At 70.3% G+C, this 115,343-nt stretch carries 102 protein-coding genes and 1 pseudogene; 35 read left to right on the top strand and 68 right to left on the bottom strand.

All coding sequences use genetic code 11. From position 1 onward, the window contains the following. Positions 1 to 91: 91 nt before the first annotated feature. Positions 92 to 649 (top strand): PPA1309 family protein, encoded by a 558-nt coding sequence (locus PV679_RS18190; protein WP_319681347.1) that lies wholly within the window; start codon positions 92 to 94, stop codon positions 647 to 649. Between the two features lie 28 nt (positions 650 to 677). Here PV679_RS18190 and PV679_RS18185 read toward each other — a convergent pair whose 3' ends face one another. The 4 genes from PV679_RS18185 to PV679_RS18170 form a co-directional block, all read right to left on the bottom strand. Next, complete coding sequence (locus PV679_RS18185) at positions 678 to 1,766, bottom strand: PDZ domain-containing protein (protein WP_319681346.1); 1,089 nt, start codon at positions 1,764 to 1,766, stop codon at positions 678 to 680. Between the two features lie 112 nt (positions 1,767 to 1,878). Then, positions 1,879 to 2,061 carry a hypothetical protein gene (locus PV679_RS18180; protein WP_319681345.1) on the bottom strand — a complete coding sequence of 61 codons (183 nt, stop codon included), beginning with the start codon at positions 2,059 to 2,061 and terminating at the stop codon, positions 1,879 to 1,881. Between the two features lie 197 nt (positions 2,062 to 2,258). Continuing rightward, the gene (locus PV679_RS18175) at positions 2,259 to 2,717 is read right to left on the bottom strand and encodes a molybdenum cofactor biosynthesis protein MoaE (protein WP_319681344.1); all 459 of its coding nucleotides are present in this window, start codon (positions 2,715 to 2,717) and stop codon (positions 2,259 to 2,261) included. 70 nt (positions 2,718 to 2,787) lie between these two features. Continuing rightward, on the bottom strand, positions 2,788 to 3,900 hold the full coding sequence (locus PV679_RS18170) for an SDR family oxidoreductase (protein ID WP_319681343.1): 1,113 nt from the start codon (positions 3,898 to 3,900) through the stop codon (positions 2,788 to 2,790). Positions 3,901 to 4,205: 305 nt separating this feature from the next. Between PV679_RS18170 and PV679_RS18165 the strand changes: the two genes are divergently transcribed. Continuing rightward, positions 4,206 to 5,690 carry a zinc-dependent metalloprotease gene (locus PV679_RS18165; RefSeq protein WP_319681342.1) on the top strand — a complete coding sequence of 495 codons (1,485 nt, stop codon included), beginning with the start codon at positions 4,206 to 4,208 and terminating at the stop codon, positions 5,688 to 5,690. Further along, positions 5,687 to 6,214, top strand: a complete 528-nt coding sequence (locus PV679_RS18160; protein ID WP_319681341.1) for an NUDIX hydrolase — start codon at positions 5,687 to 5,689, stop codon at positions 6,212 to 6,214. The genes PV679_RS18165 and PV679_RS18160 overlap by 4 nt, the downstream gene beginning before the upstream one ends. 56 nt (positions 6,215 to 6,270) lie before the next feature. On the opposite strand, the gene PV679_RS18155 is transcribed toward PV679_RS18160, so the two are convergent. From PV679_RS18155 to PV679_RS18140, 4 genes are all read right to left on the bottom strand, one after another. Then, complete coding sequence (locus tag PV679_RS18155; RefSeq protein WP_319681340.1) at positions 6,271 to 7,029, bottom strand: AIM24 family protein; 759 nt, start codon at positions 7,027 to 7,029, stop codon at positions 6,271 to 6,273. 19 nt (positions 7,030 to 7,048) lie between these two features. Then, on the bottom strand, positions 7,049 to 7,729 hold the full coding sequence (locus PV679_RS18150; protein WP_319681339.1) for an AIM24 family protein: 681 nt from the start codon (positions 7,727 to 7,729) through the stop codon (positions 7,049 to 7,051). 13 nt (positions 7,730 to 7,742) lie between these two features. After that, a complete protein-coding gene (locus tag PV679_RS18145; protein ID WP_319681338.1) occupies positions 7,743 to 9,341 on the bottom strand; it encodes a TerD family protein in 1,599 nt (532 codons plus the stop codon). A gap of 155 nt (positions 9,342 to 9,496) precedes the next feature. Further along, positions 9,497 to 10,120 (bottom strand): M48 family metallopeptidase, encoded by a 624-nt coding sequence (locus PV679_RS18140; protein WP_319681336.1) that lies wholly within the window; start codon positions 10,118 to 10,120, stop codon positions 9,497 to 9,499. Positions 10,121 to 10,339: 219 nt separating this feature from the next. Between PV679_RS18140 and PV679_RS18135 the strand changes: the two genes are divergently transcribed. Further along, a complete protein-coding gene (locus tag PV679_RS18135) occupies positions 10,340 to 11,488 on the top strand; it encodes a TOMM precursor leader peptide-binding protein (protein WP_319681335.1) in 1,149 nt (382 codons plus the stop codon). 42 nt (positions 11,489 to 11,530) lie between these two features. Then, on the top strand, positions 11,531 to 12,916 hold the full coding sequence (locus PV679_RS18130) for an AarF/ABC1/UbiB kinase family protein (RefSeq protein WP_319681333.1): 1,386 nt from the start codon (positions 11,531 to 11,533) through the stop codon (positions 12,914 to 12,916). A 104-nt stretch (positions 12,917 to 13,020) separates the two neighbouring features. Here PV679_RS18130 and PV679_RS18125 read toward each other — a convergent pair whose 3' ends face one another. From PV679_RS18125 to PV679_RS18110, 4 genes are all read right to left on the bottom strand, one after another. Then, positions 13,021 to 13,344, bottom strand: a complete 324-nt coding sequence (locus PV679_RS18125; RefSeq protein ID WP_319681332.1) for a hypothetical protein — start codon at positions 13,342 to 13,344, stop codon at positions 13,021 to 13,023. Further along, complete coding sequence (locus PV679_RS18120) at positions 13,341 to 13,709, bottom strand: WhiB family transcriptional regulator (protein WP_319681331.1); 369 nt, start codon at positions 13,707 to 13,709, stop codon at positions 13,341 to 13,343. Before PV679_RS18120 ends, PV679_RS18125 begins: the two co-directional genes overlap by 4 nt. A gap of 172 nt (positions 13,710 to 13,881) precedes the next feature. Then, positions 13,882 to 14,205 (bottom strand): hypothetical protein, encoded by a 324-nt coding sequence (locus PV679_RS18115; protein WP_319681330.1) that lies wholly within the window; start codon positions 14,203 to 14,205, stop codon positions 13,882 to 13,884. A gap of 167 nt (positions 14,206 to 14,372) precedes the next feature. Next, a complete protein-coding gene (locus PV679_RS18110) occupies positions 14,373 to 16,595 on the bottom strand; it encodes an ATP-dependent DNA helicase UvrD2 (protein WP_319681329.1) in 2,223 nt (740 codons plus the stop codon). A 282-nt stretch (positions 16,596 to 16,877) separates the two neighbouring features. Between PV679_RS18110 and PV679_RS18105 the strand changes: the two genes are divergently transcribed. After that, positions 16,878 to 17,120 (top strand): mycoredoxin, encoded by a 243-nt coding sequence (locus tag PV679_RS18105; RefSeq protein ID WP_319681328.1) that lies wholly within the window; start codon positions 16,878 to 16,880, stop codon positions 17,118 to 17,120. Positions 17,121 to 17,217: 97 nt separating this feature from the next. Next, positions 17,218 to 18,030 carry a phosphotransferase gene (locus tag PV679_RS18100; protein ID WP_319681327.1) on the top strand — a complete coding sequence of 271 codons (813 nt, stop codon included), beginning with the start codon at positions 17,218 to 17,220 and terminating at the stop codon, positions 18,028 to 18,030. Between the two features lie 240 nt (positions 18,031 to 18,270). Here the strand turns inward: PV679_RS18100 and nudC are convergent, their stop codons facing one another. From nudC to PV679_RS18075, 5 genes are all read right to left on the bottom strand, one after another. Then, positions 18,271 to 19,215 (bottom strand): NAD(+) diphosphatase, encoded by a 945-nt coding sequence (gene nudC, locus PV679_RS18095; protein ID WP_319681326.1) that lies wholly within the window; start codon positions 19,213 to 19,215, stop codon positions 18,271 to 18,273. Between the two features lie 52 nt (positions 19,216 to 19,267). Next, entirely contained in the window at positions 19,268 to 20,662 is a 1,395-nt protein-coding gene (locus PV679_RS18090) for a dipeptidase (protein WP_319681325.1), read from the bottom strand. Between the two features lie 10 nt (positions 20,663 to 20,672). Beyond that, positions 20,673 to 24,392, bottom strand: a complete 3,720-nt coding sequence (locus PV679_RS18085; protein ID WP_319681324.1) for a UvrD-helicase domain-containing protein — start codon at positions 24,390 to 24,392, stop codon at positions 20,673 to 20,675. 104 nt (positions 24,393 to 24,496) lie between these two features. Further along, positions 24,497 to 27,850 (bottom strand): ATP-dependent DNA helicase, encoded by a 3,354-nt coding sequence (locus PV679_RS18080; RefSeq protein WP_319681323.1) that lies wholly within the window; start codon positions 27,848 to 27,850, stop codon positions 24,497 to 24,499. 215 nt (positions 27,851 to 28,065) lie between these two features. Then, a complete protein-coding gene (locus PV679_RS18075; RefSeq protein WP_319681322.1) occupies positions 28,066 to 28,455 on the bottom strand; it encodes an MGMT family protein in 390 nt (129 codons plus the stop codon). 194 nt (positions 28,456 to 28,649) lie between these two features. On the opposite strand from PV679_RS18075, the gene PV679_RS18070 reads away from it, so the two are divergent. Next, positions 28,650 to 31,424: a lysylphosphatidylglycerol synthase transmembrane domain-containing protein gene (locus tag PV679_RS18070; RefSeq protein WP_416069744.1), complete on the top strand. Its 2,775-nt coding sequence runs from the start codon at positions 28,650 to 28,652 to the stop codon at positions 31,422 to 31,424. A gap of 145 nt (positions 31,425 to 31,569) precedes the next feature. Then, complete coding sequence (locus tag PV679_RS18065) at positions 31,570 to 33,150, top strand: alpha/beta hydrolase (RefSeq protein WP_319681321.1); 1,581 nt, start codon at positions 31,570 to 31,572, stop codon at positions 33,148 to 33,150. 66 nt (positions 33,151 to 33,216) lie between these two features. Here PV679_RS18065 and moeZ read toward each other — a convergent pair whose 3' ends face one another. From moeZ to PV679_RS18010, 11 genes are all read right to left on the bottom strand, one after another. After that, positions 33,217 to 34,395: an adenylyltransferase/sulfurtransferase MoeZ gene (moeZ, locus tag PV679_RS18060; RefSeq protein WP_319681320.1), complete on the bottom strand. Its 1,179-nt coding sequence runs from the start codon at positions 34,393 to 34,395 to the stop codon at positions 33,217 to 33,219. A gap of 213 nt (positions 34,396 to 34,608) precedes the next feature. After that, the gene (locus PV679_RS18055; protein WP_319681319.1) at positions 34,609 to 35,583 is read right to left on the bottom strand and encodes an NAD-dependent epimerase/dehydratase family protein; all 975 of its coding nucleotides are present in this window, start codon (positions 35,581 to 35,583) and stop codon (positions 34,609 to 34,611) included. Positions 35,584 to 35,742: 159 nt separating this feature from the next. Next, the gene (locus PV679_RS18050; RefSeq protein WP_319681318.1) at positions 35,743 to 37,062 is read right to left on the bottom strand and encodes a hypothetical protein; all 1,320 of its coding nucleotides are present in this window, start codon (positions 37,060 to 37,062) and stop codon (positions 35,743 to 35,745) included. Positions 37,063 to 37,075: 13 nt separating this feature from the next. After that, on the bottom strand, positions 37,076 to 38,806 hold the full coding sequence (locus tag PV679_RS18045) for a DUF3492 domain-containing protein (RefSeq protein ID WP_319681317.1): 1,731 nt from the start codon (positions 38,804 to 38,806) through the stop codon (positions 37,076 to 37,078). Positions 38,807 to 38,996: 190 nt separating this feature from the next. Beyond that, positions 38,997 to 40,652, bottom strand: a complete 1,656-nt coding sequence (locus PV679_RS18040; protein ID WP_319681315.1) for an ABC transporter ATP-binding protein — start codon at positions 40,650 to 40,652, stop codon at positions 38,997 to 38,999. Further along, complete coding sequence (locus tag PV679_RS18035) at positions 40,649 to 41,638, bottom strand: ABC transporter permease (RefSeq protein WP_319681314.1); 990 nt, start codon at positions 41,636 to 41,638, stop codon at positions 40,649 to 40,651. The genes PV679_RS18040 and PV679_RS18035 overlap by 4 nt, the downstream gene beginning before the upstream one ends. Beyond that, positions 41,635 to 42,600 carry an ABC transporter permease gene (locus PV679_RS18030; RefSeq protein WP_416069749.1) on the bottom strand — a complete coding sequence of 322 codons (966 nt, stop codon included), beginning with the start codon at positions 42,598 to 42,600 and terminating at the stop codon, positions 41,635 to 41,637. Before PV679_RS18030 ends, PV679_RS18035 begins: the two co-directional genes overlap by 4 nt. Before the next feature lie 32 nt (positions 42,601 to 42,632). Next, entirely contained in the window at positions 42,633 to 44,357 is a 1,725-nt protein-coding gene (locus tag PV679_RS18025) for an ABC transporter substrate-binding protein (protein ID WP_319681312.1), read from the bottom strand. A gap of 203 nt (positions 44,358 to 44,560) precedes the next feature. Continuing rightward, positions 44,561 to 44,656, bottom strand: a complete 96-nt coding sequence (locus PV679_RS18020) for an Ms4533A family Cys-rich leader peptide (RefSeq protein WP_319681311.1) — start codon at positions 44,654 to 44,656, stop codon at positions 44,561 to 44,563. 56 nt (positions 44,657 to 44,712) lie between these two features. Beyond that, positions 44,713 to 46,035 carry a DUF3152 domain-containing protein gene (locus tag PV679_RS18015; protein ID WP_319681310.1) on the bottom strand — a complete coding sequence of 441 codons (1,323 nt, stop codon included), beginning with the start codon at positions 46,033 to 46,035 and terminating at the stop codon, positions 44,713 to 44,715. Positions 46,036 to 46,043: 8 nt separating this feature from the next. After that, positions 46,044 to 47,006: an alpha/beta hydrolase gene (locus PV679_RS18010; protein ID WP_319681308.1), complete on the bottom strand. Its 963-nt coding sequence runs from the start codon at positions 47,004 to 47,006 to the stop codon at positions 46,044 to 46,046. 26 nt (positions 47,007 to 47,032) lie between these two features. On the opposite strand from PV679_RS18010, the gene PV679_RS36200 reads away from it, so the two are divergent. The 5 genes from PV679_RS36200 to PV679_RS17990 all read left to right on the top strand — a co-directional run bounded on the left by PV679_RS36200 (position 47,033) and on the right by PV679_RS17990 (position 49,000). Continuing rightward, positions 47,033 to 47,098 carry a cytochrome c3 family protein gene (locus PV679_RS36200; protein ID WP_416069748.1) on the top strand — a complete coding sequence of 22 codons (66 nt, stop codon included), beginning with the start codon at positions 47,033 to 47,035 and terminating at the stop codon, positions 47,096 to 47,098. Between the two features lie 55 nt (positions 47,099 to 47,153). Further along, on the top strand, positions 47,154 to 47,381 hold the full coding sequence (locus tag PV679_RS18005; RefSeq protein WP_319681307.1) for a hypothetical protein: 228 nt from the start codon (positions 47,154 to 47,156) through the stop codon (positions 47,379 to 47,381). A gap of 163 nt (positions 47,382 to 47,544) precedes the next feature. After that, positions 47,545 to 48,186, top strand: a complete 642-nt coding sequence (locus tag PV679_RS18000; protein ID WP_319681306.1) for a TetR/AcrR family transcriptional regulator — start codon at positions 47,545 to 47,547, stop codon at positions 48,184 to 48,186. A 133-nt stretch (positions 48,187 to 48,319) separates the two neighbouring features. Next, a complete protein-coding gene (locus tag PV679_RS17995) occupies positions 48,320 to 48,547 on the top strand; it encodes a DUF3107 domain-containing protein (protein ID WP_046500385.1) in 228 nt (75 codons plus the stop codon). A 186-nt stretch (positions 48,548 to 48,733) separates the two neighbouring features. Next, entirely contained in the window at positions 48,734 to 49,000 is a 267-nt protein-coding gene (locus PV679_RS17990) for a hypothetical protein (protein WP_319681305.1), read from the top strand. An 82-nt stretch (positions 49,001 to 49,082) separates the two neighbouring features. On the opposite strand, the gene PV679_RS17985 is transcribed toward PV679_RS17990, so the two are convergent. After that, the gene (locus PV679_RS17985; RefSeq protein WP_319681304.1) at positions 49,083 to 49,829 is read right to left on the bottom strand and encodes a ferritin-like fold-containing protein; all 747 of its coding nucleotides are present in this window, start codon (positions 49,827 to 49,829) and stop codon (positions 49,083 to 49,085) included. 507 nt (positions 49,830 to 50,336) lie between these two features. Here PV679_RS17985 and PV679_RS17980 point away from each other — a divergent pair. Next, positions 50,337 to 52,214 carry a DEAD/DEAH box helicase gene (locus tag PV679_RS17980; RefSeq protein ID WP_319681303.1) on the top strand — a complete coding sequence of 626 codons (1,878 nt, stop codon included), beginning with the start codon at positions 50,337 to 50,339 and terminating at the stop codon, positions 52,212 to 52,214. Positions 52,215 to 52,306: 92 nt separating this feature from the next. Here the strand turns inward: PV679_RS17980 and PV679_RS17975 are convergent, their stop codons facing one another. Together PV679_RS17975 and PV679_RS17970 are read right to left on the bottom strand one after the other, a co-directional pair. Further along, on the bottom strand, positions 52,307 to 53,152 hold the full coding sequence (locus PV679_RS17975; RefSeq protein ID WP_319681302.1) for an alpha/beta hydrolase: 846 nt from the start codon (positions 53,150 to 53,152) through the stop codon (positions 52,307 to 52,309). 97 nt (positions 53,153 to 53,249) lie between these two features. Next, positions 53,250 to 54,161, bottom strand: a complete 912-nt coding sequence (locus PV679_RS17970; RefSeq protein ID WP_319681301.1) for an NYN domain-containing protein — start codon at positions 54,159 to 54,161, stop codon at positions 53,250 to 53,252. A gap of 175 nt (positions 54,162 to 54,336) precedes the next feature. Between PV679_RS17970 and PV679_RS17965 the strand changes: the two genes are divergently transcribed. After that, entirely contained in the window at positions 54,337 to 54,492 is a 156-nt protein-coding gene (locus PV679_RS17965; RefSeq protein ID WP_319681300.1) for a hypothetical protein, read from the top strand. 69 nt (positions 54,493 to 54,561) lie between these two features. Here the strand turns inward: PV679_RS17965 and PV679_RS17960 are convergent, their stop codons facing one another. From PV679_RS17960 to PV679_RS17945, 4 genes are all read right to left on the bottom strand, one after another. Then, positions 54,562 to 55,167, bottom strand: coding sequence for a MarC family protein (locus PV679_RS17960; RefSeq protein WP_319681298.1), 606 nt, complete (start codon positions 55,165 to 55,167; stop codon positions 54,562 to 54,564). A 102-nt stretch (positions 55,168 to 55,269) separates the two neighbouring features. Further along, positions 55,270 to 56,157: a PHP domain-containing protein gene (locus PV679_RS17955; RefSeq protein ID WP_319681297.1), complete on the bottom strand. Its 888-nt coding sequence runs from the start codon at positions 56,155 to 56,157 to the stop codon at positions 55,270 to 55,272. A gap of 117 nt (positions 56,158 to 56,274) precedes the next feature. Then, a complete protein-coding gene (locus PV679_RS17950; protein WP_319681296.1) occupies positions 56,275 to 56,913 on the bottom strand; it encodes a DUF6758 family protein in 639 nt (212 codons plus the stop codon). 321 nt (positions 56,914 to 57,234) lie between these two features. Then, a complete protein-coding gene (locus PV679_RS17945) occupies positions 57,235 to 57,873 on the bottom strand; it encodes a suppressor of fused domain protein (protein ID WP_319681295.1) in 639 nt (212 codons plus the stop codon). Between the two features lie 424 nt (positions 57,874 to 58,297). Between PV679_RS17945 and PV679_RS17940 the strand changes: the two genes are divergently transcribed. Together PV679_RS17940 and PV679_RS17935 are read left to right on the top strand one after the other, a co-directional pair. Further along, positions 58,298 to 59,422, top strand: a complete 1,125-nt coding sequence (locus PV679_RS17940; RefSeq protein ID WP_319681294.1) for a magnesium and cobalt transport protein CorA — start codon at positions 58,298 to 58,300, stop codon at positions 59,420 to 59,422. Positions 59,423 to 59,690: 268 nt separating this feature from the next. Further along, the gene (locus PV679_RS17935; RefSeq protein ID WP_319681293.1) at positions 59,691 to 60,200 is read left to right on the top strand and encodes a hypothetical protein; all 510 of its coding nucleotides are present in this window, start codon (positions 59,691 to 59,693) and stop codon (positions 60,198 to 60,200) included. An 86-nt stretch (positions 60,201 to 60,286) separates the two neighbouring features. Here the strand turns inward: PV679_RS17935 and PV679_RS17930 are convergent, their stop codons facing one another. Then, a complete protein-coding gene (locus PV679_RS17930) occupies positions 60,287 to 61,066 on the bottom strand; it encodes a hypothetical protein (RefSeq protein ID WP_416069743.1) in 780 nt (259 codons plus the stop codon). A gap of 180 nt (positions 61,067 to 61,246) precedes the next feature. On the opposite strand from PV679_RS17930, the gene PV679_RS17925 reads away from it, so the two are divergent. From PV679_RS17925 to PV679_RS17915, 3 genes are read left to right on the top strand one after another with little or no spacing between them, the layout of a single operon-like run. After that, entirely contained in the window at positions 61,247 to 62,524 is a 1,278-nt protein-coding gene (locus PV679_RS17925) for a magnesium transporter MgtE N-terminal domain-containing protein (RefSeq protein ID WP_319681292.1), read from the top strand. Beyond that, the gene (locus tag PV679_RS17920; protein WP_319681291.1) at positions 62,514 to 63,113 is read left to right on the top strand and encodes a DUF1003 domain-containing protein; all 600 of its coding nucleotides are present in this window, start codon (positions 62,514 to 62,516) and stop codon (positions 63,111 to 63,113) included. The genes PV679_RS17925 and PV679_RS17920 overlap by 11 nt, the downstream gene beginning before the upstream one ends. A gap of 40 nt (positions 63,114 to 63,153) precedes the next feature. Beyond that, complete coding sequence (locus tag PV679_RS17915) at positions 63,154 to 64,314, top strand: Mrp/NBP35 family ATP-binding protein (protein ID WP_319681290.1); 1,161 nt, start codon at positions 63,154 to 63,156, stop codon at positions 64,312 to 64,314. Positions 64,315 to 64,386: 72 nt separating this feature from the next. Here PV679_RS17915 and PV679_RS17910 read toward each other — a convergent pair whose 3' ends face one another. From PV679_RS17910 to sigE, 5 genes are all read right to left on the bottom strand, one after another. After that, positions 64,387 to 65,055 carry a hypothetical protein gene (locus PV679_RS17910; protein WP_319681289.1) on the bottom strand — a complete coding sequence of 223 codons (669 nt, stop codon included), beginning with the start codon at positions 65,053 to 65,055 and terminating at the stop codon, positions 64,387 to 64,389. Between the two features lie 116 nt (positions 65,056 to 65,171). Continuing rightward, the gene (locus PV679_RS17905; protein WP_319681288.1) at positions 65,172 to 65,633 is read right to left on the bottom strand and encodes a sec-independent translocase; all 462 of its coding nucleotides are present in this window, start codon (positions 65,631 to 65,633) and stop codon (positions 65,172 to 65,174) included. Between the two features lie 126 nt (positions 65,634 to 65,759). After that, on the bottom strand, positions 65,760 to 67,427 hold the full coding sequence (locus tag PV679_RS17900; RefSeq protein ID WP_319681287.1) for a S1C family serine protease: 1,668 nt from the start codon (positions 67,425 to 67,427) through the stop codon (positions 65,760 to 65,762). 90 nt (positions 67,428 to 67,517) lie between these two features. Next, positions 67,518 to 68,396 (bottom strand): anti-sigma factor family protein, encoded by an 879-nt coding sequence (locus tag PV679_RS17895; RefSeq protein ID WP_319681285.1) that lies wholly within the window; start codon positions 68,394 to 68,396, stop codon positions 67,518 to 67,520. Beyond that, positions 68,393 to 69,151 (bottom strand): RNA polymerase sigma factor SigE, encoded by a 759-nt coding sequence (sigE, locus tag PV679_RS17890; protein ID WP_319681284.1) that lies wholly within the window; start codon positions 69,149 to 69,151, stop codon positions 68,393 to 68,395. Before sigE ends, PV679_RS17895 begins: the two co-directional genes overlap by 4 nt. Positions 69,152 to 69,292: 141 nt before the next feature. On the opposite strand from sigE, the gene PV679_RS17885 reads away from it, so the two are divergent. Beyond that, the gene (locus PV679_RS17885; protein ID WP_319681283.1) at positions 69,293 to 69,958 is read left to right on the top strand and encodes an O-methyltransferase; all 666 of its coding nucleotides are present in this window, start codon (positions 69,293 to 69,295) and stop codon (positions 69,956 to 69,958) included. 155 nt (positions 69,959 to 70,113) lie between these two features. On the opposite strand, the gene PV679_RS17880 is transcribed toward PV679_RS17885, so the two are convergent. After that, the gene (locus PV679_RS17880; RefSeq protein WP_003966491.1) at positions 70,114 to 70,281 is read right to left on the bottom strand and encodes a DUF3117 domain-containing protein; all 168 of its coding nucleotides are present in this window, start codon (positions 70,279 to 70,281) and stop codon (positions 70,114 to 70,116) included. Between the two features lie 311 nt (positions 70,282 to 70,592). On the opposite strand from PV679_RS17880, the gene PV679_RS17875 reads away from it, so the two are divergent. Continuing rightward, positions 70,593 to 71,396, top strand: a complete 804-nt coding sequence (locus tag PV679_RS17875; protein ID WP_319681282.1) for an enoyl-CoA hydratase/isomerase family protein — start codon at positions 70,593 to 70,595, stop codon at positions 71,394 to 71,396. Positions 71,397 to 71,482: 86 nt separating this feature from the next. On the opposite strand, the gene PV679_RS17870 is transcribed toward PV679_RS17875, so the two are convergent. Further along, on the bottom strand, positions 71,483 to 72,067 hold the full coding sequence (locus PV679_RS17870) for a DNA-3-methyladenine glycosylase I (RefSeq protein ID WP_319681281.1): 585 nt from the start codon (positions 72,065 to 72,067) through the stop codon (positions 71,483 to 71,485). Then, positions 72,064 to 72,417: a DivIVA domain-containing protein gene (locus PV679_RS17865; protein ID WP_319681280.1), complete on the bottom strand. Its 354-nt coding sequence runs from the start codon at positions 72,415 to 72,417 to the stop codon at positions 72,064 to 72,066. The genes PV679_RS17870 and PV679_RS17865 overlap by 4 nt, the downstream gene beginning before the upstream one ends. 108 nt (positions 72,418 to 72,525) lie before the next feature. Between PV679_RS17865 and folP the strand changes: the two genes are divergently transcribed. Beyond that, on the top strand, positions 72,526 to 73,398 hold the full coding sequence (folP, locus tag PV679_RS17860) for a dihydropteroate synthase (RefSeq protein WP_319681279.1): 873 nt from the start codon (positions 72,526 to 72,528) through the stop codon (positions 73,396 to 73,398). Between the two features lie 9 nt (positions 73,399 to 73,407). Here folP and PV679_RS17855 read toward each other — a convergent pair whose 3' ends face one another. Both PV679_RS17855 and dapE read right to left on the bottom strand, forming a co-directional pair. Further along, entirely contained in the window at positions 73,408 to 74,157 is a 750-nt protein-coding gene (locus tag PV679_RS17855) for a TIGR00730 family Rossman fold protein (protein WP_319681278.1), read from the bottom strand. A gap of 108 nt (positions 74,158 to 74,265) precedes the next feature. Continuing rightward, complete coding sequence (gene dapE / locus PV679_RS17850; protein WP_319681277.1) at positions 74,266 to 75,345, bottom strand: succinyl-diaminopimelate desuccinylase; 1,080 nt, start codon at positions 75,343 to 75,345, stop codon at positions 74,266 to 74,268. Positions 75,346 to 75,472: 127 nt separating this feature from the next. On the opposite strand from dapE, the gene PV679_RS17845 reads away from it, so the two are divergent. After that, positions 75,473 to 76,432: a hypothetical protein gene (locus tag PV679_RS17845; RefSeq protein ID WP_319681276.1), complete on the top strand. Its 960-nt coding sequence runs from the start codon at positions 75,473 to 75,475 to the stop codon at positions 76,430 to 76,432. Positions 76,433 to 76,720: 288 nt separating this feature from the next. Further along, a complete protein-coding gene (locus tag PV679_RS17840) occupies positions 76,721 to 77,161 on the top strand; it encodes an ATP-binding protein (RefSeq protein WP_319681275.1) in 441 nt (146 codons plus the stop codon). 89 nt (positions 77,162 to 77,250) lie between these two features. On the opposite strand, the gene dapC is transcribed toward PV679_RS17840, so the two are convergent. Both dapC and fdxA read right to left on the bottom strand, forming a co-directional pair. After that, complete coding sequence (gene dapC / locus PV679_RS17835; RefSeq protein WP_319681274.1) at positions 77,251 to 78,345, bottom strand: succinyldiaminopimelate transaminase; 1,095 nt, start codon at positions 78,343 to 78,345, stop codon at positions 77,251 to 77,253. An 87-nt stretch (positions 78,346 to 78,432) separates the two neighbouring features. Beyond that, a complete protein-coding gene (gene fdxA, locus PV679_RS17830) occupies positions 78,433 to 78,753 on the bottom strand; it encodes a ferredoxin (protein WP_003985062.1) in 321 nt (106 codons plus the stop codon). A 140-nt stretch (positions 78,754 to 78,893) separates the two neighbouring features. Here fdxA and PV679_RS17825 point away from each other — a divergent pair, with 140 nt between their 5' ends. Together PV679_RS17825 and PV679_RS17820 are read left to right on the top strand one after the other, a co-directional pair. Further along, the gene (locus tag PV679_RS17825) at positions 78,894 to 79,901 is read left to right on the top strand and encodes a GNAT family N-acetyltransferase (protein WP_319681273.1); all 1,008 of its coding nucleotides are present in this window, start codon (positions 78,894 to 78,896) and stop codon (positions 79,899 to 79,901) included. 17 nt (positions 79,902 to 79,918) lie between these two features. Then, the gene (locus PV679_RS17820; protein ID WP_319681272.1) at positions 79,919 to 80,749 is read left to right on the top strand and encodes a transglutaminase-like domain-containing protein; all 831 of its coding nucleotides are present in this window, start codon (positions 79,919 to 79,921) and stop codon (positions 80,747 to 80,749) included. Positions 80,750 to 80,866: 117 nt separating this feature from the next. Here PV679_RS17820 and PV679_RS17815 read toward each other — a convergent pair whose 3' ends face one another. From PV679_RS17815 to PV679_RS17800, 4 genes are all read right to left on the bottom strand, one after another. After that, positions 80,867 to 82,843 carry a hypothetical protein gene (locus tag PV679_RS17815; protein WP_319681271.1) on the bottom strand — a complete coding sequence of 659 codons (1,977 nt, stop codon included), beginning with the start codon at positions 82,841 to 82,843 and terminating at the stop codon, positions 80,867 to 80,869. A 195-nt stretch (positions 82,844 to 83,038) separates the two neighbouring features. Beyond that, complete coding sequence (locus PV679_RS17810) at positions 83,039 to 83,380, bottom strand: DUF6113 family protein (RefSeq protein ID WP_416069747.1); 342 nt, start codon at positions 83,378 to 83,380, stop codon at positions 83,039 to 83,041. A gap of 68 nt (positions 83,381 to 83,448) precedes the next feature. Beyond that, positions 83,449 to 84,336: an N-acetyl-1-D-myo-inositol-2-amino-2-deoxy-alpha-D-glucopyranoside deacetylase gene (mshB, locus tag PV679_RS17805; protein WP_319681269.1), complete on the bottom strand. Its 888-nt coding sequence runs from the start codon at positions 84,334 to 84,336 to the stop codon at positions 83,449 to 83,451. An 82-nt stretch (positions 84,337 to 84,418) separates the two neighbouring features. Next, positions 84,419 to 84,613 carry a hypothetical protein gene (locus tag PV679_RS17800; RefSeq protein WP_030352924.1) on the bottom strand — a complete coding sequence of 65 codons (195 nt, stop codon included), beginning with the start codon at positions 84,611 to 84,613 and terminating at the stop codon, positions 84,419 to 84,421. A 157-nt stretch (positions 84,614 to 84,770) separates the two neighbouring features. On the opposite strand from PV679_RS17800, the gene PV679_RS17795 reads away from it, so the two are divergent. Next, on the top strand, positions 84,771 to 86,918 hold the full coding sequence (locus PV679_RS17795) for a S9 family peptidase (protein ID WP_319681268.1): 2,148 nt from the start codon (positions 84,771 to 84,773) through the stop codon (positions 86,916 to 86,918). A gap of 160 nt (positions 86,919 to 87,078) precedes the next feature. Here PV679_RS17795 and PV679_RS17790 read toward each other — a convergent pair whose 3' ends face one another. From PV679_RS17790 to PV679_RS17735, 12 genes are all read right to left on the bottom strand, one after another. Beyond that, complete coding sequence (locus tag PV679_RS17790) at positions 87,079 to 88,155, bottom strand: dipeptide ABC transporter ATP-binding protein (protein ID WP_319681267.1); 1,077 nt, start codon at positions 88,153 to 88,155, stop codon at positions 87,079 to 87,081. Continuing rightward, positions 88,148 to 89,122 (bottom strand): ABC transporter ATP-binding protein, encoded by a 975-nt coding sequence (locus tag PV679_RS17785; protein ID WP_319681266.1) that lies wholly within the window; start codon positions 89,120 to 89,122, stop codon positions 88,148 to 88,150. Before PV679_RS17785 ends, PV679_RS17790 begins: the two co-directional genes overlap by 8 nt. Before the next feature lie 13 nt (positions 89,123 to 89,135). After that, a complete protein-coding gene (locus PV679_RS17780; RefSeq protein WP_319681265.1) occupies positions 89,136 to 90,128 on the bottom strand; it encodes an ABC transporter permease in 993 nt (330 codons plus the stop codon). Continuing rightward, a complete protein-coding gene (locus PV679_RS17775; RefSeq protein ID WP_319681263.1) occupies positions 90,121 to 91,044 on the bottom strand; it encodes an ABC transporter permease in 924 nt (307 codons plus the stop codon). The genes PV679_RS17780 and PV679_RS17775 overlap by 8 nt, the downstream gene beginning before the upstream one ends. A 109-nt stretch (positions 91,045 to 91,153) precedes the next feature. Then, the gene (locus PV679_RS17770) at positions 91,154 to 92,779 is read right to left on the bottom strand and encodes an ABC transporter substrate-binding protein (protein ID WP_319681261.1); all 1,626 of its coding nucleotides are present in this window, start codon (positions 92,777 to 92,779) and stop codon (positions 91,154 to 91,156) included. A 250-nt stretch (positions 92,780 to 93,029) separates the two neighbouring features. Next, on the bottom strand, positions 93,030 to 94,172 hold the full coding sequence (locus PV679_RS17765; RefSeq protein WP_319681260.1) for a dipeptide ABC transporter ATP-binding protein: 1,143 nt from the start codon (positions 94,170 to 94,172) through the stop codon (positions 93,030 to 93,032). Then, positions 94,165 to 95,223 (bottom strand): ABC transporter ATP-binding protein, encoded by a 1,059-nt coding sequence (locus tag PV679_RS17760; protein ID WP_319681259.1) that lies wholly within the window; start codon positions 95,221 to 95,223, stop codon positions 94,165 to 94,167. The genes PV679_RS17765 and PV679_RS17760 overlap by 8 nt, the downstream gene beginning before the upstream one ends. Positions 95,224 to 95,234: 11 nt before the next feature. After that, entirely contained in the window at positions 95,235 to 96,203 is a 969-nt protein-coding gene (locus tag PV679_RS17755) for an ABC transporter permease (RefSeq protein WP_319681258.1), read from the bottom strand. Then, positions 96,196 to 97,122 (bottom strand): ABC transporter permease, encoded by a 927-nt coding sequence (locus PV679_RS17750; protein ID WP_319681257.1) that lies wholly within the window; start codon positions 97,120 to 97,122, stop codon positions 96,196 to 96,198. Before PV679_RS17750 ends, PV679_RS17755 begins: the two co-directional genes overlap by 8 nt. 148 nt (positions 97,123 to 97,270) lie before the next feature. After that, positions 97,271 to 98,914 carry an ABC transporter substrate-binding protein gene (locus PV679_RS17745; protein ID WP_319681256.1) on the bottom strand — a complete coding sequence of 548 codons (1,644 nt, stop codon included), beginning with the start codon at positions 98,912 to 98,914 and terminating at the stop codon, positions 97,271 to 97,273. A 422-nt stretch (positions 98,915 to 99,336) separates the two neighbouring features. Further along, complete coding sequence (gene typA / locus PV679_RS17740) at positions 99,337 to 101,208, bottom strand: translational GTPase TypA (protein ID WP_319681255.1); 1,872 nt, start codon at positions 101,206 to 101,208, stop codon at positions 99,337 to 99,339. A gap of 325 nt (positions 101,209 to 101,533) precedes the next feature. Then, positions 101,534 to 103,933: an ABC transporter family substrate-binding protein gene (locus PV679_RS17735; RefSeq protein WP_319681254.1), complete on the bottom strand. Its 2,400-nt coding sequence runs from the start codon at positions 103,931 to 103,933 to the stop codon at positions 101,534 to 101,536. A gap of 587 nt (positions 103,934 to 104,520) precedes the next feature. Between PV679_RS17735 and PV679_RS17730 the strand changes: the two genes are divergently transcribed. The 4 genes from PV679_RS17730 (at position 104,521) to PV679_RS17715 (ending at position 108,551) form a co-directional block, all read left to right on the top strand. Then, positions 104,521 to 104,751 (top strand): hypothetical protein, encoded by a 231-nt coding sequence (locus PV679_RS17730; protein WP_319681253.1) that lies wholly within the window; start codon positions 104,521 to 104,523, stop codon positions 104,749 to 104,751. Positions 104,752 to 104,946: 195 nt separating this feature from the next. Continuing rightward, positions 104,947 to 105,786: a hypothetical protein gene (locus PV679_RS17725; protein ID WP_319681252.1), complete on the top strand. Its 840-nt coding sequence runs from the start codon at positions 104,947 to 104,949 to the stop codon at positions 105,784 to 105,786. Positions 105,787 to 105,801: 15 nt separating this feature from the next. Continuing rightward, on the top strand, positions 105,802 to 107,769 hold the full coding sequence (locus tag PV679_RS17720; protein ID WP_319681251.1) for a fumarate reductase/succinate dehydrogenase flavoprotein subunit: 1,968 nt from the start codon (positions 105,802 to 105,804) through the stop codon (positions 107,767 to 107,769). Then, complete coding sequence (locus PV679_RS17715; RefSeq protein WP_319681250.1) at positions 107,766 to 108,551, top strand: succinate dehydrogenase/fumarate reductase iron-sulfur subunit; 786 nt, start codon at positions 107,766 to 107,768, stop codon at positions 108,549 to 108,551. Before PV679_RS17720 ends, PV679_RS17715 begins: the two co-directional genes overlap by 4 nt. 123 nt (positions 108,552 to 108,674) lie before the next feature. Here PV679_RS17715 and PV679_RS17710 read toward each other — a convergent pair whose 3' ends face one another. From PV679_RS17710 to PV679_RS17700, 3 genes are all read right to left on the bottom strand, one after another. Further along, positions 108,675 to 109,226, bottom strand: coding sequence for an isochorismatase family protein (locus PV679_RS17710; protein ID WP_319681249.1), 552 nt, complete (start codon positions 109,224 to 109,226; stop codon positions 108,675 to 108,677). A 35-nt stretch (positions 109,227 to 109,261) separates the two neighbouring features. Continuing rightward, positions 109,262 to 110,545 carry an MFS transporter gene (locus PV679_RS17705; RefSeq protein ID WP_319681248.1) on the bottom strand — a complete coding sequence of 428 codons (1,284 nt, stop codon included), beginning with the start codon at positions 110,543 to 110,545 and terminating at the stop codon, positions 109,262 to 109,264. A gap of 389 nt (positions 110,546 to 110,934) precedes the next feature. After that, positions 110,935 to 111,378: a MarR family winged helix-turn-helix transcriptional regulator gene (locus PV679_RS17700; protein ID WP_319681247.1), complete on the bottom strand. Its 444-nt coding sequence runs from the start codon at positions 111,376 to 111,378 to the stop codon at positions 110,935 to 110,937. Positions 111,379 to 111,464: 86 nt separating this feature from the next. On the opposite strand from PV679_RS17700, the pseudogene PV679_RS17695 reads away from it, so the two are divergent. Beyond that, positions 111,465 to 112,055: pseudogene (locus PV679_RS17695) on the top strand (glucoamylase family protein); the annotation flags it as partial. Here PV679_RS17695 and PV679_RS17690 read toward each other — a convergent pair. Continuing rightward, the gene (locus PV679_RS17690; RefSeq protein ID WP_319681246.1) at positions 112,045 to 113,136 is read right to left on the bottom strand and encodes a glycosyl hydrolase family 18 protein; all 1,092 of its coding nucleotides are present in this window, start codon (positions 113,134 to 113,136) and stop codon (positions 112,045 to 112,047) included. The pseudogene PV679_RS17695 and the gene PV679_RS17690 sit on opposite strands and share 11 nt — an antisense overlap. Before the next feature lie 187 nt (positions 113,137 to 113,323). On the opposite strand from PV679_RS17690, the gene PV679_RS17685 reads away from it, so the two are divergent. Beyond that, positions 113,324 to 115,343 (top strand): TPM domain-containing protein (locus PV679_RS17685; protein ID WP_416069742.1); only part of this gene is annotated, 2,020 nt, incomplete at its 3' end.

Here is a 115,343-nt window from a genome sequence, read left to right as displayed (position 1 = left end):
CGGGCCCCGCGATCGTAGGGCCCACTGATGCAACTTACTGAGGCTTTACCTAGTTCCCGCATCCGGGGCCGAAGGAGGCAGGATATTGAGCATGTCCAACGTTTCTCCCTCAGGCACACCCATGGCCGCGAGCCCGCTGACCCGCGCGGTGCTCGAAATCGACGAATACGCGTCGGGACTCGGCTGGGATCAGCCGGCCCGGCTCTTCGCGCTCGTCGACACCGAGCGGCTGCGCACCGACGAGCCGGAACTGGCGGCCCAGCTCGGTCTCGACGACGGCGGAGTCGTCGCTCCGCTCACTCCGATCGAGCAGGACGAGATCCCGTCCGGCACGCCACTGGACGAATTCCTCGGCACGATCGCGTGGCCGGGCGCGGTGGCGGGCTGCGCGATGACGGTGGAGCGGCTGATGCTGCCGCCGTCCGCGGAGGCGTCCGTACCGGAAGGGCTCGACGAGTCCGGGCTCGCCGAGTGGGTCGCCGCCCATCCGGATCGTCAGGAGGTGCGGATGACCGTGGCCGTACTGCGTGACGGCGCCCGGGAATCGGCGCTGCGGCTGCGTGAGAAGGACTCGGCCACCGAGGTCCTGACCGGCTCCGGACTCGTCCCGGGGCTGGCCGAGGCGCTGGCCGCCACCTTCGAGGCGTAACCGTCCGCGCTCCGGTGGATACGGCCGGTCAGCTTGCCGAACAGCTCGGCAGACCGGCCGTGTCCCCGGCGCGGATCTTGTCCAGAGACTTCTTGGCGTCGGCGATGGTCTTCACCCTGACGAGTGTCAGGCCGCTCGGGATGTCCGAGGCCGCCGCCGCGCAGTTCTCGTCCGGAGTCAGGAAATACTCGGCGCCCGCGCCACGCGCGCCGACCAGCTTCATCTCGATGCCGCCGATCGGGCCGACCTTGCCGCCGTCGTCGATCGTGCCCGTACCCGCGACGAACTTGCCGCCCGTGAGCGCGCCCGGCGTGAGCTTGTCGACGATGCCGAGGGCGAACATCAGCCCGGCGCTCGGTCCGCCCACGTCGGCCAGCTTGATGTCGACCGTGAACGGGAAGGTGTGGTCCGTCCCCGCCTGGATGCCGACCACCGCCCGGTCGCCCTCGACGGACTCCTCCGTCGTGACGGTGACCTTCTTGGTGGCCGTGGGCTCCTTGCCGGCCTTCTCGGCGGCTTTCGCCTCGGCCGCCGGGACGATGGTGAAGACAACGTCCTGGCCGGGCTTGTGCTTGGTGACGAACTTCGCCACATCCTCCGGCGCCCGGACCGCCGAGCCGTCCACGGCCCTGATGACATCGCCGGCGTGCAGCGTGCCCTCGGACGGACTGTCCTTGAGGACGGAGGAGACGATGACGCGCGACGCCACCGGGATGTCGAGCTCCCGCAGAGCGGCCACCTTGGCGCTCTCCTGGGACTGGCTGAACTCCTCGGCGTTCTCCTGGGTGGACTGCTCTTCCGTCTTGCCGTCCGGATACAGGGTGTCGTGCGGCACCACCACGTCGTCGTGGGCCAGCCAGCCGTAGACCGCCTCGACGATGTTCATGTTGTAGTCCGCGCCGGTGACCCTGACCGTGGTCATATTCAGATTGCCCGACGTCGGGTACGTCTTGTGACCGGAGATCTGGAGGACTGGCTCGCCGCCCGCGTCACCGAGTGTGTTCACCGTCGGCCCGGGGCTCATCTCCGAATACGGCACCTTCATGAGCACTCCCACGCAGAGCAGCGCGATGAGCACGAGGGTGGATGCGAGCATCGTCGCGGTGCGGCGTGGCATGGAACGACAGTACGGGAAGGGTCTGACAACGCACCGCTGGGGCCGGGCCGTACGGGGCCACGCGGCAGGCGGTCGCAGCGGCGGCGTACGGTCGGCGGGCGCGTCGGACAGCTCAGACGGGGTCTGTGGCGGGGTCTGTACCGGAGTCCGGCTTCTCCATCGCGTCCCGGAATCGCGCATAGCCGTTCAGCTCGGCTATGTCTCCCATGGTGCGGTCTCTTGCGGCCCAGCTTCCCCATATCGCCGCACCTATGGCGGCGAAGAGCGGAATCAGCAACCAGGCGAGCGCGGCCATACCGACCTCCCGACTTCGTGAGTGTCTGCTACCGACCAATCAGCAGATTAGCCATCTGCTGATCCCCACGCTGCTGGCCGGAGGACAGTTACGCAAATCGGGGCGTCCGTGTACGAACCGTGTTTCATCCGCGATGAACCGGGACACTGCGCGCGAAGCGGAAACCGGACCGCTGCCCGTCACTCCAAAAAGAGGCGCTACGCGCCCACCCAGTCTTCGGTGCCGTCGGAGAATTTCTGGTGTTTCCAGATCGGGACCTCGTTCTTGAGGTCGTCGATCAGCTTCCGGCAGGCTTCGAACGCCTCCGCCCGGTGCGGACAGGAGACGGCGACGACGACCGCCAGATCACCGACCGCCAGATCACCCACACGGTGGACGGCCGCCAGTGCGCGCACCGGATACCCGGCGACGACCTTCTCCGCGACGCGCCGCAGCTCGGCCTCCGCCGACGGATGGCTGGAGTAGCCGAGGGTGTCGACATCGGCGCCTCCGTCGTGGTTGCGCACCGTACCGACGAAGAGAGCCGTGCCGCCCGCCGCGTCGTCCCCGACCGCGCGGAAGACCTCGTCGACGGTCAATGGGGTGTCGCGGATCGCCAGAAGACGGATGGGGTCCTGCGCCGCCTGCTCGCCCTGGTGGGAACGCGTGCTCGCCATGAGGTCCATCGTGCCGTACGGCTCCGGCATCGCGTAACACCGCCTTCGCGCGGCCCGCCTCCTCGGCTTCCTACAGCCGGCGCCGCGCCTTGCGGGCCCGCCGTACCAGCGCGGCGGTGCCGAGCAGCGCCACGGTCGCGCCCGCCGCGCCCGCCGCCGTGGCGTCCTTGCGGCCGAGACGGCGGCCCACGACGGTGTGCCGGCCCTCCACCTCTTCCAGCAGCGCGGCCAGGACCTCCTCGTTCGTCCAGCGCGGCCGCCAGCCCGCGTCGTGCAGCCTCCCGACACTGACCACCCACGGATGCATGGTGTACGCCAGGTCGCCGGCGGGCGAGGGAGTGAGGCCGATCCGGTGCAGCCTGGCCGCGGCTCCCAGAGCGACCGCCGAAGGCAGCTCCATGCGGCGGATACCGCTCAGCTCCTCGACCTCCTCCTGCTCCAGCCAGCCGTCACAGCCGACCGCGAACTCACCGTCGGCCTTCTCCAGCGCGGCGTACTCCAATGCGCTGACCAGGTCTTCGACATGACAGAACTGCCAGGTGGGCCGGGAGCCGGCGACAACGAGCAGCCGCGGCGACTCGAAGTAGCGGGTGAGTGCGGTGTCCGTACCGCCGACGAGCACGGCGGGCCGTACGACCGTCACATTGAGCCCGGGGTGCGCGCGGGGCGCCCGGCGGCCCAGCCGCTCGATCTCCAGCAGATCGCCGACGCCCGTGGCCTCCGCCGTCGCGCGCAGCTCCGCGTCCTCGGAGAGCGGGATGTCGTTGTCGGGCAGCGCTCCGTAGACCATGGCCGAGGTGCACAGTACGACCCGGTGGACGCCCGCGGCGGCGGCCGCCGTGAGGACGGTCTGTGTGCCGCGGACGTTGTACGCCGTACGGGCGGTGGCGTCGGTCTCCAGGTCGAGATCGAGCGCGAGATGCACCACGACGTCCGCGCCGCGCAGCTTCTCGGCGATGGCCGGATCACGGACGTCGAGGATGTGCCACTGCGCCTCGGGGATCTCTCCTCGGCGCTCGTCGATGGCGACGACCTGCTTGATCTCCTCGGACGCGACCAGGCGCCGAGTGAGCAGGTCACCGACGCCGGAGGCGGCGCCGGTGACCGCGACGACGGGGCCGCGGGACGAGGTCGGGGTTGAGCGGTTTCGCGCTGCGCGAACCTGCGGATCTGGGGAACTCACCGGGCGTCTCCAGCGGTTGTCTTCAGTACGTACGTGGATAACGCGTCCGTACCAGGAGACGTCCATCCTGCCGCAGGCCACCGGCCGGCGGAGCATCGAGCCCGGATGCCACCCGGGTGTCGGAGCCGTCAGCGCCGGTGGAAGGCGGAGGTGAAGCGAGCCGGAGGCAGGACACGCCGCACAGCCGGGCACGGTCCAGGGCCCGCGATACCACTCTTGCCCACCCGGCGCCGCTTAGGCTTGGTGGTGTAGTCGGGCAGCCGCCGCCGGTACGCAACCGGCGGCCCTACGAGCCGAGGAACCCCGTGAGTGACACCCCATTCGGATTCGGCCTTCCGCCGGAGGAGCCGGAGGACGGCGACGGCAAGAAGAAGGACCCCACCGGAGGTGGTCAGGGCGGTCCCGGTAACCCCTTCGGGGGATTCGGCCTGCCGGGCGGGGCGGGCGGTGGCGACAATCCGTTCGCCGCGATGTTCGGCTCGCTGAGCCCGAACGACCTCGGCGCGGCCTTCCAGCAGCTCGGCCAGATGCTCAGTTACGAGGGCGGTCCCGTGAACTGGGACATGGCCAAGCAGATCGCTCGCCAGACGGTCGCGCAGGGCACGCCGGACGGCACGAAGGACGCGAGCATCGGGCCGGCGGAGCGTTCCGCCGTCAATGAGGCGGTGCGTCTCGCCGATCTGTGGCTGGACGGTGTGACCTCGCTGCCGTCCGGTGCGAACACCGCGGTGGCGTGGAGCCGCGCCGAATGGGTCGAGGCGACCCTGCCCGCGTGGCAGCAGCTCGTCGACCCGGTGGCGGAGCGGGTCGGCACGGCCATGGGTGAGGTGCTGCCCGAGGAGATGCAGTCCGTGGCGGGTCCGCTGATCGGCATGATGCGTTCGATGGGCGGCGCCATGTTCGGCCAGCAGATCGGGCAGGCCGTGGGTGTGCTGGCGGGTGAGGTGGTCGGCTCGACGGACATCGGCCTGCCGCTCGGCCCGGCCGGCAAGGCCGCGCTGCTGCCGCTGAACATCGAGGCGTTCAGCAAGGACCTCGGCGTGCCGAAGGACGAGATCCGGCTCTATCTGGCCCTGCGCGAGGCCGCTCATCAGCGGCTCTTCGCGCATGTCCCGTGGCTGCGGTCGCATATGTTCGGCGCGGTCGAGGGCTACGCCCGAGGGATCACCGTCGACACGACCAAGCTGGAGGACGTGGTCGGCCAGTTCGACCCCACTCATCCCGAAGAGCTGCAGGAAGCGCTCCAGCAGGGCATGTTCCAGCCGGAGGACACGCCCGAGCAGAAGGCCGCGCTGGCCCGGCTCGAAACGGCGCTCGCGCTGGTCGAGGGCTGGGTGGACGCGGTGGTGCACGAGGCCGCGAAGTCCAGGCTCACGGCGGCGGACGCGCTGCGGGAGACGCTGCGCAGGCGCCGGGCCTCCGGTGGTCCGGCGGAGCAGACCTTCGCGACCCTGATCGGCCTTCAGCTCCGTCCGCGCCGGCTGCGGGACGCCGCGCGGCTGTGGGCGTCGCTCACCGACGCGCGCGGGGTCGACGGGCGCGACCGTCTGTGGGAGCACCCGGACATGCTGCCGACCGCTTCCGACCTCGACGACCCGGACGGCTTTGTCCACCACGAGCAGCTCGACTTCTCGGAGCTGGACAAGATGCTCGGCGAGGCCGCGAACGGCGGCGGTGACAGCGCCGCGACCCGTGAGAGCGACGGCACCGACGGCAAGCCGAACCTCCGCAAGGACGACCGGAGCGGTCAGCCCGACGACAAGGACGACAAGGACGACACCGACAAGTGAGCCTGCACGACGACGCCGTCCTCGTACTGAAGACGTACGAGGACCAGCGGGAACTGCGCGACACCTATCTGGATCATCTGGCCGCCCACCCGGACGGCATGTGGAAGTCCTGCGGGGCCGGCCATCTCACGGCGAGCGCGCTGGTGATCGATCCGGAGCGGGGCCGCGTCCTGCTGACCCTGCACAAGAAGCTCGGCATGTGGCTGCAGATGGGCGGCCACTGCGAGCCCGGCGACAGCTCGCTGGAGCGGGCCGGGCTGCGTGAGGCCACGGAGGAGTCCGGAATCCCGGATCTGACGCTGCTGCCCGGCGGACCCGTACAGCTCGACAGGCACGCCATTCCGGCGCCCTGCCACTGGCATCTCGATGTCCAGTACGCGGCGCTGGCGCCGACAGGCGCGGTCGAGGAGATCAGCGACGAGTCACTGGATCTGCGCTGGTTCTCCTACGAGGAGGCGGCACAGGTCGCCGACGGCTCGGTCGTACGACTGGTGGAGCGCACGCGCGCGGCGCTGCGCGGCTGAGAGACCGCCGGGCGGCGGCGGCCTTCGCCAAGGCCGCCGCCACCCGGCGTGCCGGATCATCTGCCCCAGTCGTTGTGCTGGTTCTGGCCGTGCGCGCCCTGCTGGCCGACACCGAACTGCGCCGCGAGGCCCTGGCCGATCGCGGCGTGCTGCGGCGGCAGCACCTCGCTGGGCTGCACGAGCGCGAAGCCCTGCCCGAGGAAGCTGAGCTCCCAGCCCTCTCCGGTGTTGCCGCGCCGCCGCCGTACGCCGGAGGAGTGCGTCTGTGCCTGCATCTGCACCCGTAGCGCGGAGGACCAGGCGACCACCGCGTCGGCGTCCGCGCTGACGTACGTGTCCGGAGTGACCCGCATCATCAGCGGCTGGCCCGAGGTCATCAGCGCGACCTTGCCCCGGCCGGAGATATTGAGCTGGTACTTGCCGGAGCCGGAGATGCCGTACTGGCTGTCCACCGCGATGACTTCGGTGTGCAGCGTGGAGTCGAGCGCCAGCACATAGGCGCTGTCCACCGTCATCCCGTCGTGGTCCATCTCCACGACATGGATGTACTGGGCGAGATTGGCGAAGTAGACCGTGCCCTGCCCGGAGCAGCGCATCAGATCGAGCCCCTCACCGGTGCGCGCTCTGGCCCGGCGCTGACCGGCCGACTGGTACTCCCCGTCGAAGTCGATCAGGCCCTGGTAGGCGACCATCGCGCCCTTGCGGGCGAGGACATCGTCCTGACCGGTCAGCGCGACCCGCAGGAGCTGCGGGTTCTGCACGGTGTACCGCTCCTGGGACTGCTGTTCCGTATATGCGAAAAGAGGACTCTGCATGATGTGTTCTCGCTCCCCCTCAGCCCTGGATCCGCAGCCGGTCGGTGCTGTCCTCGCTGGGCTGTACGACCACGATGCCCTGGCCCGAGAAGGCCATCTGATATGCCTCGCCGCTGCCTCGTCCGATCAGCGAGGACGCCTTGAAACTCCGCTTGCCCTTCACCTTGAGCCCCGGGGACCAGGCGACCAGGGCGTCCGGGTCGACATATGTCTCGTCCTCACCGCGACCGCAGTCGACCACGACCGGCGTGCCGCGGGAGGTCAGAGCGACCCAGCCGGTCCCGGAGATCTGGACGTTCCACAGGCCCTGGCCCGCGATCTTGGCCAGTCCCTTCACCCGCTCGACGCCCCACTGGAGGTGCGCGTCGAAGGCCAGCAGATTGGTGCCGTTGACCGAGAGCGCGTCGTTGTCGAGGTTGATGACGACGACATCCGCGCCGTAGTCCGCGAGGTAGAGCAGACCGTCACCGCCGCACTTCATGACGGGCGTGCCCTCGCCGGTCACCCACTGGGAGGCGATCTGACGGACCGCGGGCGGATTGGGTTCGTACTGGATGAAGCCTTCGTAGGCGATCATCGAGCCGGTCCGCGCGAAGAGGTCCTGGCCCGAGGCCATCGCGACCTTGAGCATGGAACGGCCGTGGTTCTCCATCCGGGCCACGACAGGGGTCGGGGCGAAGCCCGCGAGCTGCTGATTCATTGTCCGGGCTCCCTCAGACCTCGTACGGCTGGACGACGATGAAGTTGCCGGGCGCTCCCCGGAACTGGAGGTTCACGGTCTCTCCGCTGTGGCCCGGGTAGGCGTTGCGGCGCAGTCTGACCTGGCTGGAGAGGATCACCTGGGACGCGGCCGACCAGGCGACGACGGCATTGCAGTCGGCGAAGGTCGTGGGTGTGACCGGCAGGACCACCGGGGTGCCATGGGTCTTCACGACGACGGTGCCCGCGCCCTGGAACAGCATGGTGAACAGAGCACCGCCCGGGATGCCGTGGCCTTCGATACGGCGGACCTCGTACTGAAGGCCTTCGTCGAAGGCGAGGACATTCTCCGCGGATACGCAGATGCCGTCGCCCTGCAGCTCGATGGGGTGCAGATGCGCGCCCTCTTCGGCGAGGAACACCTGGCCGTGGCCGGTGCAGCGCATGAGCTGCAGTTCCTGGCCGGTGGCGTTGCCGACGACACGGCCCGCGAAACCGGCGCCCTTGTAGCCGAAGTCGACCTTGCCCTGATACATCACCATGCTGCCCTGGCGGGCGAGGACCGGGACGCCGCCGATACCGAGGTCCACCCGCATGAGCTGGCCGTTCTGCGGGGTCCAGCGCTGGCCCGTGGGCAGTTCCTTGTACGGCTGAAGGGCCGCCTGGAGGCCCGCGCCGCCGCTGGGCACACCACGCGGAACGCCCTGTGCGACACCCTGGGGCGGACCGGGCGGCTGCTGTCCGTACGGAGCCGGAGCGGCGGGCTGTCCGTACGGAGTCGGCGGGGTCTGGCCGGGGACCTGGCCGAATGGCGGGTGCTGAGTCGGCCCGCCGTACGGGGACGGAGCGGCGGGCGGCGGCACGGCGCCGGCCGGCGGGGTCATGGGCGCCACGACGGTCGGCGCGGCATGCACCGGCGCGGACGGCGGAGCGGGAGGCCCGGCCGGTGCGCCGAACGACGGCGCGGGAGGCGGTGCCGGAGCGGCCGGGACACCGAAGGCCGGGGCCGGAGCGGCACTCCGCGTCGGCGGGGCGAAGGACGGGATCTGGCCGCCGGTGGCCGGCTGCGGGGCGGCCGGCTCCTCCTCGGCGACCTCGCCGCCGAAGTTCTTGAGAAGCGCGTCGAGGCCACCGTCGAAGCCCTGGCCGACAGCGGCGAACCGCCATACGTCCTTGAGGTAGAAGTCGCCGAGCATCACGGCGCGCTCGGTGGTGAACTCCGAGCCGTCGAAGGCGTATCTGACGACCTCCTCACCACCCGCGACGACCCGGATGTACCCGGGACCGACCTGCGACATCTGTCCCGCGCCGTCGATGGTGGCGGTGAAGGAGAGCTTGTGGATCGCCGCCGGGACGCGGTCCAGTGTCACCCGGAACGACTCGGTGTCCCCGGCCTGGGCGCCCAGGAGCTGGATGGACTCTTCCGGAGACTTCGGCTGGTTGAAGAAGATGAAGTACCGGTCGTCCGAGAGCCGCTCATCGGCGTCGAGGCCGAAGCAGCTCATGTCGAAGGTCAGCCCGGGTGCGGCGATCCGCACGCCCACATAGAGATCCGTCCCCGCCGTGAGATCACTGACCTTGGCTTTGTGTCCGCGCTGGAATTCCCTGGCCATACGTAACGACCGTCCCCCGTCCCGGATATGAATACGTCGCGTCAGGCTAGCGGCTGGCTCCGACATCGAGCCGGGCCGGGACACATTCGGTACAGGATCGCTGATTCCGTGGCCCTGCCGGGACCCGCGGGACTGTCAAGAACAGGCGGAGTCTGTCATTCCGCGCGACCGGCGGGCGGATAGGGCAGCCGGTCGGCCGCGACCACGCCTTCCAGATAGCCGCGGGCGCGCTCGGTACGGGGATATGCCTCCAGCAGCTCCCAGAACCGCTGCCCGTGCCCCGGCACCAGCAGATGGGCGAGCTCATGGAGAAGCACGTAGTCGACGACGTACTCCGGCATGCCCTTCAGCCGGTGCGACAGCCGGATGCTGCCCTCGGACGGGGTGCAGGATCCCCAGCGGGTGTTCTGATTGGTCACCCACCGGACGGAATTCGGTCTGGCCCTGCCGTCGAAATACTGGGCCGACAGCCGCTCGGCCCGCTCGGTCAGCTCGCTGTCACCGAGGACCCGCTTGCTCTCCTGGGCGGCGAGCTTGTCGAGCATCACGGTCACCCAGCGCCGCTCCTCGGCCTCCGACATCCGGGCGGGGATGAGCACGATGGTCCGGTCGCCCTCGCGGTACGCCGAGACCGTTCTGCGGCGGCGGGCGCTTCTGCGTACCTCGACGGCGCTCGTCCCTGAACCGCGCGGCGGGCGTTTGGTCACCCCGCGCTGTTCACTTCCGGCGCTCTGAGACGGCGGCTCCCCCGCGAGGCGAGGGGAAGGATCGGCGGACACGCCCCGACGTTACCCGCTGCGCGCGTGGGAAGTCCCGCCGCCTGAGTGGTTCGATCTTGTTCCGCTCCCTGACAGACGTCATTTGAACGATTAATACCGGAGGCTGTGGATAACTTTCCGCACCGTCTGCCGCTTCCTTGCATTCTGAGAACACGGATCAAAGAGATCAGAGAGCAAGGAAAGATCAACGGGGAGGCCGATATGTATCCGATGGGTCCGTTGCATCCAATGGTGAAGCCCGCGCTCCGGCGGGCCTGGCGCGAGCGGCAGACGGTGCAGTTCGGGGTCACGCCCGCCCACGCGGTGCTGGTCGGCCCGCTCGACACCGCCACGGGCAGCTTTCTGGATCTGCTCGACGGGACACGCGGGCTGCCGCTGCTGCGGGAGGAGGCCCGCGCCATGGGGCTGCCGGACGGCCGGGCGGACTCGCTGGTGGAGCGGCTCACCGCGGCGGGGCTGATCGACGACCCGGGCGGCGGCGGCCGGGCGGCCGAAGCGCTCCGGGAGCGGACAGGCACTCTCGACCGGATGCGGCCCGATCTGGCGTCTCTCTCCGTCATCCACCGGGAGCCTGGTGCGGCGATGAGGCGACTGGCGGCGCGGCGGGCGATGCGGGTGCAGGTCCGGGGCGCCGGCCGGGTCGGTGCGGCCGTCGCCGCGGTGCTCGCCGCCTCCGGGGTGGGGCAGCTCGATGTGCTGGACGGAGGATGCGCGGAGCCGTCGGACGTGGCACCGGCCGGGCTGCCGGCGCGGTCCGTCGGAGAGCGCCGGGACGCGGCGGTCCGGCAGCTCGTCCGCCGGTCGGCGCCCGGCCGTGCGCCGAGGGCGCCGGAGTCGCCGGAGCCGGCAGGAGCGGGCGAGCCGCCTCTCTCGCTGGTCGTCGTCGCGCCCCGGGACGGGCTGGCGGCCTACGCGCCCGATCCGGCGGCGTCCGAGCCCTGGGTCGCCTCCGGGACCCCTCATCTCTACACCGGAGTGATCGAGGCGACCGGCCTGGTGGGACCGCTGGTGCTGCCCGGAGGGACGGCCTGCGCGGGCTGTGCGGCGCGGGTGCGGGCGGACGCTGATCCCGGGTGGCCGCGGATGCTGGCGCAGTGGCGCTCCGGACGGCGGGCGAGCGCCGTACCGGCCTGCGACATGGCGCTGGCCACGACGGTGGCGGGGCTGGCGGCGGCCCATGCTCTGGCGTTCCTGGACGGAGAGCTGCCCGCCAGCACGGGTGCACGATGGGAGGTGTCGCTGCCGCTGCTGGACTGGCGCTCGGAGCGGATCGCGCCGCACCGGGACTGTCCCTGCGGGGCGGCCGGGACGAGTCAGGGGGAGCACGTCATGGAAGCAGCGGTGTCGCACGACACAATGGCGGGGTAACCGCCGTACGCGGCATGGCTGTCTGGGATTAGGAGGGGCTTAATGTCTGATCTTCCCCGGAAGGCGGTCACCCGAACCGCGAAGCTGGCCGCGCTGCCGCTGGGCTTCGCCGGACGGGCCACCTGGGGCCTGGGCAAGCGGATCGGCGGGAAGTCCGCGGAGATCGTCACCCGGGAGCTTCAGCAACGCACGGCTGATCAGCTCTTCAAGGTGCTCGGCGAGCTCAAGGGCGGCGCGATGAAGTTCGGACAGGCACTGTCCGTCTTCGAGTCGGCGCTGCCGGAGGAGATCGCCGGACCCTACCGGGCCGCGCTCACCAAGCTCCAGGAAGCGGCGCCGCCCCTGCCGACCGGCACGGTTCACGCGGTACTGAGTGAGCGGCTGGGCGAGGAGTGGCGTGAGCTGTTCCTGGAATTCGAGGACAAACCCTCGGCCGCCGCGTCGATCGGCCAAGTGCACCGGGCGGTGTGGCACGACGGACGCGAGGTCGCTGTCAAGATCCAGTACCCGGGCGCCGGAGAGGCGCTGCTGTCCGATCTGGTGCAGCTCAGCCGGTTCGCCAGGCTGCTGGGGCCGCTGATCCCGGGGATGGACATCAAGCCGCTGATCACCGAGCTGCGCGACCGGGTGTCGGAGGAACTGGACTACGCGCTGGAGGCCGAATCCCAGCGGGAACACGCGGCGGAGTTCGCGGACGACCCGGATGTGGTGGTGCCGGATGTGGTGCACCAGGGCGACCAGGTGCTGGTGACCGAGTGGATCGACGGGATACCGCTGGCCGAGGTGATCAACGACGGCACGCCCGAGCAGCGGGACCGGGCAGGTCAGCTACTGGCCCGCTTCCTTTTCTCGGGCCCGGCGCGTACGGGTCTGCTGCACGCGGACCCGCACCCGGGAAATTTCCGGCTGCTGCCGCCGGCAGCAGCAGCCGGCGAGGACGGCGAAGAAGGCGAATTCCGGCTCGGCGTACTGGACTTCGGGACGGTGGACCGGCTGCCGGGCGGACTGCCCGGCACCATCGGTGAAGCGCTGCGGATGACGCTGGAAAGCGACGCGGAGGCGGTGTACGACCTGCTGCGCGAGGAGGGATTCGTCAAGGAGTCCATCGATCTCGACCCGGACGCGGTGCTGGACTATCTGCTGCCGATCATCGAGCCGGCGGCAGTGGAGGAGTTCACCTTCACCCGGAGCTGGATACGCAATCAGGCGGCGCGGATCGCCGACCCCCGCTCCCCCGCCCACCAGTTGGGCAAGCAGTTGAATCTGCCGCCGTCGTATCTGCTCATCCACCGGGTCACGCTGAGCACCATCGGCGTGCTCTGCCAGCTCAACGCGACGGTCCGGCTCCGGGACGAGCTGGAGGACTGGCTGCCCGGGTTCCTGCCGGAAGCGGACGACGAGGAGGCCACCGCCGAGGCGGGCGCCTGATACCGGATACGACGGCGGGGGCCGGTCCCTCGGGACCGGCCCCCGCTCAATGACTATCCGCTTGGCGACTGACTGCTTGGCGCACCGACACCCAACGGTGCTGCCTACTGCATGACCGCCATGGCCAGCGCGCGGCGGGCGCGCATCGACACGCGCTCGGCACGCCGCTGCATCCGCCGAGCGGCGACCAGGCGCACGGCCTGGCGTTCCGCGTCGGCTTCACGCATTCGTTCGTCCATATGCGCGCGTGCCAGGGCTTCTGGGATGAGTTGCATCTCGCGGGTCCTGTTCTGGCGCGAGTCGTTCGCGCCCTTCGTGGTGACGGCAGGGGTGGCGGAGCCGGACGGCTCGCTCGTGGAAGAGGTCATCGGAGCCTGCTTCTGGGGATCGTGCGTAAAGGGACGGTCGATTGTTCCGGCGGCGTTCATGCCGCGACCGGGTTCTTGCGCGGGCGGCCACGCGGCCGCTTGCGGGCGACGACCACGCCCTGAACGAAGAGCTCGCCACCCCAGACACCCCACGGCTCGCGCCGCTCCTTGGCCCCGGCGAGGCATGCCTCGACCAGCGGGCAGGTACGGCAGAGCGACTTGGCGTACTCGACGTCCGCCGGGGACTCGGCGAAGAAGACCTCCGGGTCGTAGGCACGGCAGGGGACGGGTACGCCGAGGTTCTCGATGGCGTCGTCGAGCGCGGTGAGCGTGGTGAGCGGGGTCAAGGTGGAGTCCTCCGTGAGACCGGGCGGGGGGATCGTTGGGGAAAGCGGTACGGACGGGGCGTGCGCTTCGAGTTGCACGGGGTGTCGTTCCTCGTCTGGTCGGTCCGGCCTGTTGGCCGGGTGTCGGCTGGTACCGGGTGTTACTTGTCCCGAGGCCCCTTCGCTCCGGCCGTCCCGTTCGGGACAAACAGAAGGGCCGCGGATCCCGGGTGGGGTTCCGCGGCCCTGAAGGCGCCGGCCTGATTCTCGATCAGGCTGGATCACTCCAGGGTTCGAGCCCACGGAAGGCCCACATCGTGTGGTGCTGCGTCTGCTTCATCGCATCGGCACTGGCCGCCGCGAAGGCATAGGCCTGGGCCTCTGCCGCCGCTACTCCCGCTTCCAGTGCCTTGGTCGGTCGCTCATTGCGCTCCCGGACGGGCAGGATCGCCGGGCCTGCGGGACGCACGGCAAAGGCGCCGGACAGACCGGTGGCAATGAGTTCGGAACCGGAGAAGCCGAGCGAGCAGACGGAGACGACCGAGAGATCGGTCATTTTGGCGGTGCTGATGAAGCTCTTGTTGATGCTGATCACTGGAATCGCCTCCTCTCGGCGTCTCAAGGACCGGCCCGAGGGCCAGTCACGTGTATTCGGATAAGTAGAGCACGGGGACAGTGCTTCGGAGAAGCCGTTGTTCCCGTGGTTAAGAACCTATGGGGATTCGCGGGGCGTGCGCAAACTATTTTTCCGACGAGTTCGAATCAGTCGTCACCCGCGCCTCCCGCACCCTCCTCGCCTGCGCAAATGGCCAGCACATCGGCTCCGAAACGACCGAGCTTGCGGCTGCCGACGCCGGAGATCCCGGCCAGTTCGCCGGCGCTGCCCGGCGCGGCCTCGGCGATCGCCATCAGCGTCTTGTCGGTGAACACGCACCAGGCCGGCTGGCTGAGCTGTTCGGCCTGGTCGGCGCGCCAGTCGAGCAGCCGCTGGTAGAGCGCCTCGTCCATGTCGGAAGGGCAGTCCTCACAGCGCATCAGCTTCATTTCACCGGCGTCGGTGAGGGTCTTGCGGCACACCCGGCACAGAACGGGCCCCCGCCGTGTGCGCCGGGCGGCGCCGCCGCGCTCGACGGAGCCGCCCGCTCCCGCCCCCGCGCCCCGGGCCGCCGGGGCCGTGGAGCCCGTCCGCAGCCCGTTCAGAAAGCGAGTGGGCCGCCGGGAGGCCCGGCCTCCGGGTGAGCGGGAGAGCGCCCACGAGAAGGAGAGATGGAACCGCGCCCTGGTGACACCGACATAGAGAAGCCGGCGCTCCTCCTCGACCTGCTCATCCGTCTTGGCGTAGGTGATCGGCATCATCCCCTCGGTGAGACCGACCAGGAACACCGCGTCCCACTCCAGGCCCTTCGCCGCGTGCAGCGAGGCGAGCGTGACGCCCTGCACGGTCGGCGCGTGCTGCGCGGCCGCGCGCTCGTCCAGCTCGGCCACCAGATCCGCGAGCGTCGCCGTCGGTTTGGCGCGGACGAAGTCCTCCGCGAGCCGGACAAGAGCGGCCAGGGACTCCCAGCGGTCCCGGACCGCGCCCGAGCCCGTCGGAGGTTCCGTCGTCCAGCCCTTGGTGGAGAGAACGGCACGCACCTGCGAGGGCAGTTCCACGACATCGTCGAGCAGCGAGTCATTGCCGCCGAAGCGGGCGGCGCCCCGGAGCGCGGCGCCCGCTTCCCGTACCTCCTGGCGCTCGAAGAACCGCTCGGCGCCGCGCAGTTGGTACGGCACTCCCGCGTCGGCGAGGGCCTGTTCGTAGACCTCCGACTGGGCGTTGATCCGGTACAGCACGGCGATCTCGCCGGCCGGGACGCCGGCGGCGATCAGATCGCGGATCCGGCGGGCGGTGCCCTCGGCCTCCGCGGGCTCGTCCGCGTACTCCGTGTGGACCGGCTCCGGGCCCGGAGCGCGCTGCGAGATCAGCTCCAGCCGGTGCTCGGCGGCCCGGCCGCGCGCCTGGTTGAGCAGGCCGTTGGCCAGATGGACGACCTGCGGAGTGGAGCGGTAGTCGCGGACCAGCTTCACCACGGTGGCGCCCGGATGCCTGGTGCGGAAGTTCAGCAGATGGTCCGGTGTCGCGCCGGTGAAGGAGTAGATCGTCTGGCTGGCGTCGCCGACGACACAGAGGCTCTCCCGGTCTCCGAGCCACAGATCGAGCAGCCGCTGCTGGAGCGGGCTGACGTCCTGGTACTCGTCCACCACGAAGTGCTGGTACTGACGGCGGATCTGGTCGGCGATGTCGTGCCGGTCCTGGAGGATGCCGACCGTGAGCAGCAGGACGTCCTCGAAGTCGATCACCGAGCGGTCGCGCTTGAGCTGCTCGTACATCCCGTAGATCTGGCCGATTTCGGCCGGATCGCGCGGAGCGTCCCGGACGGACTTGGCGACGGCGGCCGGATAGTCGGCCGGCACGGTCTGGGTGACCTTGGCCCATTCGATCTCGCCGGTGACATCCCGCAGTTCGTTGCGGTCGAGCCGGATCCCGCAGCGGGCCGCGGACTCGGCGACCAACTGGACCTTGCGCTCCAGCAGCCGCGGCAGCTCACCGCCGACCGCCTTCGGCCAGAAGAACTGGAGCTGGCGCAGCGCCGCCGAGTGGAACGTGCGCGCCTGGACCCCGCCCGCGCCGAGCTGGCGCAGCCGTCCGCGCATCTCGCCCGCGGCGCGGTTGGTGAAGGTGACGGCCAGCACACTGCCGGGCTGGAGTATCCCGGCGCGCACGCCGTACGCGATCCGGTGCGTGATGGCGCGCGTCTTGCCCGTGCCGGCCCCGGCCAGCACACACACCGGGCCGTGCAGGGCCGTCGCCACCTCGCGCTGCTCGGGGTCGAGCCCGTCGAGCACCGCGTCGGCGTCTCGCGGCGGAGCGACGATCTGGCCGGTGTCGGACTGGCCGGTCTCTGATTCGCGCGGGAACAGTGGGGAGTGCGTTGCTGCTGTCACGCCGCCATGCTGCCAGGTCCCCGGCGACGGCCGCGGGCGCTGTCCACAGGTGAGCCGCTCCAGTCATACGAATGCGGACCCGACAGCCGGTCAAGGCCGGTCAGGAGCGCGCCCGGAGCCAGGCGGAAGCCAGCCGTGAGCCCGGCGGAAGCCGGCCGTGAGCCCGGCGGAAGCACACGGCAGCCGGTGGGAATGGCGGCAGGGCCGCGTACGTTCGACTGAATGCGCCGCCGTACGAGGACGAAGGACGGCGCGTCCAGCGAGCCAGAGGAGTGCGAGAGAATGCCGGGCACTGTGACGATGTACAGCACCACCTGGTGCGGATATTGCCGTCGGCTCAAGGGCCAGATGGACCGCGAAGGCATCGCGTACACCGAGGTCAACATCGAGCTTGACCCCGATTCGGCTGCCTTCGTCGAGAAGGCGAACGGCGGAAACCAGACAGTGCCGACGGTTCTGTTCGCTGACGGCTCGACGCTCACGAACCCCTCGCTGGCCCAGGTCAAGCAGAAGATCGGCGTCTGACCCACCTGACGCACACAACCCCCGACCGGCCGGGCGCCGGATCGGGGGTTTTGTATGCCCACCCTGTACGAGCCGGCTCGGCGGTAGCGTGACCGACATGACGACCGAGGACGAGGCGGACTGCGAGGCGCTGGTCGGAGGCATGGTGAACGCGGGGGCGGTCTTCCGCCGGGGTGCGTTGGTGGAACGCCCGGCACCGCACAACGCACACGCCCTCCATTCCCACCTCCTCGCGCTGAAAGAGCACGGCTTCGACGCGGCTCCGACTCCCGTGGGTCTGACCGCTGACGGTCGTGAGCAGTTGACCTTCATTCCTGGCGACGTGGCTCTGCCACCGTTCCCGCCCTGGGTGCTGACGACAACCGCTCTCGAATCGGTGGGGATCCTGCTCCGCCGCCTGCATGCGGCCGGCGCGACCATCGCTGTCGACACCGACGTCGAGTGGCCCCAGGACCTCGCCGACCCGGAGGGAGGAACGATGGTGTGCCACAACGACATGTGCCCGGACAACGTCGTCTTCCGCGACGGTCGTGCCGCCGCCTTGATTGATTTCGACCTGGCGGCTCCGGGCCGTCCTCTCTGGGACGTCGCCATGGCCGCCCGCTACTGGGTACCCATGCTTGATCCGGTATCCGCGGCTGCCCTGTATCCCGCCGCATTGGATACGCCCGCACGGCTGCGGATCCTCGCCGACAGCTACGGCCTCTCGGCGGGAGAGCGCGCCGAATTGCCCGGAGTGATCGAACAGGCCACGGAGATCTGCCGGGCTTTCGTCACCCGCCGCGTGGCTGACGGTGATCCTGTCTACCTCCAAGCGCTGGCCGACCGTGGCGGATGGGAACGCTGGGACCGCATGCGGACCTGGCTGGCCGACCACCGCGAGACGTTCACCGTCGCGCTGCTGGACTGATGTGCTCGGCTGATCCCCCTCACACCTGCCGAGGGCTACCGGGATCACATCGACAGACGGACCACACCAAGCGCCCTGGGCTTGTCGCTCACCCTCACGAACCCCTCGCCGGCCCAGGTCAAGCAGAAGATCGGCGTCTGAAGGCCGGAGCGCCTCGTGACCGTGCCCCCCGCCGGGGGCTGAATCCGGCGGAGGCACGGTCGTGCGTTCCTGTGCGCGCGGGCGCGCGCGGCGGATGGCTCAGTTCAGCGGCTTCGGCAGTGGCTTGCCGTACCACAGCTCCACCAGGCGCGCGGCGATCGAGATGCCGGCCGGCGGCAGGATCTCGCCCGACTCGATCGCGGCCCGCAGGTCCTGCCGGGAGAACCAGCGCGCCTCCTCGATCTCCTCGCCGTCCACCATGATCTCCGAGGAGGTCGCCCGGGCCATGAAGCCCAGCATCAGACTCGACGGGAACGGCCACGGCTGGCTCGCCACGTACTCCACCTCGCCGACCGTGATTCCCGCCTCCTCGAAGACCTCGCGGGCCACCGACTGTTCGATGGACTCGCCCGGCTCCACAAAGCCCGCGAGCGTGGAGAAGCGGCCCTCGGGCCAGTGCACCTGACGGCCGAGGAGCGCGCGGTCCTCCTCGTCGGTGACCAGCATGATCACCGCCGGGTCGGTACGCGGATAGTGCTCGGCCCCGCAGGCCTGGCAGCGGCGGATGTGGCCGGCCGCCGCGATCACCGTGCGCTCGCCGCAGCGCGAGCAGAAGCGGTGCAGCCGCTGCCAGTTCTCCAGCGCGACGGCGTGCACCATCAGACCGGCGTCCCGCGCGGACAGCAGCATCCCTGCCTCACGCAGACCGGCCGGCCGGGCCGACTGGTCGATGCGCCCGGGAAGCGCGTCCTTCTGGAGCGCGAAGTAGCGGACACCGTCCTCGTCCGAGCCGAGGAAATAGCGGTGGGTCTCGGTGACCGGTGCCTCGAAGGACGGGGTCATGACCAGCTCGGTCCGGCCGTCCGGGGTGTCGTCGATCAGCACCTGGCCGCCCGAGACCACGAAGACCCGGGTCGTCGGATGGCTCCAGGCCGCCGCCAGCCAGGCCTCGTCGAGACGGTGGTGCGCCGCGCGGTCGATACCGCTGTGCGCGGTGAGACCGATGGGCCGGTGTGCGGTGGCGTCACCGCTGATGATGCTCACAGGTACTTTCCAACTCCCCCGGGGTGGATTGGGTTTCTGGTCAGCGGAGTGTTCAGCGAAGTGTGGAGGCGAGGTCCCCCCACAGATAGGCGGTGGTCTCGGCGCCCTTGAGAAGCAGGTCCAGCTCGACCTTCTCGTTCGGCGCGTGCCAGCCGTCGGACGGTACGGAGATGCCCAGGAAGAGCACCGGCGCGCCGAGCACGTCCTGGAGGTCGGCGGCCGGTCCCGAACCGCCCTCGCGGGTGAACCGGATCTTCTGGCCGAAGGCACGGCCCATGGCCCGTACGACCGACTGGAGCGCCGGATGGTCCAGCGGAGTCAGACAGGGACGGGTGGCCGCGCCGAAGCTGATCTTGTGGCGGATTCCGGCCGGCAGCCGGGCCTCGATCCAGTCGCGCACGGACCTCTCGATACGGTCCGGGTCCTGGCCGGCGACCAGCCGGAACGAGAGCTTCAGCCGGGCGGAGGACGGAATGATCGTCTTGCCGCCCGGGCCCTGATAGCCGCCTCCGATGCCGTTGACCTCGGCGGTGGGACGGGACCAGATCCGCTCCAGAGTGGTGTGACCGGCCTCGCCGAGGGTCGCGTGGGACGCGGCCGTGCGCAGCCACTCCTCCTCGTCGAAGGGCAGCTCCGCGAGGAGAGCGCGCTCGGCGTCGGTGAGATCGACGACGCCGTCGTAGAAGCCGGGGACGGTGACGCGCTCGTGCTCGTCGTGCAGGGCCGCGACAAGGCGGGCGGCGACGGTGGCGGGATTCGGGACGGCTCCGCCGAAGGAACCGGAGTGGATGTCCTGGTCCGGGCCGTACAGCTCGATCTCGCAGTCGGCGAGACCGCGCATGCCGGTGCAGACGGTCGGGGTGTTCTCCGACCACATACCGGTGTCGGAGACGATCACGACATCGGCGGCGAGCCGGTCAGCGTTCCGCTCGGTCAGAGCGCGGAAGTGCGGCGAACCCGACTCCTCCTCGCCCTCGACCAGGAGCTTGAGGTGGACGGCCGGTGTGGTGCGGCCGGTGGCGGCGAGATGGGCCCGTACGCCGAGGGTGTGGAAGAACACCTGTCCCTTGTCGTCCGCCGCGCCGCGCGCGTACATCCTGCCGTCCCGCACGACCGGCTCGAAGGGGTCGGTGTCCCAGCCGTCCTCGCGGGCGGCCGGCTGGACGTCGTGGTGGCCGTAGACCAGGACGGTCGGCGCCTCCGGGTCCTCGGAACGCCACTCCGCGTACACGGCGGGAGCGCCCGGTGTGTCCCAGATCTCGGTGACCGGGAAGCCGGTCTCCTTGAGCTTCGCGGCAAGCCAGTCGGCACTGCGCCGCACGTCAGCGTCGTGGTGGGGCTGAGCGGATATGGAGGGGATGCGCAACCAGTCGGCGAGGTCGTCGAGGAAGGCCGCGCGGTGGGTCTGGAGGTACGTACGGACGACGCTGTCCGGGATGTTGTGCATGATGTCGAGCCTAACCGGCTCCGCGGGTTGTCTTGCCTGCCGGTGCCCCGGACCGCCCGTCCGCCGACGCGGCTCCGCTCCCGCTCCCGCCGTCACCGTCGGCGTCGGCATCGCCGTTGAGGATGCGCTCCAGCTCGGGGCGGCCTGGGAGCGTCTCCGGGCGGACGACCTCTCCGCCGCGCACATAGAGGAACGCCGCTGTGACGGCGGTCAGCGGGACGCCCCGCTGCTCGGCCCAGGCGAGGCGGTAGACGGCGAGCTGGAGTGGATCGGCGGTGTGGGCCCGGCTGGTCTTCCAGTCGACGATCTCGTACGTGTACGTATCGGTCGCCGGGTCCAGCGAGCGGTAGACGGCGTCGATACGGCCCCGGATCAGGCGGCCCGCGAGCGTGAGATGGAACGGCGCCTCCACGCGGTACGGCGTGCGGTGGGCGTACGGAGTGCGCTCGAACGCGGCCTTGAGCGCGGCCAGATCGCGCTCGTCCGCGATCTCCGGCTCGTCCTCGTCGCCGCCGGGCAGCTCGTCGGGACCGAGCAGCGGCAGCGGCAGCGCCTCGAATCTCGACTCCACCCAGGCATGGAAACGGGTGCCCCGGCGGGCGGCGGGCCGTGGCGGCAGCGGCATGGGCCGGGCCAGCTCCTGGGCGAAACCGTCCGGGTCGGCGGCGAGGCGCAGAAGCTGGGAGGCCGAGAGAGAGGGCGGCACAGGGACCTCCCGGACGCCCGCGCGGGCTCGCCGCAGCTCACCGGCCAGCGCGTCGAGATCGCGGTCCCAGGAGGCGACGGCCCGGGTCTCCTCGGGCGTCAGACGGGCCGGGGCCGGCGGCCCGGGAAGCTCTCCCGGTGCCTCCGCCGCCGAGGCGCGGGCCACCGGAAGCCGGTGGGACTCCGCATCGGCGGGAGCCCGGGGAGCCGGTACGGACGGCGGCCGCGAGTCCGCCCAGGCGCCGGGTCCGTCCTCAGCGGGTTCGCCGGGTTCGCCGGGGTCGCCGAGGTCGCCGAGGTCGCCGAGGTCGCCGAGGTCGCCGGGGTCGCCGGGTTCGCCGAGGTCTGGTTCTGGTTCGGTTTCCGGTTCTGACGGGTCGTCCCAGATCTCCGGCGCACCCGGGCCGGCCGAGTCGTCGTGTCCGTCCCAGGGATCTCCGTCCTCCCAGACATCCGGAAGATCCTGGTCATCGAGCTGGTCGCGGTCGTCCTGGCCGTCCGGCGGCGCTTCCTCGCCGTCTCCCGACCGCAGTCCGTCCAGGTGGGCCAGGACCGTGTCCGCGGCCTCCCGGCGGCGGGCGAGGGACTCGGGGTCCAGAGGAAGCGGCCACGCGCGCGGCTCGGCTGCCGCCTCGAAGGCCGGATTCTCCTCGTTCTCCGCCGGCTCGTCGGCCCATGCCTCGATCTCACCGAAGCCCGCCGCGCAGTGTTCGTACAGAGCGTGCAGGAAGTCCGACGGGCCACGGGGACGCTTCTGGGTGGGGCCCCACCAGTGGCCCGATCCCAGCAGCAGCGAGCGCGGACGGGTGAAGGTGACATAGCCGAGGCGCAGTTCCTCCGTGTGCTGATGGTCCTTCATGGCCTCCTTGAAGGACTTCAGGCCCTTGGCGTCCCAGGACTCGACGCCCGGAAGCGTCGGCGCGTCACCGCGCAGCGCGTACGGAAGGACCTTCGGCTGGGACGTCCATGCCTCGCGCGCCCTGCTGTTCGGAAACTGCCCGGTGACCAGGCCCGGGACGGCGACCACGTCCCACTCCAGCCCTTTGGACTTGTGGGCCGTGAGCACCTTCACGGTGTTCTCGCCGCCCGGCAGCGCGTTGTCCAGACCCTTCTCGTACTGCGCCGCCGTACGCAGAAACGCCAGGAAGGCCAGCAGGCCGGCCTCGCCGTCGAGGGCCGCGAAGGAGGCGGCGATGTCGAGGAAGTTGCTCAGTGTCTCCCGGCGCCGGGCGGCCAGGGCGTGCGGCGACGCGGAGAGTTCGACCTCAAGGCCGGTGGTGGCCAGGACGCGGTGCAGGACGTCCATCAACGGGTCGGCGAGCGACCGGCGCAGCTCGCGCAGTTCGGTGGCGAGCCGGGCGAAGCGGACTCTGGCGGCGGCGGAGAAGGGCAGTCCGTCGTCCGGGGCACCGGCGGACTCCAGGAAGGTGTCCAGCGCGTCCGCGAGCGAGATCACCTCGGCGGGGTCGGTGCCCTCGACGGCCGCCGCCAGCCGGGCGTCCGGGTCGTCGTCTCCGTCCGGTCCCGTGCCCCGGTGGACCAGCAGCCGGGCCCGGCGGCCCAGCAGCGCCAGGTCGCGCGGGCCGATACGCCAGCGGGGTCCGGTGAGGAGCCGTACGAGCGAGGCGTTGGCGCCGGGGTCCTGGAGGACCTCGCACATCGCGACGAGGTCGGCGACCTCCGGGAGATGGAGCAGTCCGGACAGGCCGACGACCTCGACCGGCACATCGCGGGCGACGAGCGCGCCCTGGATCTCCGGGAAGTCTCCGGCGGTGCGGCACAGTACGGCGATCTCGCCCGGTTCCTTGCCCGTGCGCACGAGGTGCGCGATCGAGTCGGCGAGCCAATCGATCTCCTCCGTGTGCGTACGGAGGAGTGCGCAGCGGACACCGCCGTCGCGTTCGGCGCCGGGCGCGGGACGGAGCGCCTCGACGCCCTCGTGCATGGCGCGCAGTGGTGCGGCGAGGCCGTTGGCGAGGTCGAGGAGCCGGCCGCCGCTGCGGCGGTTCTCACTGAGGGAGAAGCGGCCGGCGGGCCGTCCGTCCGCGTACGGGAAATGCTCGGGGAAGTCGTCGAGGTTGGCGACGGAGGCGCCGCGCCAGCCGTAGATCGCCTGGCAGGGGTCGCCGACCGCCGTCACCGCGTGTCCCGTGCCGCCGCCGAAGAGACCGGAGAGCAGGAGACGCTGGGCGACCGAGGTGTCCTGGTACTCGTCGAGCAGCACGACCCGGAATTCGTCCCGGAGAAGGACGCCGACCTCGGGGCGGGTGCGGGCCAGTTCGGCGGAGAGAGCGATCTGGTCGCCGAAGTCGAGGAGATCGCGGGCGCGCTTGGCCTCGCGGTAGCGGCCGACAAGATCGAGCAGTTCCCGGCGGGCCCCGGCGGTCTCGGGCACCTTGCGCAGCTCGGCGTTGCTGAGCGTGGCGCTCTCCAGCGTGGCCGTCAGCTCGGTGTCGTACGCGCGGAGGCGACCGGGCCCCACAAGATGCTCGGCCAGCTCGGCGTCGAGCGCGAGCAGATCGCTGACCAGCGCCGGGAGCGTCTTGGTCAGTGCGGGATACGGCCCCGGCGCCTCCCGCAGCACCCGGGCGGCGAGCTGGAAGCGGGTGGCGTCGGCAAGCAGCCGGGTGGTTGGTTCGAGTCCTATCCGCAGACCGTGGTCGGTGAGCAGCCGGCCCGCGAAGGCGTGATACGTGGAAATGCGGGGCTCGCCGGGAGGGTGGTCCGGGTCGATGGCGTCCGGGTCGGTGACACCGGCCCGGACAAGTGCCTTGCGGACGCGCTCGGCCAGCTCGCCCGCCGCCTTGTTGGTGAACGTGAGACCGAGGACCTGCTCGGGAGCGACCTGTCCGGTGCCCACCAGCCACACCACTCGGGCGGCCATCACCGTCGTCTTCCCCGAACCGGCTCCGGCCACGATGACCTGCGGCGCCGGCGGCGCGATGATGCAAGCCGTCTGCTCCGGAGTGAAGGGGATGCCGAGGAGCTCCTTGAGCTGCTCGGGATCGGTGAGGTGTGCGGACACCTCGGAGAGGCTATCCGCACACACTGACAACGCCGGGCCGAGGGGCTCGCGGCGGCCGCCGGCACGAGCCGCCCGGACCACGAGCCGCTCGATCGCCGAGGCGCTCACTCGACGATCTGCCGGCCCTCCGGCTGTGCGCTGCAGGACGCGCGGAAGGAGCAGTTCGCGCAGTGCTGTCCCGTCGTGGGCGTGAAGCGTTCGTCGAGCACGCGTCCGGCGGCGGTGGCGAGCAGATCACCGACCCACTCACCGGCGAGCGGCTCCTGGGCCTGGACCTTCGGGAGTTCGTCGCCGCCCTCCCTCTTCGGCGCCGGCTGGCGGAGCTGTACGAGCTCGGCGCCGCCCGGCTCCGCGCGGCGGCCGTCGAAGACCTCGTCCAGCGCGCCCTCGCGCACCGCGAGCTGATAGACGGCGAGCTGCGGATGGTGAGCGACCTCGTCCTTGGTGGGAGCGTGCTTTCCGGTCTTGAAGTCGACGACGTAGGCGCGGCCCCGCGCGTCCTGTTCGACACGGTCCATGGAGCCCCGGATCCTTACCTGGTAGGCACCGGCTTCCAGAGTGACGTCGAATTCGTGCTCGGTGGCGGCGGTCGTGCGGCCGCCGCGGTCCGTCACATGCCAGCGGAGGAAGCGTTCGAGCGCGACGCGCGCGTGCTCCTTCTCCTGCTGGGACTTCCACGGCGCGTCGAAGGCGAGCGCGTCCCACACGGAGTCCAGGCGTGCCATGAGCACGGCGAGATCGGCGGGTGTACGGCCGGAGGCCACCTCGTCGGCCAGGACATGCACGACGTTGCCGAAGCCCTGGGCGGCGGTGGCCGGTGCGTCCGCCTTCACCTCGCGGCCGAGGAACCACTGGAGCGCGCAGGTGTTGGCGAGCTGTTCCAGCGCGCTGCCGGAGAGCGCGACGGGCTGGTCCCGGTCGCGCAGCGGGACCGCGCCGGCGGTCGGTTCGTACAGGCCCCACCAGCGGTGCGGGTGCGCGGACGGGACGAGCGGCTGGCCGTCCTCGTCACCGAGTGCCGCGAGCCGGGCGAGGCGGCGGGCGGCGGCGTCGCGCAGGGCCGGACTCGCCTCCGGGTCGACGGTGGTGGCGCGCAGTTCCGCGACGAGCGCGGCCACGGCGAGCGGACGGCGCGGCCGGCCGGTGACATCTCTCGGCTCGACGCCCAGTTCGGCGAGGAAGCGGGACGGCTGGTCGCCGTCGTCGGCCGGGGCCTTGACGGCGGTGACGACCAGGCGGTCCCGGGCCCGGGTCGCGGCGACATAGAAGAGCCTGCGCTCCTCGGTGAGAAGGGCGCCGGGAGTCAGAGGCTCGGCGAGGCCGTCACGGCCGATCCTGTCCGCCTCCAGGAGGGAGCCCCGGCGCCTCAGATCGGGCCAGAGGCCCTCCTGGACGCCCGCGACGACCACGAGCCGCCACTCCAGGCCCTTCGAACGGTGCGCCGTCATCAGACGTACCGCGTCCGGACGTACGGCCCTGCGGCTGAGAGTGTCGGCGGCGATGTCCTGGGCGTCGAGTTCCTCCAGGAAGTTCAGCGCGCCCCGGCCGCCGGTGCGCTCCTCGGCGCGGGCGGCGGCGTCGAACAGCGCGCACACGGCGTCGAGATCGCGGTCGGCGTTCCGGCCGGCCGCGCCGCCGCGCAGAGCGGACCGTTCGAGCCGCGCCGGCCACGGTGTGCCGTCCCACAGCTCCCACAGGGCCTCCTGGGCGGTGGCGCCGCCTTCGAGCAGCTCGCGCGCCTTGCGCAGCAGCGCGCCGAGCCGCTGGGCGCCACGGGCGTACGCGGGATCGTGCGCGACAAGCCGCTCGGGCTCGGCGAGCGCCCGCGCGAGCAGTGTGTCGGACGCGGCCGGCAGCCGGTTTCCGCCGGCCCGCTCCTCGTCCCGCAGCGCCCGTCCGAGCCGCCGCAGATCCGCCGCGTCCATACCGCCGAGAGGCGAGGTGAGAAGCGTGAGCGCGGTCTCGGTGTCGAGCCAGCCGGACGGCGCGGGACGGCCGCCGGCCGGAGCCTCGGCGGACGCGGTCGCCTCCGGGTCGCCTCCGGCGGGCCGGGCCGGTGGGCGGGCCGCCGCCGTGGCCACCGACCGGAGTGCGGTCAGCAGCGGCGAGACGGCCGGTTCGTGGCGGAGCGGGAGATCGTCGCCGTCGATCTCCAGAGGGACGCCCGCCGAGGTCAGCGCGCGCCGGATGGAAGGTATAGTGCGGCCTCCCGCGCGCACCAGGACCGCCATCTCGGACCAGGGAACGCCGTCCTCAAGATGGGCGCGGCGCAGGATGTCCGCGATGTTGTCGAGCTCCGTCGACGGCGTCGGATACGTGTAGGTCTCGACCCGGCCTCCTTCGCGCACCGCCGCCGGCTCCCGGTGGGCCCGTACCTTCTCGGCCGGCAGCCTGGTCAGCGGCATCCGGCGGGTCAGCAGCCGGGTCGCCGCCAGGAGCCGGTCGCCCGAGCGGCGCGCGGTGGCGAGGACCGCCACCGGGGCGGGCCGGCCGTCGGCCCGCGGGAAGGCGTACGGGAAGTCGAGGATGCCGTTCACATCAGCGCCACGGAAGGCATAGATCGACTGGTCCGGGTCGCCGAGGGCGACCAGGGTGCGTCCGTCGCCTGCCAGTGCCCGCAACAGCCGCACCTGCGCCGGGTCGGTGTCCTGGTATTCGTCGACGAACACCGCGTCGTACCGCTCCGTCAGCCGCTTCGCGACCTCCGGGCGTCCGGCGAGCAGCACCGCCCGGTGGACCAGCTCCGCGTAGTCGAGCACTCCCTGCATGTCCAGGACATCCAGATACTCGGCGAGGAAGGAAGCGGCGGCCGACCAGTCGGGACGGCCGGTACGCGCCGCGAACGCGGCCAGTGAGTCGGGGCCGAGCCCCAGCTCACGGCTGCGGGCGAGTACCGCCCGCACCTCGTCGGCGAAACCGCGCGTGGTGAGACAGGCCCGCAGCTCGTCCGGCCACCGGATGCCCGCCCGTCCCTCGCGCTCCAGGTCGAGCTGGCCCGCGAGGAGATCACGTACGGCGACGTCCTGTTCCGGCCCGGAGAGCAGCCGCAGCGGTTCGGCGAAGAGATCGGCCTCCTGATGAGCGCGGATCAGCGCGTAGCAGAAGGAGTGGAAGGTGGTCGCCTGCGGCCCTCTGGTGCCGCCGAGCCGGACCGCCATCCGGTCGCGCAGCTCCACCGCGGCCTTGCGGCTGAAGGTGAGGACCAGGATCCGCTCCGGGTCCGTGCCCCGGGCGACGCGTTCGGCGACCGACTCCACCAGCGTCGTGGTCTTGCCCGTGCCGGGCCCGGCCAGCACGAGAAGCGGCCCGGTCCTGTGGTCAACCACCGCGCGCTGGGCCGCGTCCAGCCAAGGAGGGTCCGCGGGCGCCGGAGGTGTACGCACCAGCCGGTACGCGCCCGTGGTCCGCTGCCGTACCCGGCGGTGCGGGGTACGCCCGGTGGAGAAGGAGGAGCTCACGTGGTTCGCCGGTCCTGGAGGGGTCGCTGATGGTGACACGGGTGGCTGGGGCGCGCGTGGCGCGTGCCGACGACGCTACGCCGTCGGGCGGCGAAGACGGCGGGCGTCCGCCTCCGAGGCCCTGCCACGCGGCCGTCGGGACGCCGCTCCGTGCGCGGGCCGGCCGCCGGTACGGTCATCGGACCACCCGTGACGCGGCCGGATGCCGGAAGCTGTCATATGTGAGCCGAATCGCCCGTGTCCCCGCCGCCGTCCCAGCGCGCCCGCCTCATGTCGAGCCGCGGCAGATGGCCCTCCGCACCGCGCGGCGCCTCCCGCAGCGGCGTGCCCTCCTCGCGATAGTGGTCCAGGGCCCGCAGCTCGTGTCCCGGCAGCAGCACTCCGTCGGCACGGACCACACGCCACCACGGCACGGGACCTCCGTAGAGCGCCATGGCCCGGCCCACCTGTCGCGGCCCGCCGTCGCCGAGCCACTCGGCGACATCGCCGTACGTCATCACACGGCCCGGCGGAATCAGATCGGCGACATCGAGCACCCGCTCCGCGTACTCGGGCAGCCGCGAAGCCTCCGCCCGCGCGTCCGTGTCCGGCTCCTCACTTCTCATCCCGTCCATCCTGCCGCAGCCCACCGACAGCACCGACAGCACCGCCGATCCCGCGTATCGGTACGCGTTCGCCCGGTCACCCTGTGTACGTACGCACACAAAGGGACGTATCTCGCACGCCCCGTGCCCCCGCAATGCACCCTGATGCCCCCCTCTGTCGTCCGCTCGTGCCACCATCATCCGGGCGGTGACTGGTGATACGAGATCAAGAAGAAGCGCACTCGGCAGAGGAGCAGGCCGCGCGGCCTCCCGCGGCGGCGAGCACCTCTGGCGCTGAGGCGCGCCCGGACACCGGCCCACGGCCGGACGAAGAACCGGACACGGAGCCCGCTCCCGGCGGCGGGCCCGGCCCTGAGGAGGAACCGTGCGCCGGCGGCGCGACCCGGGCCGACCGGGTCTCCGGCGACGAGCCGCTGCTCCCGGCCCGCGTCCACCGGCCCGCCGATCTGCTGCGCGTCCTCATCGGCGTCCTGGCCATCGCGCTCGTCCTCGGCCTCTCCGCCTTCGCCCACGGCACCACCTCGGGCCTCGAACAGGACATCAGCAAGGGCACCGGACAGGCTCCGGACCTGATGGTCAAGCTGGCCGGACTGGTGTCCAGCATCGCCGTGCTGCTCGTCCCGGTCGCCTTCGCGATCGAGCGGCTGATCAAACGCGACGGACTGCGGATCGCGGACGGCGTGCTCGCGGCCGTGCTCGCCCATGGCGTGACCCTCGCCACCGATCTCTGGGTCGCCAGGTCCGCGCCCGGCTCCATCCAGGACGCACTGACCCGGCCACAGCTCGGCGCCGGGCTCACCGATCCCGTACACGGCTATCTCGCGCCCGTCATCGCCTATATGACGGCGGTGGGAATGGCCCGCAGACCGAGATGGCGCGTAGTGCTCTGGGTGGTGCTGCTGCTCGACGCCTTCGCGATGCTGGTCGCCGGCTACACCACACCGTTCTCGATCATCCTCACCGTGCTGATCGGCTGGACCGTCGCCTACGGCACGCTGTACGCGGTCGGCTCGCCCAATGTCCGGCCCACCGGCCAGAATCTGATGGCGGGTCTGCGCCGGGTCGGTTTCCGCCCGGTCAGTGCCATGCGCGCGGAGGACGTGGCCGACTCCTCCGAGCAGGGAGACCGGGGCCGCCGCTATCTGGTCTCCCTGGAGGACGGCCCGCCGCTCGACGTCACCGTCGTCGACCGCGAACAGCAGGCCCAGGGCTTCTTCTACCGGGTGTGGCGGCAGCTCGCGCTGCGCTCCATCACCACCCGCAGATCCATCCCGTCGCTGCGCCAGGCCCTCGAACAGGAAGCGCTGCTCGCGTACGCGGCCATCGCCGCCGGGGCCAACGCGCCCAAGCTCATCGCCACCTCGGAGCTGGGTCCCGACGCCGTCATGCTCGTCTACGAGCACCTCGGCGGCCGGACGCTCGACTCGCTGGCCGACTCGGAGATCTCCGACGAGCTGGTACGCGGTGCCTGGCGCCAGGTGAAGGCGCTCCAGTCACGGCGTATCGCCCATCGCAGACTCACCGGTGACGCCCTCCTGGTGGACCGTTCCGGCCGGGTGATCCTCACGGAGCTGCGCGGCGGCGAGATCGCGGCGGGCGATCTCGTCCTGCGTATGGACACCGCCCAGCTCCTCACCACGATGGGGCTGCGCGTCGGCGCGGAGCGGTCGGTCGCGGCGGCCGTCGAGGTCCTCGGCCCGGACGCCGTCGCCGACTGTCTGCCGTTGCTCCAGCCGATCGCGCTGAGCCGCTCCACCCGCGCGACCCTGCGCCGGCTCGCCCGTGAGCGGTCGCAGCGCGAGCGGGAGGCGGTGCTCGCGGCGTCCGAGACGAACAAGCGCGCCAAGGTGGCGGAGGCGGCCGCCGCCGACGGCGACCGCAAGGCCGTCCGGAAGTCCCTGCGCGCGGAGAAGCAGGCGGAAAAGCGGGCGATAGACGACGCGCTCGACGAGGCGCGCGAGGAGGACCTGCTCTCCCAGATGCGCCGGCAGGTGCTGCTGATCAGGCCGCTGGCGCCGGTTGAGCCGGTCCGGCTCGAACGGATCAAGCCGCGTACGCTCATCAGCTTCATCGCCGGGGCTGTCGCCGCCTACTTCCTGCTCACCCAGTTCACCCAGCTCGACTTCAACACGGTCATCGCCCAGGCGCACTGGGGCTGGGTGGCGGCGGCCGTGGCGTTCTCGGCCCTCAGCTATGTCGCGGCGGCGATGAGCCTGCTGGGCTTCGTGCCGGAGCGGGTGCCGTTCCTGCGGACCGTCGTCGCACAGGTCGCCGGATCCTTTGTGAAGATCGTCGCACCGGCGGCGGTCGGCGGTGTGGCGCTGAACACCCGCTTCCTCCAGCGCGCGGGAGTACGGCCCGGACTCGCCGTGGCCAGCGTGGGCGCGTCACAGCTCTTCGGGCTCGGCGCGCACATCCTGCTGCTGCTCTCCTTCGGCTATCTCACCGGTACGGAGAAGACGGCGTCGCTCACGCCGTCCAGGACGGTGATCGCCGGTCTGCTGACGGTGGCCGTGCTGGTGCTGGTGGTGACCGCGATCCCGTTCCTGCGCAAATTCGTGGTGACCCGGCTGCGCTCGCTGTTCGCCGGAGTGGTGCCGCGCATGCTGGACGTACTGCAGCGACCGCTGAAGCTGCTCACCGGCATCGGCGGGATGCTGCTGCTCACGGGCGTGTTCGTGATGTGTCTGGACGCGTCGATCCGGGCCTTCGACAACGGTAACCAGCAGCTCAGCTACGCGAGCATCGCGGTGGTCTTCCTCGCCGGCAACGCGCTGGGCTCGGCGGCGCCGACACCGGGCGGTGTGGGCGCGGTCGAGGGCGCGCTGACACTGGGTCTGATCGCGGTGGGGCTGCCGAAGGAGGTGGCCGCGCCCGCCGTGCTGCTGTACCGGCTGCTGACGCTGTGGCTGCCGGTGCTGCCCGGCTGGCTGTGCTTCGGCCATCTCACCCGTAAGGGAGCGCTGTAGGGCCGCTCCCGCGCCTCGCACCGGCTCGCGCTCCGGCGCCCGGCACCGCTCCGGCGGCTTCCGGGAGGTGTGGCCGGGATGTGGCCGCCACCCGCATGGCCCGCGGCCCCGCGCGGCCCACGCCGCCGGGGCGCACGATGGGGCCATGCCGACATCCCCCGCCACCCGGCGCGGCACGGGTCTTGCCGCCGTCACCGCCGCCGCACTGCTGGCCGCCACCGGATGCTCCGACAACGGAGGCGCCGACAGCGGAGAGTCCGGCAGTACGGTCAGGCCCAAGGACATGGCTTCCCAGCGGCTGGACTGGAAGAGATGCCCGGCCCCGGACACGGCGGAAGGCGGCGGTACGGCGCCGTCACCACTGCCCGGCGGCGCTCAGTGGGAGTGCTCGTCCATGACCGTCCCGCTCGACTACGCCAAGCCGGACGGCGCCACGATCAAGCTGGCCCTCATCCGGGCCAAGGCCCGCGACCAGGCCCGGCGGATCGGCTCCCTCGTCTTCAACTTCGGCGGCCCCGGCGGCTCCGGCGTCGCCACGCTGCCGTCCTTCGCCAACGATTACGAGAAGCTCCGCTCCCGGTACGACCTGGTCAGCTTCGACCCGCGCGGGGTCGGCCGCAGCGACGGCGTGGAGTGCGAGAACGCCAGGCAGCTCGACGCGTACTACGCCCAGGACGCCACCCCGGACGACGCCGCCGAGGAGAAAGCCTTCACCGACGGGCTGGCGACCTACGCGGCGGCCTGCGAGAAGAACTCCGGTACCGCGCTGCCGTATGTGGGCACGACCAATGCCGCCCGCGACATGGAGACGATGCGGAAGGTCCTCGGCGACAACAGACTCAACTACTTCGGCATCTCGTACGGCACCGAACTGGGCGGCGTCTACGCCCATCTGTATCCGAAGTCCGTCGGCAGGGCCGTCTTCGACGCCGTCGTCAACCCGACCGAGAACTCCGAACAGGGCTCGCTCGGCCAGACAAAGGGCTTCCAGCTCGCTCTGGAGAACTTCGAGAAGGACTGTGTGGCCCGCGGCGACGCCTGCAAACTGCCCGGCAGCACTCCGAAGGAGGTCGAGGCGCACATCACGGGACTGCTCGACCGGCTCGACAAGCAGCCCATCGCGGGCATCGGCGACCGTGAGCTGACGCAGACCCAGGCCACCAACGGCATCGCGCAGGCGCTCTATTCGAAGGAGTTCTGGCCGCTGCTGGAGGAAGGCGTGGACGAGGCCGACGCGGGCAGCGGCGCCCTGCTGCTCGCCCTGTCCGACTCGATGAACGGACGCGACGAGAAGGGCCAGTACAGCAATCTCCAGGCGGCCAACGCGGCCGTCAACTGTGTGGACTCCAAGGAGCGTTACACGCTGGAGCAGACCAAGGCGAAGCTGCCGGAGTTCCGCGCGGCCTCGCCCGTCTTCGGGGACTTCCTGGGCTGGGGGCTGATGGGCTGCACCAAGTGGCCGGTGCCGGGGCAGTGGACGACACCCGATGTGAGCGCTCCGGGCTCGGCACCGATCCTGATCATCGGCAACACCGGTGACCCGGCGACCCCGTACGCCGGCGCGAAGGCGATGGCCAACGCGCTGGGCAAGGGTGTCGGCGTCGAGATCACCTATCGCGGGCAGGGCCACGGCGCGTACAACAGCGGCAACGCCTGTGTGCAGGACGCCGTGAACGGCTATCTGCTGAACGACAAGGTGCCCGCGGCGGGCACCGTCTGCGACTAGGCGTCTGACCGTGGTGAAGGGGCCGGTCCGTGCGGACCGGCCCCTTCATGGGGAAAGCGTCAGGTCTCAGTAGACCGGCTTGTCCGGCTCGATCTGGTTGACCCAGCCGATGACACCGCCACCGACGTGCACCGCGTCCGAGAAGCCCGCGGACTTGAGCACCGCCAGGACCTCCGCGCTGCGGACACCCGTCTTGCAGTGCAGGACGATCTTCTTGTCCTGCGGCAGGGTCTCCAGAGCGGTGCCCATCAGGAACTCGTTCTTCGGGATCAGCTTCGCGCCGGGGATCGAGACGATCTCGTACTCGTTCGGCTCCCGGACATCGATGATCTCGATGTTCTCCTTGTCGTCGATCCACTCCTTGAGCTGCTTGGGAGTGATCGTCGAACCGGCCGCCGCCTCCTGGGCCTCCTCCGACACGACACCGCAGAAGGCCTCGTAGTCGATGAGTTCGGTGACGGTCGGGTTCTCGCCGCAGACCGCGCAGTCGGGGTCCTTGCGGACCTTGACCTGGCGGTACTGCATCTCCAGAGCGTCGTAGATCATCAGCCGGCCGACCAGCGGCTCGCCGACACCCGCCAGGACCTTGATCGCCTCGGTGACCTGGATGGAGCCGATGGACGCGCAGAGCACGCCCAGCACACCGCCCTCGGCGCAGGACGGGACCATGCCGGGAGGCGGGGGCTCCGGGTAGAGGCAGCGGTAGCAGGGGCCGTACTCGGACCAGAACACGCTGGCCTGGCCGTCGAAGCGGTAGATCGAACCCCATACGTACGGCTTGTTCAGCAGCACGCAGGCGTCGTTGACGAGATAGCGGGTGGCGAAGTTGTCCGTGCCGTCCACGATCAGGTCGTACTGCGAGAAGATCTCCATCACGTTCTCGGCCTCAAGCCGCTCTTCGTGAAGGATCACGTTCACATAGGGGTTGATACCGAGGACGGAGTCACGCGCGGACTGCGCCTTGGACCGGCCGATATCGGCCTGGCTGTGGATGATCTGGCGCTGCAGGTTCGACTCGTCGACCTCGTCGAACTCCACGATGCCGAGCGTGCCGACACCGGCCGCGGCCAGGTACATCAGAGCCGGAGAGCCCAGGCCTCCGGCTCCCACACACAGCACCTTCGCGTTCTTCAGCCGCTTCTGCCCGTCCATCCCAACGTCCGGAATGATCAGATGACGGGAGTACCTGCGGACCTCGTCGACGGTGAGCTCGGCAGCGGGCTCGACCAGGGGTGGCAGCGACACAAGGACCTCAACAAGGGGGTTGGTCGGTCATTCAGTACGGTTCTTAACCCCATAACACTGCCACGGCCCCTCTCATTCCGAGACACCCGGTCCGCCTCGCGAGACGACGCCGTCCCAGTGGCCGGGCAGTGTCCCGGAGCGCCCGCGGTCAGCAGGACCGGAGCCGGGCCGGCCCCGGGCGGCGAAGCGCCCGGAACCGGCCGGCGGCCGCGGTCAGATGCGGCATGCCGCCTCCATCCAGATGTCGGCGAGTGACTCCTCCAGATTGATCCGGGGCCGCCAGCCGAGCCGGTCACGCGCGGTGCGTACATCCGCCTGCTGCCAGCTCCCACAGCCGTCGGGATACGGGAACGGCCCGATGCCCAGGTGTTCCACCATCGGCTCGCCCCGAGGCGCGCCGACCGTCGCGTGGCCGGAGCGGATCGGTCCGGCGGGCACATCCAGCTCGTGCATGGCGCCCGCGTAGCCGGCGACCCGCGCCAGGACGGCGGCGGCGTCCCTGAGCCGTACGGCGCGACCGGTGCCGATATTGACGATGCCCTGCGCGGCGGAGAGCGAGGCGGCGTGCACGGCGCGCGCCACATCGCGTACGTCGACGAAGTCGCGCTGCACTCCGAGGCCGCCGAGCTTCAGCTCACCGTCGCCGGACTGCATGGCGCGGCGCATCGCCTCCGCGAGCCGGCCGAGCGGAGAGCCCGCCGGTGTGCCGGGACCGACCGGCGAGAACACCCTGAGCACGATGGCGTCGAGCCCGGCGCCCAGCACCAGTTCGGACGCGGCGAGTTTGCTTACGCCGTACGGGCCGCCGGGACGCGGCACGGCGTCCTCCGCGGTCGACGAGCCGTGCTGGGACGGCCCGTACTCGGACGCGCAGCCGAGCTGGACCAGCCGGGCCCCGCAGCCGCTGCGGCGCAGGGCCTCGCAGACGGTGGCGACGGCGACCGTGTTGTGGCGGGTCAGCTCGCGGGCGCCGCCGCGGGTCGCGCCCGCGCAGTTGATGACCACGCCGGGATGGACGGCGTCCAGGAAGCGGGTGAGCGCTCCCGGGCTGCCGCCCGCGAGGTCGAACCGTACGTCGGCGTCGTCGCCGCGGCCGAGCGCGGTGAGGTGGACGGCGGGGTCGGCGAGCAGCCGGTCGGCCACGAAGCGGCCGAGGAATCCATTGGCACCGAGCAGCAGGACCCTCATCGCGCGGCCCCTCGGTGCCGCAGGGCCGGTGCTGGGTTTTGCGGGGTCATGTCTGTCGTCTCCTTGAGGTGTGTCGCGGTGCGCTTGTCACGGGATACGCGTGGGATATCGGCGGCTCCGTGGGCCTGGGATGTCGGGATGCCGGGACGCATACGTACGTCAGCGGTGGGCCGAGGCCCGGGAGAGGGCGACGGCGGCGTGCGTGAGGAGCCCGAGAGCGGCCGCTCCGCAGGCGAGTGCGGATACGGTTCCGCCGCCCCAGTCACGGACGAGGGCCCGGACGGGCACGGCGAGGAACTCACCGCCCGGGAGCCGGCCCGCCGGCGCGGACGCGCAGGCCAGGGCTTCCACGGCACAGGCGGCGGCGAGTCCGGTGGCCGCCGGCTCCGGAAAGCCGTGGACCGTCAGCAGCCGGGCGAGGAACAGCAGGGTGCCGAGGGTGACGGTGGGAGCGAGTGCGCCCGGTTCGTCGTCTCCGAAGACGGGCGCGGCGAGCAGCGAGAGACCGGTCAGAGCGGCGGCGTACAGTCCCACGGCGGCGAGCAGCAAGGGACGCGCACCGGCCGCGAAGTCGGCGAGTCCACGGCTGTCCGTGAGCCGGCGCCGCGCCTGTACGGAGAAGAGCCGGGCGCACCAGGCGGCGGGTGCGACGGAGCAGGCGAGCACCGCGAGAGGCGTCAGGGTCGCGGACCAGGAAGCGCCCGGGCCGTCACCGGCGAGCCGGTCCAGCACCGCCTCGCCGCAGAGCAGAAAGGCCAGCAGCCAGTACACCCAGAGCCCGGCGGCCGGGGCCCGGCGGCCCTCGGCGCGCAGCGGCCCGCGCCGGAGGCAGGCGGAGAGCGTTCCGGAGAGCGCGCAGGCTCCCGCCAGGGCTATCGCGAGCTGTCGTTGCCCGCTGCTGTGCGCGAGGGCCACCAGCGTCAGTGAGCACACGACGCCGGGCAGCAGGGCGAGGACGGCCCACCGGGACCGGTCCGTCCAGCCCGCGCGCCCGTCCCGGCCCGCGCCGGAATCCGCACCGGTCGCGGGCCGGCCGGCGGTCTCCAGGTCCGTGCCGCGCGGGACGCGCGCGTACAGCTCCTCGGCGAGCGAGAAGACGTCCCGGTGCCGGAAGCGGGCGGCGGTCCGGTCGGTGATCCCGTGTGCCTCAAGACCGGCGGCGATCTCCAGTGGGTCGACCGCCTGCTCGCAGAGCAGCCGGTGCCGGTGCATCAGGGTTCTGACCGGATCGACGGGCCCGCGCCGGGCGGCGGGGTTCCTCGCGGCGGCGCCGGACGGCGCGGCGGGGCCGGCCGCCTCTTCCGGTGGACGCGCCGCCGGAGTGGGAGGCTCGCCGGGAAGGAGCGTCTGGAAGCGGAAGTCCCAGCGGTCCGGTCCGGTGGAAGCCGGTGCGTCCGGCGTATGGGGTGTGCGCGGCGTATTCAGCGGTGTATTCGGCGTGCGCGGTGGATTCAGCGGTGTATTCAGCGGTGGATTCAAGGGAGCGCCTTCGTCAGACATCGCTCTCACCCGCTCCGGCGCGCGCGCCGACGGGTACGGCTGTGTCCGGACGGCGCGGCGGGCGCTGCGGCAGCGGCGGGCGCCCGGCGGTCCAGCGGCCAGGGACATAGGTCTCGGCCGGGTTGGCGAAGGGCAGCGGCTCCCCGGCGGCGTCCACGGCCTCCGCCGGTCGCCGTACGGGGCTGCGCGAGATGAGTTCCAGATAGATGCCGTGGAACGCCGCGAGGTTCTGCTCGACGCTGAAGAGTTCCAGCGCCCGGGAGCGAGCCGCCGCGCCCAGCCGGTCGCGGCGCTCGGGGTCGCGCAGCAGCGCGACGCAGGCGTCCGCGAGCGCCCGCGGATTGCGCGGCGGCACCACGAGCCCCGTACCGCCGATGACTTCGACGACCGCGCCGACATCCGTGGAGACCGTCGCCCGCCCGCAGAACATCGCCTCGACAAGGCTGATCGGGAAGCCCTCGACCACGCTGGAGAGGACGACCACACCGCCCGCCGCGTAGGCGTCGGGCAGCTCGGGGACTTCCGGGCCGCCCATCTCCTCGAAGGAGACGGGATTGTCGCCGGCGCTGTGCGCGTCGGCCGCCTCGTCGGGAAAGAGCTGCGCGGCCAGGCCCCGGCAATAGCTGAGATAGGCGGTCGCGGCGGGGCCCGGCGCGGGCGCGCCCACGATCCGCAGCCGGGCGCCCGGTTCCGCCTTGCGGACCTCGACGAAGGCGTGCAGCAGCGAGACGAGGTCCTTGGCCGGTTCGATCCTGCCGACCCAGACGAGGGTGGCGGGGTCGGCGCTGTCGGGTCCGTCACCCACCGTCGAGAACCGCTCCGCCTCCACACCGGGATAGACCGTGCGCAGCTTGGCGGGGTCGGCGCCGCATCTCTCCTGCCAGCGTCTGGCATGGGTGTTGCCCGGGGTGATGACGCTCGCCTGCCGGTAGACCTCGGCGGCCAGCCGTCCCTGGAAGGCGGCGAGCAGGGCGCGGACCGGGGCGCCGACGGAGGGCTCCGCCGGCGCGCTCACTCCGGCGGTGGCGAGGTAGTGCGCGCGCAGTTGTACGCCGTACTCCGTCACCAGCAGCGGTACCCCGAAGAAGCGTTTGGCCAACAGGCCCGACAGCGCCGCGGATCCGGCGGACGCGGCATGGCAGAGGTCGGCCGCGCCCAGACCGTCGTCGCCGTACCAGTCGAGCGAGAGGGGGCGCAGAGTGCGCTCCAGCCGATCCGCGAACGTCAGGTAGTCGGCGACGGTGGCGGATTGCACGCTCCGGCGTGCGCCGGGAGCCCGGCAGGCGGCCTCCAGCAGCCGTACGGCGGCTTCGGAGCGCAGTGCGGCGTACAGTCCGCCGCGCTCCCTGGCCAGGTCGGCCAGTCCGTAGAGGCCCGCCGCGAAACCGTCCGCGCCTCCGGAGCCCGCGGCGCCTTCCGGGCCTTGCGCGTCGGCGGAGCAGACGGCCGCGACCAGTTGTCCGAAGTGGGCCGCGAACCGGCGCCGGTCACGCCGGCCATGGCCGCGGCCGTCGTCGGCCGACGCCCACAGAGACGCGGTGCGCACCCGCTGGACCTGCGGCGGCAGCTCTATCCAGCCGCGTTCTTCCTGCTGGGCGCTGCGGCCCAGCGCGTAGATGTCGAACTCGTGCTGTGCGAGCCCGCGCACGAGCCGGTCGCACCAGAGCCTGGACTCGCCTGTCGCATACGGATAGCCACCGTCCGTAAGCAGTCCGATCCGCACGAGGACACCCCCGATCTCCCTTGTGGACGGCCGCCGTTGATCCGGCGACTCGCAGCGGGAAGACCGTAAGCGGACAGACCGGTGGTACGACGGACGGTTGTCCGTCGCACCACCGGAAGGGGTGAATGCACGTAACTTTCTCGGACCCGCGGCGTTCAGTCGCGCTACGGAGCCCTTTCCTTACGGAAGGTCAGGCCACGGCCATACCTTCGGGGAGTGCCTTGCGAGCCGACCGGCGCGCGGCGGCGCGGGCCGGGTCGAGCGCGGGCACAGCGGCGAGAAGCTGCCTCGTGTACGGGTGGGCGGGCGCGCCGTACACCTCGTCCACGCTGCCCTGTTCGACGATCCTGCCGTTCCGCATGACCGCGACCCGGTCGCTGACCTGCCGTACGACGGCGAGGTCATGAGCGATGAAGACCAGCGCCAGGCCCAGCTCCCGCTGGAGCTCCGCCAGGAGCGCGGTGACCTGCGCCTGGGTCGTCACATCGAGTGCGGAGACGGGCTCGTCGCAGACGATGAGCCGCGGCTCGGCCGCGAGCGCCCGGGCGATCCCGACGCGCTGGCGCTGGCCGCCGCTGAACTCGTGCGGATACCGGTCGTACCGGTCGGGATCGAGGCCGACCCGCTCCAGCAGTTCGCGTACCCGCGCGACGATCCGCGTCTCGTCGAGCACTCCGGCGGCCCGCAGCGGATCGGCGACGGACTCGCCCACGGAACGGCGTGGGTTGAGCGAGGAGACGGGATCCTGGAACACCATCTGGAGCTCGCGCCGGTAGGGCCGCAGCTCCTTCTCGGACAGCGACCCGATCTCCGCGCCCCGGTAGCTCAGCCGCCCGCCGCTCGGATCCAGCAGCCGTACGAGCATCCGGCCGAGGGTGGTCTTGCCGCTGCCGCTCTCGCCGACGATGCCCAGGGTCTCGCCGGGACGGACGGTGAGCGACACGCCGTCCACGGCGGTGACCGTCTGGCGTCCGCGCCGGAACTCCCGCCGCAGGCCGTCCGCTTCGATCAGCACGTCGTCCGACCGGTCGGGGCCGGGCCGGGTCAGCACCGCCGCGTCCACCCGGGGCACCGCCGCGAGCAGTGCGCGCGTGTAGCCGTCCTCCGGAGCGCCGAGCACCTCGGCCACCGCGCCTCGCTCCACCTCCCGGCCGTGCCGCATCACCAGGATCTCGTCCACGCTCTCCGCCGCGACGCCGACGTCATGGGTGACCAGCAGCAGCCCCATGCCCGTCTCGCGGCGCAGATCATGGAGGAGGTCCAGGATCTGGGCCTGGACGGTGACATCCAGCGCGGTGGTCGGTTCGTCGGCGATCAGCAGCCGTGGTTCGCAGGCGAGCGCCATCGCGATCAGCGCGCGCTGGCGCATCCCGCCGCTGAATTCGTGCGGCCGGGCCTTCGCGCGGCGCGCCGCGTCCGGGATGCCGACCCGGTCGAGGACCTCCACGGCCCGTGCGCGGGCCGCCCGTCGCGAGGCGTCCGTATGGACCCGGTAGACCTCGGCGATCTGGTCGCCGACCGCGTAGTACGGATCCAGGGACGACAGCGGGTCCTGGAAGACCATCGCGGCCACCGCTCCGCGCAGCGCGCGCAGTTCGCGGTCGGACGCCGCGTTCACATCCGTGCCGCCGACCCGCACCGTGCCGCCGACGCGGGCGCCCGTCCCGCGGTGCAGACCCAGCAGCGCGCCCGCGACCGTGCTCTTGCCGCTGCCGGATTCACCGACCAGGCCGATCGCCCGGCCGGCGCCGAGCGAGAAGGACAGCCCGTCCACGGCCCGTACGGTCTCCTCTCCCGGCGAGAAGTCGACGGTGAGGTTTTCCACCAGGACCAGTTGCTCCGTCACAGGAGAGCCACCCTTCGGTCGGCCGCGGCGTACAGCAGGTCCGCGACCACGTTCGCCAGCACGACGGCCGCGCCGATGACCAGCACCACTCCCACCACCACCGGCAGGTCGACATCGCGTACGCCGTCGATCAGTGTCTTGCCGATGCCCGGGATGTTGAAGAGGGACTCGGTCAGCACCGCGCCGCCCATCATCGTGCCGAGGTCCAGGGCGCTGAGCGCGATGACCGGTGGCACGGCGCCGCGCAGCGCGTGCCGCGCGACGACCGTCCGCTCGCCGACGCCGTACGCGCGGAAGGTGCGGATATGGTCCTCGGCCAGCGTCTCCAGCGTGGAGCTGCGCGTCAGCCGCGCGTATTTGGCGCTTTCGAAGAAGCCCAGCGCGAGCCAGGGCAGCAGCATGTTCCAGGCCCACTGCTCGGGATTGTCGGACAGCGGCACATACGACGGGAACGGCAGCCACTGGAGATACGCGCACACCACCATCAGAAGCAGCAGCCCGAGGATGAAGACCGGCGTGCCGGTCCCTGCGAGAGTGAGCACGGTCAGCGCGCGCTCCGTGAACCCGCCCCGGCGCAGCGCCGAGAGCAGTCCGCTGCCCACGCCGATGATCAGGCAGATCGCCATCGCGCCGAAGGCGAGCGAGGCGGTGGCCGGCAGCCGCTCCAGGATGAGCTGCGTGACCTGCTGGTCGGTCTGGTACGAGAAGCCGAGGCAGGGCGCGTCGCAGTGCAGCGCGGCCGTGCCGGTGGAGTAGTCGCGCCCGGCGAAGATCCCCTGGAGGAAGTGCGCGTACTGCACATACACCGAGTCGCCGAGGCCGAGCTGCTCACGCACCTGCGCGACCTGCTGCGGGGAGCACCGTTCGCCGCAGGCGAGTCTCGCCGGGTCGCCCGGCGCCAGATAGAAGAGCGCGTAGATCACGACGGAGAGCACGAGCATGACGAGCAGCGCGCCGCCGAGCCGTTTGAGCAGATAGCGGGTCATGAGGCCGTTTCCCTGGACATCTTGCGGGACTTCCGCGTCCCGATCCGCAGCCTGCTGGCTTCCCTCGGGTCCAGCGCGGTCCGCACCGCGTCGCCCAGCACGGTGAAGGCGAGGACGGTCACGAACAGCAGCCCGGCCGGGAGCAGGACATACATCGGGTCCGCCCGGAACCAGGTCTGCGCGGTCGACAGCATCTGTCCCCACGACGGCGTCGGCGGCTTGACCCCGACACCCAGGAAGGACAGGGACGCCTCGATCACGATGTTCGAGGGCAGCAGGATCGCCGCGTAGGTGATGACGGGCGCCGCGAGCGACGGCAGCAGCTCGCGCCGCGCCACCCGCCAGCGGCCGGAGCCGCCGAGGCGGGCCGCGGCCACGAAGTCGAGCTGCTTCAGCGTCAGCGTCTGCGCTCGGACGATCCGTGACGTACCGCCCCAGTTCAGCAGCCCGATGACCAGGATCAGCAGCAGCGGGCGCGGGAAATCGGCGGGCACGACGGCCGTCAGCGCGATGGCGAGGACAAGCATGGGCAGCGCGATCATCACATCGGTGATCCGGCTGAGAAGGCTGTCGAGGAAACGGTTGCCGAGTCCGGCCGCGAGGCCGACCGCGACACCGATCACCACCTGCACCACGGTCGCGCCCACGGCCACGAGCAGCGAGATCCGGGCTCCGTACAGCACGCGTACGAACAGGTCCCGCCCGGTGCCCGGTTCGACACCGAGCCAGTGGTCGCCGCTCACGCCGCCGAACGAGCCGAGCGGCACACCGCCGCGCGCCGAGTCCACCAGTGAGTCGTGGTACGAGTTCGCGTCCTGGCCCTCCAGCGCGGCGAGCAGCGGCGCGGCGAGCGCCAGCACCACCAGCAGGACGAGAACGCCGGCCGAGACGACGGCCGCGGGACGTGCCCGCAGCCGTCGCCACGCCTGGCGGGCGCCCGAGGCGGCGGGCGTCGCCGCCACCGCCCCGGGCGCCAGCAGATCAGGAACAGTGCTCACTTGACCGCGACCTGCGAGATGTCGAGCACACCGGTCCAGTCGCTGATCACGACATTCTTGACGTCCTTGCCGACCAGCCGCTTGTAGACCGGGTGGAAGAGCGGCACGTCGAGCGCCTGCTCACCGATCTTCTTGTCGAGCGCGCCCCACCGCACGGCGGCGGCGTTCGGGTCGGTCAGCTTGTTGATCTCGTCGATCTCCTTGTTGACCGCCGGGTCGTCGAGCTGCGCGTGGTTGAAGTTGGCGCCGTCCTTGACGATCTGCCGGCCGTCGAAGATCGGAGCCAGGAACGGGCCTCCGGACGGCCAGTCCGCGCCCCACCGGGAGATGAAGAAGCCGGGGCCGTTCTTGACGGTCCAGCGCGCCTCGTTGAACGCGTTGGGCTCCAGGCCCACCAGCTTGACCGTGATCCCGGCCTGCTTCAGCGCCTCCTGGACGGCCGTGGCGACCTCGGGGCTGGTCTCGCGGTTCTGCTCGGTGGAGTGGGTGAGGGAGATGGTCAGCCCGTTCGGGTAGCCGGCCTCCTTCAGCAGCTCCTTGGCCTTCGCCGGGTCGCCGGTCTTGCCTGCCGGGAAGTGGTCGTACGGCGTGTAGCCGAACGCCTTCTGGTTCGGCAGGAAGGTGGTCGCGGGCTCGGCGAGAGCGGAGCCGCCGGCCGCGTTGATGACGCTGGTCCGGTTGACCGCGTACGAGATCGCCTGGCGCACCTTCGGGTTGTCGAACGGCTTCACCTTCGGGTTGAAGGCGAGGTAGTTCGTGTAGCCGAAGTGCCCGGTGCCGACGCGGCCGGAGAGCGCCTTGTCATTGCCGATCTGCGCCAGCTCGGCGGGGCCGAGGTTGGTGTCGGTGGTGATGGCCGCGGCGTCCGCGCCCGAGCTGGTGGTCAGCCGCTGGTTGATGACGGCCGAGTCGAGGCCCGCCTTCACGTCGATCTTGTCCGGGTAGGCGTGGCGCTCCGCGTCGGTCTTCTCCGACCAGTTCGGGTTGCGCTCCAGCACGAGGTGTTCGCCGTCGCCCTCGTTCTTGACGACCTTGTACGGACCCGAGGAGACGGGGTGCTCCTCGTACTTCGCTCCGGTGTCCTTGGCCTTCGGCACCGGCGCGAACTGCGTGGCGGTGGCCAGGAAGGGGAAGTCGCCCTCGGGCTTGTTGAGCTTGAAGACGATGGTCCTGGCGTCCGGCGTCTCGATCGAGTCGAGGCCCTTCTTGTCCTTGTACGGGCCCTGGTAGTCCGCGCCGCCGATCAGCCAGTCGCGCAGATAGGGCGCGCCGCCGGAGAGCTCCGCGGCGAACGAGCGCTCGACGCCGTACTTGATGTCGGCACTGGTGACCGGGGTGCCGTCCTCGAACTTCAGGTCCTCTTTGAGGGTGTACGTCCACTCCGTGGCGTCCGCGTTGGGACGGCCGGTGTCGGTGGCGAGGTCGGGGACGACCTCGTTGCCGGCCGCGCCGTTCTCACGGTTACGGGTGGTCAGCGTACGGAAGACCAGCGAGGGGATGTTGCCGCCGCCGGACGTGTAGAGGCGGGCCGGGTCGAAGTCGCTCTGCGCGGAGCTGTTCAGGACGGAGAGCGTGCCGCCCTTCTGAGGCTTGGCCGTGCCTGTCGCACCGGCCTTGGCATCGTTGTCCTCGGGGCCCGCGCAGGCCGCGGCACCGGCTGCCACGACCAGGGTGACGGCTGCCGCTGCCACGCGGCGGGATATGACGGACGGTTGACGCATCGGAAGAGGCCTCTCGGTGTGCTGCACAGGCAGAGTTTCAGCGGGAAGAAGGAGAAAAGGCGCGAAACGCCCATCGTCCGCACAGACGGCAGTGACGGAGAGGAAGAAGAGGATCTGCCTGCCACACCCATTCGCGGACGAAATACGCCCAGGCGCGGACACTTACGGCGAAAAGGCTCGGCCGACGCGCGCTCGGGCTGGCGTCAGCGACAGTGAATGTCTGCCACGCACAGCGCGGTCACGCCAATGAGCGTGAGCTCAATGACGGCATGACCGGTAGCGGCGCGGCGGGGTGACATGCCCAAAAATATGAACGACCCCGCGCCCGATGTCAACGTCGTTTGAGACGGCCGTCTCAATCTTCGGGATATGGCCAGGGATTGGCCTCGCATTCGATGCCGTTGAGGCTCAGCGACTTGGTCTGCTGCTGCATCACCGGAGCGGGCGCGCCAGGTGTCTCACAGTCCTCGTGATTGTGTTTGAGCCGGTGTCCGACCTCATGGTTGATGAGCATCTCGCGGTAGCTGAACATCGCGTCGTCGCCATAGGTCTTCGCGCCCTCCGCCCAGCGGTACGCGTTGATCATCACGCGATCGGTGAAGAGCGAGTCGCACGACACATTGTCGACGGTCGTGTCCAGACCGGACTTGGCGCACCAGACGGCCGTCGTCCCCGGGCTCGCCAGAGTGACGACGAAGTCGGCCTTGCCGCCGGAGATCCGCTCGAAGGTCATGGCGCCCCGGTGCGCCCAGCTCCGGTCGTCGTTCAGGGTCTTCTGGACGGCTTTCGCGAAGAGGTTCCCGTCCAGGCCGAGACCGTTCTCGACATCCACCCGGTAACGGAACTTCCGTCCCTTGCCCGGCGCCTTCTCGAAGCCGGGCACGGCGGTGAAGTCTCCGGACGCCTTCATCCTGGGATCGAGCGAGAGCCTCTTGGCCATCAGTTCCTCATAGCCGGCGACCGGCGGCGCGGCCGGTGCCTCGCCGACCGGTGTCGGCCGGCCGTCCGAGCGGGAGGCGTCACCGCCGGCCGGGCCGCGGTCGAGGCGCTCCGCCGCCTTGGCGTCGACCGGATTCCCACCGCCGTCGGCGACCTGACCGGCCACCACGACGGCGAGCACCGTGATCACCGCGGCGGCGGCGATCCCGGTGAAGGCGCGTCCCTTGCCGCCCTTGGCGGGCCGCTCAGGTCCGCCGCCGGCCGAGCCGGTCCCGTCAGCGCCGTCCAGGTCGTCGAGCGAGGGATACGCGGGTGGCGCGGCGGCCTGCCGCGAGGCGGCCCTGGAGGGCGGCGCGTCGAACGCGTCGAAGACCTCGAACGCGTCCAGGAACTCGCGTCGCGGTCCCGGGATCAGCGGTACCTCGGTCGCGGGCGACCGCTTCTGCCGCGGTGGAGCCGCGGGGCGCGGAGCGGTGCGGGCGTCACCGTAGCGCTGCGCCGAACCCCAGCCGCCGCCGGACTCACGCTGTTCGGGATGGCCGCCGCGCACCTGCGGACCGCCGCCGGCCGGCGCGCCGTGCTCCACATCCGCACGCTGCCCGAGGTCCTGGCCGGCCCGGGAATTCCCGCGCCTGCGCTTGCCCGCGGCCGCCTGTTCCGGCTCCGGTTCGCCGGACGCGCCGCCGGCCGTGCTCTTCGAGCCCTGGGGAGCGGGGCCTCTGCGGCTGTGTCGTCCCACGCGCCGGATCAGCTCCTGCTGTCGTAGTCGTCGATGAGTTCCCGGCAGGCCTGGGCGACCTCCCGCGGGTACTCCATCATGGCAACATGCCCCGCGTCAGGGAGTGTCAGGAGCCGGGAATCACGGAAGGCGGCCGACGCCCGGCGGGCCATACGGTACGAAACCAACTGATCCCGCCCGCCGTAGACAAGCAGGGTCGGCGCGAGCACCCGCTCGGCCTGCCGCCACAGCCCGTGCTGACCGCCGAGGGTGTAGGCGTTGACGATGCCTCGCGCCGAGCGTGTCATCGCGTCCCAGAAATACGGCAGTTGAAGCCGGCGCTCCATCTCCCGCACCGCGTTGAGCAGCTCCTCCTCGGTCACCGTCGACGGGTCGCCGTAACAGAGCGCCATCATCCCGCGGGTGCGCTGCTCCGCGGTCCAGTCCTTGGTCAGCCTGCCGAACAGCGCGGTGACACCGGGCACCGCCAGCAGCGCGGTGGGGACGGCGGAGCGCTGCACCCGGAGCTCCGGCAGCGCCGGTGAGACCAGGGTGAGCGTGCGCACCAGATCGGAGCGGACGGCCGCGACCCGGGTGGCGACGGCGCCGCCGAGCGAGTTGCCGAAGAGATGCACGGGACCGCGCCCGCTCGCGTCCAGCAGCCGGATCACCGCGCGGGCGTGACCGGTGACCGAGTAGTCGCCGTCGTCCGGCGGCGGTGAGTCTCCGAAGCCGGGCAGATCCACGGCCTCGCCGTCGACCACGTCCTCCAGGAGCGGCATCAGCGAGGACCAGTTCTGCGAGCAGCCGCCGAGCCCGTGGACATACAGCGCGGGCGGCGCTCCGGTACGGGTGGCGGGCCGCGACCGTAAGGTCAGCGTGACCCCGGACAGTGCCACGGAACGGAGCGTCTCGCCCTCCGCGACCCGTACGGGACTGACCCGCGGAGCCGCCGCGGCGGCGAGGGATTCCGGCAGCTCGGTCGAAGACATACGGCAATGTTACGAGACGATCACGCATGGATTTGTGTGTTCGGTGTCACGGACCGCATGGCGTTACGCATCCGGGACTCCTACGCTCGTAGTGAGGGGCCGCTCGCCCCGCGCCCCTCTTTCCTCCGCGAAGAGAAAGGGCACCGTATGCCGGAAGACCCGACGGATCCCGAGACACTCGAAACGGACGACGACGAGGAAGTCGAGCTGGACGAGGAGACCCCGGAGGCCGACGCCGTGGAGCAGCACACCGAGGTGCGGCCACGGGGCGACGAGCCATTGACGCGTATCGATCCGGGCAAGGCCAGCGAGGGAGACGCCGTCGAGCAGGCACGGGCCGTCGACCCGGACGAGGACGACGAGGATTATCGCTGAGCCGCCTCATGGGCGGCGTTCGCGCCTGTCCGGGGAGGTCTCCCGGTCACCAGGTGCGTCCGGTCCGTGAAATTCTGCGTTCGCGCCACGCACAGCCCCGTTACCCAAAAGTACGATGGCCGGGCGGCGCAACGCGCGCACGGAACGATCTTTGGGAGGCGGCGTGACAGCCATAGAGCAGACCGAGGCGGCACGCCCGCGAGGCACCCGCCTGCCCCGCCGCGCCCGACGCAACCAGCTACTGGGCGCGGCACAGGAAGTATTCGTGGCCCAGGGCTACCACTCCGCCGCGATGGACGACATCGCGGAACGGGCCGGCGTCAGCAAGCCGGTCCTGTATCAGCACTTCCCGGGGAAGCTGGAGCTGTATCTCGCGCTGCTGGACCAGCACTGCGAGGCGCTCCTCCTGGCGGTCCGTACGGCGCTGGCGTCGACGACGGACAACAAACTGCGCGTCGAGGCGACGATGGACGCCTACTTCGCCTACGTCGAGGACGAGGGCGGCGCGTTCCGGCTGGTCTTCGAGTCGGACCTGACGAACGAGCCGGCGGTGCGCGAGCGCGTCGACCGGGTCGCGCTGCAGTGCGCGGAGGCGATCTCCGATGTGATCGCCGAGGACACCGGGCTGTCGAAGGAGGAGTCCATGCTGCTGGCCGTGGGCCTCGGCGGCGTCTCCCAGGTGGTGGCCAGGTACTGGCTCTCCAGCGAGTCCGCGATCCCGCGCGAACAGGCGGTCCGGCTGCTCACCTCACTGGCCTGGCGCGGTATCGCCGGCTTCCCGCTGCACGGCAGCGAGCAGCACTGAGGGCCGTCCCGGCGGCGCTTGTTCGCTGCGGGCGTTGACCACGGCGTCCTGCGCGCCGTCCGGCCCGGCTAATGTGTGCTGGGTACAGCGCGGCTGACCGCGCAACGCACCGACCGTTCGGAGGGACATAGCCGTGGAGGTCAAGATCGGCGTGCAGCACGCGCCCCGGGAGATCGTTCTGGAGAGCGGGCAGTCCGCCGAGGAGGTCGAGCGCGCCGTGGCCGACGCGCTGGCCGGCAAGGCGCAGCTCCTCAGTCTCACGGACGACAAGGGGCGCAAGGTCCTCGTACCGGCCGAGCGGGTCGCGTACGTGGAGATCGGTGAGCCGACGACACGACGGGTCGGATTCGGCGCGCTGTAGAACGCGTCGTCACGGACATCCGGAACGGCCCCGCGGGACTCCCGCGGGGCCGTTCCGCTGTGCGCGGAAGGCGCCTCCTCCGGTGATCGCGAAAGGGTTGCGCCGCATGTCGTTCGGGTAGTGACGTGCTGGGTCGGACAGCGGTCCAGACCCAAGTGCCCACTCCCGGCGATGAGGTGATCAGCAGTGATCTGGGAAGCTCTCGGATCGGTCCTGCTCGGACTCGGTCTTTCGTGGGCCGCGGCCCGTCGCCTGCCTCACCGGCTTCCCGCGCGCCGGACCGTTTTCATCACCGGACCGGTCGGCGCTCTCTTCGGCGCTTATCTGACGCATATGGCGCTCGGCGCCGGTCATGTCCTGGCGACGCTCGGCGGCGCGCTGCTGGTGGGAGCGGTGCTCTTGTCGCTGCTGCTCCGCCCCGCGAGCCGCCGGCTGAGCCGGGCCCTGCCCTGAGGCAGGTCCGGCGGAGCTCAGGGCCGCCGGACAGTCCCTGGACCACACTGGACCGCCCTGTACCGGGCGGTCCGGCTTCGGCTCAGGCCGCCAGTCCCAGCGCGGCCATCCGCTTGGTGTGGGCCTCGGTGATCCGGGAGAACATCCGGCCGACCTCCGCGAGATCGAAGCCGCCGCCCACTCCGCCCACCAGCATCGTGGAGAGCGCGTCCCGGTCCGCCACCACACGCTGCGCCTGCGAGAGCGCCTCTCCCATCAGCCGCCGCGCCCAGAGCGCCAGCCGTCCGCCGACCCGCGGCTCGGCCTCGATCGCGGCGCGGACCTTCTCCACGGCGAAGTTGCCGTGTCCGGTGTCGTCGAGGACGGCCAGCACCAGAGCGCGGGTGTCGGTGTCCAGCCTGGCGGCCACCTCGCGGTAGAAGTCGCTGGCGATCGAGTCGCCGACGTACGCCTTGACCAGGCCCTCCAGCCAGTCCGACGGCGCGGTCAGCCGGTGGAAGTCGTCCAGCGCCTTGGCGAACGGCTCCATCGCGCCGGTCGGCTCGGCGTCGACCGCGCGCAGCCGCTCATTCAGCCGCTCGAAATGCTGGAATTCCGCGGAGGCCATTTTGGCCAGCGCCGCCTTGTCGGCCAGGGTCGGCGCGAGCTTGGCGTCGTCCGCCAGCCGCTCGAAGGCCGCCAGCTCGCCATAGGCGAGCGCTCCCAGCAGATCCACGACCGCGGCGCGGTACTTCGGCTCGGCAGAGGCCGTGGCCCAGTCCTGCGCGGCGATGCCAGTGGGCTCCTCGGCTACGGGTGCGGGTGCGGTGGCGTTGTGCGGCGTCTCCATGAACGGCACAATAGCCCGCTCTCCGCGCCGTGTAAGGGTCCGGACAAACACCGCCGCCACACCGTTTCGACGAATTCGCCCGACACACATGCACGATTCCGGGGTACAGTGGTAATGCGCCTGCCGACTATCCGGTGGGCGATCGCAGTGTTTGTGCGAGGGGCGTTCCCTCGGACGAACCCACACGAGGATGCCCGGTCGGTGGCCCGATCGGCTCCGACCCGACCGCCCTCCGTGCGGATCGTACGCACAGCAGCGTACGAACTGCAGATGAGGGGCCCCCTCAGCGGCACGAGCGCTCGAGCGATGGCAGTGGTCCCGCGCCATCCGGCCAATCCACGGCCGGCCGAGTACCCAGGTGCGGTACGACCCCCGCGTTCGCCTCGCGCCGCGTCTCACAGAAGAGGCAGCACCCTGACTACGACTTTCCGAGACCTCGGAATCCTCCCCGAGACGGCTGAAGCACTCGAAGCCGTCGGCATCATCACTCCGTTTCCCATCCAGGAGATGACCCTCCCGGTCGCGCTCAGCGGCAAGGACGTCATCGGACAGGCCAAGACCGGCACGGGCAAGACGCTCGGCTTCGGCCTCCCCCTCCTTGAACGCGTCACCGTCCCGGCGGACGTCGAGGCCGGCCGCGCCGTGCCCGAGAAGCTGACCAACGCCCCGCAGGCGCTGGTCGTCGTCCCCACCCGGGAGCTGTGCACGCAGGTCACCAACGACCTCCTGACCGCCGGCAAGGTGCGCAATGTACGCGTGCTGGCGATCTACGGCGGCCGTGCCTACGAGCCGCAGGTCGAGGCCCTCAAGAAGGGCGTCGATGTGATTGTCGGCACCCCGGGCCGGCTGCTCGACCTGGCGGGCCAGAAGAAGCTCGATCTCTCGCATGTGCGCGCGCTCGTCCTGGACGAGGCGGACGAGATGCTCGACCTGGGCTTCCTGCCCGACGTCGAGAAGATCATCCAGCTCCTGCCGCCCAAGCGCCAGACGATGCTGTTCTCCGCGACGATGCCCGGTGCGGTCATCGGCCTCGCCCGCCGCTACATGTCGCAGCCCACGCACATCAGCGCCACCTCGCCGGACGACGCGGGCGCGACCGTGGCCAACACCACGCAGCGCGTCTACCGTGCCCACTCCATGGACAAGCCGGAGATGGTCGCGCGCATCCTCCAGGCCGAGGGCCGCGGGCTCGCGATGATCTTCTGCCGTACCAAGCGCACGGCGGCGGACATCGCCGACCAGCTCGCCCAGCGCGGCTTCGCCTCCGGCGCCGTCCACGGCGACCTGGGCCAGGGCGCCCGTGAGCAGGCGCTGCGCGCGTTCCGCAACGGCAAGGTGGATGTACTGGTCTGCACCGACGTCGCCGCTCGCGGTATCGACGTCGAGGGTGTGACGCATGTCATCAACTACCAGTCGCCGGAAGAGGAGAAGACCTACCTCCACCGCATCGGCCGCACGGGCCGGGCGGGCGCGTCCGGTACGGCCGTCACGCTGGTCGACTGGGACGACATCCCGCGCTGGCAGCTCATCAACAAGGCGCTGGACCTCGGCTTCCCGGACCCGCCGGAGACGTACTCCACGTCCCCGCACCTGTTCGAGGAGCTGGCCATTCCGGCCGGGACCAAGGGCGTCCTGCCGCGTGCCGAGCGGACCCGCGCCGGTCTCTCGGCCGAGCAGGTCGAGGATCTCGGCGAGACCGGAGGCCGTGGCCGCAAGTCCGCCGCCGCGGCGGTGCAGGAAGAGCGCCCGGCCCGTACGCGCCCGCCGCGCCAGCGCCGCCGTACTCGCGGCGGTTCCGCGCTGGACGACATCGAGCAGCAGGTCTCGGACCCGGGAGCGCCGGCGGTGGAGGCTCCGGAGAACGCGGAGCGGCCGGCCGAGCCGCGCGCCCCGCGCCGGCGCCGGCGCACCCGCGTCGGTGTCGCGTCCTCCGGAGCGGAGACCGCGCTCCTGGAGTCCTCGGAGGTCCTCACAGAGTCCGTGGTGACCGAGCCCGTGTCCGTGGTGACGGAGCCGGAGGCCGAGACCGCGCCCAAGCAGCGCCGTCGCCGCACCAGGGCCGTGAAGCCGGTGGCCGAAACGGACGGGCAGGCGGAGGCGGCTCCGGCCGCGGAGACACCGGCCGAGGCCCCTGAGGCCGAGGCCAAGCCCCGCCGCAGGACCCGCGTCGCCAGGACCAAGCCCGCGGCCGACACCGCGGTGACCGTCGAAGCCCCGGCCGAGGCCCCGGAGGCCGAGGCGGAGACAAAGCCCCGCCGCCGGACCCGCGTCGCCAAGACCGCCGCCGTCGCCGCCGCGACGACCGCGGAGGCGCCCGAGGCGGAGGCGGTGCCCCAGCCGCGCCGCCGGCGCACCCGTACGACAGCGGCCCAGCCCGAGAGCTGATCCGCCGCCCGACGGCCCGGCCCCTCCCGAGCGGAGGAGCCGGGCCGTCGGCGTGCCAGGACCGCGCGGCCGTCAGCCGTGGCCGTCACCGGTCAGTGGCGGCCGTCCCAGAAGTCCGTCAGCGCGGCGGCGGTCTCCAGCGGCCGGTCGGTGTTGGGCGAGTGCTGGGCGCCCGTGACGACCGTCCTGCGTGCTCCGAGCCGCTGCGCCATGGCGTCGAGCAGCGGCACCGGCCAGGTGTCGTCCCGCTCTCCGGACAGCACATGCTTCGGCAGCGGCCGGACGGCGGCCAGCTCGTCCACGCGGTCCGGCTCCACGGTGAGCTGACGGCCGGTGGCGATGAGCTGGGCGGGATTGGTCCGCAGCCAGCGTCTGCGCAGATCGGCACCGTCGACAGGGGTCTCCTCCGGCGGCTCCATCGCCCGCATGGCCTCCCAGACCTGCTCCATCGACATGGTCGCGAGCGCGTCGCCGAGCAGTTTGACCCGTTGCCGCTGGACCGGTGCGACCTCCGCCGGCCCGGAGGACATCAGCGTCAGCGAGAGGAACGGGCCGCGGTCCAACAGGACGGCGGCGCGGGCGATCTGTCCTCCGAGCGAGTGTCCGAGCAGATGCACCGGAGTCCCGAGGGCCTCCGTCTGCGCCAGTACGTCCGCGGCCAACTCGCTCTGTGTGTATGCCTCTTGGGTGTCCGGTCCCCCGGTCTCGTACTGACCGCGGCCGTCCACGGCGACGGCTCGGTATCCGGCCTCGGTCAACGGTTCCAGCAGCGCGATGAAGTCCTCCTTGCTCCCGGTGAATCCGGGCAGCAGCAGAACGGTTGCCTGTGGCGTGCCGGTGGCCGGCCGCGCGTCGAGCACGGCGAACCGGCCGCGGCGGGTCGACAGGCCGAAGGCGCGGGCGCAGGGTGGCGGGATGAAGGTGGGCGGCCGACTCATGCGACGAGATTAGGCCCTGTACCGGACACGGCGCCGCCCGTCCCGAGGACCGGAACGGCTCCTCCCGTGCGGCGCCCGGCCAGGCGCGAGCGCCGGCTCAGTACTGCGACTGCAGGTGCTGCCAGAAGCCGTCCCGCAGCGACCGCCGCAGCATCGCGTGGCCCCGCAGCGACCGCTGGAGCAGCTTCTCCGCCTCGATCAGCAGATCCTGGTCCACCGGCCCCGGCAGATACGGATGGCCCGGCAGCAGCTCACCCATCGCCTCCCGTCCGCGCTCGGCCAGCCAGGTCGCGGCGATCTGCGCGCCGATGAAGCGGACCTGGTCGCGGGAGGGCGGCGGCTCGCCCTCGTGCTCGTACGTCGTGACGGGACGCCGGGTGACATACGGGCGGCAGAAGTCCAGGTCGAAGGTGCGCTGGCTGTCGACCTCCCAGAGCAGCGGTTCCGCCTGGTTACGCCCTTCTCCGGCCTCGATGCCCCAGAGGTGGACCCGGGCGCCGTATCCCTGGGCGGCCTCGACGGCGGACACCAGGTCCTCGTCGCCGCCGACCAGCGCCGCGTCGCTGATGGCCCGGTGCCGGGCGAGCGATTCGAGATCCGTGCGGATCAGTGAGTCGACGCCCTTCTGCTGGTTGTTGGCGTTGAGGTTGCCGAGTCTGACCTTGACGTCGGGCAGCTCGGCGATGGACTGCTGCTCGGAGGTGTGGATCCGGCGCCTGGCGCCGTCGTACCAGTAGACGCGGAGCAGCCGGCTGTCCGCGAAGATGATCCGGGCCTTGTCGATGAACGCCTCGATGAGCCCTTCGGCGTCGAGGTCGAAGGCACGCCGGTCTTCGGTGCCCGCTACAAGCAACCCCGCCGCAGCATAGACGTAACCCGCGTCGACGAAGATGGCATGTGTGGACGGGGTCTTCGCGACTTCGGCGAGCATGCGCTGGAGCAGCTCATTGGTGCGCTCCAGCCGGGCGCCGATGTCGGTGATATCCGGGTTGATGTCTGCCTCGTTCATACGCGGTTCATTCTCTGTGGACGACACCGTACCCGCCAGTAGTTGGCCGACGAAAGAATTTCGTTAGCGTAGGGAATGTTTGCAGAGAGCAAGCCGTTGTAGAGACATGTAACAACGACGGTTTTGCCCGTCACCAGTAGTTCTCCAGCAGGAGGATCAGACGAAGGGAGAAGCCTTGCGCTTCGAAATCATGCGACTCGACGACGTCGACGGCTCCGCCGTGGACAGCACCGTTGTGGACGCCGCCTCCGTCAACCGGATAGTGCAGCAGGCCGCCTCGATGGGCCAGCGCATCTATATCCGCCCGGCCGAGACCTCGGCCGCCTCATAATTCTGACGCCACTTCTCACGACTGACGAAGCGCCCCTGTACGGATCACTCGTACGGGGGCGCTGCTGTGTCAGGCACCGCGCACGACCTGAGTGACACCGTTGATGATCTGCTGCACGGCGATCGCCGACAGCATCATCCCGGCCAGCCGGGTCACCAGCACCACACCGCCGTCCTTGATCAGCCGGATGATCAGCAGTGAGTAGCGCATCGTCACCCAGAGCACGGCGTGCATGGCGGCTATCGCGGCCCAGACCGAGATCTGCGCCGTCGCTCCGTCCGCGTGCTGCACGGCGAGGATGACGGACACGATGGCACCGGGCCCCGCGAGCAGCGGCATGCCCAGCGGTACGAGCGCCACATTGACGTCCTTGGTCTGCTTGGGTTCCTCGTTCTTCCCGGTCAGCAGGTCGAGCGCGATGAGCAGCAGAAGCAGGCCACCGGCGATCATCAGCGCCGGCACGGAGACATGGAGATAGTCCAGGATCTGCTGGCCGAGGACACCGAAGACACTGATCACGCTGAAGGCCACGGCCACCGCCTGCCAGGCCATGGACCGTCTGACCTTGGCGGGCCGGCCGGAGGTGAGCGCGAGAAAGATCGGCGTGATCCCGGGCGGGTCCATGATCACGAACAGGGTGAGGAAAAGGGATCCGAAGACGGCGAAGTCGAACACAGTTAAGGGCCTTGCGAGGAGTGAGCGGGAAAGAGGCGGCTTGACGGACCGCGGGACAGCGGCCGGGCCGGAAGGCAGACCCGGAGCGCGGGACGGAGGAGGTCAGGTCCTGTCCGGTGCCGGGCCCTGTCCGCCCGCGCCGGGGACGGGGAACGCGCCGGAGGCGCGCCTGGTGATCTCCCCGTAGATCTCCGGGTCGGTGGTGCAGGCGCCGAGCTCCACGGGCTTCCGGCTGCCGTGGTAGTCGCTGGACCCGGTGGTCAGCAGCCCGAGGCCGGCGGCCAGGGCGCGCAGCCGGGCCCGGGTCGGTTCGTCGTGGTCCGTGTGGTCGACCTCGATGCCGTCGAGACCCGCGGCGGCCAGCAGCTCGATCGCGGACTCGGGTACGACCTCGCCGCGTGTGACGGCCTGCGGGTGCGCGAAGACGGTGACACCGCCGGCGGCCTTCACCAGGCGGATCGCGTCGAAGGGGTCGAACTCGTGTTTTCCGGCGTACGCGCGTCCGCCGTCGGCCAGCCACTCGGGCGTGAAGGCGTCGGAGACGGTCTCGACGACACCGAGTTCGACGAGTGCGGTGGCGATGTGCGGGCGGCCGAGGGAGGCGTCACCGGCGATGCGCGCCACCTGCTCCCAGGTGATGGGCACGCCCAGCTCCTGGAGCTTGCGGACCATGGTCCGCGCGCGCGGGACACGGTCGTCCCGTACCAGCTCGCGCTCGCGCAGCAGTTCGGGCTCGGACGGGTCGAAGAGGTACGCGAGCATGTGCAGCCCGGTGCCGTCGAGGCGGCAGGACAGTTCGGCGCCGGTGACCAGGGTGAGTTCCCGGTCCAGGCCGGCGAGGGCCGCGATCGCCTCGGCATGGCCGCGGGTGGAGTCGTGGTCGGTCAGCGCGATGACGTCGAGCCCGGCGGCGGCCGCGTGGTGGACCAGCTCGGCCGGGGTGTCCGTACCGTCCGAGGCCGTGGAGTGGGTGTGCAGATCGATGCGCACGACGCGTACTCCGGGGGCTCGGGGCGGACAGGGGACGCTCCAGGATAACGGGAGATTCGAACACCCTGTCCTTGGCCACGATCCGCCGGCCGCCGGCCCTCCGGCACGGGGCCGCGGTCAGGACAGCAGCCGCTGCGACAGCGCTCCGCACGGCAGCAGTTCGGCCTCCGCGCCGACGTCCCGCACATCGGTCAGCACCAGCTCGTCGTAGAGCAGCAGCCCCGACTGCTCGGGCCAGACGATCGCCCAGAGCCAGAGCCCGAGCGCCTCGCCCGCGAAGACCGCGCGGTCCGCCGGAGCCTTGGCGACATGCCAGAGCGGAGTGGGCCGGCCCGCCGCGAGCAGCTTGGTCCCCGGCGGCTTGTCCACACAGATGTCCGGACCCGGGTCGGGACCGTCGATCCCGGCGTAGTGCGCACCGAGCCCGACGCCCAATTCCTCCGCGACCAGGAGGAGTTCACCTCTGCCGCCGAGCGGGCCGGGACCCGAGCAGGCCACCGCGGTGGCGCGGCCTCCGCTGCGGTCGTCGCCCGCGTACGCCACTCCCGCGAAGAGCCAGCCGACCGGCAGCGGCCAGGGCATCCAGACCGGGACCCGGGCGCGGTGCACCACGACGGCTAGGGCTTCGACGCTGGGCGGTATCACGGGCTGGAGCGGATATACAGGACCGTGTTCGTCGCACTGCCAGGAGTCGGCGAAGAGACCGGGCGCCCTGACTCGGCCACCGCACTTCGGGCAACTGGGTTCGCCCCTCATAGCGACCCACGGTCCTCCCCGGCCGACCTCGCGTCAAGACGATCAACCGCCTGACGGAGGACTCGACCGGGAAAGATAGATGTAACATGCACTAGTTAGCGCGCCTAACTCACTAGGTGCATACCGCATCGATGCGGCCGGGCGTCCCTTCGTGGTCGCCGTCGTCGCCGCGGTCGCGGCCGTCGTCGGCGCCGCGCGCCGAGCCACCGGGCCGCGGACCTCCGGCCGGCCCATACCACCGAGGACAGCGTCTCGGTCCTCGTCAACTGACCGGCGCCACGAGACCGTTCGGCGCCACGGGCCCGGACACGGCGGTAGTCGTCAGTCCAGCGCGACGGATCGGCGCAGCGGATCGCGCAGATCCGTGCCGTGCGCCAGCCATCGCTCCTGAAGCTCCTGGGCGCCTCTGACCCGTTTCCAGGCCGCCTCGTTGGGAGTCATCGGCAGCAGCGGCAGAAAGCGCACCGGCTCCAGCGGCGGATCCAGCTCCAGGTCCTCGACCAGTCCGCCGGGCTCACCGACCAGTACGGAGCTGAACGGCGCACCGGGCCACAGCGGTTCACCGAGGTCGAGCGAGCCGCCGGGAGCCACGATCACGCCCTCGACCTGTGGAGAGGCGGCCAGCACGGCCAGCGGTCGCAGTACCTGTCCGGTGTCGGCGAGCCCGGCCCGCACCGACAGCACCAGCTCGGCTCTCGGCCCCGAGAGCGGCGGCGCCGCGTACGGGTTCACCGGAGCGTGCGGACCAGGTCCGCCGGTGAGCGTCTCGGCCGGATCCGCCATCGGCTGCGCCGACATCCCGAGAGTGACATACCTCACCACGTCGGTGCCGCCCTGGGAGTCCCGGAAGCGCAGCACCTCGATGCGGTCCGTGCCCAGGAAGGTCACGGCGGCGCGCGCGTCCGGCTCACCCAGCGCCGTCCGCAACCGGGCCTCGACCAGAGCAAGAATTTCTGCCATGCCGGGAGCATAGAACGCGTATGGATGGGGGATGGGAAGGGATTGGCCTCCTGTGGACTGATAGTCTTGGCCGCTGGTCGGGACAGCACGCGCAAGCGTCGCCCTCAGGTCCCGACGACACGTCATCCCCTACGGGGGACCGGCCGGAGGAGGTGGGGCTGCGGTGGATCGAAGTCACCCGGCCAGTACCAGCCGCTCTTCCGCACGACTCCTTTCTTCTGTGGCCTGAGGCTCCGTCCGCCCAGCCCGCGGCAGGTAGCACGCCGGAAGAGCACTTCTTTCATTGCTTGTGTTTTTGCCTGTCTGAAGCGAACGCCGTCACCGTGACCCCGCGGTGCCGCCCGCTTTGCGGACGTACGCACACACGTCCCCATTCCGGGCTGTGCCACGCCTCACCGACGGCCTCTCCGTGAAGGAGCCCGCCATGTCGATGATCCGTGACCTGCGCGCAGCGGTCCGCCCGTCCCTGCGCAAGACCAGCGCCGCGTACAGCAAGTACGAGACGTACGACGCCACCCGTGACCCGTCCGCGTCGAGCGCGGTCGTCGACTGCGCCGTCTACCGCGACGGGCGGCGGGTCGTGAAGGACCCCTGTGTCACCCCGCACGAGGCGATGCTGCGCGTACGCGAGGGCGGCGGATTCGCCTGGATCGGCCTGCACGAGCCGACCGAGGCGGAATTCGCCGGTATCGCGGCCGAGTTCGGACTGCACCCGCTGGCGGTGGAGGACGCCGTACACGCGCACCAGCGGCCCAAGCTGGAGCGCTACGACGACACCCTGTTCACCGTTTTCAAGACCATCCACTACGTCGAGCACACCGAACTGACCGCGACCAGCGAGGTCGTCGACACCGGTGAGGTCATGTGCTTCACCGGCCGGGACTTCGTCATCACCGTCCGCCATGGCGGCAAGGGCTCGCTGCGCAATCTGCGCCACCGTCTTGAGGACGACACCGAGCTGCTCGCCAAAGGGCCCTCGGCCGTGCTGCACTCCATCGCCGACCATGTCGTCGACGGTTACATCGCGGTGGCGGGCGCCGTGCAGGACGACATCGACGAGGTCGAGATCGATGTGTTCTCCGCGCCCGCGAAGGGCAGCCCGCGCGGCTCGGACGCCGGCCGGATCTACCAGCTCAAGCGTGAGGTGCTCGAATTCAAGCGGGCCGTCTCTCCGCTGCTGCGGCCCATGCAGCTTCTGAGCGAGCGGCCGATGCGGCTCGTCGATCCCGACATCCAGAAGTACTTCCGTGATGTCGCGGACCATCTCGCCCGGGTGCACGAGCAGGTCATCGGCTTCGACGAACTGCTGAATTCGATCCTCCAGGCCAATCTGGCGCAGGCCACCGTCGCGCAGAACGAGGACATGCGCAAGATCACGTCCTGGGCGGCCATCATCGCCGTACCGACGGCGGTCTGCGGGATCTACGGCATGAACTTCGACCACATGCCGGAGCTGCACTGGAAGTTCGGCTATCCGATGGTGCTGGTCGCGATCGGCGTCGTCTGTCTGACGATCCATCGCACGCTCAAGCGCAACGGCTGGCTCTAGGCCCTGTCTGACACATCCCGCCTGGCCTGCGACGTCTGGCACGCACGCTCACCGCGTTGTCGGAGTCATCCGAGTACGTCCAGTACACGGATGATCCTCCGCCTTGGGATCGCACGCACCAGACGTCGCAGGCCCCGCCCTCCGGGCGGACGGCGCCATGTGTCAGACACGGCCTAGGTCAATACATCCAGGATGTGTCCGACGGCGAGCGGCACCATGGCCGCCGCGAGCCGGGCGGCCGTGGTGCCGCCTCCTTTAAGCTGCGCGCATGACTGAACCGCAGCTCGGCCAGGCGCTCGTCGAGGAGGCCACCAAGAAGTCCGGCCTCGTCTGGGTGCGCGGCTCGGGACCCGAACGCGCGCTGTGGCACGTCTGGCACGAGGGCGCGGCGTATCTGGTCGGAGACGGCCCCGGAGAGCAGCCGCTGCCGGACCTCGCCGACGGCTCCGCCGCCCAGGTGACCGTACGCAGCAAGGACAAGGGCGGCCGGCTGGTCGCCTGGACCGCGGCCGTCACCGAGCTCGCACCGCACTCGACGGAGTGGGAGACGGCCGTCGCCGAGCTGAAGGGCAAGCGGCTGAACGCGCCGGACGCGGAGCTGATGACGGAGCGCTGGGCGCGTGAGTGCCGGGTGCTGCGACTGTCGCCCCGGGACGCGATCACCGAGCTGCCACACGGCTCTCTGGCGGCGCCGCCGCTGCCGACCGGGGCGACGACCCGGGAGCCGGTACCGGCCTCGCTGGGACGCCTGTTGTTCCGGCGCGCGAAGCGCCGCTGAGGGGGCGTTCCGACAACGCGGCGAGGCGCCGTAGCTGTCGTCGTCGCGCGCCCGCCGGTGATGACGGGACAGCCCTCAGGGCTGTCCTAACCCTCGGCACCCTCGGCACCCGGCAGCCTGCTGCCGTAGTCGACCGTCTGTCCCTTGGCCGGGGCCTCCAGCGGGAAGTCCTGGCCCCAGTCGGCGAGGGTGAGCGTGCCGGCGCCGCCCGCGCGCACCAGTTGCAGCGGGTACGGCGTGCCTTCGAGCGAGACGTCCAGCGTCCCGCCGTCGCCCTCACTGCCGCTGATCTTGATGGTCCGTACGCCGCCGATCTTGTCGCGGGCACCCTTGTCCAGCTTGCCGTGCAGCGTCAGCAGTCCGTCGAGCAGGGTCTTCATGTCCGTGAAGCCGCTGAGCTGCTTGTACGAGGGATCGTCCTCCGGGACCTTCACATACTTGTCCTGGAGCTTGCCCGCGACCTCGGTGTCCGTGTCGTCGGGCTCGGCGCTCTCCTCGCTGTGGCCGCCCGCGTGGTCCCAGAAGTCGGCGTCGGCCTTGAGGAAGAGCGCGTCCTCGATGCGCAGAAGCTGGAACGTGCTGTTCTTCGTGGTGACGGACCCGATGCCGCCGCTCTCCTTGAGCCGCATATTGAGCTTGTACGTCTGCCCCTGGCTGACCAGCGAGCCGGAGAGCCGGACCGCGTCCGTGCCGTCCGCCGCCGTCTGCGCCTTTCTCTTGATCTCGGTGGCGGAGAGCTTGCCGACACCGTTCGTCCCCGCGTCCGGATCCTCACCGCATGCCGTGAGCATCGTCGCCAGCCCCGCGCAGATCGCGACGGGGAGAGCGGCCCGGCGGGCACGGCCGGACGACAGAAAACCGGTCACAGACGCACTGCCTCTCGTACACAGTGGGGGTGGCAGACCGCAGCGTACCCGGGCCGGAAGCACCACTCGACAGAGAGCCGGAAGGGTGCTTCCGCCCGGGCGTATCGCAGCGGTACGGGCTAGCCTGAACCCGTTATCCCGCCGGATAGCTGGACAAGCGAGGACAAGGAGGCGCTCCTCATGGCGGCAGGCGTCCCTCGTGTCTTCGTCTCTCATCTCGCCGGTGCGCCGGTCTTCGATCCCAGCGGCGACCAGGTCGGACGGGTCCGCGACCTGGTGGCGGTCCTCCGCGTCGGCCGCCGTCCGCCACGACTGCTGGGACTGGTCGTCGAGGTGCTCAGCAGGCGGCGGATCTTCCTGCCCATGACACGGGTCACCGGTATCGAGTCGGGTCAGGTCATCACCACGGGTGTGGTCAACATGCGGCGCTTCGAACAGCGTCCGACCGAGCGCCTCGTCCTCGGTGAGCTGCTCGACCGCCGGGTGCGGCTGGTGGACAGCGGCGAGGAGGTGACCGTCCTCGATGTCGCCGTCCAGCAGCTTCCCGCACGGCGCGACTGGGAGATCGACAAGGTCTTCGTACGGCGCGGTCGGAAAGGCGGCGCGCTCAGGCGGCGCGGCGAGACGCTGACCGTCGAGTGGTCCGCGGTCACCGGTTTCTCGCTGGAGGAGGAGGGACAGGGCGCGGAGAATCTCGTCGCCACCTTCGAGCGGCTGCGTCCGGTCGATCTGGCCAATGTGCTGCACCATCTCTCGCCGAAGCGGCGGGCCGAGGTGGCCGCGGCTCTCGACGACGACCGGCTCGCGGACGTCATGGAGGAGCTGCCGGGCGACGACCAGGTGGAGATCCTCGGCAAGCTCAAGGAGGACCGCGCCGCCGACGTGCTGGAGGCGATGGACCCGGACGACGCGGCCGATCTCCTCTCCGAGCTGCCCGAGGCCGACAAGGAGCGGCTGCTGACGCTGATGCGGCCGGGAGACGCGGCGGACGTGCGGCGGCTGATGTCGTACGAGGAGCGCACCGCGGGCGGTCTGATGACGACCGAGCCGATCGTGCTGCGGCCCGACGCGACGGTGGCGGACGCGCTGGCCCGGGTGCGGCAGCACGACCTCTCGCCCGCTCTGGCGGCGCAGGTCTATGTGTGCCGGCCGCCGGACGAGACACCGACGGGCAAGTACCTGGGCACGGTCCACTTCCAGCGGCTGCTGCGGGAGCCGCCGTTCACCCTGGTCAGTTCGATCGTGGACAGCGATCTGCCGCCGCTCGCTCCGGACACTCAACTGCCCGCGATCACCGGCCATCTCGCCGCGTACAACATGGTCTCGGCGCCGGTCGTCGACGACAGAGGCTCGCTGCTCGGCGTGGTGACGGTCGACGACGTACTGGACCACCTGCTGCCCGACGACTGGCGGGAGACCGGGTTCCGCGGCCTGGAGGAGGCCGCCCGTGGCGGCTGAGCGGCCCGACCGGGACGGTGGCCGGGAGCGGTCCAAGGCCGGGCCCGGAGGCGGCGCGACGGCGCTGGTACGTGGCTCGCGAGGCCGGCTCGACCAGCCACTGGACCGGCGGCGCAGGCTGCTGCCCGACTACGACCCGGAGGCGTTCGGGCAGCTCTCGGAGCGGGTCGCGCGCTTCCTGGGGACGGGCCGCTTCATCGTCTGGATGACCCTGATCGTCACCGTGTGGGTCGTCTGGAACATCACGGTGCCCAGCGGCTGGCGCTTCGACCCGTATCCGTTCATCTTCCTGACCCTGGTCCTGTCCCTCCAGGCGTCGTACGCCGCGCCGCTGATCCTGCTGGCGCAGAACCGCCAGGACGACCGGGACCGGGTCACGCAGGAGCAGGAGCGCAAGCAGAACGAGCGCTCGATCGCGGACACCGAGTATCTGACGCGGGAGATCGCGGCGCTGCGGATGGGCCTCGGCGAGGTCACCACGCGCGACTGGCTCCGTTCGGAACTCCAGGACCTGGTGAGGGACCTGGCAGACCACCACCTGGTCTTTCCGGCGGAGACGGGACACGGACGAGACGAAACCGACCGCTGAGGCTTTCCTGGGCGGGCACCTGGCGCCGTACCATCTCGGTATGGCTACCGAGACGTACGGAACCGCCGTCCCCGCGGAAGAAGCGGTGCGTGACGCGCTGGCGACGGTGAACGACCCCGAGATCCACCGGCCCATCACCGATCTCGGCATGGTGAAATCGGTGGACATCGGAGCCGACGGCGCGGTGGCTGTCACGGTCTACCTCACGGTGTCCGGCTGCCCGATGCGCGACACCATCACGCGGAGCGTGTCGGAGGCGGTCTCCCGGGTGGCGGGTGTCACCCGGGTCGACGTCACGCTGGATGTGATGAGCGACGAGCAGCGGCGCGAGCTGGCGTCCTCGCTGCGTGGCGGCACCGCCGAACGGGAGGTGCCGTTCGCCAAGCCCGGCTCGCTGACGCGGGTGTACGCGGTGGCGTCGGGCAAGGGCGGTGTCGGCAAGTCCTCGGTGACGGTCAACCTGGCGGCGGCGATGGCGGCCGACGGGCTGAAGGTCGGAGTGGTCGACGCGGACATCTACGGACACAGCGTGCCGCGGATGCTCGGCGCGGACGGCCGGCCCACTCAGGTCGAGAACATGATCATGCCGCCGTCCGCGAACGGCGTGAAGGTGATCTCCATCGGTATGTTCACGCCCGGCAACGCTCCGGTGGTGTGGCGCGGTCCGATGCTGCACCGCGCGCTCCAGCAGTTCCTCGCGGACGTCTACTGGGGCGATCTGGACGTGCTGCTGCTGGACCTGCCGCCGGGCACCGGAGATATCGCGATCTCGGTCGCGCAGCTCGTGCCGAACGCCGAGATCCTGGTGGTCACCACGCCGCAGCAGGCCGCGGCCGAGGTCGCGGAGCGGGCCGGCTCCATCGCCGTACAGACTCATCAGAAGATCGTCGGAGTCGTCGAGAACATGTCGGGCCTGCCGTGCCCGCACTGCGACGAGATGATCGATGTCTTCGGCACCGGCGGCGGCAAGCTGGTCGCCGACGGGCTGACGAAGACGACCGGCGCCACGGTCCCGGTGCTGGGCGCGATCCCGATCGACGTACGGCTGCGGGAGGGCGGCGACGAGGGCAAGCCCATCGTGCTGTCCGACCCGGACTCGCCGGCGGCCACCGCGCTGCGCGAGATCGCGAGCAAGCTGGGCGGCCGGCAGCGCGGTCTGTCGGGCCTGTCGCTGGGAATCACCCCGCGCAACAAGTTCTGAGGCCCACGAGATACGTCCTGGGCGCGGCCGCTCCGCGCGGCCGCGCCCAAGGGCTGTCCGGCTCACGCCCTGTCAGGAGGCGTAGGCCGCGATGTCGTCGATCGCCGAGAAGCCCAGGCCGTAGGCGCTCATCCCACGCCCGTACGCTCCCAGGTGCACCCCGCTCCGCGTCGATCCGGCCAGCACCCAGCCGAACTCGGACTCGCGGTAGTGAAAGGGCGTCGGCTCCGCGTCGACCGGCAGCGAGAGCGCCGACCAGGCGGCTCCTTCCAGATCGTCGGCCAGCTCGAACGCGGCCTCCGTCTGCTGGGACAGCCAGTCGTCGCGCAGGGTGTGGTCGAGCTGCACGGGCCAGATGGAGGACAGCAGGCCCGAACCGGCCAGCCAGGCCGCCGAGGAGGCCGTCGTGGCATCGAGATGCCCGGTGCCGTCACCGCTGCGCCGGACGGGGCTGGTGGCCACTGTGACGACCACCGCGAAGCGTTCCTTCAGCCCGCCCGACGCGTCCGGTCTTATCGACGGCACCTCACCATGGCCCGTCGAGCCGTGCTGCACCTTGCCGTCGGCGGTGACGCCGACCTGCATCAGCCAACGCGGTCCCGTGAACGCGTCATCCAGTCCGTACCAGGGAAAAGCGGCCCGCCGATAGGCCTCGACGGTACGCGTCTTCGCCGCCGGCCCTCCCTCGGCGGTGGATGAGCTGGCCACGTTCCGCGCCCCTGCCCGACTCGTCGTCTCCATCTGGCCGGCGCCTCCTCGATCTCGTGAGTCCGGAGCGGCCCGCCCCCGACGGGCGCCTCACTGCCGGACAGATGGAGGATAGCCACCCAGTCCCGACTCTCAGGGATTGATCGGGCTCAGGTGGCGTCGGCGTCGAAGGGCGGACGGTCGCTCTGCTCGGGCTTCTCACGCTTCTTCAGCAGGTCGGGAGTACCGGACGAGCCGTTCGCGGCGGCGACCGGAGCCACCGTGTCGGACGCGGCAGAGCCACTCTCATGGCCGTTGACCGCGTCCGCGACATCCGCCATCTCCTTGCGGAGGTCGAAGCTGCCGGTGATCTCCTTCAGCCCCAGATCGTCGTTGTCCAGAAGCTGCTTGCGGACGAACGTCTTGGGGTTGAGGTCCTCGAAGTCGAAGTCCTTGAACTCCGGGCCCAGCTCGGATCGGATGTCCTGCTTGGCGTTCTCGGAGAACTCGCGGATCTTCCGGATGAAGCGGGAAGCATCCTGAATGACCTTGGGCAGCTTTTCCGGGCCGAAGACAAGTACGGCGAGGACCACGAGCGTCACAAGCTCTAGTCCGCCAATGTCATTGAACACCTTGCCGCTCCTTGTCTTCTCGTTGCCCGCAGACCGGACGATGCCGTCCTGGCCTGAGATGGGTCAAGGGCCGGGCCGCTCCACGGTACCTGCCGGACCTGTCCGGGCGGTACCTTCGGGTGACCGTCAGGTGCCGTCCGCGGAGCCCAGGGACAACGTCATGGTCCGCTTTTCGCCGCCGCGGACCACGGTGAGCTCCAGCCGGTCTCCCGGCCGGTGGGCGCGGATCTTGACGATCAGCTCCTCGCCGCCGTGCACCCGCTCGCCGTCCACCTCCGTGATGACGTCTCCCGGCCTGATACCGGCCTTGGCGCCGGGGCCGCCGGCGATCACCGCCGGACCGCCGTCGGCCGCCTTCGTACCGACCCGGGCGCCGTCACCGGCGTACTGCATGTCGAGGTTGACGCCGATCACGGGATGGGTGGCCCTGCCGGTGTTGATCAGTTCCTCCGCGACCCGCTTGCCCTGGTTGATGGGTATGGCGAAGCCAAGTCCGATGGATCCGGACTGACCGGCCTCGGGATCGGCGCCGGTGTCCGCGGCACGGATCGCGCTGTTGATGCCGATGACCCGGGCCCGGCTGTCGACCAGCGGGCCGCCCGAGTTGCCGGGGTTGATCGGTGCGTCGGTCTGCAGCGCGTCCACGTAACTGATGTCGCTGCCGTCGCCCTTCTCGCCGCCGGCGGTGATGGGCCGCTGTTTGGCGCTGATGATCCCGGAGGTCACCGTGTTGGACAGGTCGAAGGGAGCACCGATGGCCACGACGGGGTCGCCGACCCGGACATTGTCCGAGTTGCCCAGCGGCAGCGGCTTGAGCCCGGAGACTCCGGTGACCTTCACGACGGCGAGGTCATAGCCGCTGTCCTTGCCCACGAGCTTCGCCCTGGCGGTCTCGCCGCCGCTGAACGTGACGGATATCTCGCCGGAGGAGGACGCCGGCTGGACGACATGATTGTTCGTCAGGATGTGGCCCTGCCGGTCCAGGACGAAACCGGTGCCGGTGCCCTGTTCGCCGCTGCCACTGACATGCAGGGTGACGACGCTGGGCAGGGCGCTGGCCGCGATGCCCGCGACGCTGTCGGGAGCGCGGCCGCCGGTCTCCGGGCCCGCCTGAGGGAGTTCGACGTCGGTGAAGCCGCCGTTGCCTTCGACGTACGCGCCGACCGCGCCGCCCAGCACACCGGTGACCAGCGCCAGCAGTACCGCTCCGGCCAGACCGGACCGGCGCCGCCTCCGCGGCGGCTCGCCGTACCGCGTCAGGGGCTGCTGGCCGGACGCGCTCCACGGGTCGTACTGCGTCCACCGCGGCGATCCCGGAGGAGCCTGCGGCCGCATGGGCGGGAGCTGATGAGGCGGCTGCGGAAGAGTCTGGACCCGCGGCGCGGGATCGTCTCCCGGGCCCTGGGGCGCCGCGTACGGAGGCGGCGGCGGAGTGCCGTGCGCCGGAGTGGGAACAGGGCGCTGCACGGGAGGAGCGGGCGCCCAGGGGCCTGGCCCGCCGTAGGGCGGTGTGCTGTAGGCGTCGGGCTCGTGCAGCGGCTTCGGCCGCGCCTGCTGGGGTACTCGCTGAGTCACCTGGTGAGGTACGGAGGCTTCGCCGGCGGACACCGGGCCGGGCAGTGGTCCCGGCTCACCCGATATCAGGGGCGGCTCGCCGGGCGCAGGAGCCGCTTCGCGAGACGGCGTCTCGCCGTGCCGGGACGGCGGTACCTCGGGCTCCGCCGGTGTCCCGTGTCCCGCCGAGGGACGGCTCCACCACTTCGCCTTGGGCCCGGTGGGCTTCCCGTCGTCCATGCTCTCCCCGCAACTGCCGTTCCGCGCCCCGGCGGGGGCACCCCTGCGAAAGATTCAACCAGGTTTACGAATGTCCGCGCAGGGACGTGGTCAGCGCCGGGACGAGAACGGCGCGGCCGGCAGCGTCGGTGCGGCGAGCCGGGTGGGGCTGGGAGTGGCGGTCGGAGTGCCGGACACGTCGTCGATCTGGAGCGCCATGCCCGTGGGCCGCACCAGCGGCAACGGCGCGGAGCCGGTCAGAATCCCCGGCGTGAACGAGCGCTCGGAGAGCGTCTGTGCCTGGAGCATCCCGGGAGGGGCCGTGGGGGCCGGGCGGTCGACGAACTGCGGCAGGATTCCATCGCCGCCGCCGCTCTGGCGCCGAGTGGACTCCGTACCGGCGGAGACCGGAGCCGTGCTCCCGGCCGGGGCCCGCATGGGAGTGACGTTGTTGCCCGCGCCACGCGGCAGGACATCGCCGGGCGTCCCGAGCGGCAGAGTGCCGCCCAGCGCCATCGCGGCGAAGGACACGGCACTGGCGGCCGCGAAGGCGAACCGCCGCCCGCGCCACGGCGAGCGCTCAGCCTCCTGGCGCGCGACCTCGTGGATACGGAAACCGGAGCCGCCGGGGATCACGCCGGCGTGCGGGCCCACCGGGGCATAGCCGAAGCCGTCCGTGGACACTCCGAAGACGCCGTCACCGAAGCGTCCTCCGTCGAACAGACCTCTGCCGTCGCCGTCGTCCCCGGACGCTCCCCCCGGCAGCCCCTGGAGCCTGGCGAGCAGCCCGGCGGAGGGCGGCGGTGGAGCGGACTGCGCGAAAACGTTCTTCAGCCGGCGCTGGGCGTCGGCCTCTGCCTTGCACTTGGCGCAGGTCGCCAGATGGGCCAGCACACGCTCACGCGCGTCATGGTCCAGCTCTCCGTCGACCAAGGCGGCGAGTCGGTCCCCCAGGTGCTGCTCAGCGGGGGTCGGGCCGGTGCCACTCACGCCGATCCGCCCTCCCCCGCCACGCACACGAAGGCGCGCTGCTCGGCCCGGGCCTCGGGAGAACGGTGCTGCAGGGCCTTGCGGAGATGCGAACGGCCACGGTGGATCCTGCTGCGCACGGTGCCGAGCTTCACACCGAGCGTGGCCGCGATCTCCTCGTACGAGAGCCCCTCGATGTCGCAGAGCACCACCGCCGCCCGGAATTCGGGCGCGAGGGTGTCCAGCGCCTGCTGGACGTCCGCGTCGAAGTGCGTGTCGTGGAAGACCTGCTGAGGCGAGGGCTCCCGGCTGGGCAGCCGCTCCGCCGCGTCGTCACCGAGCGCGTCGAAACGGATCCGCTGCTTGCGCCGGACCATGTCGAGGAAGAGATTGGTGGTGATGCGGTGCAGCCAGCCCTCGAAGGTGCCGGGGGTGTAGGTCGACAGCGAACGGAAGACCCGGACGAAGACCTCCTGGGTCAGGTCCTCGGCGTCGTGCTGGTTGCCCGTGAGGCGGTAGGCGAGGCGGTAGACACGTCCGCTGTGCGTGCTGACGATCTCCTCCCAGGTGGGAGGCGTCCACGCCTGCGATTCCGCATCCGATGCGAAGGTCGCTGTAACTGCGGAGTCGATGGAGCGAGAACGGTCAGCAGTGTTGGTCACGGATTTCGGCTCACCAGCCGACCTGAGAAGACGCCTGAGCACTCCTCCCCGATCCACAGGCGCAGCCGCACCTCCCCTATCGGCTCTGGTGGTGTCCAGTGGAGCCCCTACCATAGCCACTCCGCCCGTTAGCTCCGGATAAGAATCTTTACGCGCATTTGGGGTCGGTCCCCTGTGCCGATCCATGCCATTCCCCGCTCTGCACAACGCCTGGTCCCATCTGCGGGTTCCCGAGCGCAGCGGATACAGTCACCGTTGCGCCGCCAACGGGACAAGGAGAGGGTCATTACCGCCAACCGGCAGACGAGCTGGGCGTTCGCCGACGCCTTTGTCGCCGAGGACGAAGCACTCCGCTGGGCCCGGGACCGGGCCCGTGAGGCGGGCCTTCGCTCGGTGTCACCAGGCACCGGCGCCGCGCTGCGTCTGCTCGCCGCCACGCTGGACGCGAAGGCGGTCGCCGAGATCGGCACCGGTACCGGTGTCTCGGGGACGTATCTGCTCCAGGGCATGCGGCCGGACGGCGTCCTGACCACGGTCGACACGGAGCCCGATCGCCAGCAGTTCGCCCGGCAGGCGTTCCGGGCCGCCGGCTTCACGGGAAACCGCGCGCGCTTCATCCCCGGCCGCGCCCTGGATGTGCTGCCCCGGCTCGCGGACGGCGGATACGACCTCGTCTTCTGCGACGGCGACCGGCTGGAGTGCCTCGACTATCTCGATGAATCGTTGCGTCTGCTCAGGCCCGGCGGGCTCATCTGCTTCGAAGGCGTGTTCGCGAACGGCCGGACGGTGGATTCGGCGGCCCAGCCCGCCGAGGTGCTGCGGCTGCGGGAGCTGCTGCGGACCGTACGGGAGAGCCCGGAGCTGCAGCCGTCCCTGCTGCCGGTGGGCGACGGACTGCTCTGCGCCGTACGGCGCGGCTGAGGCCGTCCGGCACGGCCTTCCGTACGCCTCTTACCGACCCGTGCCCGCGCGCCCGCACGACAAGGCGCTGCCCCGGCGCGGAGTGATCCGTGCCGGGGCAGCGCTGGTGTCGATCCGGGGGTGACCAACGGCCCCGAAGACTGTGAGCGTTCCGCTCAGCCGACGACCTTCTTCAGAGCATCGCCGAGCGCATCCGCCTCGTCCGGAGTCAGCTCGACGACAAGCCGACCGCCGCCTTCGAGCGGAACGCGCATGACGATGCCCCGCCCCTCCTTGGTCACCTCGAGCGGGCCGTCGCCCGTTCGCGGCTTCATGGCCGCCATGCTCGTTCCCCTTCCTGAAACCAGCTCATCACCGCCGGCGGCCCCATGACAGGCGCTGTGTCACCGGCATCGAACACGTTGCTTCAGGCCCATTATCCCGCATGGCGTGACCCGATGACCAACATCGGACGGCATCGCTTGCGCAACGCGCTCACGCAAAACCACTCAATTCGGCGATCCGCCTGCGATACTGCGCCGCCATGACCCCGGCGGGAACCCGACTTTCTTGGACGCAGGTCACATGCCCCCTCGGTGATCTCCGCCATGCTGGGCCCGGACAGGACTGCCCGAGCCGCGAAGGGGACCCGATCATGGCCGACACCGTGCTGTACGAGGTGAGTGACGGACTCGCAACGATCACGATCAATCGGCCCGAGGCCATGAACGCGATGAACATCGCGGCCAAGGTCGCTCTGCGGGACGCGCTCCGGGACGCGGCGGCCGACGCCGCCGTGCGCGCGGTCCTGCTGACCGCCTCGGGCGACCGGGCCTTCTGTGTGGGACAGGACCTCAAGGAGCACACGGCCCTGCTCGCGGCCGACCGGGAGGCGGGCACCAGCCGGACGATGGATACCGTCCGCGAGCACTACAACCCGGTCGTACGGGCGATCACGGAGATGCCCAAGCCGGTGGTGGCCGGGGTCAACGGGGTCGCGGCGGGCGCGGGCCTCGGCTTCGTCCTCGCCGCGGACCACCGGGTCGTGGCGGAGACGGCCTCGTTCAACACGTCCTTCGCGGGCGTCGCGCTGACCGCGGACTCCGGGGTCTCCTGGACGCTGCCGCGGCTGATCGGACGGGGCCGGGCCACCGATCTGCTGCTCTTCCCACGGTCGGTGTCCGCGCGGGAGGCGTACGAGCTGGGCCTGGCCGACAAACTGGTCCCCGCGGCCGGCCTGGCGGCGGAGGCGGCCGCCGTGGCCCGCGCCCTGGCCGGAGGTCCGACACTGGCGTACGCGGCGATCAAGGAGTCCCTGGCGTACGGCGCGGAGCACTCACTGGCCGAGACGCTGGAGAAGGAGAACGAACTCCAGACGAGCGCGGGCGCGTCGGAGGACCACACGATCGCGGTGCGGGCGTTCCTGGCGAAGGAGCGGCCGAAGTACGTGGGCCGCTGAGGCGGTTGCACGGGGGTCCCGCCGACCGGGGCTCCCCGTGCCGCACCCGCCTTCCGGCACGCGGCGCGGAGCCCTCCGCCGGGCTCTCAGGCGGCGCGGAACTCGCAGCCGGCCAGATGGTCGTTGACCAGACCGCAGGCCTGCATGAGGGCGTAGGCGGTGGTGGGGCCCACAAAGCGGATGCCGCGTTTCTTGAGGGTCTTGGCGAGCGCCGTGGACTCGTCCGTGACCGCCGGGATGTCGGCGGTCGTCCTGGGGGCCGGGCGCTTCGCCGGATCGGGAGCGTACGACCAGATCAGGGCCTCCAGCTCGCCGGTGGACCAGTCTTCGAGGACGCGCGCGTTGGCGAGCGTGGCGTCGATCTTGGCGCGGTTGCGGATGATGCCCGGGTCGGCGAGCAGCCGCTCCCGGTCCGGGTCACCGAACTCGGCGACGGACGCGATCCTGAACGAGGCGAAGGCGGCGCGGAAGCCCTCCCGCCGGCGCAGGATCGTGATCCAGGACAGCCCGGACTGGAAGGCCTCCAGACAGAGCCGCTCGAACAGGGCGTCGTCGCCGTGGACCGGGCGGCCCCACTCGGAGTCGTGGTAGGCGACATAGTCCTCGGCCGACAGGCCCCACGGACAGCGCGCTCTGCCGTCGGGGCCCACCACCGCGCCGACGCCGGTCACAGGCCCGTCTCCTCGCCCGGCTTCTTGAAGAGGTCGACGGAGGACACCGCCGTCGCCTGGACTCCGGCCAGCGCCGCCTCCAGTTCCGCGATCCGCGCGTCCCGCTCGGCGAGCTCCGCGCCCAGCCGGCTGAGGACGTCGTCCACATCCGCCATCCGGTAGCCACGCATGCCGACCGGCAGCCGGACCGCCTCGACATCGGCGCGGCCCACCGGGCGGTGCGGAGGCAGCGGGTCCACCAGCCGTTCCGGACTGGCTTCGGGCAGGACCGCTCGGTCACCGCCGCCGACGACCGCGAGCGTGACCGCGGCGACGACCACGACCATCGCGATGAGCAAGAACAAGAACACGAGCTTCTCCCCGGGCTGCGAAACGTCCGGTGCCGATCGTGCCATGAGCCACCGACAGTGAAGACGGTTAAGGTCGCAGGCGGAACGGACGCGAGGAGGAAACACGGCATGCGCGGCGGGACTCTGCGGCTGGGGCGTCGGGAATTCGACGCCCATGAGCCGGTGATCATGGCGATCGTCAACCGGACCCCGGACTCCTTCTACGACCAGGGCGCGACGTTCCGCGACGAACCGGCCCTGGACCGTGTCGAGCAAGCGGTGTCGGAGGGTGCCGCCATCATCGACATCGGCGGCGTGAAGGCGGGGCCGGGCGAAGAGGTCACGGCCGAGGAGGAGGCCCGCCGTACGGTCGGCTTCGTCGCCGAGGTCCGCCGCCGTTATCCGGACGTGGTGATCAGCGTCGACACCTGGCGGCACGAGGTCGGCGAGGCGGTCTGCGCGGCCGGCGCGGACCTGCTGAACGACGCGTGGGGCGGGGTCGACCCGCGGCTCGCGGAGGTCGCCGCACGGTACGGCGCGGGGCTGGTCTGCACCCATGCCGGCGGAGCCGAGCCGAGGACCCGGCCGCACCGGATCGCGTACGACGACGTGATGGCCGACATTCTGCGCGTGACGCTCGGACTGGCCGAGCGCGCCCTGGAACGGGGCGTCCGCCGGGACGGGATCATGATCGATCCCGGTCATGACTTCGGCAAGAACACCCGCCACTCGCTGGAGGCGACCCGCAGGCTGGGCGAGATGGCCGAGACCGGCTGGCCGGTGCTGGTCTCGCTGTCCAACAAGGACTTCGTCGGCGAGACGCTCGACAAGCCGGTCAAGGAGCGGGTGATCGGCACGCTCGCGACGACCGCGGTGTCGGCCTGGCTCGGAGCGCGTGTCTACCGCGTCCATGAGGTGGCGGAGACGAAGCAGGTGCTGGACATGGTGGCGGCCGTCGCCGGTCACCGGCCCCCGGCGGTCGCCCGCCGAGGGCTGGCCTGAGCCGCCGGGTCAGTTCCCGGTCTCCTTCGTGACCAGCGCCACCGCCTCTTCCACGTCGTCCGTGACATGGAAGAGCAGCAGATCCTTCTCGGACGCCTTGCCCTGCGCCACGACCGTGTTCCGCAGCCACTCGACGAGCCCGCTCCAGTACGCCGTGCCGAACAGCACGATCGGGAAGCGGGTGACCTTGCGGGTCTGGACCAGGGTGAGCGCCTCGAACAGCTCGTCCAGCGTGCCGAGACCGCCCGGCAGGACCACGAAGCCCTGCGCGTACTTCACGAACATCGTCTTGCGGACGAAGAAGTAGCGGAAGTTCACACCGATGTCGACATGCTGGTTCAGCCCCTGCTCGAAGGGCAGCTCGATCCCGAGGCCCACGGAGACACCACGGGCCTCCCGCGCTCCTCTGTTCGCGGCCTCCATCGCGCCGGGCCCGCCGCCCGTGATCACCGCGAAGCCCGCCTCGACGAGCGCCCCGCCGATCCGGATCCCCGCCTCGTACTCCGCGGAGCCGACCGGTGTGCGGGCCGAGCCGAAGACGCTGATGGCACTGGGCAGCTCGGCGAGTGCGCCGAAGCCCTCCACGAACTCCGACTGGATGCGCATCACTCGCCAGGGGTCGGTGTGCACCCACTCCGAGTCGCCCTCCGTGTCCAGCAGCCGCTGATCGGTCGTGCCGGGCTGCACCTGCTCCCGGCGGCGGATCACCGGTCCGAGCCGCTGTTCCTCCGGCTTCTGCGCTCCGTCAGGCATGCCCATGATCTGCTCCCTCCGCTGCTGTGCCTTGCTCTGGGCAAGGGTAGGACCACGGACGTGACAAACGGCGAAATCGCGGCAGTCCGTCCGGCGCTCACTTCCCGTACGTCCTCACCCGGTGAGCCAGTCACGGAGCCGGTTCTCGCAGTGGGTGATCCGCTCGACGGCCACGCGCTCGTCGCGCTTGTGGGCGAGCAGCGCGTCGCCGGGGCCGTAATTGACGGCGGGCACTCCGAGCGCGCCGAACCGCGAGACATCCGTCCAGCCGAACTTGGGCTGCGCCGTACCGCCCACGGCGGCCATGAAAGCGGCCGCGGCGGGGTGCGACAGGCCGGGCAGGGCCGCACCCGAGTGGTCGTCCACGGTGAACTCGGCGACCCCGCAGTCCGCGAAGACCTCCCGGACATGCGCGAGGGCCTCCTCCTCGCCACGGTCCGGGGCATAGCGGTAGTTCACGACGACGGTGCACGCGTCGGGGATGACGTTGTTGGCGACGCCCGCCTCGATCCGTACGGCGTTGAGGCCCTCCCGGTACTCCAGACCGTCGATGACCGGCCGCCGCGGTTCGTACGCGGCGAGGCGGTCCAGGATCGGCGCGGCGGCGTGGATGGCGTTGGACCCCATCCAGCTACGCGCGGAGTGTGCCCGCTCCCCCGTCGTACGGAGAAAGACCCGCAGCGTGCCCTGGCAGCCGCCCTCGACCTGGCCGTCGGACGGCTCCAGCAGTACGGCGAAATCGCCTTCCAGCCAGTCCGGATGGGCCTCGGCCACATGTCCGAGCCCATTGAGATGTGCGGCGACCTCTTCGTTGTCGTAGAAGACGAAGGTGAGGTCGCGGTTGGGCTCCGGGACCGTCGCGGCGATCCGGAGCTGTACGGCCACCCCCGACTTCATGTCGCTCGTGCCACAGCCCCACAGCACCCCGTCGGCGTCCAGCCGGGAGGGCACGTTGCCGGCGATCGGGACCGTGTCGATGTGCCCGGCCAGGATGATCCGCTCGGCGCGGCCCAGCCGGGTGCGCGCCACGACGTTGTTGCCGTGCCGGTCGACGGTGAGATGCGGCAGGGCGCGCAGCGCCTGCTCGATCGCGTCGGCGAGTGGCTTCTCCTCGCCGCTGACCGACGGGAAGTCGACCAGGCGCGCGGTGAGCGCCGGGCCGTCCAGAGTGAGGTCGAGCATGGTCTCAGACATGGTTTTGACCCTACGGGCTGTCCCGTGGTTCTCCTCGCGCCACCGGCCTTCCTCCCGGCGCGGCCGGCCCGTCCCGGGCGGCCAGGACCTCGGCGTCGGCGCCGTCCGACTCCAGTACGGTGGGCGCGTGTCCGAGACCGCCTCTCCCTCCCGTCGCGGCCGCCTCCTGCGTATCGCAGCCGCCCTCGCCGTGCTGCTGGCCCTGGCCGCGTATGTGGCGGTGCAGTACACGACAGGCGGCGGAGGCGCGCCGCGGTGCCTGGTCCGGTCCCAGGACGCCTCGGGCGGCGACAGGCCCAGCTACGAGATGTCTCCGGAACAGGCCGCGAACGCGGCGACGATCTCCGCGGTCGGCACCTCGCGCGGGCTGCCCGAGCGCGCGGTCACCATCGCGCTGGCGACCGCACTCCAGGAGTCCGCGCTGCGCAATCTGAACCATGGCGACCGGGACTCGCTGGGGCTCTTCCAGCAGCGTCCCTCGAAGGGCTGGGGCACCGCGGCCCAGATCCGCGATCCGGCCTACGCGGCGGGACAGTTCTACGACCATCTCGCCAAGGTCCCCGGCTATTCACGGCTGCCGCTCACCGTGGCGGCCCAGCGCGTCCAGCGCAGCGGTTTCCCGCAGGCGTACGCGAAGCACGAGCCGGACGCGGCGCTGCTGTCCGCGGCGCTCACCGGCCGGTTCGCCGCCTCGCTCACCTGTTCGGTACCGAACGACAGCGTGCCGGGAGACCCGGCGAAGGTACGGACGGCGCTGGTGCGGGCCTTCGGGTCCGGGGTGCTGCCGCCGGACGAGGCCGCCGGCCGGTCCGGGGCCTCGCGCACGGCCGCCGGTGTGTCCGTGCCCGTACCGGCCGCGGCGGACGCCGGCGAGCGCGGCGAATCGGCCGGCGACGGTCCGGCGCCCTCGCGGCGCGGCTGGGAGCTGGCGCACTGGGCGGTGGCTCAGGCCGCCGCCCTGCGGATCAACGAGGTCAGCTACGCGGGCCGGACATGGAGCGCGAAGGACGCGGAACGCGGCTGGCAGGAAAAGGACGATTCGACCGGGCCCGGCGCCGGAGAAATTCGAATTCGCACCGCGCAGTAGTGCGAGGGATCGCCCGGACGAGCGGGCTCCGGTCCGACCGCACGATATTTCTTCCGATGATTCGGATCAGCACACTCCCACTCGCCGAATCCCTTGCGAATCAAGGGAAGTGACGGTTCGTCATGCTCTCCCGAACGGCATCGTTTGCCCGTTTTTATCCGTAGCCGATAATGCGACGCATTACCAACTCTTTACCCTTGCTCGCCGCAACCTTCGCGGCCCTTTGAGGGGTTGTCACTGCGTCCGATCGACGGACAAGCACTGTTTCCCTCCCGCCAAAGGAGCATCATGTCCCTCCCCCTGACCCGTCGGATCGCCCGTGCCGCGCTGCTCATCGCCGCGGGTGCGGCCCCCGTGGTCGGAGCGGCCGGTTCCGCGAGCGCGGCGGAACTTCCCCAGACCACCGGCCTGGGTGCGGTGAGCGCGCTCGACGGCGCCGCGGTGGGCGACACCGTCGACAGCGGCGCCCAGAAGGCGACCGAGATGGCGGGCGAAGCCGGCAGCAAGGCCGTCAAGAAGACCGTCCCGGCGGCCGGCAAGACCATCGGCAAGGCCGGGAAGACGGCGACGCCCGCCGCGCAGAAGCTGGCCGGTGACACCGCGGGCAGCGCCGGTGACGTGCTGGGCGAGACCGCCTCGACCGCCACGAAGGGCGCCGCACCGGCCGGCGCGCTCGGCGGCGGCCTGCCGACCGGCCGGCTCCCCGTCCAGGGCCTGCCGCTCGGCTGACGCACACCGCACCCATACACACGCGAGCGGGCCCGGGGAGTACGCGCTCCCCGGGCCCGCTCGTGCGCCGTCGACCGGCGCGTCCGGCGTCAGCCCAGCCGCTTGACCGCCGCGTCGATCCGCTCGTCGGTGGCCGTCAGCGCCACCCGTACGTGCCGCTCTCCGGCAGGACCGTAGAAGTCGCCGGGCGCGGCCAGGATGCCCAGCTCCGCGAGATGGGCCACGGTGTCCCAGCACGGCTCGCCCCGCGTCGACCAGAGATAGAGGCTGGCCTCGCTGTGGTCGACACGGAAACCGTGCGCCTCCAGCGCGGCGCGCAGCGCGGCGCGGCGAGCCGCGTACCGCGCCCGCTGCTCCCGTACGTGCGTGTCGTCGCCGAGGGCCGCGGCCGTCGCCGCCTGCACCGGCGCCGGGACCATCATCCCGCCGTGCTTGCGGATCTGGAGCAGCTCACCCAGGACGGCCGCGTCGCCCGCGAGAAACGCGGCGCGGTATCCGGCGAGGTTGGAGCGCTTGGAGAGGGAGTGGACGGCGACGATCCCGTCGTACGTACCACCGCGGACGTCCGGATGGAGCACGGAGACGGGCTCGGCCTCCCAGCCCAGCTCCAGATAGCACTCGTCGCTGAAGACGAGCACACCGTGCTCACGCGCCCAGGCCACGATCCTGGCCAGCTCTTCGGCGGGCAGCACCTCGCCGGTCGGATTCGACGGCGAGTTGAGCCAGAGGAGTCTCAGACCCGCCGGGTCCAGCTCCGTCGGGTCGTCGTACGGGACGGGCTCGGCGCCGCACAGCCGCGCTCCCACCTCGTACGTCGGGTACGCGAGGCGCGGATGCGCGACACGGTCGCCCGCGCCCAGCCCGAGCTGCGTGGGCAGCCAGGCCACCAGTTCCTTGGAACCGACCACCGGCAGTACGTTCGCGTGTGTCATGGCGCCCGCGCCGAGCCGGCGTTCGGTCCACCCGGTCAGCGCGTCACGCAGCTCGGCCGTCCCCCACACCGTCGGATATCCCGGCGAGTCGGCCGCCGCCACCAGAGCCCGCTGGATCAGCGCGGGAACCGGATCGACCGGAGTGCCGACGGACAGGTCCACGATCCCGTCCGGATGGGCCGCGGCCGTCGCCTTGTAGGGCTCCAGCTTGTCCCAGGGAAAGTCGGGAAGGCGCGAAGAGACTGCGGACACGGTGCTCACTCTTTCTGGTACCTCGTGCGGGTGGAAACGCCACGGTCCCGCACGGCCGGAGAGCCGTGCGGGACCGAGGACGCGCTGTCAGCCGTTCTGGGGCGGCAGCGCGGCGATGAAGGGATGGTCGCGCTCGATCAGGCCGAGCTTGGAAGCACCGCCGGGCGAACCGAGCTCGTCGAAGAACTCGACATTCGCCTTGTAGTAGTCCTTCCACTCCTCCGGGGTGTCGTCCTCGTAGAAGATGGCCTCGACCGGGCAGACCGGCTCACAGGCTCCACAGTCGACGCATTCGTCCGGGTGGATGTACAAGGACCGGGAGCCCTCGTAGATGCAGTCGACCGGGCACTCCTCGATGCACGCCTTGTCCTTGACGTCGACACAAGGCTGCGCGATGACGTAGGTCACGCTGTCGTTCCTCCTCGATAGGGCGCGGCGGGCCGATCTGCGGCTCCGTCCACGGGCGCGCGGGAGCGCGGCGTCGTCGATGCCCGCATCTAGTATCTCCGTTCTTGGGCACGATCCGAACAGGAGGGGCGCAGAGAGCCGTGGAATTCACCGCCGGCGGACGGCTTGAGGTCCGCGTGACACAGGCTGACGTGGGCAAACGGGTATCAGTCAGACAACTGACGGGCGGCGGCGCGGGCGCGGAGAAGTTCACCGACACGGTCGGCGTTCTCACATCCTGGGACGCCGGTGTGCTGCTCATCACACGACGGACCGGTGAGAGCGTCCGGGTTCCCGAGGCCGCGCTGGTGGCGGGCAAGGTGGTGCCGCCCGCGCCGGCCAGGCGCCGCGGGCCTGCGGCGACGTTCGAGGAGCTGGCCCGGATCTCCGCCCGCGCATGGCAGCCGGTGGAGAGCGAACCGCTCGGTGAGTGGCTGCTCAGAGCCGCCTCCGGATTCACCAGACGGGCCAATTCGGTGCTGCCGCTCGGCGATCCCGGGCTGCCACTCGACGAGGCACTGACGCGAGTGCGCCGGTGGTACGGCGAGCGTGGACTGCCCGCGTATCTACAGACCGCGACCGGCGCGGAGGGCACCCAGGAGCGGCTGTGCGCGGAGCTGGAGAAGCGCGGCTGGCGCTCCGAGGTGACCGCGGAGCTGCGCGTCGCCGCGCTCGCGCCACTCGGGGACCGGCCCGGCCCGGAGGAGACCGGCGGGTCGCTGGTACGGCTGGACCGCACCTGTGACGACGCCTGGCTCCAGCGTTACCAGAGGTCCGGTGTGCCCGGACCCCATGTGGTCCACGTACTGGGCAGCGGCCCTTCGGTGTGGTTCGCCACCGTGCCCGGCGCATCGGACGTCCCGGCGGCGATCGGCAGATGTGTGGTCGACGGACGCTGGGCCGGGTTCATGGCGGTGGAGGTCGATCCCGCCCGCCGACGCGAGGGCCTGGCCACCGCGGTGATGACCGCGCTCGCCCGCCGTGCGCTGGAGGAGGGCGCGTCGGCCGCCTGGCTCCAGGTCGAGTCGGACAATGACGGGGCACGTGCGCTGTACGAGGGCATGGGCTTCGCCATTCACCATCGCTATCACCACTTCCGATCCATCTGAGCGGGTACGAGGCGCGTATGCATCCGGAATCCACCGACCGGCGCCGGCTCTTCGCCGAGGAGGCCCGTGCGGAGCGGCCCGATCTGGCGACGCTCTGTCTGCTGATGGCCGCGGAGGCCGATCCCTCCCTGGGCGAGGCCGGTCTTGACGCGGCGCAGGCCGAGCTGGACCGGCTGGCCGGGCTGCTGCCCTACGGAGTCGGCGGAGCGAGCGCCTGGGCGACCGCGCTCGCGGATCTGCTGGGCGCGCGCCACGGCTTCCGCGGCTCCGCCGCCGAATACCAGCGGCTGGAGTCCTCGCTGCTGCCCGAGGTGCTGCGGCGCAGGCGTGGGCTTCCCATCCTGCTGTCGGTGGTCTGGATCGAGGTGGCCAGGCGAGCGGGAGCGGCGGTGTACGGCGTGGCCCTGCCCGGCCATTTCGTGGTCGGCTTCGGGGATCCGGCCGAGCGGATCCTGGCCGATCCGTTCGAGGGCGGACGGCTGCTGACGGGACCCGACGCGGAGCTGCTGGTCAATGGCGCCACGGGTGCGCCGTCACGGCCCGACATGTTCGTTCCCGCCGACCCGCTCGACATCGTCGTGCGCGTCCTGAACAACATCCGCGCCTGGGCGGAGATCCGTCCGGAGCGCACCGATGTCTCGCTGTGGGCGGTTGAGCTGTGCATGCTGCTCCCCGCCCATCCGGCGAGGCTGCGCTACGACCGCGCCAAGCTGCTCGTCCGGCGCGGCGAGTTTCTGCGCGGAGCGGCGGAGATGGACGAGTACGCGCGGGTGGTGGCCGCCGTCGAGCCGTCGACGGCGGAGGCGATCCGCGGCCGGGCCCGGGCGGCGCGGGCGATGCTCAACTGAGCCGATCCGCCGGAATCGGCCATTCTCCGCAGAGACGCCGGGACATGCCGGAGCCCTCGCCCGGTGAGGCGAGGGCTCCGGAAACCACGGGACCCGGTGAAGATCGGCGGACAGGACTCAGCTGGGATCGAGGTCGATCACCTGGGTGCGCTCGGCCGGCGTCTTGCCGAGCAGCGCCTTCCCCATCGCCTGGGCCACATCGGCGGAGGAGACGGGATACTGCTTGCCGTCGCCCTTGGTGATGGTGATGCCGTCGAAGACGCCTTCCAGAAGCTGGTCGATGGCGTTCCTGTCGTAGACCTCGACGAGCTTCCCGTCGATCGCCTTCATCGAGAGAATCTTGGGCAGCGACTTCGCGGGACCGAACTGGATCTGCTTGTCGGCGGCCTTGATCGTGATCAGGTCGGACATCGCGGGCTCGGCGAACTCCTTCATCGCCCGGTCCAGCTCCGCCTGGGTGATCGTCGGCTCACGAGTGGCGACAGGCAGTGCGACCGTGTTCGTCTTCCCGGTCTGGACCTGGGCGCGGTAGGCGTCCCGTACCGAGATGATCGAGTGGCTGACGTCCAGCGCCTTGCCCGTCTTGCCCGGGACCGCGACGGCCCGGCCCGGCTCGAACTTGATCGTCCCGTCGGCGGCCGAGCCCGAGACGCCCGCGAGATCGTTCAGCGCCGCGCTCAGCTTCTCCTCGTCGACAGGGATCACCGGCTCGGCGATCCGTGCGCCGCCGAAGAGCGAGCCGATCACCGAGACCGGGTTGTAGTCGCTGCCGGCCGCGGCGCGGACGGTCGCCTGGCTGTCCAGGCTGAGTCCGGCCTTGTCCGGGGCCAGTTCTACCGTCTCGCCACCGATGGTGAGCCGCAGCGGCGCGACGGCGCGCTCGCCGAACGTGGAGTCGAGCTTCTTGACCGCCTGGTCCCGGGTGCCGCCGATGTCCACGCCCAGGACGGTGGTGCCCTTGGGCACGTCGGAGCGGTTCATGAGCAGACCGGCGCCGTAGAGCCCGCCGGCCGCCACGACGACGGCCACGACCAGAAGCATCAGCTTGGAGCGGCCCTTCTTGGCGGGCCTGGCCGGAGCGGCGGCGCGCGCGGGGGCCGTGCCGGACGGCGCGGCGCCCTGGGCGGGACCAGCCGGTCCGGGGAAGTCCGGCGTCGAGAAGCCCTGGTCCTGGCCGGCCGGGCCGAGCCCGTCGAGCCGGGCGGCCGGATCCGTGTGCGGGCCGCCGCCCTTGGGACCGGAGCCCGGGAAGGGCGTCCGGTGCTCCGGCGGGACCACGGGGATACCGCTGGTCAGCGTGTCTCCGGAGACATGCCCGGCGGGACCCGGTCCTGGCGCCGGCTGCTGCGGGGTCAGTTCCGCGGTGTCGTCGGACATCCGGGGCGGACCGGCCTGGCCGGCACCCGGCGGCGTGCCGAGAACAGCGGGCGAGGTGCCCAGCGAAGAGCTGCCGGTGGCCGGGCCGGTGGTCGGACCGCTGGGTCCGGCCGCCGCGCCTGGCGCGTAACCGTTGCTGCCGGGGCCGCCGAACGGGCCGCCGCCGACCGGCGGATGCGGCTGCGGGTTCTCCGGGTAGTACGGCTGGTCAGGGCGCCGGTCGCCGCTCGGATCGTCCGGTGGCGTCGGCCCGCCCGCGACGGCGGCCGCGCCCGCGCCCATGCCGGCGCCCGACGACTTGCGTGGCGCGAACCAGTCACTGGTGGGCTTGTCGCCGGCGGGCTTCTCCTCCGCGCCGGCGGGCCGGCCCGCGTCGGCGTCCGGGGCCGTGCCAGGACCCGGAACCGCGCCGGCGGGTTCGCCCGAGGGCACACCGCGGCCGTCGGTGCTGTCGCCGTCGCCCATCGGCGTACGCATCACGACCGGCGGAATCGGCCGCGAACCCGGGATGTTGATCCGGATGCGGGTGGTCAGCGTGGTCTCGGTTCTGGGCGCGTCCTGCTGCGGCACGGACGCGGTTCCCGTCTCCTCCGGAGCGTCCTGCTGGGGATGCAGCGACGGATACTGGCGGGATCCGTACGGCGGTGTCCCCGAGGGGTACGCGGCTCCGCCGCGCCCCTGGGGCCCGGAGGACGAACTGTCAGTTTCACGACTCAAAGCAGGTTCTCCCGGTTGGCTCCGCCGCCCGTTCTTACTGGTACTCAACTGTTCGGGTCCCCCATGCCGGAGGCGAGGGGACGGCCCGGAGCGCGCACCACCATACTGGCCTCCGGTGACACACACCCGACGGCCGTGGCAAGCGACGCTCCGCGGGCCGTACGGACAAGGCCGTTTCGGCAGCGGGCAGACACGTCACTTCCCAAGTCGGCCGGACTTCGTACCTGGTTGCGGCAACCGCGACATGGTGGCACACATCACAGCCACCACCATGCCGCCCAGGAGGTAGACGAGCGGCCCGAGGCCCGCCGCGAAGACCGCGTCACCCTCCGGGCGGGGGATGCTCAGCAGGACGGCCGCGATCAGCCAGCCCGCGGCGGGCGCACCCACGCCGAGCTGAGTGCCGGTGGCGTACAGCCCGCCGTAGAAGAGGCCGGCCGTCGCGAGCAGCGCGAGCAGCAAGCCGCCGGGAAACAGGCCGCCTTGGGCGAGTGAGCCCGCGACTCCGACCAGCGCTCCGAGTACGAACAGACCCATATACGTGGCGATACGTCCTGGTCTGGACGGTCCCGCGAACGGGCCGCCGGGCTGCTGCCGCCGCCCGCTCACGCGCCGGCTCCCGCGAAGAGATCGTCTTCCCGCTCGCCGTTTGGCGCTCCCGGCTCGCCGTGCGCCAACTGGTAGTACTCGGCGGCGAAGAGCGGCTGTCCCAGGTCGTTGGAGAGCGCGAAGAAGGGTCCGTCCACGGCGATTTGGGTGGCGTGGGCGCGCATCGCGGCCGCTTTCCGCGCCCGGTACGGCGTGCCGTCGATCGCCGCGGTGATCTCTGTGTCGTCGATCACACCCGGGAGGTCGTCGACCGCGGCGACACCGGGAAAGTCCGTCCCGGTGGCGCGCAGCCGGGCGAAGCCCTCTTCGGCGACCGAGCGCGGTACGCGGTTCCAGTAGATCTTCGCGATGCTGTGCGGAGCACCGAGTCCGGGCCGGTAGCCGGTCTCGGCCGCCAGGACGGCCGCGCGCATGGCGACGCGGTGGGCCTGGATGTGGTCGGGATGGCCGTAGCCGCCGTGCGGGTCGTACGTCACCAGCACCTGCGGGCGCACCTCGCGGATCACCTCGACGAGGTACGGAGCGGCGTCGTCGACGTCCGCGTGCCAGAAGGCGTCCTCGCGGTGGTTCTGCTCCAGGCCCATCATCCCGGAGTCCCGGAACCGCCCGGGGCCGCCGAGGAAACGGTGGTCGGTGACGCCCAGCTCCTTCATCGCCGCGGCGAGTTCGCCGATGCGATGGGCGCCGAGGCGGTCCTCCTGATCGGCCGCGAGATGGGCGAGGCCGGCCGGGATGACCTCGCCCTCCTCACCGAGGGTGCAGGTCACCAGGGTGACCCGGGCGCCCTCGGCCGCGTACTTGGCCATGGTGGCGCCGTTGTTGATCGACTCGTCGTCGGGGTGCGCGTGCACAAGCAGCAGACGACGAGCGGGGAGATCGGTCATGAGGACAGCCTACGAGGCGGCGCGAGGCTCTTCCCGGTCTCCCTCGTCAGTGAAGATTGGCTGATAGTCGACGGCTGAATGGCTAGAACTTGATCCCACCGATCATCCCCGCCACGTTCGTGGTCAGCTCGCTGATGGTGGGGGCGATGGAGGAGCTGGCGATATAGAACCCGAGCAGCATGCAGACCACCGCGTGTCCGGCCTTCAGCCCGGATTTCCGGACCAGCAGGAAGACGACGATCGCCAGCAGCACCACCGCCGAAATCGAGAGTGCCACGGCGGTTCACCTCCATAAATTCTCAGTCGGGAAAACGCAGCATGCATGTGCCGGCGGATTCATACCCACCTAACGCTACGGATCATAACTATCCGTGCGTGCGCATCTGTCGGTGCACGGCAGCACACGGGGGCGCACGGACGCTAGGTTCGGTCGCATGACCTTGAGGCAGCAGATCTCCTTTCCGCGCCAGTACGCCAGGACCCAGCGATTCACCCTCGGCGCCCCGCGCGCCTTCACGGTGTCGCCCGACGGGGCGCGGGTGGTCTTCCTCCGGTCCGCCTCCGGGACGGACCGCGCGAACCGTCTCTGTGTGCTCGACCTCGACGGTTCTCCGTCGGCCGGCGGGTGCGAGCGGATCGCCGCGGATCCGGAGGTACTGCTGGGCGGCGCCGCCGAACGGCTCTCGGCCGAGGAGCGGGCACGGCGCGAGCGGAGCCGTGAGGGATCCGGCGGCATCGTCGGCTACGCGGTGGACGGCGCGGTCGAACTGGCCGCCTTCACACTGTCCGGACGGCTGTACGCGGCCGAGCTGCGGGCCGGGACGACGCGTGAACTGCGCGTCCCCGGCCCGGTGCTGGACCCGCGGCCCTCTCCGGACGGGCGGCACATCGCCTACGCGGCCCAGGGAGCGCTGCGCATGGTCGGGGCGGACGGAGAGGCCGACCGGGAGCTGGCAGGTCCGGAGAAGGCCGACAGCGCCGATGTCACCTACGGTCTGGCGGAGTTCGTCGCGGCCGAGGAGATGAGCCGCTCCCGGGGCTACTGGTGGTCTCCCCGCTCCGACCGGCTGCTGGTGGCCCGGGTCGACACGGCCGAGGTTCGGCGGTGGTGGATCTCCGACCCCGCGCACCCGGACCGGGAGCCGGCCCGGGTGGCCTATCCGGCGGCCGGTACGCCCAACGCCGAGGTGCGTCTCTTCCTGGTCGGGCTGGACGGCTCGCGCGTGGAGGTGACCTGGGACCGCGCGCGCCATCCGTATCTGGCCCGGGTGCACTGGTCGGAGGCCGGCGCGCCGCTGCTGCTCGTACAGAGCCGCGACCAGCGCGGCCAGCTCTATCTGGCGGTGGACACGGAGAGCGGCGCGACCAGGACCGTGCACCAGGACGAGGACCCGGCGTGGCTGGAGCTCTTCCCCGGAGTGCCCGCCTGGGCGCCGGACGGACGCCTGGTCCGGATCGCCGACGAGGGAGGCGCCCGGGTGCTGGTGGTCGGCGACCGGCCACTGACCGGGCCCCAGTTGCATCTGCGGTCGGTACTGGACATCGGTGAGCACGACATCCTGGTCTCGGCGTCGGCCGGCGAGGAGGCCGCCGGTCCCGAGACCGGCGAGATCCATGTGTACCGGGTCAGCGAACTGGGGATCGAGCGGTTCTCGGCGGGCGCGGGGGTGCACTCCGCCGTGCGTACGGGCGGAGTGACGGTGCTGGTCTCGGCCCGGCCGACCGTCGCCGGGTCCTCGGTACAGGTGTTCAGGGACGGCAAGGAGCCCGTCACGGTCGGCTCGTACGCCGAGCAGCCGGTGCTCACGGCCCGCGTGCGCCTCACCGAAGGGGGCGCACGGCGGATTCCGTGCGCCGTACTACTGCCGGCCGGCCACCAGGAGTCGGACGGCCCGCTGCCGGTCCTGCTGGACCCGTACGGCGGCCCGCACGGCCAGCGGGTGGTCGCGTCCCAGAACGCGCATCTCACCTCGCAGTGGTTCGCCGACCAGGGCTTCGCCGTCGTCGTCGCCGACGGCCGGGGCACGCCCGGCCGTTCGCCCGCCTGGGAGAAGTCGGTCAAGAACAATCTGCTGCTCACTCTGGACGACCAGGTCGAGGCGCTGAGCGACCTCGCCGGCCGGTTCCCGCTGGACACCGGGCGGGTGGCGATCCGCGGCTGGTCGTACGGCGGCTATCTGGCCGCGCTCGCGGTACTGCGCCGGCCCGATGTCTTCCACGCGGCGGTCGCGGGCGCCCCGGTCACCGATCTGCGCCTCTACGACACCCACTACATGGAGCGCTATCTCGGCATCCCGGAGGAGGCGCCCGAGGTGTACGCCGCGAACTCACTCGTCACCGACGCGGGGCTGTCGGCTCCGGAGAACCCCGCGCGGCCGCTGATGATCATCCATGGTCTGGCTGACGACAATGTGGTGGTGGCACACACACTCCGGCTCTCGTCGGCGCTGCTCTCCGCGGGCCGGCCTCATGAGGTCCTGCCGCTGACGGGTGTGACGCACATGACACCGCAGGAGGAGATCGCGGAGAACCTGCTGCTGCTCCAAGTGGACTTTCTCAAGCGGTCGCTGGGGATGTCCTGAGCGGCCGGCCGGGACCGGCGCAACACGGGCGACCGGCCGGGACTCGTAAGTCCCGGCCGGTCCACGGCACCCGCACGGCCGTACGCTGTACAGCCTGACGCGTCCGTATATCGGTGACGGGTCCGCCAAGTTGCCTCTGTGTTAACGAAATTGCCACCACTTATACGCTTTTGTCTCCTGAATCCAGCCACTCCTCCGCGGCACCGCCCGGTGTGCCCGGCACTGTCCGTCTCTCCTGCGCGAAGTGGCAGGCGGAAGGGTGCGCGGCGGGCCCGGCCTGTGCGCGGAAGGCCTCCGGAACCGCCAGCTCCGGCACCTCCAGCTCGCAGCGCTCCCGCGCCTTCCAGCAGCGCGTGCGGAAGCGGCAGCCGGACGGCGGATGCGCCGGCGACGGGACATCGCCGGTCAGGATGATCCGGTCGCGGTGCTCGCGGGCGGCGGGGTCGGGCAGTGGAGCGGCGGAGAGCAGCGCCTGGGTGTACGGATGCGTGGCGTGGCCGTAGATCTGCGCGTCGGTGCCGGTCTCGGCCAGCCGTCCCAGATACATCACTCCGACCCGGTCGGAGATGTGCCGCACGATCGAGAGGTCGTGGGCGATGAAGATGTAGGCGAGGCCGAACTCGTCCTGGAGCCTCTCCATCAGATTGATGACCTGCGCCTGGACGGAGACATCGAGGGCCGAGACCGGTTCGTCGGCGACGATGATCTCCGGGCGGAGCGCGAGGCCCCGGGCGATACCGATGCGCTGGCGCTGGCCGCCGGAGAACTGGTGCGGATAGCGGTTGATGTACTCCGGATTGAGGCCGACCACATCCAGCAGCTCCTGGACCTTCCGGCGCCGGTCGCCTCTGGGCGCCACCTCGGGATGGATCTCGTACGGCTCGCCGACGATGTCGCCGACGGTCATCCGCGGGTTCAGCGAGGTGTACGGATCCTGGAACACCATCTGGATGTTTCTGCGCACCGACTTCAGCGCGCGTCCCGACAGCCGGGTGATGTCGTCGCCCCGGTAGCGGATCCGGCCGGCCGTCGGCCGCTCCAGATTCACCAGGAGCTTCGCCACGGTCGACTTGCCGCAGCCGGACTCTCCCACGATGCCGAGGGTCTCGCCGGCGGCCAGGTCGAAGGAGACCCCGTCGACCGCGCGCACGGCCCCGATCTGTTTCCTGAAGAGAACGCCTCTGGTCAGGGGATAGTGCTTGACCAGGTCCCGCACCTCCAGAAGGGCCTCAGCCATCGAGCGTCTCCGTCCAGAAGTGGCAGGCGCTGCGCCGGCCCGGGGCCACCTCGTAGAGCGGCGGCACCTCCGTCCGGCACACGTCCCGGGCCAGCGGGCAGCGCGGATTGAAGGCGCAGCCGGGCGGGATGTCCAGCAGATTCGGCGGCAGTCCCTTGATGGCGTAGAGCTGCCGGCCCTTCTGGTCCAGGCGCGGGATCGAGTCCAGCAGACCTCGGGTGTAGGGATGAGCGGGAGCCCGGTAGATGTCGTGCACCGGCGCGGTCTCCACGATCCGGCCCGCGTACATCACCGCGATCCTGTCGGCGACATCGGCGACCACTCCCAGATCGTGGGTGATCAGGATCAGTCCCATGTCCAGTTCCCGCCGCAGCTCCGCGAGCAGCTCCATCACCTGGGCCTGGACGGTCACATCCAGTGCGGTCGTCGGTTCGTCGGCGATGATCAGCGAGGGCTCCAGCGCCATCGCCATGGCGATCATGACGCGCTGGCGCATACCGCCGGAGAACTGGTGCGGATAGTCGTCGACCCGCTCCCGCGCCGCCGGGATCCTGACCCGGTCCATCAGCTCGACGGCCTTCCCTCGCGCCTCCCGGCGGGACATTCCACGGTGCACGATGAACATCTCGCCGAGCTGAGCACCCACGGTGAGCACCGGGTTGAGCGAGGACAGCGCGTCCTGGAAGATCATTGCCATCTCCGCGCCGCGGATCCGCCGTCGCCGCTCCGCCGTGAGCCTGAGCAGATCCCTGCCGCGGAACAGCACCTCTCCGCCCGTGATCCGGCCGGGCGGCATGTCCAGAATCCCCATGACGGCCTGCGCGGTGACGGACTTGCCGGAACCCGACTCGCCCAGTACGGCGAGCGTCTCGCCCGCGTCCACCGCGTAGCTGACGCCGTTGACGGCTCTGGCGATTCCGTCCCGGGTGTGGAACTCCACTCGCAGATCGCGTACTTCGAGCAACACGGCACGCAGCTCCTCAGCGCAGCTTGGGGTCGAGGGCGTCGCGCACGGCGTCGCCGAGCATGATGAACGCGAGCACGGTGACCGCCAGCGCGCCGGCCGGCCAGAGCAGCATGTGCGGGGCGTTGCGGATGTACGGAGAGGCGTCCGAGATGTCGATCCCCCACGAGACGGTGGGCGGTTTGAGTCCGACACCGAGGTACGAGAGGGTCGCCTCCAGCGCGATGAACGTACCGAGCGCGATGGTCGCCACGACGATCACCGGAGCGATGGCGTTGGGCAGGATGTGCCGCAGCATCAGCCGTGTGTTGGAGGCGCCGAGCGCCCGTGCCGCCTGGATGAAGTCGTTCTGTTTGATGGTGATGACAGAGCCGCGGGCGATCCGGGAGATCTGCGGCCAGCCGAGCAGCACCATGAAGCCGATCACGGGCCAGACGGTCGAACCGGTCACCACGGACAGCAGCACCAGACCGCCGAGGACCACCGGAACGGCGAAGAAGATATCGGTGATCCGGGAGAGGACCGCGTCCCAGAATCCGCCGAAGAAGCCGGCCAGACCGCCCAGCAGCGAGCCGACGGCCGCGACACCGAGCGAGGCGCACACACCGACCACGACCGATGTCCTGGCGCCGTACACCGTACGGGTGTAGACGTCGCAGCCCTGTCCGTTGAAGCCGAAGGGATGGCCGGGCCCGGAGCCCTCCTGGGCCCTGGCTAGATCGCAGGTGAGCGGATTGCCGGCGGCGATCAGTGACGGCCGGATCGAGATGATCACCAGAAAGACGATGAGAAGACCCGACACGATGAAGACCGGGTCCCTGCGCAGATCACGCCAGGCGTCCGACCGGAGGCTGTGCGGCTTGCCGACGGGCCCGCCCGCGCCGGGTTCCGCCGGACCGCGCTCCAGAGTGGCTCCCTCGCTGACGGCGAGGTCCATCGCGCCGCCGGCTCCGGTCGGCGCCACGGCTTCCGCTCGGTGGCCGGAGGCGGGAAGCTGCTGCTCAGGCATACCGGATCCTCGGGTCGAGAACGGCGTAGACAAGGTCGACCAGCAGATTCGCGACCAGGAAGACGATGACGAGTACGGTCACGAAACCGACCACGGTCTGGGTGTTCTGGCGCAGGATGCCCTGGTAGAGCTGGAATCCGACGCCATGGATATTGAAGATCCGCTCGGTGACGATGGCGCCGCCCATCAGAGCGCCGATGTCGGTACCGATGAAGGTGACCACCGGGATCAGTGAGTTGCGCAGCAGATGCCGGGTGATGACCCGCCGTCTGGGCAGGCCCTTGGCGATGGCGGTGCGGACATAGTCGGCGCGGACGTTCTCGGCGATCGAGGTGCGGGTCAGCCGGGTGACATACGCCAGAGAGACCGAGGCGAGCACCAGTCCTGGCACGATCAGCTCGTCGACCGTCGCGGCGGCCGAGACCGACGGCCCGATGAGTCTCCACTCCACACCGAACACAAGCTGTGCCAGCAGACCGGTGACAAAGGTCGGGACGGCGATGACCACCAGCGTCAGCAGCAGTACGGACGTGTCGACCGGGCGGCCGCGGCGCAGCCCGGTGATCACGCCGAGGCTCACTCCGATGACGATCTCGAAGACGACGGCCACGATCGTCAGCCGGATGGTGACCGGGAAGGCGTCTGCCATCAGGTCGATGACCTTCTGGCCGTTGAACGCGGTGCCGAAGTCGCCGGAGAAGACATGGCCCATATAGGTGAGGTACTGGCGCCACACCGGCTCGTCGAGGCCGAATTCCCGGCGCAGTTGGGCCTCGGTCGCCGGATCGCACTGCTTGTCCCCGCAGAGGCCCGCGACGGGATCGCCCATCACATTGACCATGAGGAAGATCAGCAGTGTGGCGCCGATGAAGACGGGGACCATCTGCAGCAGCCGCCGGATCACATAACGTCCCATGAGGGGCTCCGGAGATCGTTCGGATGCGGAAAAGGTCTCCCGGGCGCGATGCCGGTGAAAGGTGTCAGGCCCGGGACACGGCGGGCGGCGGGCCGTCCGCGCTCGCGCATCAGCGGACCCTGATCTCGTTGTAGACGGGGACACTGAACGGGTTCAGTGCGACCCCGGTGATCCGGTCCGAATAGCCGGCGCTGCCGTTCTGGTACCAGAGCGGGATCGCGGCCATCCGGTCGCGTACGACGCCCTCGGCCTGCTGGAATTTCCGTACCGCTGACTTCGCGTCGGATTCGGCGTTGGCCTCGTTGACGAGTCGGTCGAACTCCGCGTCGCTCCACTTGCCGTCGTTGGACGAGGCATTGGTGTAGTAGAGCGGCTGAAGGAAGTTCTGGATCAGCGGGTAGTCCATCTGCCAGCCCGCTCGGAACGGGCCGGTCAGCTTCTTCTGACCGATCTGGTTGCGGAAGTCCGCGAAGGTGCCGATCGGTCTGCCGGCACACGCCTTGTCGTTTCCCAGCGAGTTGTTGATGCTGTTGCAGACCGCGTCGACCCACTCCTTGTTTGAGCCGGAGTCGGCGTTGTAGGAGATCGTGAGCCGGCCGCCGGGAATGCCGCCGCCCGCCCGGATCATCTTTTTCGCCGCGGCCGGATCGAAGACGCACGCGCGGCCGCAGAGCCCGGCCCGGTAGCCGCCGTCGGCGCCGAGGACCGGCGAGGTCCAGTCGGTGGCCGGCGTACGGGTCTTCCGGAAGATCGTCTCGGTGATCTGCTTGCGGTTGACCGCCATGGAGAGGCCGGTACGGACCTTGGCCGCGCCCGGCGTGTTCCACCGTTTGTCGGAGTAGGGAAAGGCGAGGGTCTGGATGATGCCGGCCGGAGTGTTGATGTACCGCCCGCTCAAGTCGCCCTTCACGTTCCGCAGTTGTGCGGCCGGGATGTCGTCGACGAGATCGAGATGGCCCGCGACCAGATCGGTGTAGGCGGTGTTGCTGTCGGTGTAGACCATGAGGTCCACTCCGCCGTTACGCACCTTCTCGGTGCCCGGATAGCCCTTCCGGGTGCGCAGCGACATCTGCGAACCTCTGATGTATCTCTCCACCGTGTACGGGCCGTTGCCGACGGGCTTGGAGAGCCAGGCCGTGTGGTCGTCGAAGAACATCCGGGGCAGCGGCGCGAAGGCCGCGTATCCCAGCGTGTCGGGCCAGCTCGAAAACTGCTGGGACAGCCTGACGGTGAAGGTCCTTTCGCCCGTCACTTTCAGCCCGGCCATCGTCCGGGCGGTGGGCCGGCCCGATTCCGGATGGACCTTGTCATAGCCGTCGATGTACTGGAAGAAGCTGGAGTTCTTCTGGTTGTTCTTGAGGTTCGCGCCGTAGTTCCAGGCATCGACGAAGGACCTCGCGGTGACCTTCTCGCCATTGCTGAAGGTCCATCCGTCCTTCACGGTGACCGCGAAGTTCTTCGCGTCCTGGCTGTCGATCCTCTCGGCGAGCGCGTTCTCGGCCCGGCCGGTTTCCGGGTGGTATCTCTTCAGACCGCGGAAGATCATGTCGAGGACCTTGCCGCCCTGGACCTCATTGGTGTTCGCGGGCTCCAGCGGGTTCTGCGGGTCACCCCAGGAGGAACGCACCACACCGTCGGGACCACCGGTGACGACGGCGCCGCCTCCGCAGGCCGTCACGGCAAGGACCACGGCCGACGAGCACGCGGCCCGTCCGACGACCGTGGCCCCACGCATGGATGTGCACCCTCGGACCATTTGTCTTATGTAATCCGAAATTTTTATGGATAGCGCATAACACGCTCATTTGTCCCGACCGCGTGAGCGCCGCGTCCCCTGGATGTACGCACACCGCGTACATCCAGGCACTGAGCGGCACAGACACCGAGCCGGTACGGACACAGCAGAGCGGTACAGACACAGAGCGGCGCCCGGACCAGAAGGTCCGGGCGCCGCTCATGCGTACTCGTGCGGGCACGCGAAGGGATCACGCCGCGTGGACGACGTCCTTCTCCTCGGCGAAGTGGCACGCCGACTCGTGCGCGGCCTGGCCGTCCGAGACCTTGAAGCGCTCGGGGATCGCCAGCAGCGGCTCCTCCGTGGCGCACCGCTCCTGCGCCTTCCAGCAACGGGTGCGGAAGCGGCAGCCGGACGGCGGGTTCGCCGGCGACGGGACATCGCCGGTGAGGATGATCCGGTCGCGGTGATCGCGCGCCGTGGGGTCGGGCACCGGGACCGCCGACAGCAGCGCCTGAGTGTAGGGGTGCGTCGGGTGGTCGTAGATCTGGGTGTCGGTACCGATCTCGGCGACCTTGCCGAGGTACATCACACCGACCCGGTCGGAGATGTGCCGGACGATCGACAGGTCGTGCGCGATGAAGATGTAGGAGAGGTTGAACTCGTCCTGCAGGTTCTCCATCAGGTTGATGACCTGCGCCTGGACGGAAACGTCCAGCGCCGAGACCGGCTCGTCACAGATGATGATCTCGGGGTTGAGCGCGAGACCGCGGGCGATGCCGATGCGCTGGCGCTGACCACCCGAGAACTGGTGCGGATACCGGTTGATGTACTCCGGGTTGAGACCCACGACATCGAGCAGTTCCTGCACCCGGCGGCGGCGGTCTCCCTTCGGTGCCACCTCGGGGTGGATGTCGAAGGGCTCGCCGATGATGTCACCGACCGTCATACGCGGGTTGAGCGAGGTGTACGGGTCCTGGAACACCATCTGGATGTTCCTGCGAACCGCCTTCAGCGCGCGCCCGGACAGCTTGGTGATGTCCTGGCCCTTGAAGAAGACCTCGCCGGCGGTCGCGTGCTCCAGCGTCATCAGCATCTTGGCGACGGTGGACTTGCCACAGCCGGACTCACCGACGATGCCGAGCGTCTCGCCCTGGTACAGGTCGAACGAGACCCCGTCCACGGCCTTGACCGCGCCCACCTGGCGCTTGAAGAGGATCCCCTGGGTCAGCGGGAAGTGCTTGACCAGGTTACGGACCTGGAGGATCGGCTCTCCACGCTCGACCGGAGCCTCGATCGCGGCGACGGCCGCGCTCTCGGAGGCCGCGTCGACCAGTTCCACCTCGGTGACGTTCGGGGTCGCGTCCACGGATTCCCTGTTGAGCTCAGCCATGGATCGTCTCCTTCCAGAAGTGGCACGCGCTGCCGCGGCCGGGCAGCTCGCTGCCGTCCTGCTCGGTCACCGGTGTCAGCGCCGGGACCTCGGTACGGCAGATGTCCTGCGCCATCGGGCAGCGCGGGTTGAACGCGCAGCCGGCCGGGATCTTGAGCAGGTTGGGCGGCAGACCCTTGATCGCGTAGAGCTCCTGGCCCTTCTGGTCCAGGCGCGGGATCGAGTCCAGCAGTCCACGGGTGTACGGGTGGGCCGGGCGCTTGTACAGCTCGTGCACCGGCGCGGTCTCGACGATACGGCCGGCGTACATGACGGCGATCTTGTCCGCGACATCGGCGACGACGCCGAGGTCGTGGGTGATCAGGATCAGCCCCATGTTGAATTCGCGCTGAAGCTCCGCCAGCAGATCCATCACCTGGGCCTGGACGGTCACGTCGAGCGCGGTGGTCGGCTCGTCCGCGATGATCAGGTCCGGCTCCAGGGCGAGCGCCATCGCGATCATGATGCGCTGACGCATACCGCCGGAGAACTGGTGCGGGTAGTCGTTGACCCGCTCCCTGGCGGCCGGGATCTTCACCCGCTCCATCAGGTCGATGGCCCTGGCCTTGGCCTGCTTCTTGGAGAGTCCCTGGTGGACACGGAACATCTCACCGAGCTGGTAGCCGACCGAGAGCACGGGGTTGAGCGAGGAGAGCGCGTCCTGGAAGATCATGGCGATCTTCTGGCCGCGGATCTTCCGCCGCTCCTCGTTGCTCATGGTCAGCATGTCCTGGCCGCGGTACAGGATCTGGCCCTGCGGGATCTTGCCGGGCGGCATGTCGAGGATGCCCATGATGGCCTGCGCCGTCACGGACTTGCCGGAGCCCGACTCACCGAGCACGGCGAGGGTCTCGCCGGAGTTGACGCTGTAGTTCACGCCGTTGACGGCCTTGGCGACGCCGTCCCTGGTGTGGAACTCCACGTGGAGATCGCGGACTTCGAGGAGCGGTCCGGAGTCCGGGCCGCCCGCTCGGGGCGCCGGGACACTTGCTGTTTCTTCGATGATGGTCACGTACGCCCTCCTCAGCGCAACTTCGGGTCGAGGGCGTCGCGTACCGCGTCGCCCAGCATGATGAACGCGAAGACCGTGAGGCTGAGCGCGCCGGCCGGGAAGAACAGGGCATGCGGGTTGTCCCGGATGTCCTTGCTGCCCTGGGCGATGTCGATGCCCCATGAGATCGTCGGGTCGGCCAGTCCGAGGCCGAGGAACGACAGCGTCGCCTCGGCCGAGATGTAGCCGCCCAGCGCGATCGTCGCCACCACGATGGTCGGGGCGAGCGCGTTCGGCAGGACATGACGGAACAGGATCCGGGGGGTGCCCGCGCCGAGGGCGCGGGCCGCCGTCACATAATCCGCCTGCTTCGCGGTGATCACCGACGAGCGCATCACACGGCAGATCGAGGTCCAGCCCAGGAAGGCGAGGGCCAGGATGACGACGTACACCTTGCGCTCGGTGAAGGCGTTCAGGACGACCATGGCGCCGAGCAGGAAGGGGATACCGAAGAAGATGTCGGTGATCCGGGAAATGATCGAGTCGAGCCAGCCGCCGAAGTAACCGGCGAGCATGCCCAGCAGACCACCGAGCAGGGTCACCAGCGCGGTGACGCCGACACCCACCAGAATCGAGGCCCTGGTGCCGTAGACGACACGTGCGTAGATCGAGCGGCCCTGGCCGTCGTAACCGAACCAGTCGGGCTGGAGGATGTGTCCCAGCGACGGCTTGGTCAGGAAGTGGTTGGTCAGATCGCCCGAACGCGGGTCGACGCTGGTGAACACGCCCGGGAAGGCCGCGACGATCAGCAGCAGAAGCAGCAGGATCGAGGAGATCCAGAACATGGGCCGGTGGCGCAGGTCGTACCAGGCGTCACCCCAGAGGCTACGGGGCTTGCCCTGTTCCTTGTGACCGGCGGCCGATACGGCCGCCGCGTCGACCGCCGGCGGAGCGACGGCGTCGACGGCTGTCTCGGTCTTGGTCTTGATCACGTCAGGCATACCGGATCCTCGGGTCCAGGACCGCGTACAGCAGGTCGACGATCAGGTTGATCACAAGAATGACAAGGACGAAGACCGTGACCACACCCACGATCGTGGAGCCCTCACGCTGCTGAAGCGCCTTGTAGAGAAGGTTGCCGACACCCTGGACGTTGAAGATGCCCTCGGTGACAACGGCGCCGCCGATGAAACCGCCGACATCCGTGCCGAGGAAGGTGACGACCGGGATGAGCGAGTTGCGCAGCAGGTGGACACCGACGATACGGCGGCGCGGGAGGCCCTTGGCCATCGCGGTCCGCATGTAGTCGGCGCGCAGATTCTCCGCGAACGTCGTACGGGTCAGTCGTGCCACATAGGCCATGGAGAGCATCGCCAGGACAAACCCTGGCAAGAACAACTGTCCGAAGTTTGTGGAGTCCTGGACGTTTGGCGGCACCCAGCCGAGTTCGTCCGCGAGGACGAAGCGGGCGAGGAAGCCGAGCACGAACACCGGGATCGAGATGACGATCAGAGTGAAGATCAGCACGCCGGTGTCGGCGGCCTTGCCGGCCTTGAGACCCGCCCAGGCGCCGAGGCCGATGCCCACGATGATCTCGATGATCATCGCGACCACGGTGAGCCGCAGCGTCACAGGGAAGGACTCGGACATCTCGTCGATGACCGCGCGGCCACCGAAGGTCTGACCGAAGTCACCCTGGAAAAGATTGCCCATGTAGTCGACGTATTGCTTCCACAGGGGCTGGTCGAGCCCGAACTCATGGCGGAGCGACGCGACCTGTGCGGGGTCTGCCGCCTTGTCTCCCCACATCGCCCGGATGGGGTCACCCGGAAGAATGTGGACCATGAGGAAAATAATCAGAGTGGTCCCGATGAAAACCGGGATCATCTGGAGCAGTCGCCTAGCGACGTAGCGCCCCATCATGCCTCCATGCCGTGAGGGGTCGGCGATGGCCTTCCTCGTTTTCTCCGCCCCGGGGTGTGGGGGAGAGAGACCCGGGGCCTACGCCTGCGGACCGGTGCCGCCGCCCCCCGCGGGGGCGGCGGCACCGGTCGGCGGTCCCGATTGCTTACTTCTTCGACTTCACCTGGACGTCGGTGAAGATGGGGTCGCCGTCCTGGCCGTAGGGAATCTTGCCGAACACATTCGTCGACTGGCCGGAGTTGTTCTTGTAGAACCACAGCGGAATGGCCGGCATGTCGTTCTTCAGGAGCTGCTCGGCCTCCTGGTACATCTTCACCGTGTCGTCGAGCGTGGCGGCCTTGTCAGCCTTGGACGCCAGGTCGTCGAACTCCTTGTTGGAGTAACCGGATGTGTTACCCGCCGCGGTGGAGCCGTACAGGTCACGCATGAAGTTCGAGTTGACCGGGTAGTCGAGCACCCAGCCACCACGGTACATGGACTTGACCGTGTGGTTGTCGCGCGCGTTCAGGTCCGCCTGGAAGTCCGGCTTCGAGTCGCCGACACAGTCGACGCCCGTGGCCTGGCGGATGCTGTTGCAGACCGCGTCGACCCACGGCTTGTGGTCCTGGTCCGCGTTGAACTGGATCGAGATCTTGTTGCCCGGGACACCGCCACCCTCCTGGATGAGGGCCTTGGCCTTCGCCGGGTCGAACTTCACGACGTCACCGAGAGCGCCGGCCTTGTAGCCGAGCACACCGCGGGCGACGAAGGAGTCGGCCGGGCTACGGGTGCCGTGCAGCACGGTCTTGGTGATCGTGTCGCGGTCGATCGCCATGGACAGACCCTGGATGACCTTGGGGTTGATGTCCTTGAACTGCTTGGTGTAGAACGCCGGGACCAGCGACTGGACCGCGGAGTACTCCGCGTCGATCGCGCGGTCGCCGAGGTCCTGCTTGTAGCTCGTCAGGGCCGTGGTCGGGACCTGCTCGATCCAGTCCAGGTTGTTCGACCGCAGGTCCGAGTAGGCGGCGTCGGCGGTGGTGTAGTTCTTGAAGTCGATGCCACCGTTCTTGGCCTTGTTGGGCCCGGTGTAACCGTCGAACTTGCGAACCTTGATCAGCTTCTTGTGGTCCCACGAGACGAACTGGTAGGGACCGTTGCCGATCGGCTTCTCACCGTAGCCCTTGGGGTCCTTGAAGAAGCCCTCGGGAAGCGGGGTCCACACGTCGTAGCCCAGCTTGTACGCGAAGTACGAGACCGGACCGTTCAGCGTGATCGTGAAGGTGTTGTCGTCGACAACCTTCAGACCCGACATCGACGTGCCCTTGGGGTCACCCTTCTCGGGGTGGACGTCCGCGTAGCCCTTGATGTCCTGGAACCAGCTTGAGTTGGTCTGGTTGTTCTTGACGTTGGCCGACCAGTTCCACGAGTCAACGTAGGACTTGGCCGTCACCGTGGTGCCGTCGTGGAACTTCCAGCCCGGCTTGAGCTTGACCGTCCACACGGACGAGTCCGCGTTCGGGGTCACAGATTCGGCGTTGATGTACTCGAGCTTGCCGGTTCCCGGCTCGTAGTCCACCAGCCCCGAGAAGATGGTGCGCAGCACACGGCTGCCCTGGCTCTCCTTGGCGTTCGCCGGCTGCAGTGGGTTCTGCGGCTCGCCGAGCTGGGCAACAAGAATGCCGTTCGGGTCGGCCTTGCCCGCGTCCATGTCATCGCCGCTGTCACTGCCACCGCCACCACAGGCGGTCGCTGCCAGGGCGACGACTATCGCGCCCGCGACCCACTTGGCGCTCTTGGCACCACGCATGGGTTCCTCCTCATGAGTCCACTAGTCACTACAAGAAGGGCATTGTCTACGCGCGCTGACACCCCTGGCAGCGTGCTAGTCAATTACCCCGAGTGTGCTCGTGAGTCGGCGCTCCCCACAGCGCATGACCCATTGACCCGAGCTCAATGGAGCCAACTATTAAGTACAGCCCGGCCGTAAACCACACTTGCAGGGTCTCGTTTTGACAACATCGAAGTACCCTGTCCGCCCGAAATCCGGACAAACTGAGTACAGACAGACACCCGCGAAACGGACCGTTAACACATGTTCCGGAGAGCGATGGTCGATATCCGGACACCCCGGCAGAGAAATGCGATTGACGAACGGCCCGGCCCGCCGCGTTTCGCGGTGGACCGGGCCGTCGTACTGACGTGATGTCCGGCACTCCGCCGGACGGTGGGTCAGCGCTTGGCGCGCGACGCGGCGCGGCCGCGCTCCTTCTGGTCGAGGACGACCTTGCGGATCCGGACCGTCTCCGGAGTCACCTCGATGCACTCGTCGTCCCTGCAGAACTCCAGGGACTGCTCCAGCGAGAGCCTGCGCGGCGGCACCACGTTCTCCGTGGTGTCCGCGGAGGCGGCACGCATGTTTGTGAGCTTTTTCTCCTTGGTGATGTTCACGTCCATGTCGTCGGCGCGCGAGTTCTCGCCGACGATCATGCCCTCGTAGACCTCGGTGCCGGGCTCGGTGAAGATGACACCGCGCTCCTGGAGGTTGACCATCGCGAACGGCGTGACCGAACCGGAGCGGTCCGCGACCAGCGAACCGTTGTTACGGGTCCGCAGCTCACCGAACCACGGCTCGTGGCCCTCGAAGATGGAGTGCGCGATACCCGTGCCGCGGGTCTGGGTCAGGAACTCCGTACGGAAGCCGATGAGGCCGCGGGACGGGACGATCCACTCCATCCGGATCCAGCCCGAGCCATGGTTGGTCATGGTCTCCATGCGGCCCTTGCGGGTCGCCATGAGCTGCGTGATGGCGCCGAGGTGCTCCTCGGGGCAGTCGATCGTCATGCGCTCGATCGGCTCGTGCGTCTTGCCGTCGACCTGCTTGGTGACCACCTCGGGCTTGCCGACGGTCAGCTCGAAGCCCTCCCGGCGCATGGTCTCGACAAGGATGGCCAGCGCCAGCTCACCACGGCCCTGGACCTCCCAGGCGTCGGGACGCTCGGTGTCCAGGACGCGCAGCGAGACGTTACCGATCAGTTCGCGGTCCAGCCGGTCCTTGACCTGGCGCGCGGTGACCTTGTGGCCCTTGCCGCCCTTGCCGACCAGCGGTGAGGTGTTCGTACCGATGGTCATCGAGATGGCCGGCTCGTCGACCGTGATCAGCGGCAGCGCGATCGGGTTCTCCGGGTCGGCCAGGGTCTCGCCGATCATGATGTCCGGGATACCGGCGATGGCGCAGATGTCGCCCGGGCCGGCCTTCTCGGCCGGCTTGCGGGTGAGCGCCTCGGTCATCAGCAGCTCGGTGATACGGACATTGGACATCGTGCCGTCACGCTTGATCCAGGTGACGGTCTGGCCCTTCTTCAGCTCGCCCTGCTCGACGCGGCACAGCGCGATACGGCCGAGGAAGTTGTCGGCGTCCAGGTTGGTGACATGGGCCTGGAGCGGCGCGGCCTCGTCGTACTCCGGGGCCGGGACATGGTCCAGGATCGTGGAGAAGAACGGCTCCAGGCTGTCGCTGTCGGCCGGGACCGTGCCGTCCTGCGGCTTGGTCAGCGAGGCGACACCGTCCCGCGCGCAGGCGTAGACGATCGGGAACTCGATCTGCTCCTCGGTCGCGTCCAGATCCAGGAAGAGGTCGTACGTCTCGTCGACGACCTCGGCGATCCGGGAGTCCGGGCGGTCCGTCTTGTTGATACAGAGGATCACCGGCATCTTCGCCGCGAGCGCCTTGCGGAGCACGAAGCGGGTCTGCGGGAGCGGGCCCTCCGAGGCGTCGACGAGCAGCACGACCGCGTCGACCATCGACAGGCCCCGCTCGACCTCGCCGCCGAAGTCGGCGTGGCCGGGGGTGTCGATGATGTTGATCGTGATCGGGTCGCCGCCCGTCTTGGGGTGGTACTTCACGGCGGTGTTCTTGGCCAGGATCGTGATGCCCTTCTCACGCTCCAGGTCGTTCGAGTCCATCATCCGGTCGTCGAGGTGCTCGGCTGCGTGCGCGGCGAAGGCGCCGGCCTGCTTCAGCATGGCGTCGACCAGAGTGGTCTTGCCATGGTCGACGTGGGCGACGATGGCGACGTTACGGATGTCGTGGCGCGTGGGCATGCTGGCTGGCGCTTCTCTCGATCGTGGGATGCGGCGTTTTCCTCGTACGCCCGCCGGGCGGACACGCCACGGCTCGTCCCATGGTACGGGGCCGGTGAGTCGGGGGCTTCCCGGCCCGATCCGATGTGACCGCCGAGAGGTCCGGCCGCGCGGCGCGGGCGCCGCGGCGGAGCGGGGCCGGGCGGGCCACCGGTGGAGGTGCGCCGGCCCGGCGCGGACGCGGACGTGCCCGCCGGCGAAGGCCGGCGGGCACGTCGGTCGATCGGTTCTGACGTTTTCAGCGGCTCTGACCTGGTGCTGCTCCCCGAGCCGGTCCTTCAGGACCTCAGTCCTTCGACTCCGGGCCCGCGGTGCCGGGCTTCTTGAATCCGATGTCCTGGTAGCGCGGAGTGGCGAAGCCGAAGGCTCCCGCGTTCATCAGTCCCGGCTTGACGACCACAAGCTGCGGACGCTGGTAAAGCGGGATGGAACCGGCCGCGGCCCAGATACGGGCATCGGCCTGCTTGAGCAGATCGCGGGCCGCGTTCTCGTCCAGCTCGCCGGCCGCCCGGTCGAAGAGCTGGTCGATGTGGTCCGTACCGACGCGGGTGTAGTTCTGCTCCACCAGCAGCGAGCCGTCGCTGGCGGGCACGGGCTTGGCGAAGATCGGCCGGCCGTCGGTCGCCGGGTAGGCGGTGGCGGGCCAGGAGTAGAGCGCCAGGTCGTAGTCGCCCGAGGAGACGTGGTCCTTGAAGTAGTTGTCGTCGGCGACCTTGGTGATCTCCGTGTCGATGCCGATGCGGTCGAGCATCCGCGAGATCCGCTCGCCGACGGTACGCAGCGACTCGGAGCCCTCGCCGCCGGGCAGGACGAAGCGGAGGGTGAGCGGCTTGCCGTTCTTTCCGACCGGGCCGGTGAGCACGGGCGGGGTGGCTGTCCCGCTCGGGGCGGCGGTGCCGGCCGGAGCGTAGGCGCCGGCCATGCCGCCCGGCTTCTCCTGGGCCTCCTGGGCGGCCTTCACCGTCTGCGTCCGCACATCGGAGTCGTCCAGGACCGCGGCCTGACGGAGCAGGGTCGTGCCCTGGAAGGCGGCCGCCGGGGCGGGAGCGAGGATGTGCGTGGCGGTCTCGGGGCGGGGCGCCGCCTCGCCGGGCTTCTCGTCGCCGACGATGTACGTGCCCTCGTCGGAGGGAACGTCGGGCTTGTTGTCCTCTTTGTTGTTCTTCTCCTCCTGCTTCAGCTTCTCGGCGGCCTGTCTCTCGGCCTTCTCCTCGGCCTTCCGGTCCGGGGCCTTCTTCTCGTGCTTCTTCGCCTCTTCCTCGGCGTCGGCCTTCTTGCCCTTGCTGCCGGCCTTCGCTCCGTCCGCCTTCTTACGGGCTCCGCCCGGCACCCAGCCGGCGTCGGTCAGCAGCGCCTGTGCCTCCTGCGTGTCCTGCTTGCCGAGTGCGGCGCTGTTGTCCGCGTACGCCTGCTGACCGTCCAGTGCCAGATGGCTGCCGAGCGGCTTCGCGGGCAGTCCGAGCGGCTTGAGCACGGTGTCGGCCAGCTCCTGGCGGTTGATCGCGCGGGCCACCGCGCGCCGCACCCGTTCATCGGCGAGCGGTCCGGACTGGCCGTTCAGCGCGAGCTGCGTGTAGGCGGGCTCCAGCGACTTGCGCACCTCGTAGGCGTCCAGGGACTTCTGCTCACGGGCGTACCGCTTGATGGACGCGACGGTCTGCTCGCGGGCCTCCTGCGCCGCCTCGGCCCGCTCCTCGTCGGAGCCGTTGGCCAGCGCCCAGGACCGGAGTGCGGAGGCCGCGGTGATCTCGGTGCCGGGGCCATGGGTGAGCGGTTGCCCGCCGCCGCCCTCGTCCCGCTTGGCCAGGGCGATACGTTCGACGACTTTCCTGTCGACTTCCGCGAGATCGAGCTGGCCGGCCGCGAGTGCGGCGGCACGCTTGCTCCTGGGCACCGCGCGCATGACGAGCGAGTCCAGCTTGGCCGGCTCTCCCCACCAGCGAGGATTGCGGACGAGGACGGCTTCCTTCTTCTTCCGGTCCACTTTCTTGACGGTGAAGGGACCGGCCGTCTTCTTCAGGGTGGTCCTGGCCCCGTCGTTGAAGGAGTTGGGCTTGGCCGTCACATCCTTGGGATAAAGGGGACTGAAGAGAGACTTCCAGTCCGCGTAGGGCTTGTTGAAGGTGACCCTGACCTCCAGGTCACTGGCCCCGCGCTCGATCTTCTCGATCCGTTCGTAGCCGGCGTTGCGCGCCGTCCAGTACGCGGAGTCCTTGCCGCGCAGCGCACGCCACTGGGCCGCGAAGTCCGGCGCCCCGATTTCCCGGCCGTCGCTCCACACCGCCTGCTGGTTGAGCTTGTAGAGCACCACCTGCTTGGGCTCGCGCTCGACGACCTTCGCGGACTCCAGATAGTCGGGGTTGATCTTCGGGCGGCCACGCTCGTCGAGCGTGAAGAGAGAGGGCAGTACGGCACCGGCGATCCGGTTGGTGGAGGCGTCGGCATCGGCCTGGAAGGCGTTGAGCGTCGCGGGCATGGTGTCGATCGCCCAGTGCAGGGTGCCGCCCTGGCCGACCCACTCCCGTCCGGCCGGTGCGATGTCGGGGGCCGCCGTGGCCTTGTTGCCGTCGTCCTCCGAGGAGCAGGCGGACAGGGAGGGCAGGGCGAGCACACCGGTGGTGAGAAGCGCGACCGAGCGGAGCGTTCGGGAGCATGTCCTCCCGCGTGGGGCGCCGACGTGGGACATGGCTTGTACCTCTTCGTCCTGTTTGTGGAATTTAGAGATGATCACACCTATTGCCCACCCACTGAAGTGGACCGGGCCGGAGCCGCGACGCAGACACGGCGACACTCACCACAAAGGCCACCCGTGCGGCCCAACAAGGAACCGGCCGCCTTGCGGAGAGCCAAAAGAGCACCAAACCACCGAAAAAGCACACCAATATCGAAAATATGAACGCATGTAGCACCAAGCCGGTACGGACGGCCCAAGCCCGCCGACGGATCCCGCCCGACCTCCGGCACCTCTCTCCACACGCCTCGCATATTGTCCGAATCACCCAAGTATGTACGGACTATTTATGGCGTCGCCGCTCCGCCTCGCCCTCGCGTGCACCGGACGGCGGACCCTCGGCACCGGCGCGGTCCAGGGAGGACGGCCCGGCCCGCAGGCGCGAAACGCACTGGAGGCGCACCGCGTACGTAAAAAAGAGGGGCACACGCCTTCACAAGCGGGGATGTGACGCGGAACACTCGCAGGCGCGTACAGAGCGTCCCGAGAAAACCCCTCGGCGTCCTTCATGCCGTTCGCGACTGTGGAAATGAGGCCATCTCATGTCCCTGCAGGACGATTTGACAGCGGTCAGGCGCTGCCTGGACGACCTGGTCCGCACGGTCGGACAGTTGGAACGCAGCCTCGCTCAGCTCCAGGAGAACGAGTCCCGGCCCCTCCTGGCCGGCCGCGCCGACGATCTGGTCACGATCACCGACACGCCGTACAACACCGCGCTGTGGACGGACTCGGACGATGAGGGTCTGGGCGTGCGCGACCGGCGCGCGCCATAGAGCGTGCGCCCGAGGTCCCGTCCGGTCCGCGGTGCCCGGCGCGCGCGGTCGGCGTCGCCGGAGTCGTTCGCGTACGTCCGGCCCGTCCACGGCATCCGTCCGCCGCCTCGCGGTCGCGCAAGCTGACCGCCGCGGCTCCCGACCCGCTCCGCGCGCGGACGGCGCTACTTCCGAAGCACGCCTGAGGAGAGCTCCTTGGCCACCGGCACCCAACCTCCACCTGTCAGCACGGGCGCGCACGGAAGTACGGGCGTGCGCGGCTCCTCGCGCGCCGCCATCGCGTCCCGCCATCTGCGGACGGACCGCTGGTGGCTGGCGCCGGCCGCGACGGCCGCCGGACTGCTCGCCTTCATCGTCTATTCGACATGGCGGGCGTTCGCCAACTCGGATTACTACGCGGCGCCCTATGTCTCACCGTTCTACTCGCCCTGTCTGGCGGAGAACTGCGCGCCCATGCGGCACGGCCCGAACTGGGAGATCTTCGGAAGCTGGTGGGGCCTCTCTCCCGCACTGCTGATCCTGATCTTCCCGCTGGGTTTCCGGCTGACCTGCTACTACTACCGCAAGGCGTATTACCGGGGCTTCTGGGCCTCGCCGCCCGCCTGCGCCGTCGCCGAACCCCACACGAAGTACACCGGCGAGACCCGCTTCCCGCTGATCATGCAGAACATCCACCGCTACTTCTTCTACGCGGCCGTGCCGGTCGCCGGCATCCTCACCTATGACACCGTGCTGTCCTTCCGCGACGAGGACTACGCCTGGGGCCACATGGGCCTCGGCTCGCTGATCTTCCTGGTCAATATCGGACTGATCTGGGCGTACACCCTCTCCTGCCACTCCTGCCGGCATGTGATCGGCGGCCGGCTGAAGCACTTCTCGAAGCACCCGGTGCGCTATCGGCTGTGGGGCTGGGTCGGCAGGCTGAACAACCGGCACATGCAGCTCGCCTGGGCATCTCTGATCAGCGTCGCCGTGTCCGACTTCTATGTCTATCTGCTGGCCACCGGCGCCTTCGACGATCCGCGCTTCTTCTAGGGGATGTCTTCAGACATGACGCAACTCGAACGCCGGCAGTGGGACGTCGTGGTGGTGGGCGCGGGTGGTGCGGGACTGCGTGCCGCCATCGAGGCGCGCGAGCGGGGCGCTCGTACCGCCGTCATCTGCAAGTCGCTCTTCGGCAAGGCCCATACGGTGATGGCCGAGGGCGGGATCGCCGCCTCCATGGGCAATGTGAACTCCGGTGACAACTGGCAGGTGCACTTCCGGGACACCCTGCGCGGCGGGAAGTTCCTCAACCAGTGGCGCATGGCGGAGCTGCACGCGCGGGAGGCGCCGGACCGGGTCTGGGAACTGGAGACCTGGGGTGCGCTTTTCGACCGTACGGCCGACGGCAGGATCTCCCAGCGCAACTTCGGCGGGCATGAGTATCCTCGGCTCGCCCATGTCGGCGACCGGACCGGCCTTGAACTGATCCGCACACTCCAGCAGAAGATCGTCTCGCTCCAGCAGGAGGACTTCCGCGAATTCGGCGACTACGAGGCGCGGCTCAAGGTCTATCAGGAGTGCACGGTCACACGCGTCCTCAAGGAGCACGGCGCGCGGGGAGAGGACCGGGTCGCGGGCACCTTCTGCTACGAGCGCGAATCGGGCCGCTTCTTCGTCCTGGAGGCACCCTCCGTCGTACTCGCCACGGGCGGTATCGGAAAGTCCTTCAAGGTGACGTCGAACTCCTGGGAGTACACCGGCGACGGACACGCGCTGGCGCTGCTCGCGGGCGCTCCTCTGCTGAACATGGAATTCGTGCAGTTCCATCCGACCGGGATGGTCTGGCCGGCCTCGGTGAAGGGAATCCTCGTCACCGAATCGGTGCGTGGCGACGGCGGAGTGCTTCGCAACTCCGAAGGCAAGCGGTTCATGTTCGACTACATCCCGGATGTCTTCAAGGAGAAGTACGCGGAGTCGGAGGAGGAGGGCGACCGCTGGTACGAGGACCCGGACAACAACCGGCGTCCGCCGGAGCTGCTTCCGCGCGACGAGGTGGCACGGGCCATCAACTCCGAGGTCAAGGCGGGCCGCGGCTCTCCGCATGGCGGCGTCTTCCTCGATGTCTCGACGCGGATGTCCGCCGAGGTGATCCGGCGCCGGCTGCCTTCGATGTACCACCAGTTCAAGGAGCTGGCGGATGTCGACATCACCGCGGAGGCCATGGAGGTCGGCCCGACCTGCCACTACGTGATGGGCGGGATCGCCGTCGACTCGGAGACCGCCGCCGCGGGCATCACCGGTCTCTACGCGGCGGGTGAGGTCGCGGGAGGTATGCACGGATCCAACCGGCTGGGCGGGAACTCCCTCTCCGACCTGCTGGTCTTCGGACGGCGGGCAGGACTGCACGCGGCCGGGTACGCGGCCGGGCTCACCGCGCGTCCGACCGTGGACCAGGCCGACATCGACGCGGCGGCGGCCGAGGCGCTCCGTCCGTTCAGCACGGAGGACCGGTCCGGCGGCGAGGCGAGCGACGGGCCGGCGGCGGACGTCAGGCCCGCGGAGAATCCGTACACCCTCCATCAGGAACTCCAGCAGACGATGAACGACCTGGTCGGCATCATCAGGCGCGAGGGCGAGATGGAGCAGGCCCTGGAGAAACTGGCCGAGCTGCGCGTACGGGCCGGGCGGGCCGGGGTCGAAGGACACCGGCAGTTCAATCCGGGCTGGCACCTCGCGCTGGACCTGCGGAACATGCTGCTGGTCAGCGAGTGCGTCGCACGAGCGGCCCTGGCACGTACGGAGAGCCGTGGCGGCCACACCCGGGAGGACTGGCCCGGCATGGACCTCGACTGGCGCCGGGTGAATCTGCTCTGCCGGCTCGCCGATTCCACGGGCGGGCCCGCGGCCGATCCGCAACGCGGCCAGATCACGCTCACGCGGCAGACGACCGAGCCCATCCGTCCCGACCTGCTGGCCTTGTTCGACAAGGAAGAGCTGGTCAAGTACCTCGCCGAAGAGGAGCTTCACGAGTGAGCCCGAGTGCGTCGACGACATATGAAGCGAAGTTCAGGGTCTGGCGAGGCGATGCCGACGGCGGCGGGCTGAAGGACTTCGCCGTCGAGGTGAACGACGGAGAGGTCGTCCTCGACATCATCCACCGGCTCCAGGCGACGCAGGCGGCGGACCTGGCGGTGCGCTGGAACTGCAAGGCCGGCAAGTGCGGTTCGTGCAGCGCGGAGATCAACGGACGGCCGCGGCTGATGTGCATGACGCGGATGTCCGTGTTCTCGCGCGAGGAGACGATCACGGTCACCCCGCTGCGGGCCTTCCCGGTCATCCGGGATCTGGTGACGGATGTGTCCTTCAACTACACGAAGGCGCGGGAGGTGCCGTCGTTCGTGCCGCCACCGGGCGTCGCCGCGGGTGACTACCGGATGCGGCAGGTGGATGTCGACCGCTCGCAGGAGTTCCGTAAGTGCATCGAGTGCTTCCTGTGCCAGGACACCTGTCATGTGGTGCGGGACCACGAAGAGAACAAGACGGCGTTCGCCGGGCCGCGCTTTCTGATGCGGGTGGCCGAACTGGACATGCATCCGCTGGACGCCGCCGAGGAGTCCGGTCTCGACCGGAAGAGGACGGCCCAGGACGAGCATGGACTCGGCTACTGCAACATCACCAAATGCTGTACGGAGGTGTGCCCCGAGCACATCAAGATCACGGACAACGCTCTGATCCCGCTGAAGGAACGGGCCGTGGACCGGAAGTACGACCCGCTCGTATGGCTGGGCAACAAGATCCGGCGCCGGGGCGAGTAAGCGGAACGCCGGGTAGAACAGCCGGAGAGAGAAGGGCCCGCGTCCTGGTCGTCGGACGGACGCGGGCCCCGGACTCCTGACCCGCACTGAGGACTGTCCCGGCAGTCCCCGGCGGGACAGCCCTCAGCCGAGAAGCTTCACGATCGCGTCGGTCGTGTCGGTCTCGCCGAGCCTCGGGAAGATCTTCTCGACGCTGTTGCGGTGGGCGCCCTCGTCCATGTCCGTGACCGCGTCCGTGGCGACGGTGACGTGATAGCCGTGTTCATAAGCGGAGCGGGCGGTGGACTCGACGCCGATGCTGGTGGCGACACCGGTCACGACGACCTGGGTGACGCCCCGGCGGCGGAGCTGAAGGTCGAGGTCGGTGCCGTAAAAGGCGCCCCACTGCTGCTTGGTGACGACGATGTCGCCGTCCTGCTGGTCCAGTTCGGCCACCAGGTCGGCCCAGTCGGCGGCCGGCCTCCCACCACGCGCCGGGCCCTCGGTGCGGCCCGGCGCCCCGCCGGTGACGCGGACGAGCACGACCGGCAGACCCTTGGCACGGAAGGCGGCGGCGAGTTCGGCCGAACGCGCGACGACATCCGCGGTCGGGTGGGCGGTGGGCAGGGAGACGACGCCCTTCTGGAGGTCGACGACGATCAGTGCGGTCTTGGGATCGAGGACGGTGGCGGTCATGGTGCTACTCCTTGCGGTACGGGTGATCTCGGAGGTCAGGACCGGGCGCGCAGCGCCCGGTCGGTGAGGGTCAGGACGATCAGCAGCATCCCGAGGACGGCGGAGACGCCGGCCATGAGACGCAGACCGCTGTCGCCGGCCTGCGGGCCGTAGGCGAGTGCGATCAGGCTGGACGCGGCGATGGCGCCGATGTACTGCGCGGTGCGCTGGAGCCCGGCGGCGGAGCCGATGCTTTCCGGCGGGGCATGGGCCTGCACGGCGGCCTGGTTGCTCGTACCGATGAGGCCCTGCGGGATGCCGAAGCACGCTCCGGCGAGCAGCAGTACGACGAGCGGAGTGTCACCGCCGACGAAGAACAGCAGGACGGAGCCGCCGGTGAGCAGAACGCAGGCGAGCGCGAGCGGCCCGTATATGCCTTTCGTACGGGCACCGAGGAGCGAGCAGACCAGCGCGGCCACCGACATCGGCAGCAGCAGCACACCTGTCTCGCCGGAGGAGAAGCCCCTGGCCTCCTCCAGCCACTGGGTGAAGCCGTACATCACGCAGTAGATGAGCAGATAGCTGACGCCGTGCCGCAGATAGGTGCGGGCGAGCGGGCCGTTGCCCGCGAGCATCCGCAGATCGATGAAGGGACGGGGCCGGCGTAGTTGCCATCCGACGAGGACGGCCGTCAGCACGCCGAAAGGCGCGAGCAGCCACCACATCGGCTGGGCGAGATCGAGCAGGAAGAAGACCAGGACGGTCAGCGCGGCGGAGAAGAGCGCTATACCGAGCGGATCAAGAGTGTGGCGGAGCGAGCCGCTGGTGACGGCGCTCTCGCGGGCCGGGTCCTTCGGGATCCAGACCAGCCCGGCGACAAAGGCGATCAGCGCGACGGGCAGGTTGACCGCGAAGATGCCGCGCCAGCCGACCAGGGCGACCAGCAGTCCACCGAGGGTCGGGCCGACGGCCGCGCTGCCGAGCGCGGCGAAGGACACCCGGGCCAGCACGGTACGAGGCGCGGGCCTGCCGACCCGCCGGGCCTCGTCACGCAGGACGGACATGGCGGCCGGATAGGCGGCGGAGGTGCCGATACCGAGCAGCAGCCGGGAGACAACGAGCCAGCCGAAGGCCGGAGCCACCGCTCCGACCAGGCCAGACGCGAAGACGATCACCAGGCCGGCGAGGAAGACCCGGCGCGGGCCGAACGAGTCGGCGAGCTTGCCGAGGACGGGCTGACCGACGGCGCTGGCGAGATAGAGGACGGAGATGAGCCACGCGGTGTCGGCGGCGCCGATGCCGAAGTCGTGTCCGATCGCCACCAGAGCGGTGGAGATCATCGTGGTGTTCAGCGGGTTGAGCAGGGATCCGAGGAGAAGAGGTGCGGTGAGTCGGGCCGAGAAGCCCGGGAGGCCGGCCTCGGTGGCTGTTCCGGCTCCGGTCGGGTGTCCGGCTCCGGTCGGGTGTCCGGCTCCGGTTGAGTGTCCGAGCCCGACAGGAAGTCCGGTTCCGGTTGAGTGTCCGAGCCCGACAGGAAGTCCGGTTCCGGTCGGGCGTGCGGTTCCGGTCGGGATCTTCGTTCCGCCGGGTGTCTCCGCGGGAGCCGTCTCCGGCGAGTCGGCGTCGATGGGGCTTACGGCCCTGCGGTCCGCCGCCGTATCGCGTGCCGCGGGACCGGCCGCCGGAGCGCGCGCATCCGTGTCGCTCACTCCTCTCGCTTCGCCGGGGCTCACCTCTCGACCAGCCGCCGCAGCAGCGCCGCGGCGTCGGCGAGGGTGCGGCGCTCGGCGCCGTCCAGTTCGGCGTCGAGCGCTTCGGAGAGCCAGCCGTGTTTGGCCGCGCGAAGCCCGGCCAGGATGGTGCGGCCGGTATCCGTGACGGATACGACGGACTGCCGGCCGTCGTCGGGATCGGGTGTCCGCTCGACCAGACCCTGCTCCTCCAGCGCGCCGAGGGTCAGCCGCATGGACTGGGGCCGTACGTACTCGGCGCGGGCCAGCGCGGCTGTGGTGGACGGCCCTTCGCCGTCCAGACGCGCCAGCACCGACCGCTGCGAGGGCGTCAGCCCGCTCTCGGGCGAGGCCGTCCGCAGCCGCCGCATCAGCCTGCCGAGAACGGCGGAGAGATCAGCGGCGACCTGCTCGGCGGTCGGGTCGTCGGACTGTTCGGGCATAGCTCCACCGTACGAGATAGACAGGTAACCTTGCAAGGTTCCCTGTCATCCTCCGTCTCGGCGCTCCATCTCGCTGCTCCGCCGCCCTCCTCGCCACCGCCGACTGGTCGTACTTCTACACGCCGTACGATCCCGCCGACCCGGTGAACAAGCCCGGTCAGCTCCGCGGCGGCTTCTGGACCGACACCGGCGAGCACGGTACGGAGGAGGCCGGATACGGCTACTGGGGCTTCTCCCCCGCCAATGTGCCCGAGGGCGGCTACCAGGAGTACGGCGTCGACGCGATCGGCATGCGGGTCGACGGCTACGCCTCCAACACCGACCGCACCTGTGTCAGGCACGGCGAGCCGCTGCCACCGGCGTCCGCCTACACCAATGGTGTGGTCACCCCGCACGCCTCGTTTCTCGCGCTGCCCCACGCGCGCGGCGAGGCCGTCGCCAACCTCCAGGCCCTCGCCGGTGACTTCGGCGCGTACGACGACCGCTACGGATTCCGTGACTCCGTCAATGTGGGAACCGGCCGGGTCAGCGACTACGTGCTCGCCCTCGACCAAGGCATGATCGCCGCCGCGCTCGCCCAGGAGCTGCGCCCGGGTCTGTTGCGGCGGGCCTTCCGCTCCGGCGGATTCGCCTCGCGCGTCCGGCCGCTGCTGGCGAAGGAGCGTTTCAGCATTTAGCGGGAGTCACACAGCCCCATCCCTCGCGATAGGCGGTCCAGTCGGCCTCCTCCGCCGCGAAGTCGACATAGAGCGCGACCCCGAAGCGTTGCCGGTCGCGGTCGGCGCGCCCGAGCCCCAGCCGGACACCTCGGACCGCGGCCGGGACCGTCTCCGCGTGGGCGTGATGCCCCCATTCCTCCGTGTGATAGAAGGGCAGCCCCATCAGCAGGTCGGTACTCTCGGGCGTCGCCTCAAGCGCGAGCACGGTCTGCTGGGCGACATAGCCGCCGTACAGACTCTCCACCGGCAGCGCGGTGTCGTACGACATCACGGCGATCTGGTCGACCCTCCGGGCCACCTCCGTGAAGAATGTCTGCGACCACCACTTGGGATGCCCGCTGACGGCGCCGACGACGGAGTGCAGCGCGGGCAGCGGATCGATCTGGTGGGCGGCGACAGAGAGCGGCACATCCCGTGCCCGGGTGAGCGTACGCAGATCGTCCAGCAGCGAGAGATAGTCGCGGTCACCGGAGTGCAGCGGCTCCAGATCGAAGTGGACGCCGTCGAAGCCGACATCCAGGATCTGTTCGGCGGAGCGCACCACGTTGGCGCGTGACGAGGCCCGTGCCAGGCGCAGTCCGTCCGGACTCTCGGTCGCGAGCTTGTCACCGAGCCAGGCGTGCACGCGTACGCCCGGAATCCTGCGATGTACCGCCTCGATCAGCCAGCGTGCTCGGGGATGGCGGGCGGCGGGCAGAGTGCCGTTGTGCTCCAGGGGCCCGGTGTGGACATAGAGGTCACGTATCCCGGTCCCCCGGATCCGGCGGGCGAAGGCGTCGAGATCGGCGTCCTTCTTGCGGCCGTCCACCCAGGCATGGCCCAGCCAGATGGCGTCCCGGCCGCGCGTCTGTGTGCCGTCCTGGATTTCGCCCGTGTAATTGACCCGCAGGGCGACCGCGCCGGTGACGACGGGCACGACCAGCAGGACGGCCAGCACCAGCGCGATCCGCTTGGGCCACCGTGCTCGTGGAGCCCGCCAGACCCCTGTCAGTATTCGTCGCGGTCGCCGCTGTCGTCGCGGTCCTCGCAGTCGGCGCATTCGTCCGAATCCGCGCAGCCGTGCACGCAAAGCCGTCCCCTCCCGTTGAAACACCGGCCTCCGGGCCGTCTGCGGCCCAGGAGGCGTTCAGGCTATGCGCCGATGCCCGACAGGGGGCCGCAGCGTCCTTTCCGGGAGACCTGGTCCCCGCTCGCGGACACCACAACGCGGACATAATCTCCCAATTGTGACGCCGCTCGTGAGCCGTACCCGCACGCGCACAGGCCCTGTCCTTCTGGCCGCGCTGATCACCGTGTGGTGGCTTTTCGTTCCCTCGTCTCAGGTCGCCGGCGCCGAGGATCCCGTCCCGCTCTCACGGCAGGGGCAGATCACGGACAAGGTGGGCGCGCTCGGTGACCGCGGAACCGAGGTGAGCGATTCCCTCGACCGGCTCTACAACGACAGCCGCATCCAGCTCTACGTCGTCTATGTGCGTGACTTCTCCGGCCGGTCCGCGCGGAGCTGGGCCGATTCCACCGCCCGGCGCAACGGTCTCGGCCGCGACGACATCCTGCTGGCGGTCGCGACCCACGACCGGCAATACGCCTACTCCGCCGAAGCCGGCTCGGCGCTCACGAACGACCAGCTCGCCGACGTCGCCAGAACCGCCGTCGAACCCGCGCTCAGGCAGAACGACTGGGCGGGCGCGGCGATCGGCGCCGCGAACGGATACGACGCGGTGCTGGCGGGCCGGGCCGTCCCCACACCCGCCATCACACCCGGTGTGGCCGACCCCGGCGGCACGGCGGCCGACGGAGGCGCCGCGAGCAATCTGGTGCTGCCCGTGGTCGTGGCGGTCGGGGCGGTAGTCGTCGCGTTGTATGTGCATACCAAGCGCAAGCGACGAGCGGCGGCCCGCACGACGCCACAGAGCGGACAGCGCGGCCGGGGATCGTCCGAGGGGCCTGTCCGGACCCCGCTGCCCGAGCTGGACAGCCGCGCGAAGCGGATTCTTGTGGAGACGGACGATGCCCTGCGCACCAGCCAGGAGGAACTGGGTTTCGCCACGGCACAGTTCGGCGAAGAGGCCGCGGCCCCGTTCACCGATGCCGTGCACTTCGCGAAGGGCGAGTTGATCCTGGCGTTCCGGCTGCGCCAGCAGTTGGACGACGCGTATCCCGAGGACGACGCCACCCGCCGCCGGATGCTGGACGAGATCATCGCCCGCTGTACGGAGGCCGACAGCCGGCTGGACGCCGAGTCCGAGGACTTCGACCGCCTGCGCGCTCTGGAGCAGAACGCACCGCGGGCTCTCGACACCCTGGAAGCGGCCTTCCGCGAGCTGAAGGGTCGCGTCGCCACGGCTCGGGGCACGCTCACCGCGCTGCGCGATCGATACGCCGACTCGGCCTCCGCGCCGGTCGCGGACAGCGTGACCGGGGCCGAGGCCCGGCTGGCTTTCGCCTCCACGGGCCTGGACGAGGCCCGCGGGTTCATCGAAGCGGGTGACAACGGCAGGGCGGCCGTGCACGTGCGGGCAGCGGAGGGCGCCGTCGGCCAGGCGATCACCCTTGTCGAGGCGGTCGAGCGGCGCGCGCTGGAACTCGCGGAGGCGACCGGGAAGCTGCCCGGCGCGATCACCGAGACGGAGACGGATCTCGCGGACGCCCGTGGCCTGCTGAAAGGCACCACGGAAGGCGTCTCGACGGCCGATCTCCAGGGCCGGATCGGCCGTGCCGAGGCGGTGGTCGCGGAGGTATGGCGGGAGCAGGACACCGGACGTTACGACCCCATCGACGCCTTACGGCGGGTCGAGGAGGCGGACGCGGTCCTCGACGAGGCGCTCGCCGGAGCACGTGCCCGGGAGGAGGGCAACCGACGGGCGAGGGCGCTTCTCGACCAGGCGACGCTCACCGCCCGATCGGCCGTTGGAGCCGTCGCGGATTACATCGCCACCCATCGCGGGGCGGTCGGCAGCGAGGCCCGAACCCGGCTGGCGGAGGCGCAGCGGCGCCTGGAGCGAGCCCATGCGCCGACCGCCGCGGCCGGCTGGGACGACGCGCAGGGCGCGCTGGCCGAGACGCAGCAGGCGGATGCCCTGGCCAGGCAGGCGCAGGACCTCGCCGAACAGGACGTGCGGTCGTACGGGAACCGATTCGGCGGCAGCGGTGTACAAGGGGCAGGAGACGGGCTCAGCGGCGCTGTGCTCGGCGGAATCATCCTCGGCGGCGGGTTCGGCAGCCGAGGTGGATACGGAGGAGGCGGGG

It is taken from the genome of Streptomyces sp. AK02-01A, assembly GCF_033795305.1.
In the GTDB taxonomy this organism is placed as follows: Bacteria; Actinomycetota; Actinomycetes; order Streptomycetales; family Streptomycetaceae; genus Streptomyces.
Note: the sequence above shows the minus strand (reverse complement) of the source record. Positions and strands in the feature narration are given on the sequence as shown.

Coding starts and splice junctions, on each gene's coding strand:
- PV679_RS17915 (WP_319681290.1), top strand. CDS start 63,154: ATGGCTACCGAGACGTACGGAACCGCCGTCCCCGCGGAAGAAGCGGTG.
- PV679_RS17770 (WP_319681261.1), bottom strand. CDS start 92,779: ATGCGTGGGGCCACGGTCGTCGGACGGGCCGCGTGCTCGTCGGCCGTG.
- PV679_RS18185 (WP_319681346.1), bottom strand. CDS start 1,766: ATGCCACGCCGCACCGCGACGATGCTCGCATCCACCCTCGTGCTCATC.
- PV679_RS17840 (WP_319681275.1), top strand. CDS start 76,721: ATGTCCCTCCCCCTGACCCGTCGGATCGCCCGTGCCGCGCTGCTCATC.
- PV679_RS18005 (WP_319681307.1), top strand. CDS start 47,154: ATGCCGGAAGACCCGACGGATCCCGAGACACTCGAAACGGACGACGAC.
- PV679_RS17790 (WP_319681267.1), bottom strand. CDS start 88,155: ATGGCTGAGGCCCTTCTGGAGGTGCGGGACCTGGTCAAGCACTATCCC.
- PV679_RS18065 (WP_319681321.1), top strand. CDS start 31,570: ATGCCGACATCCCCCGCCACCCGGCGCGGCACGGGTCTTGCCGCCGTC.
- PV679_RS18190 (WP_319681347.1), top strand. CDS start 92: ATGTCCAACGTTTCTCCCTCAGGCACACCCATGGCCGCGAGCCCGCTG.
- PV679_RS18020 (WP_319681311.1), bottom strand. CDS start 44,656: ATGTCACCCCGCCGCGCCGCTACCGGTCATGCCGTCATTGAGCTCACG.
- folP (WP_319681279.1), top strand. CDS start 72,526: ATGCGCGGCGGGACTCTGCGGCTGGGGCGTCGGGAATTCGACGCCCAT.
- PV679_RS18055 (WP_319681319.1), bottom strand. CDS start 35,583: ATGAGGGTCCTGCTGCTCGGTGCCAATGGATTCCTCGGCCGCTTCGTG.
- PV679_RS17810 (WP_416069747.1), bottom strand. CDS start 83,380: ATGGGTCTGTTCGTACTCGGAGCGCTGGTCGGAGTCGCGGGCTCACTC.
- PV679_RS17765 (WP_319681260.1), bottom strand. CDS start 94,172: ATGGCTGAGCTCAACAGGGAATCCGTGGACGCGACCCCGAACGTCACC.
- PV679_RS17700 (WP_319681247.1), bottom strand. CDS start 111,378: ATGCCCGAACAGTCCGACGACCCGACCGCCGAGCAGGTCGCCGCTGAT.
- PV679_RS17875 (WP_319681282.1), top strand. CDS start 70,593: ATGGCCGACACCGTGCTGTACGAGGTGAGTGACGGACTCGCAACGATC.
- PV679_RS17820 (WP_319681272.1), top strand. CDS start 79,919: ATGCATCCGGAATCCACCGACCGGCGCCGGCTCTTCGCCGAGGAGGCC.
- PV679_RS18155 (WP_319681340.1), bottom strand. CDS start 7,029: ATGCAGAGTCCTCTTTTCGCATATACGGAACAGCAGTCCCAGGAGCGG.
- PV679_RS17720 (WP_319681251.1), top strand. CDS start 105,802: ATGACGCAACTCGAACGCCGGCAGTGGGACGTCGTGGTGGTGGGCGCG.
- PV679_RS17925 (WP_319681292.1), top strand. CDS start 61,247: ATGGCGGCAGGCGTCCCTCGTGTCTTCGTCTCTCATCTCGCCGGTGCG.
- PV679_RS17900 (WP_319681287.1), bottom strand. CDS start 67,427: ATGGACGACGGGAAGCCCACCGGGCCCAAGGCGAAGTGGTGGAGCCGT.
- PV679_RS18035 (WP_319681314.1), bottom strand. CDS start 41,638: ATGACCCGCTATCTGCTCAAACGGCTCGGCGGCGCGCTGCTCGTCATG.
- PV679_RS17950 (WP_319681296.1), bottom strand. CDS start 56,913: ATGAGGGGCGAACCCAGTTGCCCGAAGTGCGGTGGCCGAGTCAGGGCG.
- dapE (WP_319681277.1), bottom strand. CDS start 75,345: ATGTCTGAGACCATGCTCGACCTCACTCTGGACGGCCCGGCGCTCACC.
- PV679_RS18105 (WP_319681328.1), top strand. CDS start 16,878: ATGCCGGGCACTGTGACGATGTACAGCACCACCTGGTGCGGATATTGC.
- PV679_RS17935 (WP_319681293.1), top strand. CDS start 59,691: ATGACTGAACCGCAGCTCGGCCAGGCGCTCGTCGAGGAGGCCACCAAG.
- PV679_RS17880 (WP_003966491.1), bottom strand. CDS start 70,281: ATGGCGGCCATGAAGCCGCGAACGGGCGACGGCCCGCTCGAGGTGACC.
- PV679_RS17910 (WP_319681289.1), bottom strand. CDS start 65,055: ATGGAGACGACGAGTCGGGCAGGGGCGCGGAACGTGGCCAGCTCATCC.
- sigE (WP_319681284.1), bottom strand. CDS start 69,151: ATGGTAGGGGCTCCACTGGACACCACCAGAGCCGATAGGGGAGGTGCG.
- PV679_RS17735 (WP_319681254.1), bottom strand. CDS start 103,933: ATGTCCCACGTCGGCGCCCCACGCGGGAGGACATGCTCCCGAACGCTC.
- PV679_RS17975 (WP_319681302.1), bottom strand. CDS start 53,152: ATGAGTCGGCCGCCCACCTTCATCCCGCCACCCTGCGCCCGCGCCTTC.
- PV679_RS18125 (WP_319681332.1), bottom strand. CDS start 13,344: ATGAACGCCGCCGGAACAATCGACCGTCCCTTTACGCACGATCCCCAG.
- PV679_RS18150 (WP_319681339.1), bottom strand. CDS start 7,729: ATGAATCAGCAGCTCGCGGGCTTCGCCCCGACCCCTGTCGTGGCCCGG.
- PV679_RS17775 (WP_319681263.1), bottom strand. CDS start 91,044: ATGGGACGTTATGTGATCCGGCGGCTGCTGCAGATGGTCCCCGTCTTC.
- PV679_RS17945 (WP_319681295.1), bottom strand. CDS start 57,873: ATGGCAGAAATTCTTGCTCTGGTCGAGGCCCGGTTGCGGACGGCGCTG.
- PV679_RS17690 (WP_319681246.1), bottom strand. CDS start 113,136: ATGCGCCGACTGCGAGGACCGCGACGACAGCGGCGACCGCGACGAATA.
- PV679_RS17730 (WP_319681253.1), top strand. CDS start 104,521: ATGTCCCTGCAGGACGATTTGACAGCGGTCAGGCGCTGCCTGGACGAC.
- PV679_RS18075 (WP_319681322.1), bottom strand. CDS start 28,455: ATGAGAAGTGAGGAGCCGGACACGGACGCGCGGGCGGAGGCTTCGCGG.
- PV679_RS17795 (WP_319681268.1), top strand. CDS start 84,771: ATGACCTTGAGGCAGCAGATCTCCTTTCCGCGCCAGTACGCCAGGACC.
- PV679_RS18130 (WP_319681333.1), top strand. CDS start 11,531: ATGTCTGATCTTCCCCGGAAGGCGGTCACCCGAACCGCGAAGCTGGCC.
- PV679_RS17745 (WP_319681256.1), bottom strand. CDS start 98,914: ATGCGTGGTGCCAAGAGCGCCAAGTGGGTCGCGGGCGCGATAGTCGTC.
- PV679_RS17750 (WP_319681257.1), bottom strand. CDS start 97,122: ATGGGGCGCTACGTCGCTAGGCGACTGCTCCAGATGATCCCGGTTTTC.
- PV679_RS18175 (WP_319681344.1), bottom strand. CDS start 2,717: ATGGCGAGCACGCGTTCCCACCAGGGCGAGCAGGCGGCGCAGGACCCC.
- PV679_RS18090 (WP_319681325.1), bottom strand. CDS start 20,662: ATGCACAACATCCCGGACAGCGTCGTCCGTACGTACCTCCAGACCCAC.
- PV679_RS18025 (WP_319681312.1), bottom strand. CDS start 44,357: ATGCGTCAACCGTCCGTCATATCCCGCCGCGTGGCAGCGGCAGCCGTC.
- PV679_RS17940 (WP_319681294.1), top strand. CDS start 58,298: ATGTCGATGATCCGTGACCTGCGCGCAGCGGTCCGCCCGTCCCTGCGC.
- PV679_RS18145 (WP_319681338.1), bottom strand. CDS start 9,341: ATGGCCAGGGAATTCCAGCGCGGACACAAAGCCAAGGTCAGTGATCTC.
- PV679_RS18010 (WP_319681308.1), bottom strand. CDS start 47,006: ATGTCTTCGACCGAGCTGCCGGAATCCCTCGCCGCCGCGGCGGCTCCG.
- PV679_RS17855 (WP_319681278.1), bottom strand. CDS start 74,157: ATGGGCATGCCTGACGGAGCGCAGAAGCCGGAGGAACAGCGGCTCGGA.
- PV679_RS17755 (WP_319681258.1), bottom strand. CDS start 96,203: ATGCCTGACGTGATCAAGACCAAGACCGAGACAGCCGTCGACGCCGTC.
- PV679_RS17780 (WP_319681265.1), bottom strand. CDS start 90,128: ATGCCTGAGCAGCAGCTTCCCGCCTCCGGCCACCGAGCGGAAGCCGTG.
- PV679_RS17970 (WP_319681301.1), bottom strand. CDS start 54,161: ATGAACGAGGCAGACATCAACCCGGATATCACCGACATCGGCGCCCGG.
- PV679_RS18180 (WP_319681345.1), bottom strand. CDS start 2,061: ATGGCCGCGCTCGCCTGGTTGCTGATTCCGCTCTTCGCCGCCATAGGT.
- typA (WP_319681255.1), bottom strand. CDS start 101,208: ATGCCCACGCGCCACGACATCCGTAACGTCGCCATCGTCGCCCACGTC.
- PV679_RS17985 (WP_319681304.1), bottom strand. CDS start 49,829: ATGGAGACGCCGCACAACGCCACCGCACCCGCACCCGTAGCCGAGGAG.
- mshB (WP_319681269.1), bottom strand. CDS start 84,336: ATGACCGATCTCCCCGCTCGTCGTCTGCTGCTTGTGCACGCGCACCCC.
- PV679_RS17710 (WP_319681249.1), bottom strand. CDS start 109,226: ATGACCGCCACCGTCCTCGATCCCAAGACCGCACTGATCGTCGTCGAC.
- PV679_RS17980 (WP_319681303.1), top strand. CDS start 50,337: ATGACCCTCCCGGTCGCGCTCAGCGGCAAGGACGTCATCGGACAGGCC.
- PV679_RS18100 (WP_319681327.1), top strand. CDS start 17,218: ATGACGACCGAGGACGAGGCGGACTGCGAGGCGCTGGTCGGAGGCATG.
- PV679_RS17705 (WP_319681248.1), bottom strand. CDS start 110,545: ATGATCTCCACCGCTCTGGTGGCGATCGGACACGACTTCGGCATCGGC.